This is a genomic window from Mycobacterium novum (assembly GCF_010726505.1).
GTDB lineage: Bacteria > Actinomycetota > Actinomycetes > Mycobacteriales > Mycobacteriaceae > Mycobacterium > Mycobacterium algericum.
Genome location: NZ_AP022562.1, coordinates 2,535,539 through 2,649,695 on the forward strand (window position 1 = coordinate 2,535,539; position 114,157 = coordinate 2,649,695).

General features: G+C 67.7%; 105 protein-coding genes and 1 pseudogene (2 of these 106 cut by a window edge). 52 read left to right on the top strand and 54 right to left on the bottom strand.

Features of this window, described 5'->3' with window-relative positions; genetic code table 11:
* Positions 1-1,351 carry the 3' portion of a malto-oligosyltrehalose trehalohydrolase gene (gene treZ, locus G6N19_RS11625; protein ID WP_193464978.1) on the top strand. The gene continues 368 nt to the left of window position 1, outside the view, so only the last 1,351 of its 1,719 coding nucleotides appear in the window; its start codon lies off the left edge, out of view; it ends in the stop codon at positions 1,349-1,351.
* Here the strand turns inward: treZ and G6N19_RS11630 are convergent.
* Both G6N19_RS11630 and G6N19_RS11635 read right to left on the bottom strand, forming a co-directional pair.
* The gene (locus G6N19_RS11630) at positions 1,348-1,905 is read right to left on the bottom strand and encodes a hypothetical protein (protein ID WP_193464979.1); all 558 of its coding nucleotides are present in this window, start codon (positions 1,903-1,905) and stop codon (positions 1,348-1,350) included. The genes treZ and G6N19_RS11630 overlap by 4 nt on opposite strands.
* Before the next feature lie 22 nt (positions 1,906-1,927).
* Positions 1,928-3,016, bottom strand: a complete 1,089-nt coding sequence (locus tag G6N19_RS11635) for a ferredoxin--NADP reductase (protein WP_109559584.1) — start codon at positions 3,014-3,016, stop codon at positions 1,928-1,930.
* Between the two features lie 173 nt (positions 3,017-3,189).
* Between G6N19_RS11635 and hsaA the strand changes: the two genes are divergently transcribed.
* Genes hsaA through hsaB form a run of 3 tightly spaced genes read left to right on the top strand, consistent with a single transcriptional unit; the run spans position 3,190 to position 5,887 of the window.
* A complete protein-coding gene (hsaA, locus tag G6N19_RS11640; protein ID WP_013830777.1) occupies positions 3,190-4,380 on the top strand; it encodes a 3-hydroxy-9,10-secoandrosta-1,3,5(10)-triene-9,17-dione monooxygenase oxygenase subunit in 1,191 nt (396 codons plus the stop codon).
* 17 nt (positions 4,381-4,397) lie between these two features.
* Complete coding sequence (gene hsaC / locus G6N19_RS11645; RefSeq protein WP_064856097.1) at positions 4,398-5,300, top strand: iron-dependent extradiol dioxygenase HsaC; 903 nt, start codon at positions 4,398-4,400, stop codon at positions 5,298-5,300.
* Between the two features lie 35 nt (positions 5,301-5,335).
* A complete protein-coding gene (gene hsaB / locus G6N19_RS11650) occupies positions 5,336-5,887 on the top strand; it encodes a 3-hydroxy-9,10-secoandrosta-1,3,5(10)-triene-9,17-dione monooxygenase reductase subunit (RefSeq protein ID WP_193374489.1) in 552 nt (183 codons plus the stop codon).
* Between the two features lie 44 nt (positions 5,888-5,931).
* On the opposite strand, the gene G6N19_RS11655 is transcribed toward hsaB, so the two are convergent.
* Positions 5,932-6,720 (bottom strand): alpha/beta hydrolase, encoded by a 789-nt coding sequence (locus G6N19_RS11655; protein WP_193464980.1) that lies wholly within the window; start codon positions 6,718-6,720, stop codon positions 5,932-5,934.
* Between the two features lie 171 nt (positions 6,721-6,891).
* Between G6N19_RS11655 and G6N19_RS11660 the strand changes: the two genes are divergently transcribed.
* Positions 6,892-7,362, top strand: a complete 471-nt coding sequence (locus G6N19_RS11660; RefSeq protein WP_193464981.1) for a hypothetical protein — start codon at positions 6,892-6,894, stop codon at positions 7,360-7,362.
* Here the strand turns inward: G6N19_RS11660 and G6N19_RS11665 are convergent.
* The 9 genes from G6N19_RS11665 to fadD3 are packed head-to-tail and all read right to left on the bottom strand — an operon-like array spanning position 7,357 to position 17,071.
* Positions 7,357-8,631, bottom strand: coding sequence for a hypothetical protein (locus G6N19_RS11665; RefSeq protein ID WP_193464982.1), 1,275 nt, complete (start codon positions 8,629-8,631; stop codon positions 7,357-7,359). The genes G6N19_RS11660 and G6N19_RS11665 overlap by 6 nt on opposite strands.
* Before the next feature lie 7 nt (positions 8,632-8,638).
* Positions 8,639-9,034 (bottom strand): heme-binding protein, encoded by a 396-nt coding sequence (locus G6N19_RS11670; protein WP_232062377.1) that lies wholly within the window; start codon positions 9,032-9,034, stop codon positions 8,639-8,641.
* A gap of 51 nt (positions 9,035-9,085) precedes the next feature.
* The gene (locus tag G6N19_RS11675) at positions 9,086-10,276 is read right to left on the bottom strand and encodes a pyridoxal phosphate-dependent aminotransferase (RefSeq protein WP_193464983.1); all 1,191 of its coding nucleotides are present in this window, start codon (positions 10,274-10,276) and stop codon (positions 9,086-9,088) included.
* Between the two features lie 4 nt (positions 10,277-10,280).
* Positions 10,281-11,429, bottom strand: a complete 1,149-nt coding sequence (locus G6N19_RS11680; protein ID WP_041320244.1) for an alpha/beta hydrolase family protein — start codon at positions 11,427-11,429, stop codon at positions 10,281-10,283.
* Positions 11,430-11,464: 35 nt separating this feature from the next.
* Complete coding sequence (locus tag G6N19_RS11685) at positions 11,465-12,451, bottom strand: linear amide C-N hydrolase (protein ID WP_193464984.1); 987 nt, start codon at positions 12,449-12,451, stop codon at positions 11,465-11,467.
* 19 nt (positions 12,452-12,470) lie between these two features.
* The gene (gene ipdE2, locus G6N19_RS11690; protein WP_193464985.1) at positions 12,471-13,427 is read right to left on the bottom strand and encodes an acyl-CoA dehydrogenase IpdE2; all 957 of its coding nucleotides are present in this window, start codon (positions 13,425-13,427) and stop codon (positions 12,471-12,473) included.
* On the bottom strand, positions 13,428-14,393 hold the full coding sequence (locus tag G6N19_RS11695; RefSeq protein ID WP_013830644.1) for an acyl-CoA dehydrogenase: 966 nt from the start codon (positions 14,391-14,393) through the stop codon (positions 13,428-13,430).
* Entirely contained in the window at positions 14,390-15,523 is a 1,134-nt protein-coding gene (locus G6N19_RS11700; RefSeq protein WP_193464986.1) for an acyl-CoA dehydrogenase family protein, read from the bottom strand. Before G6N19_RS11700 ends, G6N19_RS11695 begins: the two co-directional genes overlap by 4 nt.
* Positions 15,524-17,071 carry a 3-((3aS,4S,7aS)-7a-methyl-1,5-dioxo-octahydro-1H-inden-4-yl)propanoate--CoA ligase FadD3 gene (gene fadD3, locus G6N19_RS11705; RefSeq protein ID WP_193464987.1) on the bottom strand — a complete coding sequence of 516 codons (1,548 nt, stop codon included), beginning with the start codon at positions 17,069-17,071 and terminating at the stop codon, positions 15,524-15,526.
* Positions 17,072-17,144: 73 nt separating this feature from the next.
* On the opposite strand from fadD3, the gene ipdE1 reads away from it, so the two are divergent.
* From ipdE1 to G6N19_RS11730, 5 genes are read left to right on the top strand one after another with little or no spacing between them, the layout of a single operon-like run.
* Positions 17,145-18,293 (top strand): acyl-CoA dehydrogenase IpdE1, encoded by a 1,149-nt coding sequence (gene ipdE1 / locus G6N19_RS11710; RefSeq protein ID WP_193464988.1) that lies wholly within the window; start codon positions 17,145-17,147, stop codon positions 18,291-18,293.
* A complete protein-coding gene (gene ipdF, locus G6N19_RS11715) occupies positions 18,290-19,090 on the top strand; it encodes a (5R,7aS)-5-hydroxy-7a-methyl-1-oxo-2,3,5,6,7,7a-hexahydro-1H-indene-carboxyl-CoA reductase (protein ID WP_193464989.1) in 801 nt (266 codons plus the stop codon). Before ipdE1 ends, ipdF begins: the two co-directional genes overlap by 4 nt.
* 4 nt (positions 19,091-19,094) lie before the next feature.
* The gene (gene kstR2, locus G6N19_RS11720; RefSeq protein ID WP_193464990.1) at positions 19,095-19,682 is read left to right on the top strand and encodes a TetR family transcriptional regulator KstR2; all 588 of its coding nucleotides are present in this window, start codon (positions 19,095-19,097) and stop codon (positions 19,680-19,682) included.
* Positions 19,683-19,692: 10 nt separating this feature from the next.
* Positions 19,693-20,859 carry a steroid 3-ketoacyl-CoA thiolase FadA6 gene (gene fadA6 / locus G6N19_RS11725; RefSeq protein ID WP_041320243.1) on the top strand — a complete coding sequence of 389 codons (1,167 nt, stop codon included), beginning with the start codon at positions 19,693-19,695 and terminating at the stop codon, positions 20,857-20,859.
* Positions 20,860-20,870: 11 nt separating this feature from the next.
* Entirely contained in the window at positions 20,871-21,545 is a 675-nt protein-coding gene (locus tag G6N19_RS11730) for a TetR/AcrR family transcriptional regulator (RefSeq protein WP_193464991.1), read from the top strand.
* 10 nt (positions 21,546-21,555) lie between these two features.
* Here the strand turns inward: G6N19_RS11730 and G6N19_RS11735 are convergent, their stop codons facing one another.
* Positions 21,556-22,155, bottom strand: a complete 600-nt coding sequence (locus G6N19_RS11735; protein ID WP_193464992.1) for a TetR/AcrR family transcriptional regulator — start codon at positions 22,153-22,155, stop codon at positions 21,556-21,558.
* 83 nt (positions 22,156-22,238) lie between these two features.
* Here G6N19_RS11735 and G6N19_RS11740 point away from each other — a divergent pair, with 83 nt between their 5' ends.
* The 3 genes from G6N19_RS11740 to G6N19_RS11750 all read left to right on the top strand — a co-directional run bounded on the left by G6N19_RS11740 (position 22,239) and on the right by G6N19_RS11750 (position 24,386).
* A complete protein-coding gene (locus tag G6N19_RS11740; protein WP_193464993.1) occupies positions 22,239-22,928 on the top strand; it encodes a DUF899 domain-containing protein in 690 nt (229 codons plus the stop codon).
* Between the two features lie 23 nt (positions 22,929-22,951).
* Positions 22,952-23,338, top strand: coding sequence for a VOC family protein (locus G6N19_RS11745; protein WP_013830634.1), 387 nt, complete (start codon positions 22,952-22,954; stop codon positions 23,336-23,338).
* Positions 23,339-23,468: 130 nt separating this feature from the next.
* Positions 23,469-24,386: an endonuclease domain-containing protein gene (locus G6N19_RS11750; RefSeq protein WP_193464994.1), complete on the top strand. Its 918-nt coding sequence runs from the start codon at positions 23,469-23,471 to the stop codon at positions 24,384-24,386.
* Positions 24,387-24,401: 15 nt separating this feature from the next.
* On the opposite strand, the gene ipdC is transcribed toward G6N19_RS11750, so the two are convergent.
* The 4 genes from ipdC to echA20 are packed head-to-tail and all read right to left on the bottom strand — an operon-like array spanning position 24,402 to position 27,863.
* Complete coding sequence (gene ipdC, locus G6N19_RS11755; protein WP_013830632.1) at positions 24,402-25,472, bottom strand: (3aS,4S,5R,7aS)-5-hydroxy-7a-methyl-1-oxo-octahydro-1H-indene-4-carboxyl-CoA dehydrogenase; 1,071 nt, start codon at positions 25,470-25,472, stop codon at positions 24,402-24,404.
* Positions 25,469-26,221 (bottom strand): cholesterol ring-cleaving hydrolase subunit IpdB, encoded by a 753-nt coding sequence (gene ipdB / locus G6N19_RS11760; protein WP_013830631.1) that lies wholly within the window; start codon positions 26,219-26,221, stop codon positions 25,469-25,471. The genes ipdC and ipdB overlap by 4 nt, the downstream gene beginning before the upstream one ends.
* Complete coding sequence (gene ipdA / locus G6N19_RS11765) at positions 26,218-27,057, bottom strand: cholesterol ring-cleaving hydrolase subunit IpdA (RefSeq protein WP_232062692.1); 840 nt, start codon at positions 27,055-27,057, stop codon at positions 26,218-26,220. The genes ipdB and ipdA overlap by 4 nt, the downstream gene beginning before the upstream one ends.
* A gap of 50 nt (positions 27,058-27,107) precedes the next feature.
* Positions 27,108-27,863: a (7aS)-7a-methyl-1,5-dioxo-2,3,5,6,7,7a-hexahydro-1H-indene-carboxyl-CoA hydrolase gene (gene echA20, locus G6N19_RS11770; RefSeq protein ID WP_013830629.1), complete on the bottom strand. Its 756-nt coding sequence runs from the start codon at positions 27,861-27,863 to the stop codon at positions 27,108-27,110.
* A gap of 71 nt (positions 27,864-27,934) precedes the next feature.
* Here echA20 and G6N19_RS11775 point away from each other — a divergent pair, with 71 nt between their 5' ends.
* Both G6N19_RS11775 and G6N19_RS11780 read left to right on the top strand, forming a co-directional pair.
* Entirely contained in the window at positions 27,935-28,699 is a 765-nt protein-coding gene (locus G6N19_RS11775; protein WP_193464995.1) for an SDR family oxidoreductase, read from the top strand.
* A 29-nt stretch (positions 28,700-28,728) separates the two neighbouring features.
* Positions 28,729-29,634 (top strand): SDR family oxidoreductase, encoded by a 906-nt coding sequence (locus tag G6N19_RS11780; protein ID WP_013830627.1) that lies wholly within the window; start codon positions 28,729-28,731, stop codon positions 29,632-29,634.
* A gap of 101 nt (positions 29,635-29,735) precedes the next feature.
* Here the strand turns inward: G6N19_RS11780 and G6N19_RS11785 are convergent, their stop codons facing one another.
* Positions 29,736-32,921 (bottom strand): helix-turn-helix transcriptional regulator, encoded by a 3,186-nt coding sequence (locus tag G6N19_RS11785; protein ID WP_232062378.1) that lies wholly within the window; start codon positions 32,919-32,921, stop codon positions 29,736-29,738.
* 1,190 nt (positions 32,922-34,111) lie between these two features.
* On the opposite strand from G6N19_RS11785, the pseudogene G6N19_RS21690 reads away from it, so the two are divergent.
* A pseudogene (locus G6N19_RS21690) lies at positions 34,112-34,258 on the top strand (PGRS repeat-containing protein); the annotation flags it as partial.
* A gap of 2,283 nt (positions 34,259-36,541) precedes the next feature.
* Here the strand turns inward: G6N19_RS21690 and G6N19_RS21870 are convergent.
* A complete protein-coding gene (locus G6N19_RS21870; RefSeq protein ID WP_332101369.1) occupies positions 36,542-39,439 on the bottom strand; it encodes a beta strand repeat-containing protein in 2,898 nt (965 codons plus the stop codon).
* Positions 39,440-39,548: 109 nt separating this feature from the next.
* Here G6N19_RS21870 and G6N19_RS21700 point away from each other — a divergent pair, with 109 nt between their 5' ends.
* Together G6N19_RS21700 and G6N19_RS21705 are read left to right on the top strand one after the other, a co-directional pair.
* Positions 39,549-40,709, top strand: coding sequence for a hypothetical protein (locus G6N19_RS21700; protein ID WP_232062380.1), 1,161 nt, complete (start codon positions 39,549-39,551; stop codon positions 40,707-40,709).
* Between the two features lie 469 nt (positions 40,710-41,178).
* On the top strand, positions 41,179-44,994 hold the full coding sequence (locus G6N19_RS21705; RefSeq protein ID WP_456320074.1) for a hypothetical protein: 3,816 nt from the start codon (positions 41,179-41,181) through the stop codon (positions 44,992-44,994).
* 511 nt (positions 44,995-45,505) lie between these two features.
* Here G6N19_RS21705 and G6N19_RS11800 read toward each other — a convergent pair.
* From G6N19_RS11800 to G6N19_RS11810, 3 genes are read right to left on the bottom strand one after another with little or no spacing between them, the layout of a single operon-like run.
* On the bottom strand, positions 45,506-45,985 hold the full coding sequence (locus G6N19_RS11800) for a nitroreductase family deazaflavin-dependent oxidoreductase (protein WP_269473674.1): 480 nt from the start codon (positions 45,983-45,985) through the stop codon (positions 45,506-45,508).
* A 10-nt stretch (positions 45,986-45,995) separates the two neighbouring features.
* Positions 45,996-46,409, bottom strand: a complete 414-nt coding sequence (locus G6N19_RS11805) for a hypothetical protein (RefSeq protein ID WP_193464998.1) — start codon at positions 46,407-46,409, stop codon at positions 45,996-45,998.
* A complete protein-coding gene (locus tag G6N19_RS11810; RefSeq protein ID WP_193464999.1) occupies positions 46,409-47,560 on the bottom strand; it encodes a steroid 3-ketoacyl-CoA thiolase in 1,152 nt (383 codons plus the stop codon). The genes G6N19_RS11805 and G6N19_RS11810 overlap by 1 nt, the downstream gene beginning before the upstream one ends.
* Positions 47,561-47,678: 118 nt before the next feature.
* Between G6N19_RS11810 and G6N19_RS11815 the strand changes: the two genes are divergently transcribed.
* From G6N19_RS11815 to G6N19_RS11845, 7 genes are read left to right on the top strand one after another with little or no spacing between them, the layout of a single operon-like run.
* Positions 47,679-48,923 carry a cytochrome P450 gene (locus G6N19_RS11815; protein ID WP_193465000.1) on the top strand — a complete coding sequence of 415 codons (1,245 nt, stop codon included), beginning with the start codon at positions 47,679-47,681 and terminating at the stop codon, positions 48,921-48,923.
* 33 nt (positions 48,924-48,956) lie between these two features.
* Entirely contained in the window at positions 48,957-50,204 is a 1,248-nt protein-coding gene (locus G6N19_RS11820) for a cytochrome P450 (protein ID WP_013830617.1), read from the top strand.
* A 15-nt stretch (positions 50,205-50,219) separates the two neighbouring features.
* Positions 50,220-51,233, top strand: a complete 1,014-nt coding sequence (locus G6N19_RS11825) for an acyl-CoA dehydrogenase family protein (RefSeq protein ID WP_193465001.1) — start codon at positions 50,220-50,222, stop codon at positions 51,231-51,233.
* Entirely contained in the window at positions 51,218-52,381 is a 1,164-nt protein-coding gene (gene fadE29, locus G6N19_RS11830) for an acyl-CoA dehydrogenase FadE29 (RefSeq protein ID WP_193465002.1), read from the top strand. Before G6N19_RS11825 ends, fadE29 begins: the two co-directional genes overlap by 16 nt.
* 14 nt (positions 52,382-52,395) lie before the next feature.
* On the top strand, positions 52,396-53,364 hold the full coding sequence (locus tag G6N19_RS11835; RefSeq protein WP_193465003.1) for a bifunctional MaoC family dehydratase N-terminal/OB-fold nucleic acid binding domain-containing protein: 969 nt from the start codon (positions 52,396-52,398) through the stop codon (positions 53,362-53,364).
* Complete coding sequence (locus G6N19_RS11840; protein WP_013830613.1) at positions 53,361-53,762, top strand: MaoC family dehydratase; 402 nt, start codon at positions 53,361-53,363, stop codon at positions 53,760-53,762. Before G6N19_RS11835 ends, G6N19_RS11840 begins: the two co-directional genes overlap by 4 nt.
* Entirely contained in the window at positions 53,762-54,919 is a 1,158-nt protein-coding gene (locus G6N19_RS11845; protein WP_013830612.1) for a lipid-transfer protein, read from the top strand. Before G6N19_RS11840 ends, G6N19_RS11845 begins: the two co-directional genes overlap by 1 nt.
* A 45-nt stretch (positions 54,920-54,964) precedes the next feature.
* Here the strand turns inward: G6N19_RS11845 and G6N19_RS11850 are convergent, their stop codons facing one another.
* The 3 genes from G6N19_RS11850 to kstD all read right to left on the bottom strand — a co-directional run bounded on the left by G6N19_RS11850 (position 54,965) and on the right by kstD (position 59,171).
* Positions 54,965-56,455: a PPE family protein gene (locus G6N19_RS11850; RefSeq protein WP_269473700.1), complete on the bottom strand. Its 1,491-nt coding sequence runs from the start codon at positions 56,453-56,455 to the stop codon at positions 54,965-54,967.
* A gap of 169 nt (positions 56,456-56,624) precedes the next feature.
* A complete protein-coding gene (locus G6N19_RS11855; RefSeq protein WP_193465005.1) occupies positions 56,625-57,485 on the bottom strand; it encodes a MaoC/PaaZ C-terminal domain-containing protein in 861 nt (286 codons plus the stop codon).
* Positions 57,486-57,488: 3 nt separating this feature from the next.
* A complete protein-coding gene (gene kstD, locus G6N19_RS11860; RefSeq protein ID WP_193465006.1) occupies positions 57,489-59,171 on the bottom strand; it encodes a 3-oxosteroid 1-dehydrogenase in 1,683 nt (560 codons plus the stop codon).
* A gap of 248 nt (positions 59,172-59,419) precedes the next feature.
* Here kstD and G6N19_RS11865 point away from each other — a divergent pair, with 248 nt between their 5' ends.
* The 6 genes from G6N19_RS11865 (at position 59,420) to G6N19_RS11890 (ending at position 66,013) form a co-directional block, all read left to right on the top strand.
* Positions 59,420-60,679, top strand: a complete 1,260-nt coding sequence (locus G6N19_RS11865) for a cytochrome P450 (RefSeq protein ID WP_193465007.1) — start codon at positions 59,420-59,422, stop codon at positions 60,677-60,679.
* A gap of 150 nt (positions 60,680-60,829) precedes the next feature.
* Positions 60,830-61,615 carry a 2-keto-4-pentenoate hydratase gene (locus tag G6N19_RS11870; RefSeq protein WP_085261527.1) on the top strand — a complete coding sequence of 262 codons (786 nt, stop codon included), beginning with the start codon at positions 60,830-60,832 and terminating at the stop codon, positions 61,613-61,615.
* Between the two features lie 10 nt (positions 61,616-61,625).
* Positions 61,626-62,564 carry an acetaldehyde dehydrogenase (acetylating) gene (locus G6N19_RS11875; protein ID WP_193465008.1) on the top strand — a complete coding sequence of 313 codons (939 nt, stop codon included), beginning with the start codon at positions 61,626-61,628 and terminating at the stop codon, positions 62,562-62,564.
* Between the two features lie 3 nt (positions 62,565-62,567).
* The gene (dmpG, locus tag G6N19_RS11880; protein ID WP_193465009.1) at positions 62,568-63,599 is read left to right on the top strand and encodes a 4-hydroxy-2-oxovalerate aldolase; all 1,032 of its coding nucleotides are present in this window, start codon (positions 62,568-62,570) and stop codon (positions 63,597-63,599) included.
* A gap of 29 nt (positions 63,600-63,628) precedes the next feature.
* A complete protein-coding gene (locus G6N19_RS11885; protein ID WP_013830603.1) occupies positions 63,629-65,725 on the top strand; it encodes a RecQ family ATP-dependent DNA helicase in 2,097 nt (698 codons plus the stop codon).
* Between the two features lie 21 nt (positions 65,726-65,746).
* Positions 65,747-66,013: a heme-binding protein gene (locus tag G6N19_RS11890; RefSeq protein WP_049792938.1), complete on the top strand. Its 267-nt coding sequence runs from the start codon at positions 65,747-65,749 to the stop codon at positions 66,011-66,013.
* On the opposite strand, the gene G6N19_RS11895 is transcribed toward G6N19_RS11890, so the two are convergent.
* From G6N19_RS11895 to G6N19_RS11910, 4 genes are read right to left on the bottom strand one after another with little or no spacing between them, the layout of a single operon-like run.
* Complete coding sequence (locus G6N19_RS11895; RefSeq protein WP_013830601.1) at positions 65,988-66,704, bottom strand: EthD domain-containing protein; 717 nt, start codon at positions 66,702-66,704, stop codon at positions 65,988-65,990. The two genes, G6N19_RS11890 and G6N19_RS11895, sit on opposite strands and share 26 nt — an antisense overlap.
* A gap of 9 nt (positions 66,705-66,713) precedes the next feature.
* Entirely contained in the window at positions 66,714-67,640 is a 927-nt protein-coding gene (locus G6N19_RS11900; RefSeq protein WP_193466382.1) for a TIGR03619 family F420-dependent LLM class oxidoreductase, read from the bottom strand.
* A complete protein-coding gene (locus tag G6N19_RS11905; protein WP_232062381.1) occupies positions 67,640-68,101 on the bottom strand; it encodes a nuclear transport factor 2 family protein in 462 nt (153 codons plus the stop codon). The genes G6N19_RS11900 and G6N19_RS11905 overlap by 1 nt, the downstream gene beginning before the upstream one ends.
* The gene (locus G6N19_RS11910) at positions 68,098-69,024 is read right to left on the bottom strand and encodes an IclR family transcriptional regulator (protein WP_193465010.1); all 927 of its coding nucleotides are present in this window, start codon (positions 69,022-69,024) and stop codon (positions 68,098-68,100) included. Before G6N19_RS11910 ends, G6N19_RS11905 begins: the two co-directional genes overlap by 4 nt.
* A gap of 141 nt (positions 69,025-69,165) precedes the next feature.
* Between G6N19_RS11910 and G6N19_RS11915 the strand changes: the two genes are divergently transcribed.
* Genes G6N19_RS11915 through G6N19_RS11925 form a run of 3 tightly spaced genes read left to right on the top strand, consistent with a single transcriptional unit; the run spans position 69,166 to position 72,226 of the window.
* Complete coding sequence (locus tag G6N19_RS11915; protein ID WP_193465011.1) at positions 69,166-70,296, top strand: hypothetical protein; 1,131 nt, start codon at positions 69,166-69,168, stop codon at positions 70,294-70,296.
* A gap of 2 nt (positions 70,297-70,298) precedes the next feature.
* Complete coding sequence (locus tag G6N19_RS11920) at positions 70,299-71,081, top strand: SDR family oxidoreductase (RefSeq protein WP_193466384.1); 783 nt, start codon at positions 70,299-70,301, stop codon at positions 71,079-71,081.
* Positions 71,081-72,226, top strand: coding sequence for a sulfotransferase family protein (locus tag G6N19_RS11925; RefSeq protein WP_013830595.1), 1,146 nt, complete (start codon positions 71,081-71,083; stop codon positions 72,224-72,226). Before G6N19_RS11920 ends, G6N19_RS11925 begins: the two co-directional genes overlap by 1 nt.
* A gap of 103 nt (positions 72,227-72,329) precedes the next feature.
* Here G6N19_RS11925 and G6N19_RS11930 read toward each other — a convergent pair whose 3' ends face one another.
* Both G6N19_RS11930 and G6N19_RS11935 read right to left on the bottom strand, forming a co-directional pair.
* Positions 72,330-72,806, bottom strand: a complete 477-nt coding sequence (locus G6N19_RS11930; RefSeq protein ID WP_193465012.1) for a hypothetical protein — start codon at positions 72,804-72,806, stop codon at positions 72,330-72,332.
* Between the two features lie 5 nt (positions 72,807-72,811).
* On the bottom strand, positions 72,812-73,984 hold the full coding sequence (locus G6N19_RS11935; protein ID WP_193465013.1) for a Rieske 2Fe-2S domain-containing protein: 1,173 nt from the start codon (positions 73,982-73,984) through the stop codon (positions 72,812-72,814).
* 112 nt (positions 73,985-74,096) lie between these two features.
* Between G6N19_RS11935 and G6N19_RS11940 the strand changes: the two genes are divergently transcribed.
* The gene (locus G6N19_RS11940; protein ID WP_013830592.1) at positions 74,097-74,630 is read left to right on the top strand and encodes a gamma carbonic anhydrase family protein; all 534 of its coding nucleotides are present in this window, start codon (positions 74,097-74,099) and stop codon (positions 74,628-74,630) included.
* Between the two features lie 10 nt (positions 74,631-74,640).
* Here G6N19_RS11940 and G6N19_RS11945 read toward each other — a convergent pair whose 3' ends face one another.
* The 7 genes from G6N19_RS11945 to G6N19_RS11975 all read right to left on the bottom strand — a co-directional run bounded on the left by G6N19_RS11945 (position 74,641) and on the right by G6N19_RS11975 (position 80,747).
* Entirely contained in the window at positions 74,641-75,300 is a 660-nt protein-coding gene (locus tag G6N19_RS11945; protein WP_193465014.1) for a hypothetical protein, read from the bottom strand.
* Between the two features lie 118 nt (positions 75,301-75,418).
* Positions 75,419-76,111: a hypothetical protein gene (locus G6N19_RS11950; protein ID WP_013830590.1), complete on the bottom strand. Its 693-nt coding sequence runs from the start codon at positions 76,109-76,111 to the stop codon at positions 75,419-75,421.
* 111 nt (positions 76,112-76,222) lie between these two features.
* Positions 76,223-76,636, bottom strand: coding sequence for a nuclear transport factor 2 family protein (locus G6N19_RS11955; protein ID WP_013830589.1), 414 nt, complete (start codon positions 76,634-76,636; stop codon positions 76,223-76,225).
* 4 nt (positions 76,637-76,640) lie between these two features.
* Positions 76,641-77,519, bottom strand: a complete 879-nt coding sequence (locus G6N19_RS11960) for a TIGR03619 family F420-dependent LLM class oxidoreductase (protein ID WP_041318826.1) — start codon at positions 77,517-77,519, stop codon at positions 76,641-76,643.
* Positions 77,519-78,703, bottom strand: a complete 1,185-nt coding sequence (locus G6N19_RS11965; RefSeq protein WP_013830587.1) for a thiolase domain-containing protein — start codon at positions 78,701-78,703, stop codon at positions 77,519-77,521. Before G6N19_RS11965 ends, G6N19_RS11960 begins: the two co-directional genes overlap by 1 nt.
* Positions 78,703-79,767, bottom strand: a complete 1,065-nt coding sequence (locus G6N19_RS11970; RefSeq protein ID WP_013830586.1) for a thiolase domain-containing protein — start codon at positions 79,765-79,767, stop codon at positions 78,703-78,705. The genes G6N19_RS11965 and G6N19_RS11970 overlap by 1 nt, the downstream gene beginning before the upstream one ends.
* 14 nt (positions 79,768-79,781) lie before the next feature.
* Positions 79,782-80,747, bottom strand: a complete 966-nt coding sequence (locus G6N19_RS11975) for a Zn-ribbon domain-containing OB-fold protein (RefSeq protein WP_193466385.1) — start codon at positions 80,745-80,747, stop codon at positions 79,782-79,784.
* Positions 80,748-80,832: 85 nt separating this feature from the next.
* Here G6N19_RS11975 and G6N19_RS11980 point away from each other — a divergent pair, with 85 nt between their 5' ends.
* Positions 80,833-81,864: an LLM class F420-dependent oxidoreductase gene (locus G6N19_RS11980; protein ID WP_013830584.1), complete on the top strand. Its 1,032-nt coding sequence runs from the start codon at positions 80,833-80,835 to the stop codon at positions 81,862-81,864.
* Between the two features lie 54 nt (positions 81,865-81,918).
* On the top strand, positions 81,919-83,466 hold the full coding sequence (locus G6N19_RS11985; RefSeq protein ID WP_013830583.1) for an acyl-CoA synthetase: 1,548 nt from the start codon (positions 81,919-81,921) through the stop codon (positions 83,464-83,466).
* Positions 83,467-83,499: 33 nt separating this feature from the next.
* Here the strand turns inward: G6N19_RS11985 and G6N19_RS11990 are convergent, their stop codons facing one another.
* The 3 genes from G6N19_RS11990 to G6N19_RS12000 are packed head-to-tail and all read right to left on the bottom strand — an operon-like array spanning position 83,500 to position 85,935.
* Positions 83,500-84,141: a hypothetical protein gene (locus tag G6N19_RS11990; protein ID WP_158019501.1), complete on the bottom strand. Its 642-nt coding sequence runs from the start codon at positions 84,139-84,141 to the stop codon at positions 83,500-83,502.
* Position 84,142: 1 nt separating this feature from the next.
* Complete coding sequence (locus G6N19_RS11995; protein ID WP_013830581.1) at positions 84,143-85,639, bottom strand: putative alpha/beta hydrolase; 1,497 nt, start codon at positions 85,637-85,639, stop codon at positions 84,143-84,145.
* Positions 85,621-85,935, bottom strand: a complete 315-nt coding sequence (locus G6N19_RS12000; RefSeq protein WP_013830580.1) for a DUF2563 family protein — start codon at positions 85,933-85,935, stop codon at positions 85,621-85,623. The genes G6N19_RS11995 and G6N19_RS12000 overlap by 19 nt, the downstream gene beginning before the upstream one ends.
* Before the next feature lie 159 nt (positions 85,936-86,094).
* Between G6N19_RS12000 and G6N19_RS12005 the strand changes: the two genes are divergently transcribed.
* From G6N19_RS12005 to G6N19_RS12020, 4 genes are all read left to right on the top strand, one after another.
* Positions 86,095-86,568, top strand: coding sequence for a hypothetical protein (locus G6N19_RS12005; protein ID WP_081465677.1), 474 nt, complete (start codon positions 86,095-86,097; stop codon positions 86,566-86,568).
* Positions 86,561-87,223 carry a hypothetical protein gene (locus G6N19_RS12010; RefSeq protein WP_158019500.1) on the top strand — a complete coding sequence of 221 codons (663 nt, stop codon included), beginning with the start codon at positions 86,561-86,563 and terminating at the stop codon, positions 87,221-87,223. The genes G6N19_RS12005 and G6N19_RS12010 overlap by 8 nt, the downstream gene beginning before the upstream one ends.
* A gap of 308 nt (positions 87,224-87,531) precedes the next feature.
* Complete coding sequence (locus tag G6N19_RS12015) at positions 87,532-87,669, top strand: hypothetical protein (RefSeq protein WP_193465015.1); 138 nt, start codon at positions 87,532-87,534, stop codon at positions 87,667-87,669.
* Between the two features lie 734 nt (positions 87,670-88,403).
* Positions 88,404-89,093 carry a DUF5631 domain-containing protein gene (locus G6N19_RS12020; RefSeq protein WP_193465016.1) on the top strand — a complete coding sequence of 230 codons (690 nt, stop codon included), beginning with the start codon at positions 88,404-88,406 and terminating at the stop codon, positions 89,091-89,093.
* Between the two features lie 159 nt (positions 89,094-89,252).
* On the opposite strand, the gene G6N19_RS12025 is transcribed toward G6N19_RS12020, so the two are convergent.
* A complete protein-coding gene (locus tag G6N19_RS12025) occupies positions 89,253-89,978 on the bottom strand; it encodes an acetoacetate decarboxylase family protein (RefSeq protein WP_041320231.1) in 726 nt (241 codons plus the stop codon).
* A 58-nt stretch (positions 89,979-90,036) separates the two neighbouring features.
* Here G6N19_RS12025 and G6N19_RS12030 point away from each other — a divergent pair, with 58 nt between their 5' ends.
* Positions 90,037-91,236, top strand: coding sequence for a cytochrome P450 (locus tag G6N19_RS12030; RefSeq protein WP_193466386.1), 1,200 nt, complete (start codon positions 90,037-90,039; stop codon positions 91,234-91,236).
* Positions 91,237-91,248: 12 nt separating this feature from the next.
* On the opposite strand, the gene G6N19_RS12035 is transcribed toward G6N19_RS12030, so the two are convergent.
* The 3 genes from G6N19_RS12035 to G6N19_RS12045 all read right to left on the bottom strand — a co-directional run bounded on the left by G6N19_RS12035 (position 91,249) and on the right by G6N19_RS12045 (position 94,027).
* On the bottom strand, positions 91,249-92,124 hold the full coding sequence (locus tag G6N19_RS12035) for a hypothetical protein (RefSeq protein ID WP_193465017.1): 876 nt from the start codon (positions 92,122-92,124) through the stop codon (positions 91,249-91,251).
* 80 nt (positions 92,125-92,204) lie between these two features.
* Positions 92,205-93,227, bottom strand: coding sequence for an NAD-dependent epimerase/dehydratase family protein (locus G6N19_RS12040; RefSeq protein WP_193465018.1), 1,023 nt, complete (start codon positions 93,225-93,227; stop codon positions 92,205-92,207).
* Positions 93,227-94,027, bottom strand: coding sequence for a crotonase/enoyl-CoA hydratase family protein (locus G6N19_RS12045; protein ID WP_013830574.1), 801 nt, complete (start codon positions 94,025-94,027; stop codon positions 93,227-93,229). The genes G6N19_RS12040 and G6N19_RS12045 overlap by 1 nt, the downstream gene beginning before the upstream one ends.
* A gap of 60 nt (positions 94,028-94,087) precedes the next feature.
* On the opposite strand from G6N19_RS12045, the gene G6N19_RS12050 reads away from it, so the two are divergent.
* Both G6N19_RS12050 and G6N19_RS12055 read left to right on the top strand, forming a co-directional pair.
* Complete coding sequence (locus G6N19_RS12050; protein ID WP_193374398.1) at positions 94,088-95,749, top strand: acyl-CoA synthetase; 1,662 nt, start codon at positions 94,088-94,090, stop codon at positions 95,747-95,749.
* A gap of 62 nt (positions 95,750-95,811) precedes the next feature.
* Positions 95,812-97,227, top strand: coding sequence for a WS/DGAT/MGAT family O-acyltransferase (locus tag G6N19_RS12055; RefSeq protein WP_193465019.1), 1,416 nt, complete (start codon positions 95,812-95,814; stop codon positions 97,225-97,227).
* A 4-nt stretch (positions 97,228-97,231) separates the two neighbouring features.
* Here the strand turns inward: G6N19_RS12055 and G6N19_RS12060 are convergent, their stop codons facing one another.
* Positions 97,232-98,785 (bottom strand): succinic semialdehyde dehydrogenase, encoded by a 1,554-nt coding sequence (locus tag G6N19_RS12060; RefSeq protein ID WP_193465020.1) that lies wholly within the window; start codon positions 98,783-98,785, stop codon positions 97,232-97,234.
* A gap of 42 nt (positions 98,786-98,827) precedes the next feature.
* Entirely contained in the window at positions 98,828-99,628 is an 801-nt protein-coding gene (locus G6N19_RS12065; protein WP_408632434.1) for a serine hydrolase, read from the bottom strand.
* Positions 99,629-99,770: 142 nt separating this feature from the next.
* Between G6N19_RS12065 and G6N19_RS12070 the strand changes: the two genes are divergently transcribed.
* The gene (locus G6N19_RS12070; RefSeq protein WP_193465021.1) at positions 99,771-100,205 is read left to right on the top strand and encodes a DUF6636 domain-containing protein; all 435 of its coding nucleotides are present in this window, start codon (positions 99,771-99,773) and stop codon (positions 100,203-100,205) included.
* A gap of 12 nt (positions 100,206-100,217) precedes the next feature.
* On the opposite strand, the gene G6N19_RS12075 is transcribed toward G6N19_RS12070, so the two are convergent.
* Positions 100,218-100,877 carry a DUF3298 domain-containing protein gene (locus tag G6N19_RS12075; RefSeq protein WP_232062382.1) on the bottom strand — a complete coding sequence of 220 codons (660 nt, stop codon included), beginning with the start codon at positions 100,875-100,877 and terminating at the stop codon, positions 100,218-100,220.
* A 373-nt stretch (positions 100,878-101,250) separates the two neighbouring features.
* Between G6N19_RS12075 and G6N19_RS12080 the strand changes: the two genes are divergently transcribed.
* A complete protein-coding gene (locus tag G6N19_RS12080) occupies positions 101,251-103,059 on the top strand; it encodes an ABC transporter ATP-binding protein (protein WP_232062383.1) in 1,809 nt (602 codons plus the stop codon).
* A 25-nt stretch (positions 103,060-103,084) separates the two neighbouring features.
* Here the strand turns inward: G6N19_RS12080 and G6N19_RS12085 are convergent, their stop codons facing one another.
* The 4 genes from G6N19_RS12085 to fadD17 form a co-directional block, all read right to left on the bottom strand.
* The gene (locus G6N19_RS12085; RefSeq protein WP_013830566.1) at positions 103,085-103,252 is read right to left on the bottom strand and encodes a lasso RiPP family leader peptide-containing protein; all 168 of its coding nucleotides are present in this window, start codon (positions 103,250-103,252) and stop codon (positions 103,085-103,087) included.
* A gap of 58 nt (positions 103,253-103,310) precedes the next feature.
* Positions 103,311-105,104: an asparagine synthase-related protein gene (locus G6N19_RS12090; RefSeq protein ID WP_193465023.1), complete on the bottom strand. Its 1,794-nt coding sequence runs from the start codon at positions 105,102-105,104 to the stop codon at positions 103,311-103,313.
* Complete coding sequence (locus tag G6N19_RS12095) at positions 105,104-105,796, bottom strand: lasso peptide biosynthesis B2 protein (protein WP_013830564.1); 693 nt, start codon at positions 105,794-105,796, stop codon at positions 105,104-105,106. Before G6N19_RS12095 ends, G6N19_RS12090 begins: the two co-directional genes overlap by 1 nt.
* Positions 105,797-105,993: 197 nt before the next feature.
* Complete coding sequence (gene fadD17 / locus G6N19_RS12100) at positions 105,994-107,514, bottom strand: long-chain-fatty-acid--CoA ligase FadD17 (protein ID WP_013830563.1); 1,521 nt, start codon at positions 107,512-107,514, stop codon at positions 105,994-105,996.
* Positions 107,515-107,543: 29 nt separating this feature from the next.
* Between fadD17 and G6N19_RS12105 the strand changes: the two genes are divergently transcribed.
* The gene (locus G6N19_RS12105; protein ID WP_013830562.1) at positions 107,544-108,035 is read left to right on the top strand and encodes a nuclear transport factor 2 family protein; all 492 of its coding nucleotides are present in this window, start codon (positions 107,544-107,546) and stop codon (positions 108,033-108,035) included.
* A 12-nt stretch (positions 108,036-108,047) separates the two neighbouring features.
* Here G6N19_RS12105 and G6N19_RS12110 read toward each other — a convergent pair whose 3' ends face one another.
* Together G6N19_RS12110 and G6N19_RS12115 are read right to left on the bottom strand one after the other, a co-directional pair.
* A complete protein-coding gene (locus tag G6N19_RS12110; protein ID WP_193465024.1) occupies positions 108,048-109,145 on the bottom strand; it encodes an acyl-CoA dehydrogenase family protein in 1,098 nt (365 codons plus the stop codon).
* A 10-nt stretch (positions 109,146-109,155) separates the two neighbouring features.
* On the bottom strand, positions 109,156-110,334 hold the full coding sequence (locus tag G6N19_RS12115; RefSeq protein ID WP_013830560.1) for an acyl-CoA dehydrogenase family protein: 1,179 nt from the start codon (positions 110,332-110,334) through the stop codon (positions 109,156-109,158).
* Positions 110,335-110,524: 190 nt separating this feature from the next.
* On the opposite strand from G6N19_RS12115, the gene G6N19_RS12120 reads away from it, so the two are divergent.
* The 5 genes from G6N19_RS12120 to G6N19_RS12140 all read left to right on the top strand — a co-directional run.
* A complete protein-coding gene (locus G6N19_RS12120; RefSeq protein WP_013830559.1) occupies positions 110,525-110,719 on the top strand; it encodes a ferredoxin in 195 nt (64 codons plus the stop codon).
* A gap of 77 nt (positions 110,720-110,796) precedes the next feature.
* Positions 110,797-111,714: a 3-oxoacyl-ACP reductase gene (locus G6N19_RS12125; protein ID WP_013830558.1), complete on the top strand. Its 918-nt coding sequence runs from the start codon at positions 110,797-110,799 to the stop codon at positions 111,712-111,714.
* 239 nt (positions 111,715-111,953) lie between these two features.
* Positions 111,954-112,718, top strand: coding sequence for an MlaE family ABC transporter permease (locus tag G6N19_RS12130; protein ID WP_013830557.1), 765 nt, complete (start codon positions 111,954-111,956; stop codon positions 112,716-112,718).
* Between the two features lie 49 nt (positions 112,719-112,767).
* Positions 112,768-113,610, top strand: a complete 843-nt coding sequence (locus tag G6N19_RS12135) for an MlaE family ABC transporter permease (RefSeq protein WP_013830556.1) — start codon at positions 112,768-112,770, stop codon at positions 113,608-113,610.
* 39 nt (positions 113,611-113,649) lie between these two features.
* A protein-coding gene (locus G6N19_RS12140; RefSeq protein WP_269473701.1) for an MCE family protein crosses the window boundary here: on the top strand, positions 113,650-114,157 show its 5' end (the start). 665 nt of this gene lie beyond the right edge of the window; 508 of the gene's 1,173 nt are visible here — the first part of the coding sequence; it begins with the start codon at positions 113,650-113,652; its stop codon lies off the right edge, out of view.

The following is a 114,157-nucleotide window of genomic DNA, read 5'->3' on the forward strand; positions in this document are numbered from 1 at the left end:
CCTGGGTGTCGACTTCGTCGAACTGATGCCGGTCAATGCTTTCTCCGGGGCGCACGGCTGGGGATACGACGGGGTGCTGTGGTACGCGGTGCACGAACCCTATGGCGGCCCGGACGGGCTGGCGCGCTTCGTCGATGCCTGCCACGGCCGCGGCCTGGGAGTGCTGATCGACGCCGTCTTCAACCACCTCGGGCCGTCCGGGAACTACCTGCCCCGCTTCGGCCCGTACCTGTCGCAAGCACGCAACCCCTGGGGCAACGCCATCAACATCGACGGCGCCGACTCCGACGAAGTACGCCGCTACATCATCGACTGCGCGCTGCGCTGGATGCGTGTCTTCCACGCCGACGGCCTGCGGCTCGATGCCGTGCACGCGCTGGTGGACACCACGGCGATCCACCTTCTCGAGGAACTGGCCGCCGAGACCGACACGCTCGCAGCGCAGTTGGGCCGTCCGCTGTCGCTCATCGCTGAAAGCGACCGCAACGACCCGCGGACCATCACCCGTCGTGAAGACGGCGGGTATGGGATCACCGCGCAATGGGACGACGACATCCACCATGCCATCCACACCGCGGTATCCGGTGAGCGACAAGGTTATTACGCCGACTTCGGCAGCCTCGCCACGCTGGCGGCGACGCTGCGTAGCGGCTTCTTCCACGCCGCGACGTACTCGTCGTTCCGGCGCAGGCGCCACGGTCGTCCACTGCCCACCTCGCAGATTCCGGCCACCCGGCTGCTGGCGTACACCTGCACCCACGACCAGGTCGGCAACCGGGCGCTCGGCGACCGCCCCTCGCAGAACCTGACCGCCGGCCAGCTCGCGATCAAGGCGGCGCTGGTGCTGCTATCGCCGTACACCGCAATGCTTTTCATGGGTGAGGAATGGGGCGCCCTGACCCCGTTTCAGTTCTTCACGTCGCATGAGGACCCCAAGGTGGCACGCGCCACCGCCGAGGGCCGCAAAGCCGAGTTCGCCGAGCACGGCTGGGACGCCGACGAGATCCCGGACCCCCAGGATCCCGATACCTTCCGGCGATCCAAGCTGGACTGGGATGAGGCCGGCGGGCACGGCCATCGGCAACTGCTCGGCGTCTATCGGGCGCTGATCGGGCTGCGCGCCGAAGCCGATCTGGCTGACCCCTGGCTGACCCACCTCACGGTCGACTACGACGAGGACGACCGCTGGATCGCCATGCGCCGCGGTCGGTTGGCGCTTATCTGCAACCTGGGTGAGGCCACGGTGGGGGTGCCGGTGTCCGGCGAGCCGGTACTGGCGTGGGGATCACCGAGCTACGGCGATCAGACGACGCGGTTGCCGGGGCACGCGTTCGCGGTGCTGCGGACTTAGAACACCGTCTGGGCGCAGGTGGACGGCGTGGTCAGGTTGACCCCGCTGTAGGTCACCTGCACGTGGGTGCACACGATCACGTTGGCGTCGGTCTTGGGCCGGCCGGTGGAGTATTCCAGCACGTCGATGCTGCCGTTGGTCTGGTACTTCTCCGGCGGTCCCCCGCCGTAGTACATCGACTGGATCACCGCGCCGGTGCCGTCCTTGAACACCTTCGTTCCCGGTCCGCCCCGGTCCTTGAACCAGCCCTCGCCGCCGTCGGTATGCACGTCGAGATACGCGGTCCGCTTCGAAGAGCGGATCTCGGTGCTCTGCCGAGCCCACAGGTCGGGCGGGAAGCCGGCCAACCCCTCCGGGGTCTGCAGTCGCACCCCGACCGTGAAACGGCACAGCGGCGGCGCGGCGCAATCCACCCAGCTGTGGGTCTGCAGCTGATCGAACTCGTTGACCGGCATCAGACTGGTCTTGGTGTCACTAGCCGCCGCGGAGATCGCGGGCGGGATCAGCGCGGCCAACAGTGTCACCGCGGCCGGCACCATCAACAACCGTTTCATGTCGCACCAACCTAGACCGAGATCACTCGTCGTAGGTCACTTCCACCGAATCGGTCTCGGGATGGGCTTGGCAGGCCAGGATCAGCCCCTCGGCGAGATCTTGCGGTTCGAGCACATCGTTGACCTCCATGGCGACCTCGCCTTTCTTCAATACGCAAGCGCATGCGCCGCAGTGCCCCTCCCGGCAGGAGAACGGGGCGTCGAGCCCCTTGTCGAGCAGCAGGTCCAGCAGCTTGACGTGGCGCGGCCACTCCAGCGTCTGCGTCTGTCCGTCCAATTCGACGGTGACGGTGGCCGGCGCCGTGTCCGCTGAGCCCTCGGGCGCCTCGGTGATCTTGACCGCGGCGAACGGGTCGCTCTCCAACGACTTGAACACCTCGAGATGCACCTGCTCGGCCGGAACCTGCAAAGCGTCCAGCGCGTCCCGCGATGCCTGCATGAACGGGCCGGGTCCGCAGATGAAGGCCTGGCGGTCGGTGTAGGGGGCGATCAGCTGGGCCAGCGTCGCGGAGCTCGGCAGACCTTGCACCGACTCCAGCCAGTGCACGACCGTGAGCCGGTCGGGGTACTTGGCGGCCAGTTCGCGCAGCGCGGTGCCGAAGATCACCGACCGTTCGTCGCGGTTGGCGTACACCAGCACCACCTTGCCGCTGCCTTGCGACAGCGCCGACTTGCAGATCGCCATCATCGGCGTGATCCCGCTGCCAGCGGCCAGTAGCAGGAAATCAGTGTCCAGGGACTTGGGCACGAAGGTGCCCGACGGCGCAAGCACATGGACCCGCATCCCGGGACGGGCATGATCGCACAACCAGTTCGATCCATAGCCGTCCGAGGTCCGCTTCACGGTGACGGTCAGGGCGTCGTCGGTGAACGGAGAACTGCACAACGAATAGCAGCGGGCCACCGAACCGGTGCGCTCGCTGGGAATTCGCAGCGTCAAAAACTGGCCCGGCGAGTACTTGAGCCGCTCCGCGGGGATCTCCGGATCGTCGGGGCCGTCCGGCACGCCGAATACCAGCGAACACGCGTCCTCGGTCTCGGCGACGACCTCGGTGATCTGCAATTCCAGGACGTGACTGCCGAGTGGTTCGTCCGGAATGGTCTCCGTCACAGTCCGCCCCTCACCTTCCGTCATAACTAGAACAGGTTACAGAAAACCGGTCCAGTATCGCTACCAGCCGCAGGAACACCCCACTCGACACAAATCGGAACGTGTTCTAATCTCACTCTAGGCTGGTTGAAAAACGGGCCGCTATACCTGCTCACTCCATGGGAGGCAATCTAGTGACGTCCATTCAGCAGCGTGACGCGCAGTCGGTGCTGGCAGCCATCGACGACCTTCTTCCGCAGTTGCGCGAGCGCGCCCAGGAGACCGAGGATCTGCGCAAGCTTCCCGACGCCAACATCAAGGCGCTCGAGGAGATCGGATTCTTCACGCTGTTGCAACCGTCGCAGTGGGGCGGTCTGGAATGTGACCCGGCGGTGTTCTACGAGGCGGTCCGTCGCATCGCCAGCGCCTGCGGTTCCACCGGATGGGTGGCGTCGATCATCGGTGTGCACAACTGGCACTTGGCGCTGTTCGACCAGCGGGCCCAGGAAGAGGTGTGGGGCACCGACACCAACGTGCGGGTGTCGTCCTCCTACGCCCCGATGGGCGCCGGCGTGGTCACCGAGAACGCCGACGGTTACATCGTCAACGGCGCCTGGAACTGGTCGTCGGGCTGTGACCACGCCACCTGGGCGTTCCTGGGTGGCCCGGTCATCAAGGACGGCAAGCCGGTGGACTTCGGCAGCTTCCTGATCCCGCGCAGCGAGTACACCATCGACGACGTCTGGCACGTGGTCGGCCTGCGCGGCACCGGCAGCAACACCGTCGTGGTCAAGGACGTCTTCGTGCCGCGGCACCGCTTCTTGTCCTACAAGGCGATGAATGACCAGACCGCCGGCGGTTATGAGACCAACACCGCGCCGGTCTACAAGATGCCGTGGGGCACCATGCACCCCACCACGATCTCGGCCCCCATCATGGGCATGGCCTACGGCGCCTACCAGGCCCACGTCGACCACCAGGGCAAGCGGGTGCGGGCGGCGTTCGCCGGGGAGAAGGCCAAGGACGACCCGTTCGCCAAGGTGCGGATCGCAGAGGCGGCAAGTGACATCGACGCCGGTTGGCGGCAGCTGATCGGCAACGTCGCCGACGAGTACGCGCTGCTGGCGGCCGGCGAGGAGATCCCGTTCGACCTGCGCGCCCGCGCGCGGCGCGACCAGGTGCGCGCCACCGGCCGGGCCATCGCCTCCATCGACCGGCTCTTCGAGGCGGCCGGTGCCACCGCGCTGTCCAACGACGCTCCGGTGCAGCGGTTCTGGCGTGACGCACACGCCGGTCGGGTGCACGCGGCCAACGACCCGGAGCGGGCATACCTGATCTTCGGCAACCACGAGTTCGGGTTGCCGCCCGGCGACACAATGGTCTGATCTGGAGGGAGCCACCGATGAGTATCCGTTCGTTGGGATATCTGCGGATTCAGGCCACCGACATGGCGGCCTGGCGAGAGTTCGGCCTCAAGGTTCTCGGCATGGTCGAGGGCGACGGCCCCACCGAGGGTGCGCTGTACCTGCGGATGGACGACTTCCCCGCCCGGCTGGTGGTCGTGCCCGGCGACACCGACCGGCTGCTGTCGTCCGGCTGGGAGTGCGCCAACGCCGCGGGGCTGCAGGAGATCCGGCAGCGCCTGGAGGCCGAGGGCACGCCCTACAAAGAGGGCACCGCAGCCGAACTGGCTGAGCGCAGCGTCGTCGAGATGATCACCTTCGACGACCCCTCCGGGAACACGCTGGAGGCCTTCCATGGTGTGGCTCTGCAGCACCGTCGGGTGGTCAGCCCCTACGGGCACCGGTTCGTCACCGAGGAACAGGGCCTGGGCCATGTGGTGCTGTCGACCAAGGACGACGCCGAGGCGCTGCACTTCTACCGCGACGTGCTGGGCTTCCGGCTGCGTGACTCGATGCGGCTGCCCCCGCAGATGGTGGGCCGCCCGGCCGACGGCGACCCGGCGTGGCTGCGGTTCTTCGGCTGCAACCCGCGCCACCACAGCCTGGCGTTCCTGCCGATGCCCACCCCGACCGGCATCGTGCACCTGATGGTCGAGGTGGGGGAGGCCGACGACGTCGGGCTCTGCCTGGACCGGGCCTACCGCCGCAAGGTGCCGATGGCCGCCACCCTGGGCCGGCACGTCAACGACAAGATGCTGTCGTTCTACATGAAGTCGCCCAGCGGATTTCAGATCGAATTCGGTTGCGAAGGGCTGGAAGTCGACGACGACGACTGGGTGGCCCGGGAGAGCACCGCGGTCAGCCTGTGGGGGCATGACTTCACGGTGGGCATCGAGTCGTAGCAGTGAGCTCCGAATCGACGAAAGACGACCTTCCGATCGACCCGCGCGCGTTCCGCAACGTGCTCGGTCAGTTCTGTACGGGGATCACCATCATCACCACCGTCCACGACGACGTGCCGGTGGGGTTCGCCTGCCAGTCGTTCGCGGCGCTGTCGCTGGACCCGCCGCTGGTGCTGTTCTGCCCGACGAAGATGTCGCGGTCCTGGCAGGCCATCGAGGCCAGCGGACGCTTCTGCGTCAACATCCTGGCCGAAGAGCAGAAGGACATCTGCGCCCGGTTCGGCTCGCGGGAACCGGACAAGTTCGCCGGGGTGGACTGGAAACCCTCCCCGCTGGGCTCGCCGATCCTGGCCCGCTCCCTGGCCCACATCGACTGCACGGTGGCCTCGGTGCACGACGGTGGCGACCACTTCGTGGTTTTCGGTGCGGTGCAATCGCTATCAGATGTGCCGGAGGTCAAGCCGCGGCCGCTGCTGTTCTACCGCGGTGACTACACCGGTATCGAGCCGGAGAAGACCACGCCGGCGCAGTGGCGCGACGACCTGGAGGCGTTTCTGACCGCCACCACCGACGACACCTGGCTGTAGGTAACTGCTGCTTCCCGTCGCCGAGACGGAATTCCACGACGCCGCTACGGCGTGTCACGTCGTGAGATTCGGTCTCGCGGGAAGGTTGCTCTGAGCCAGCCGACCTGGTCGGCGATGATCTGGGACGAATGACCGTCGCAGAACGGTTCGAAGTGGTCGACGTCGTAGGTCTTCAGGGTCGCCCGTGGTGCCCGCTGCGCGAGCCGATCGACGGCCCGCGCTGATACCGAGATATCTCTGTCGCCGGCCTGAATCAGCACTGGGCAGGCGAATTTTTTCGCCTGAGTAACCGGACGCCAGCGTGGCAACGGCAGTGCCAGGCCGGCGTGCACTTCGTTGCGCCAACCGGGGGCCACAACTGACAGAAATCCCTCCAACTCACCGGGGAAGGTAAGTCCGGCGCGGGCACCGGGGGCGGCGGCCACCGGTATGAGTGCGTCGCGCAGTGCCTGCGGCATCAGCCACAGCGCATTGCGGGGCTGCGTTCTCAGGCCCTGCGCTATCCGCCATCTGCCGTCGAGGAACGGGCAGAGCAGAATCGCGCCGGCCACGCGTTGATCGGCAACGGCTGCCTCCAGCGTGGTTCCACCGCTGAGCGAGTAGCCCCACAGGATGATCTGGTCGGGATCAATACCATCGAGCGTCCGTGCGAAGGCGATCGCGGCCAGACGATCCTCGAGCTGCTCTGAGGTCCGAATACGTTGCCGGGGTTCGCCTTCCGAATCACCCAGATAGCGATGGTCGTAGACGAGCACCGCGACCCCCGCTTGGGTCAGCGCGGCTGCGTAGCTGGGCAGTCCGTCCTGACGCGTCAGCCCGAAACCGTGCGCCATGACTACACACGGGACGTCGCCGGAGGCATCGCTCGGACGGTAGAGCCAGCCCGCGCAGGGTGTTCCAGCGGATAGGAATGTGACATCCGCCCGAATCATGGACCGCAATCTAGCCGACGGTCGGCGCTGAAGTCGGCCGAACCGATCATCCGCTCGATTACCATGCACCGGGTGAAACGACTTGGCTGGTCGGCGGTGGCGACACTCGCCTACGCCGCGGTGATGCTGGTGCTGGAGCGCGGGATGCGCAAGACGGGTGGCCCCGGCATCATCCCGTTTGAGCTGGCCGGCACTGCCGAACGAGTTCAGGAGATCTTGGCGGTCTGGGGTGCCGACGGTCGGCGGTGGGCACGGTGGTCCCTGTGGCTCGACTTCGGTTACATGCTCACCTACGGGGCCTCGGCACTGTTGCTCATCGAGCGTGTCCGCAGTCGCCACGGTCATCCGATCTTGTTGCGGCTGTTGCCGATCGGGGCAGTCGCCGGCGATGCGCTCGAGGGGGTGGCACTGCTCAAGACCCTCGACGGCGTCGACGTCGACACCAATGCCCGGCGTGCGCGTGGCGCGGCACTTACCAAGTTCGCCTTGTTGGCGGTCGGGCTGGCTTACACCGCCATCGGGGGATTTCGCCGGCGGTCATGAGCCGTGCCAGCGCTGCTGGTGTTCGGCATGGGTCCGCAGATACGCCCCGGGGCCGTAGAGCTCGTCGTAGAAGTCGGTGTCCAGATGCTGGGCCTGCAGGTACATCAGCACGTGCACGGTCGGCACGGTGCCGGGCAGCTTGCCGAAGGTGTCGTAGATGTAGGACGCCTGCACGGTGACCAGTTCGGCGATGCCGTCCGGCGGCAGCGCCGAACCGCGCACCCCAGGACTGTCCGTCCACGGTCCCGCCGTCTCGCGGTGAGACGGACCGCCCGGGCCGAATTTGCGGGCCACCAGCTTGGCCACGCCGTCGGCGACCGACGCGACGTGGGGCGGGCTGAGCGTCTCGAAGTGGCCGGGCAGGCCGGTGACATTCGGAAAGGGCCAGCGCGGGTCGGTGTCGGCGACGAAGCCGAAGCCCGGTGCCCGCGGGTCACCTGAGCCGCCCAGCACCGACAGCCGGTCCAGGCCGTCGAAAATCCAGCCGCCCAGACCCATCGCCTGCAGACCCAGCGCGCCGTTGTGGGCGGCGATCGACAGCTCGGCGCTGGCCTCGGTCAGCGTGTACTGCTCGACGAACGACAACGGTATCGGGTCGTCGGCGTGCGCCAGCCCGGAAAACGCTTGGATGCCCGGGATTTCGCGGCCGTTGATGTCATCGCGGACCGGGTACCCGTTGGCCGCGAAGAACCACAGGTTCTCCAGCAGATGCTCGGCCAGATCCGCCACGGCGAACGCCAGCAGACTGCCCGGATGGTTGCCGATCCAGGTGTTGTGGCCTTCCATGTAGGGCTCTTCGCGAGGCAGCTGCAACCGGGAATCCGAGAGCCGCACATAGGAATCGGCGGTATGGCTGATCCGGCCCTCGAGGGTGTCGAATTCCCGCGGCGGCTGATCGCGGGTCGGCAGCAGATAGCAGCCGGTGTCGTCGGTGAAGAACACCTGACTGGTGTGAAAGCCAGCCGCCGACGGCATAGCCCGGCCGGTGGCGCTGCCGGGGTAGTTCGGCAGTGCGGGGGCATAACCGGGGTGGTGCGCGATGCCGTCATGCCAGCCGGTGACACCGGCCATCAACGACAGCAGCAGCGCTCGCTCGACGTCGGAGAGCGGCTGCACGGGCCGGCGGCTGCGGTAGGCCAGGGCGCCGGCCGGAATGACGCCGCCGGCCGGGAACCGCCGCGACCGGCGCCCGGAGATGGCGGCGAACAGCCCGAACCCGGCCGCCTCGGTCAGCGCGGCTCGTTCGTGTTCGCTGATCGTCAGGCCCATGGCGGACCTATTTGCTGACGGTCTCCAGCAGCATGGCCAGCTGGGTCGGTGAGACGGCGATCCCGCACTGGTTCTTCAGGTCGGTGAGCGGCTGGGCGATGCCCTGCAGGGTCGACAGTTGGTCGAGGTGGCCGACGAAGTAACCCTGCACCGAGGACCGGGCCTGCTCCGGCGGCATGGTGGCGGCATTGGTCAGCACGTCGTTGGCCTCCGGGTGCTCGTTGAGGAACACACCCGCCTGGCTCAGCACGCCGCTGGCGGTGCTGGACAGTCCGGCGGCCGTGCAGGGCGCCGGTGCGGCATCGGCAGCCGGAGCGGTGGTCCCGACCATTGCGGAAGCGGCCACCGCGCCGAGGATGCCGACGGCCGCCGCACCGATCGCCAGTCGAGAAGTCGTGGTCATGCGCATTGGCTGTGGTCCCTTCGATCAGGTGGGTCGAGCTTGGGGCTAAACCTACCCGAGCGGCAGCCACCCGCGGATTCGGCGCAATGCTTCTTCGATGTCGGTGGTCGGGCCGGCGAACGACAGCCGCACGAAGGTGTTGCCCCGTTCGGTGTCGAAGTCGATACCCGGCGCCAGCGCGACACCGGTGTCGGCGAGCAGTCGCGCGCAGAACGCCAGCGAGTCGTCGGTGTGCCCGGCGACGTCGGCATAGACGTAGAACGCGCCGTCGGTGGGCGCCAACCGGTCGATGCCCATGGCCCGCAGCCCGTCGAGCAGCAGTGCCCGGTTGGCGGCGTAATGCCGCAGGTGGCCGTCCGATTCGGCGATCGATTCTCCGGTGAAGGCAGCGACGGCGGCGTATTGGGACAGCACCGGCGGGCAGATGGTGAAGTTGCCGGTGAGGCGGTCCACCGCGCGGCGCAGCGCCGCCGGCACCAGCAGCCAGCCCAGCCGCCAGCCGGTCATCGCGAAATACTTGGAAAAGCTGTTGGCCACCACCGCGTTCCGCGAGGTCTGCCAGGCGCAGCTGGTCTGCGGGGCGCCGTCGTAGACCAGGCCGTGGTAGACCTCGTCGCTGATCAGTCGCACCCCGGTCTCGTCGCACCAGGTGGCGATCGCGGCTAGCTCGGCGGGCTCCAAAACGGTGCCGGTCGGGTTGGCTGGGCTGGCGACGATCACCCCGGCCAACGGCCCGGTTTCAGCGAGCGCCGCAAGCATGGCCGCGGTGGGCTGGAAGCGCGTCTCGGGCCCGCACGGGATCTCGACCACCTCGCAGCCCAGTGCGGTCAGGATGTTGCGGTAGCACGGGTAACCGGGGCTGGCGATCGCCACCCGCTCGCCGGCGTCGAAGCAGGCCAGAAATGCCAGCAGGAAACCGCCCGACGAACCGGTGGTCACCACCACGTCGTCGGGGTCGACGGCCAGGCCGTAGCGATCGGCGTAGGAGCCCGCGATCGCCGCGCGCAGCTCCGGGATCCCCAACGCGACGGTGTAGCCGAGCTGGTTGGCCCGCAGCGCCGCTGCGGCGGCGTCGCGCACCGGGCCCGGCGCACCTACGCTGGGTTGTCCGGCCGACAGGTTCACCAGATCGCCGTGGCTGCGTTGGCGTTCTGCGGCGGCCAGCCACACATCCATCACGTGGAACGGTGGGATGCCGGCACGCAGCGCGACGCCGCCGGAGCCGAGAGTCGAATCGGTCATGAACTCAACCTGCCATGACCCGCTGCAGGAAACGGGTGGAGTCGGGCATCGAGGCGATCACCGTGCCGGAATGGTCCTGGTCGGGGTAGATATGCAGCTCCACATCCTGGTGGTTGTCGGTCAGTTGCTGATACAGCGTCTGGGTGGAAAGCGGGGGGACATCGCTGTCGAGCAGCCCTTGGCCCAGAAAGATCGGTCGGCTGTAACCCTCGGTGGGCGTGCCCATGAAGCTGTCCAGCGCCGCGTCGATGCCGGGCAGTGAGCTGACCGGGGCGCTGAACAAGTCGTTGAGCGTGGTGGTCCCGACCCGCTGATCCAGGGCCGGTTTGCACAGCGACTGTGCGGCGTCGGCCAACTCGCGGCCGCGCGGAGTCAGCACAGTGTCGATCCCGAGTTCGGGGTGTGCCTCGCGCAGCGCGGCGAGGATGTAGGAGGTGTAGCTGATCGCCGCCGGTGGTGTCTGACGCGGGGCCAGGCCCGGCCCGGCCTGCCCGAACACGCGCTCGATGTTGGCGGGTGTTCCGGTGGCCACGACGCCCCGGTAGTCGAGTCCGGCGCCTGTGGTCAGCCGGTCGGCCCACCAGGCGCTGTTGACCGCCGCGCCGCCGCCCTGCGATTGGCCGACGATCGCCCATTTCGGCGACAGTGGCAGGTCCAAGTGATGAACCGCGCGTACCGAGTCCACCACCGAATGCGCTTCGGCGGTGCTGTTGAGGTAGCTCATCAGTCCCGGGGTGCCCAGTCCGGCGTAGTCGGTGCCGACGACGACGTAGCCCTGGTCGAGCCAGTGCGTCAGGTACTCGTCGTCTCGGGCGCTGCGGGGCAGCGCCGATGGCGTGCAGTCGTCGCCCAGGCCTACGGTGCCGTGTGCCCAGGCGACCACCGGCCATCCACCGGGTGGCGGGGCGGTGCGCGGGGTGAAGACGGCCGCCGTGCTGACCGCCGGTTCGGCGTGCTGGTCGACGGTGGCGTACAGGATGCGGAACGCCTCGCCGGCACCGTGCACCGACAACGCCGGGTCCAGCGGCACCGCGGTGACCAGCCCCCCGGCCGCGGGGATCGGCCCGGCGTAGTCGCGGGCGTCCAGGCCGGACCAGGCCGGTGCGGTGGTGGCGGCGACCGGACCGGCGGTTGTCAGGGCGCACACCAGCATTGCCAGCAGAGCCGCGGCCAGCCGACGGTTCGCGGTCACGTGGTGATCTCCAGAAACGTGAACGGTTCGGTGACCACGAATTCCGCTGAGCTCTCGCCGGCGAACGTGTTGGATTCGTCGCGGCCCAGGTCCAGCTTGCGCGCCGGTGCACCCTCGGACAGGTCGAGTTTGTTCAGGTCCACCCAGAAGACGTTGGGCGTCAACGCCGACTCGAAGCAGTACAGCTTGCGGGTGTGGTGGGCGACGGTGCGCCACCGGGTGGAGGAGATATTCGGTTCGTCCGGTGTGGAGATGCCGAACGGGACCGACACGTTGCGCACCACGCTGAACACCGAGGCGAGCGCGATCTTGGGGTCTTCGACCTTGGGTATCGCGTTGACGTAGAACGATGCCCGCGCGAACCGGTCGGCGGCCCGGTTGGTGCCCGGCAGCATGACGGTGCCGCCGAGTTGTTCCCAGTAGGCGTTGACGGCGAGTTGCTGTTCGAAGATCGGGGAGTTCGTCATCACCTGATAGTCGCGACTGTGGTGGATGACCTGTTTGCCGCCAACGTATTCCACGATCGCACTGTCACCGCCGCTGTCCGACATCGACATGTGCAGGGTGGCCAGCCGCTCTTCGCCGGGCACGCCTTCGGTGAGCACATCGAACGGTTCGGTCTGCAGTGCTGCGACCGCATCGGCCACCGTGGCGAAGTTGTCGAGCATGTACTGGGCCCACGTCGCGACGGACATCACCGGGCGGGAAGCGTCGCGGGAGGGATACTCCGACTCGGCCAGCCACAGCAGGTTGGCCGACAGGCCGGCCTCGTTCAATCCGTCGGTGGTGCAGATGTCGTAGCCGGTGGCCACCACGCTGCCGTACTTCGCGGTCCACTCGATGGAGTTCGCTCCGGCCCGCCCGTCGCGCTTCACGCCGCGCGGCAACGACCACAGGTTGGTTGCCAGATCCAGCTTCCAGTCCATCGACCGTCCGGTGATGATGTTGCCATTGGGGCCCAGGTAAACCAATCGGGTGCACATGTGTCTACCCTACGGGCTTCTAGAACACCTCGGCCTGTAACCGCCGCAGGTGTTCGGCCGGCTGGCCGAGCAGCTGCGAACTGCCGTGCGCGCGTTTGAAATAAAGCTGGATGTCGCTTTCCCAAGTGATCGCGATGCCGCCGTGCAGTTGGACCGCCTCACCGGCGACCTTGGAGAATGCCTCGCTGGCAACGACTCTGGCCAGTGCGGCCGACGTCGCCGACGGCTCGGCGATCGCGTCGTCGACGACGGCCCGGGCGGCCGAGACGGCCACGTACAGGTCGGCCATCCGGTGCTTGAGGGCCTGGAAGCTGCCGATCGGCCGGCCGAACTGCACCCGGTCCTTGGTGTACTGCACGGTCAGGTCCAGACAGCGGGTAGCCGCGCCGATCTGTTCGGCGGCCAGCAGGATCGCCGCATAGTCGGCGATACCGGGGTCGGCGCCGATCGGCTCGGTCTGCTCGGCGGTGACCCGGCCCAGCCGGCGGGTGGGGTCCATGGTCGCCACCGGCTCCGCGGTGAAAGAGGTCCACCGGGTGAGCTGATCGCCGTCGGTGCCGACGACAACGTCACCCGCTCCCACCAGATCACCGTTGACGGCGTAATCGGTATCGAAGACAACCGCTCCGATCGCGCCGCCTTCCGCCAGCTGCTCAAGGGCCGTGGCGTCGGGCTCGGGTCCGGCCAGCAGCGCCAACTCCGCCAGCACGGTACCCAACAACGGTGTGGGCACCAATGCTTTGCCCAGCTCCTCGAGAACCACGGCCGCGTCACCCAGTTCACCGCCGGCCCCGCCGAGCTCCTCGGGTACCACCAGGGCGGCCGCACCGACCTGTTCGCAGAGCACCTGCCACAGCGTCTCGTCGTAACCGCGCTCGGACTCCATGGCCGCACGTACCGCTTCGGGCGCGGCGTGCTTTTCGACCAGCGCTGCCACGGTCTGGCGCAGCAGGTCGCGCTCCTCGTTACGGGCCACTTAGATCGCCTCCAACACTCGCCGCCGGTGGGCGGTGACGTCGCCCCAGGCCGGACGCACGGCTTGCACCCGCAGCAGCCACAGCGACAGGTCGCATTCGCTGGTGAAGCCGATGGCGCCGTGGGTCTGCAACGCCGAATGTGCCGCCAGCAGAGCGGCGTCGGACGCAGCCACCTTCGCGGCGCTGACGTCGCGAGCGGTGTCGGCCGAGTCCTGCGACAGCGAGAGCGCCGCCCCGTACACCAACGGGCGGGCCAGCTCCAAAGCGATGTGCACGTCGGCCAGCTTGTGCTTGATCGCCTGGTAGCCGCCGATCACCCGGCCGAACTGGGTGCGCTGCTTGGCGTAGTCGACGCTCGCGTTCAGCATGGCCTGCCCGGCCCCGATCAGCTGCGCTGCGGTGGCCAGGGCGCCCACCTCGTAGGCGCGGGCGGTGTCGGCGTCCCAGGAGTCACCGGTGGCAGTGACGTCGAAGACGCCCCGGCTGGGGTCTACCGAGGCGTGTCGGGTGCCGGCCTGCGCCGTGCCGGCCCGGCCGCTCTCGGCGTGCAACACCAGATCGGCGCGGTCGGCGTCGAGCGCGCGGGGGGTGTGCGGCGGCAGCGCCACGGTGGCGATCAGCTCACCGGCGGCGAGGGCGGCCAGCTGCGCTGCGGCGTCGGGTGCGCCGGCCAGCAGAACCGGTGCCACCGCAATCGATTCCACCACCGGCCCCGGCACACACCAGCGCCCCAACGCCTCGATGGCCAGCATCAGATCGACGGGGTGGGCGCCGATGCCGTCGTGCTCTTCGGGAACCGCCAGCGCGGTGACACCGAGTTCGGCGAGTTGGTTCCACACCCGACGTCCGGCGTCGGGCTCGCCGTGGGACCAGGCGCGCACCGCGCCCGGCACGTCGGCCGCGGCCAGCGCGGCGTCGATGCTGGCCGCGAAGTCACGCTGGTCTTGGTCTAGATCGAATTTCACTTCTTCTCCCGGGGCAGGCCCAGCAGCCGCTCGGCGATGATATTGCGCTGGATCTCGTTGGTGCCGGCGTAGATCGGGCCACCGAGGGCGAACAGGTAGCCGTGGGTCCAGGCGTCGGCGAGCTCGCCGTCGGCGCCGCGGATGTCCAGGCCGGTCTGGTGCAGCGCGACGTCGAGATCGGACCAGAACACCTTGGTGACCGAGGACTCCGCGCCCAGTTCACCGCCGGCGGCCAGCCGGGTCACGGTGCCGAAGGTCTGCAGCCGGTAGGCCTGCGCGGCGATCCAGGCGTCGGCCACCCGATCGGTGAACGCCGGGTCGCTGCCGTGCTCGCGCCACAGCGCCACCAGCTTCTCGGCCCCCACCAGGAACCGGGCCGGGCTGCGCAGGCTCATGCCGCGCTCATTGCTCGACGTGCTCATCGCGGCGCGCCAGCCCTCGCCGGCCACACCGATCACGTCGTTGTCCGGTACGAACACGTCGTCGAGGAAGATCTCGCCGAAACCGGTCTCGCCGCCGAGCTGCTCGATGGCGCGCACGGTGATCCCGGGCGCCTTGAGGTCGAACATGAAGTAGGTCAACCCGTGGTGGCGCTGGGCCTCCGGGTCCGAGCGGAACAAGCCGAAGCCGCGCTCACCGAACGGCGCGCGCGAGCTCCAGATCTTCTGTCCGTTGAGCTTCCAGCCGCCCTCGACCTTGGTGGCCGTCGACCGCAGCGACGCCAGGTCGCTGCCGGACTCCGGCTCCGACCATGCCTGCGCCCAGATCTCCTCGCCGCTGGCCATCTTCGGCAGCACCCGGTCCAGTTGTTCTTCGGTGCCGTGTGCGAACAGCGTCGGCGCCAGCATCGAGGTGCCGTTTGCGCTGGCTCGCCCCGGCGCGCCCGCACGGAAGTACTCCTCCTCGAACACCACCCACTGCAGCAGGGTGGCGTCGCGCCCGCCGTACTTCTTCGGCCAGGCGATCACCGACAGGCCGGCGTCGTACAGCACCTTGTCCCAACGGCGGTGCTGTTCGAACCCCTCGGCGGTGTCGTAGGACGCCACCGGGAACTTGTCTTGGTTCGCCGCCAGGAACTCGCGGACCTCCGTGCGGAAGGCCTCGGTCTCGGCATCGATATTCAGGTCCATCTAAGCCCACTCTCTCAACTCATGCTTGACCACCTTGCCGCCGGGATTGCGCGGCAGGGAGTCGGCGAAGGTCACCCATCGCGGTGCCTTGAAATTCGCCAGATGTTCACGCGCGTAAGCGATCACCTTTTGCTCATCAAGAGCTTCGTCCGATCCGGCCCGGCGCACGATGAATGCCCGACCGACTTCGCCGAGTCGCTCGTCGGGTACCCCGATCACCGCCACGTCGGCCACCCCGTCGAGCCGCGCCAGTACCTGCTCGATCTCGGCCGGATAGACGTTGAAGCCGCCGCAGATGTACATGTCCTTGAGCCGGTCGGTGATGCGCAGATTGCCGGCCGCGTCCACGGTGCCGACGTCACCGGTGTGCAGCCAGCCGTCGGCGTCGATGGCCGCCGCGGTGGCGTCGTCGTCATCGAGGTAACCGAGCATGATGTTGGCGCTGCGCAGCAGCACCTCGCCGGCCTCGGAGTCCGGGCCGTGATCGATTCGCAGCTCGAAGTCGGCGATCGGCCGCCCGCAGGTGGTGGCGACGGTGACGGCGTCATCGTCGGGGCGGCACATGGTGGCGAACCCGCCGGACTCGGTCAGCCCGTAGGCGGTCAGCACGATGTCGATGTCGAGCTCGTTCTGCATCCGCTCGATCAACACCACCGGCACGGTGGCCGCACCGGTGACCGCGAACCGCAGCGAGCTCAGGTCATGCCGATCGCGGTCGGGGTGGTCGAGCAGCGTCTGGTAGATGGTCGGGGGCCCGGGCAGCACGGTGATCCGGTGCTCGGCGATCGCGCGCAGCGCCGCGGCCGGGTCAAAGGTCAGCTGCGGGATCAGGGTGGCCCCGGTCTGCAGACAGGCCAGGATGCCGGCCTTGTAGCCGAAGTTGTGGAAGAACGGGTTGATGCACAGGTAGCGGTCGTCGGCGGTCATCTGGCCGCACTCGGCCCAGGCCGCCGGGCCGGCCAGCGACTGCCGGTGGGCGCAGAGCACGCCTTTGCTGCGGCCGGTCGTCCCCGAGGTGAACAGGATGTCGGACAGATCGTCGGGCCCGACCGCCGCGGCGCGGGCGTCGATCTCGTCCTCGGTGATCGCCGCTCCGGACGCGATGAACTCGTCCCAGGTTCCGTCGGCTATCTCTACCGGTACCCGGACGACGTGCCGCAGCTCGGGCAGCTGGTCGCGATCCAGTTCGGTGAGCCGGTCGGTCTTGAGGAACCGGCCCATGCCGACCAGCACCTTGGCCTTGCTGCGGGCCAGGATGTCGGCAGCTTCCGCTGCGGTGTAGCGGGTGTTCAGCGGCACCAGCACCGCGCCGGCGTAGTGGGTGCCCAGGCAGCTGATGACCCAGTGCCAGGTGTTCGGCGACCACAGCGCGACCCGGTCGCCGGGCACCACACCGTGGGCGATCAGCGCGGCCGCCGCACGGCGCACCTCGTCGCGGAGTCGGGCGTAGCTGAATCGGTCGTCCTCGGTGACCAGGGCGTCGTGATCGGGAAGCGTCCGCGCGATGTGGTCCAGCGCCGCAGGAGTGGTCTGCGGTTCGGGGCTCATGTGCGCCGCTCCTCTGTGACGGCATCTGCGCCGGGGCTAACAAAGCAAGTGCTTGGTAGGTTAGCCTACAAAGGTGCAAGCAGTCGAGGAGTTCCGGGCTGAGGTCCGCGCATGGCTGTCCGAGAACCTGGTCGGGGAGTTCGCCAAGCTCAAGGGCCTCGGCGGTCCCGGACGCGAACACGAGGCCTTCGAGGAGCGGATGGCGTGGAACCGCCACCTCGCCGACGCCGGACTGACCTGCCTGGGCTGGCCGACCGAACACGGCGGCCGCGGCCTGTCGGTGGCGCACCGGGTGGCGTTCTACGAGGAATACGCCCGCGCCGACGCGCCCGACAAGGTCAACCATCTCGGCGAGGAACTGCTGGGTCCGACGCTGATCGCCTTCGGCACCCCCGAACAACAGCAGCGCTTCCTGCCCGGCATCCGCAACGTCACCGAGCTGTGGTGCCAGGGCTACTCCGAGCCGGGCGCCGGATCTGACCTGGCCAATGTCGCCACCACCGCGATACTGGACGGCGGCCACTGGGTGATTAACGGCCAGAAGGTGTGGACCTCGCTGGCGCACCTGTCGCAATGGTGCTTCGTGGTGGCCCGCACCGAGAAGGGCTCCAAGCGGCACAACGGACTGTCGTATCTGCTGGTGCCACTGGACCAGCCCGGCGTGGAGATCCGGCCGATCGTGCAGTTGACCGGCACCTCGGAGTTCAACGAGGTGTTCTTCGACAACGCGGTCACCGATGCCGACCTGGTGGTCGGTGAGCCCGGCGACGGCTGGAAAGTGGCGATGGGCACGCTCACCTTCGAGCGCGGCGTCTCGACATTGGGACAGCAGATCCGTTACGCGCGTGAGCTTTCCGCGCTCGCCGAGCTCGCCCAGCGCAACGGCGCCGCCGAGGACCCGCTGATCCGCGAGCGGCTGACCCGATCCTGGGTCGGCTTGCGGTCGATGCGGTCCTACGCGCTGGCCACCATGGACGTTGAGCAGCCGGGTCAAGACAACGTCTCGAAGCTGTTGTGGGCCAACTGGCATCGCGACCTGGGTGAGCTCGCCATGGATGTGATCGGGCGCGACTCGATGGTGCTCGCCGACGGCGAGTTCGACGAGTGGCAGCGGCTCTATCTGTTCACCCGCTCAGACACCATCTACGGCGGATCGAACGAGATTCAGCGCAACATCATCGCCGAGCGGGTTCTCGGCCTACCCCGGGAGGCAAAGGGATGAGCTCGGTTTCGGATCTGTCCACCGCGCCGGAAGAGATCGCCGGACACGGCCTATTGGCGGGCAAGACGGTGCTGGTGACCGCGGCCGCCGGCACCGGAATCGGCTCCACCACCGCCCGTCGTGCGCTGCTCGAAGGTGCCGACGTCGTCGTCTCCGACTATCACGAGCGCCGGCTTTCCGAGACCCGTGACGAACTGGCCGCCCTCGGGCTGGGCCGGGTGGAGGCGGTGGTCTGCGACGTCACCTCGACGGCCGCGGTCGACGAACTGTTCGAGACCGCCGTGGCCAAGATGGGCCGGCTCGACGTGCTGGTCAACAACGCCGGCCTGGGCGGCCAGACGCCGGTGATCGACATGACCGACGAGGAGTGGGACCGCGTCCTGAATGTCACGCTCAACTCGGTGATGCGCTCGACCCGAGCCGCATTGCGCTATTTCCGCGGCGTCGAGCACGGTGGGGTGATCGTCAACAACGCCAGCGTGCTGGGCTGGCGTGCGCAGCATTCCCAGTCGCACTACGCCGCCGCCAAGGCCGGTGTCATGGCGCTGACCCGGTGCAGTGCCATCGAGGCGGTCGAGTACGGAGTCCGGATCAACGCCGTGTCGCCGTCGATCGCCCGACACAAGTTCCTGGAGAAGACCAGCTCCGCGGAGCTGCTCGACCGGCTCGCCGAGGGCGAGGCGTTCGGCCGGGCCGCCGAGCCGTGGGAGATCGCCACCACCATCGCGTTCTTGGCCAGCGACTACTCCAGTTACCTGACCGGCGAAGTCATCTCGGTTTCCAGTCAGCACCCGTGATGCCATGACGCGCCGTGACGAACTCCTGAGCCTGGCTGCGGCGATGATCGCCGAGCGTGGGCTGCGCGCGACCACGGTGCGCGACATCGCCGACGCTGCCGGGATCCTGTCGGGGAGTCTGTATCACCACTTCTCCTCCAAGGAGGAGATGGTCGACGAGGTGCTGCGCGACTTCCTCGATTGGCTGTTCGAGCGCTACCAGCAGATCATCGACACCGAATCCGATCCGATGGAACGCTTCAAGGGGTTGTTCCTGGCGTCGTTCGATGCGATCGAGCACCGGCACGCCCAGGTCGTCATCTACCAGGACGAGGCCAAGCGGCTGTCTTCGCAGGAGCGCTTCGGCTACGTCGATGAGCGCAATCGCCAGCAGCGCAAGATGTGGATCGACGTGCTGCAGCAGGGCGCCGAAGCGGGATGTTTCCGGCCCGATCTCAACGTCGACCTGGTCTACCGTTTCATCCGAGACACCACATGGGTTTCGGTGCGCTGGTATCAGCCCGGCGGACCGCTCACCGCCGAACAAGTGGGCAGACAGTACCTCGCCATCGTGCTGGGTGGAATCAGTGAAGGAAGAAAACATAATGTCTGAAATCGCTCCCATTTCGCAGGCCTATGTCATCGACGCCGGCCGCACCGCCGTCGGCAAGCGCAACGGGTCGCTGGCCGGTGTGCACCCGGTCGACCTGGGCGCGTTGGCGTTCCGCGGGCTGCTGGACCGGGTCGGCGTCGACCCTGCGGCCGTCGACGACGTGATCGTCGGTTGTGTGGACGCGATCGGCGGCCAGGCCGGCAACATCGGCCGGCTGGCGTGGCTGGCCGCCGGCTATCCCGAAGGCGTTCCCGGCGTCACCGTCGACCGGCAGTGCGGGTCCAGCCAGCAGGCGATCTCGTTCGGCGCCCAGGCCATCATGTCGCGCACCGCGGACCTGATCCTGGCCGGCGGCGTGCAGAACATGAGCTGGGTGCCGATCTCCTCGGCGATGATCGTCGGCGAGCAGTTCGGCTTCACCTCGCCGACCAACGAGTCCAAGAAGTGGCTGGAACGCTACGGCGATCAGGAGATCTCGCAGTTCCGCGGCGCCGAGATGATCGCCGAGAAGTGGGACCTGTCTCGCGAGGAGATGGAACGCTTCGCGCTGCAGAGCCATCAGCGGGCGTTCACCGCCATCGCCGAGGGCCGCTTCGACCGCGAGATCATCCCGGTCGACGTCGACGGTGTTGCGTTCCGGGTCGACGAGGGACCGCGCGAATCGACGCTGGAGAAGATGGCCGGGCTGAAGCCGCTGGTCGAGGGCGGCCGGCTCACCGCCGCATTGGCCAGCCAGATCTCCGACGGCGCGTCCGCGGTGTTGCTGGCCTCAGAAAGCGCAGTGCAGGCGCACGGCCTGAAGCCGCGCGCCCGCATCCACCACATCAGCGCCCGGGGCGATGACCCGGTGTTCATGCTGACCGGCCCGATACCGGCCACCCGCTACGCGCTGGAGAAGACCGGCCTGGGCATCGACGACATCGACGTCGTGGAGATCAACGAGGCTTTTGCCCCGGTGGTGCAGGCCTGGATGAAGGAGTTCCCGATCGACCCGGCCAAGGTGAATCCCAACGGCGGCGCGATCGCGCTGGGGCACCCGCTGGGTGCCACCGGCGCCAAACTGTTCACCACGATGCTGCACGAATTGGAACGCACCGGCGGCCGTTACGGCCTGCAGACCATGTGTGAGGGCGGCGGTACCGCCAACGTCACCATCATCGAGCGGTTGGACAGCTAAACTTCTGCGGCATGGGAGCAATGACGACCTCCGTGCCGGGCGGGCGCCGGATCCGCGGGTTGGACGCCGAGCAGCGTCGCGCGCAGCGCCGCGACCAACTCCTGACCGCGGCTTTCGACCTGTTCGCGCAGGACGGCTATGTCAACACGTCGATCGAACAGATCTGCCAGACGGCTTATGTCGGCAACAAGGCGTTCTATGAACTGTTCGACAGCAAAGAAGATTGCTTCCTGGCGCTGCTCAACCAGATCGGGGACCGGCTCAAAGGGGAGGTCGAGGCGGAGTTGGGGCGCAGCGCCCCCGACGAGCCGGAAGAGCTGACGGTGCGCCGGGTTGCCACCACGTTTGCGCATGTGCTGGTCGACGACCCGCGGGTGGCTGTGGTGGCGTTCCGGGAGTGCACCGGTATCTCGCCGCAGGTTGAGGCTCGGCGGCAAGAGAACCGCAGGTGGGCGGCGGCCTTCATCGAGGCGTTCTGGCGCAGCAAGGCACCGCCCGACGCCGACTACCGGGCGATGGCCGTCGCCACCGTCGGGGGGCTGTTCGAGCTGATCGCTGACTTCTTGCATGCCGGCGAGCCGCCACGGTCGATCGACGAATTGGCCAACGATCTGACCTCTTTCGTGCTCGCGGTCGGACACGGAATCCGCCATGCCGACCCGGTCCGGTCGAACCGGGCCGGGTGAGGTAGCGGGGTCAGCGCACCAGTCCGGAGATGATGTCGTCGACGGTTCGTCGTGCCAGTGCATCGAGCTCGTCGCGACTGGTGCCGCGCAGCGGTCCGTGTAGCGCCAGTTCGGCGAATCCGTGTACGGCCGACCAGCACGGCCACTCCGCTCCGGCACGTCGATTCGCTTGCAACACACCGGCTTCCACCATCGCATCGAGCCCGTCGACGAGTGCTCGAAAGGGCGGCGGAACCCGGTCATCGCCGACCGGGTCCGCCCCGAAGAAGGCCACCGCGAACCACCCGGGTTCGTTCAGGGCGAACTCGATGTAGCCGAGACCGACTGCGCGCAGCTGATCACGTGCTCGGGTCTGTGCTGAACCGCGCCGGTTCACCGGTTTGAGCATGCGCGCGGCCATCTTGTCGTGGATGGCCATCGCCACCGCGGCCAGCAGTGCATCGCGGTCAGCGAAGTGACGGTAGGCGGCGTTGGGGGAGACTCCGGCGCGCCGGGTGGCCTCCCGCACGGTCAGCGCCTCCGGGCCGCCGGTCCGGGTGAGCTGCAGGCCGGCGTCGATCAGTGCCGCGCACAGATCGCCGTGGTGATAACCGGTCTTCGTCGCAGTCACCTCTTGACAGCTCCCTCATGTCGAAGTGTACGGTGTCAACATAGCCAATGTGGACGCTGTCCACATGACGTCGGGAGGTTTTCGTGACTACGACCTTGGGGTTGCCGCCGGTCGTGGACCGGTCGGCCTGGCAACGGGAACTCGATGCCCTGCGGGTCCGGGAGAAGGCCGCCACCCGGGAACTCGACGCCATCGCCGCGCAGCGCCGCCGGTTGCCGGTGCTCGCGATGGGCGACTACGTGCTCGAAGGCGAGAACGGTCCGATCCGTCTGGCCGAGATGTTCGACGGTAAGCGGCAGCTGATCGTCTACCACCACATGTGGTCTCCGGGACAGGAATGGCAGTGTCCCGGATGTACCGGGTACACCGCGCAGTTCAGCCGGCTGGAATTCCTGTCGGCTTATGACGCGCGGTTCGTCGTCGTCACCCCGGGCCCGATCGACGAAGCGATCGAGTACAAGCACCGAGTCGGCAATCAGATGGACTGGTACAGCACGGCCGACAGCACGTTCGGGGCTGATGTCGATGCCCCGCCAGGAGGCGGCTTCGCCGTGAATGTCTTTCTGCGCCATGGCGACAAGGTGTTCCGAACCTGGCATACGACCGGACGTGGTATCGAACAGCTCAGTCACACGTTCCCGTTGATCGACGTGTTGCCCTATGGGCGTCAGGAGGAGTGGCAGGACTCGCCCTCCGGCTGGCCGCAGGGCCCCACCTATGGCCGCTGGGCGAGCTCGCCGGAGATCGCCCGGCTATACGGCCCCAATTCGTAGCGCCCCAACCGAGAAGGAGAAAGATGAGCACCACGACCGGCCTGAAGACGATCAACCTGGTGTGTGTCCCGACGCCCGATCAGGACAAGGCCGTTGCGTTCTATGAGTCACTGGGCTTCGAGAAGCGCACCGACATCGAGATGGGCGATGGTTACCGATGGATCGAGGTTTACCCGCCGACAGGTATCGCCGGCATCGCGCTGGCGCCGCCGCCGCCGGAGAGCGGTCCGGTTGAGCCGGCCGTCACCGGCATCACGCTGACCACCGACGACATCGACGCCACGCTGGCCGCCATGAAGGAGCTCGGGATCGACGTCGATGAGCAGGTGTCCCGGATGGGTGATCCGGTGCCGCCGCTGTTCTGGTTCCGCGACCCGACCGGCCACACCCTGATGGTGGCCGAGGTCTAGCCGCAGCGCCAGTGGGAATCTCACGACGCCGTCACCGCGTGTCGTGTCGTGAGATTCCCGCTCGGCGGGCTTGGGGTGTGCTTGGGGATAGCCGTCGACGCGGATCGGCGCATTCCGGCACGATTCGGTCGTGGACGAATTGGACCGGCCGTTCCTGGGCACCGAAGCGTTGGCCGACAAGGCGATCCCCGAGCGGGCGATGCGAACGCTGTATCAACCGGTCTATCCGGGCGTCTACGCACCCTGGGGCGTCGAGCTGAGTGCGCGGCAGCGGGCGGAGGCGGCCTGGCTGTGGTCGCGCCGGCATGCCGTGGTCGCGGGTAATTCCGCTGCGGCGCTGCTGGGCGCGAAGTGGGTGAGCCCGGCGCTCGATGCGGAGCTGGTGTACGGCAACCACAAGACACCACCGAGACTCGTCGTGCACCGCGACACCCTGGCCCCGGGTGAGGTGACGACCGTCGACGGCATGGCGGTAACCACCCCGGCCCGCACGGCTTTCGACATCGGACGGCGAACCCGGTCACGGCTGCACGCGGTTCAACGCCTCGATGCACTGGCCAACGCCACCGAAGTCGGGGTCGCCGACGTCGAGGCCGTCATCGCCGAGCATCCCGGCGCGCGGCATTTGAATGGGCTCCGGGCGGTACTACCGCTCGTCGATGACGGCGCAGAGTCGTATCAGGAGACCAGCACCCGGCTGGTCCTGATTGACGCGGGATTCCCGACGCCGGAGACTCAGATCGTCGTCCGCGACGCATTCGGCGGTTTCGTCGCCCGAGTCGATATGGGGTATCGGGAACTCAAGGTCGGAATCGAGTACGACGGCTCGCAACACTGGAACGACCCGAAGCAGCGACAGCGTGACATCGACCGCCAGGTGGCGCTGGCCGAGCAGGGCTGGCTGATCATCCGGGTCAGTACGGTGCTGCTGCGCTACCGGGAGGCGACGCTGATCGGCCGGGTGCGCGACGCGATGTACGCCGCCGGCTGGGCAGGTCAGGCCGCCAGTGGGAGCCTCGCGACGCTCGACCGGCGTGTCGCGTCGTGAGATTCTCACTCGGGGTTAAACGACGAAGGAGTTGGCTGCCCGCAGGTGCTCGACGGCGTCGGCCACGATGCCCTCGATCAGCTCCGCGCACGACGGCAGGTCCTCGAGGATGCCGGCCACCTGACCCGAGGCCAACACACCGGCTTCGGTGTTGCCCTCCACCAGACCGGCTTTGAGCAGCATCGGCGTGTTGGCGGCCATCAGCACCTGCGACCAGGTGAGTTCCTTACCGTGCCGCATCGCCAGGCCATCCTGAATCATGGTGGGCCAGCTCATCTGCGACATCTTCTTGAACTTCGCCGCGTTGCGGATCGCGGCGCTGAAACCGCGTGCCCGCGAACCGCTTTCCAGCTTCTCCACCAGTTCGGTGCGCAGCACCCGGTGCGGCATGCCGTCGACCCGGGTGGAAACCACGGTGCCACCCAGGTCTGCGGCCAGGTAGCGCTGCTTGACCGCATCGGGCACGGTCGAATCCGAGGTCAGCAGGAACCGGGTGCCCATCGCGACGCCCGTCGCCCCATAGGACAGGGCGGCGGCCAGGCCGCGACCGTCGAAGAAGCCGCCGGCGGCGATCACCTGCAGTCCGGTGCCGGCAACGGCGTCGAGCACCGATGGCAGCAGCAGGGTGGTGGCGACCGGTCCGGTGTGGCCACCGCCCTCGCCGCCCTGCACGATCACCGCGTCGGCACCCCAGGACGCGACCTTCTTGGCGTGCTTGGCCGCACCGACCGACGGGATCACCACCGAACCCGCCTCTTTGAGCTTCGCGATCAATTCCTGTTTGGGTGCCAGCGCGAACGACGCCACCTTGACGCCCTCGCGGATCATCAGATCCACCCGGTCGCCTGCATCGGCGCCGTCGGCACGGATGTTGACCCCGAACGGCTTGTCGGTCGCCGACTTCACCTTGGCGATCGCGGCGGCCAGCTCGTCGATGGTCATGGTCGCCGAGGCCAGAATGCCCAGCCCGCCGGCATTGGCGGTCGCCGAGACCAGCCGGGCGCCGGCCACCCAACCCATCCCGGTCTGCACGACGGGATGTTCGATACCGACCAGCTCGGTCAGCGGGGTCTTGAGCCGGCTCACGCCCTTACCTCTTTGTCCCGCAGCGACTTCGGGTCGATGACCTCACGGATCAGCCGCAGCTCCTCGACCTCCGGCAACCGGGTCGTCGCAGCGTCTGCCAGCCCGTGCACCTCGAACGAGGTGTTCTCGGCGACCTCGTCGGCGCTCACACCGGGATGCAGCGACACCGCACGCATCTGGTGGTCCGGACCGCTGAAGTCGAACACGCCCAGGTTGCTCACCACCCCGCCGAGGTTGAAGAACCGGAACGCCGGGTTGGCCGGGTCCACCTTGTCGTAGCCGATGCCGGACACGATGTCGACGGTCTCGCAGAACACTCGCGGCGAGTGAGCGCCCACCCAATAGCTGGTGGTGTGGTTGATGGTGTTGCCGGGCGCGCCGCGGACCCCGAACATCTGCCGGGTGGGATGCTGCAGCGGGCCGAACGCCGACAGGTTCTGGTTGCCGTACCGGTCGATCTGATTGGCGCCCATGATCACATGGCGCCGGCCCCACGACAGGGTCTCGAAGACCCGGTTGAACGGCATCCACCCTTCCAGTGGACCGACCTTGCCGATCGCCGGCGTGTCGGCCAGGATGCGGGCCTCGCCATCGGTGATCACCAGGTCGGGGGAGAAGGTGAGGCGGGCCAGCCGGGCGCCCACCGAGGGCACCGTGGCCATGGGTGAGGCCATGATCTCGCCGGCGTCGCGGAACAGCTCGGCGCAGGCGATGGCGCAGATCTCGGCACGGGTGGGTGAGTCGGTCATGCTTGTGCCCCTGATTCCTGGTTGGCTCCGAATGCCTTGACCGCCGCCTGGTAGTCGTCTTCGCTACCGGACAGGTAGGTGGCGGTGAACTCCGCCCAGGTCTCGTCGGACCTCGCGGCTTCGGCGTAGTGCCGCTGGAACTTCTCGTCGCGGCCGTAATCTGCTGCACCGATGGTGAAGTGGGCACCACCGGGTGCTTCCACGACGTTGTCCACCATCATCCGGTTGATGATCTGGGTCTGCGGCGACGTGGTGGCGATCAGTTCCTCGGTGGGCACGATCTTCTCCACCGACAGGAAGCGGCGCTGCGCCGACATCAGGAACAGGTCGTCGAAGTAGGGGTCGATACCGGTGTAGGCAGCGTTGCCCCGGGCGTCGCCGAGGTTCATGTGCACGAACGCGGCGTCGAGGTTCAGCGCCGGCATCGCGACCAGTGTCTCGTGGGCACCGTCAGTCGGGTACGGGCTGGTGACGGTCTTGAGCTCGCCCTCCCAGAAGTCGATCACCGAGCTGCCCAGGCCGGCCCGGATCGGCAGGAACGGCAACCGCTGGGCGGCGGCTTGCAGCCCGCAGCGCAGCATGCCCTCGTCCATCTCGCGGGCCTCGATCGCGCCGGTGGTGCGGGCACGCGCGAACCAGGGGTCGTAGAACGGCGGGGAGTCCAGCGAGACGAAGCCGTAGTAAGCGCGGCGCACCTTGCCCGCCGAGCACAGCAGCCCCAGATCCGGTCCGCCGTAAGTCACTACGGTCAGATCCTTGACTCCCGAGCGCAGGATGGCGCGGACGAAGGCCATCGGCTTGCGCCGCGAACCCCAGCCGCCGATGCCGATCGTCATGCCGTCGCGCAGTTCGGCGACGGCGTCGTCGAGAGTGGTTACCTTGGTCGTCACTTCTTCCCCTTCTCGGTGCCGGCGAAGGCGTCGCGGTGCTCGTCGGCCACCCCGGCGAGGTTGAGCTCGAAGGTGAAGCCCTGCTCCATGCGGTAGCTGGAGTTGACCTTCTGCACGTCGATGAGGTTGAGCGCCTCCTTGGCGGCCCGGATCACCCGGGTGTCCTTGGCGGCGATGTCGCGGGCCACCCGCAGCGCGGCCTCGTCGAGCTCGGCGCGCGGCACCACCTCGTGTACCGAGCCGTACTGGTGCAGGGTGGCGGCGTCCACGGTGGCCGCGGTGTAGAACAACCGGCGCATCATGTGCTGCGGCACCAGCCGGGACAGGTGGGTGGCCGCACCGAGTGCGCCGCGCTCCACCTCGGGCAGGCCGAACTTGGCGTCGTCGGAGGCCACGATCACGTCGGCGTTGCCGACCAGTCCGATGCCGCCGCCGACGCAGAAGCCGTTGACCGCGGCGATCACCGGGACCGCGCACTCGTAGACGGCCTTGAAGGCGGCGAAGCAGCCTCGGTTGGCGTCGATCAGCGCGGTGAAGCCCTCGGTGTTCTGCATCTCCTTGATGTCCACGCCGGCGTTGAAGCCGCGACCCTCGGCCCGCAGGATCACCGCGTGGGTGGACATGTCGTTGCCGGCGGCGGTGATGATGTCGCCCAGCTCGAACCAGGCTCGGGACGGCAGCGCATTGACCGGGGGGTAGTCGACGGTGACCGCGACGATCCCGGGCTCGACGGTGGTGGATGTGATCGGCATCTGGAAAACCCTGCGCTTCCGTTTCGGGACCATCTGTACCTAAGCAAGCACTTGCTTGGTACGCTAGCACAGTGCTTGACGCAATCAATCTCGGATTGACCGGCAAGGTGGTCCTGGTGACCGGTGGTGTCCGCGGTGTCGGCGCGGGCATCAGCGCCGTCTTCGCCGACCAGGGCGCCACCGTGGTGACCTGTGCACGCCGGCCGATGGACGGCCTGCCGTATGAGTTCCACGCCTGCGACGTCCGCGACGACGACGCGGTCAGAGGCCTGATCGAGACCGTGGTCGCCAAGCACGGCCGGCTTGACGTTGTGGTCAACAACGCCGGCGGTTCACCGTACGCGCCGGCCGCGCAGGCCTCAGTCAACTTCAGCCGCAAGATCATCGAGCTCAACCTGCTGGCGCCACTACAGGTCGCCCAGCACGCCAATGCCGTCATGCAGGCCCAGGACTGCGGCGGCTCGATCGTCAACGTCACCAGCGTCAGCGGCCGTCGGCCGTCGCCGGGGACCGCGGCCTACAGTGCGGCCAAGGCCGGCGTGGACAGCCTGACCGCCACGCTGGCCGTTGAGTGGGCGCCCAAGGTCCGGGTGAACTCGGTGGTGGTCGGCATGGTCGAGACCGAGCAGTCCGAACTGTTCTACGGCGACGCCGAGTCGATCGCCGCCGTCGCCGCCACCGTGCCGCTGGGCCGGCTCGCCAAGCCCGCCGACATCGGCTGGGCAGCCGCCTTTCTGGCATCCGATGCCGCGTCCTACATCAGCGGCGCCAGCCTGGAAGCCCACGGCGGTGGCGAGCCGCCGGCCTACCTCGACGCGTCGAGCGCAAATAAATAAGTCGGCCCCAAAAAAAGGAGACAGCACACATGGGACTTCTCGACGGCCGCGTGGTCATCGTCACCGGAGCAGGCGGCGGAATCGGGCGGGCGCATGCGCTGGCCTTCGCCGCCGAGGGCGCCCGGGTGGTGGTCAACGACATCGGCGTGGGCCTGGACGGCTCACCGGCCGGTGGGGGTAGCGCCGCCCAGGGCGTGGTCGACGAGATCGTCGCCGCCGGCGGGCAAGCCGTTGCCAACGGCTCCAATGTGGCCGACTGGGAGCAGTCCGCGGCGCTGATCCAGACCGCCGTCGACCACTTCGGCGGGCTCGACGTGCTGGTCAACAATGCCGGCATCGTGCGCGACCGGATGTTCGCCAACGCAACCGAAGAGGAATTCGACGCTGTTACCGCGGTGCACCTCAAGGGCCACTTCGCCACCATGAAGCACGCGGCCGCCTACTGGCGGGCGCAGTCCAAGGCCGGCGAGACCGTGGACGCCCGCATCATCAACACCAGTTCGGGCGCCGGTCTGCAGGGCAGTGTCGGGCAGGCCACCTACAGCGCCGCCAAGGCCGGGATCGCCGCGCTGACGCTGGTCGCTGCGGCCGAGATGGGCCGCTACGGCGTCACCGCGAACGCGATCGCCCCGTCGGCGCGCACCCGGATGACCGAGACGGTGTTCGCCGACATGATGGCCACCCAGGATCAAGCCTTCGACGCGATGGCGCCGGAGAACGTCAGCCCGCTGGTGGTGTGGCTGGGCAGCGTGGAATCCAAGGACGTCACCGGCAAGGTCTTCGAGGTCGAGGGCGGCAAGATCCGCGTGGCCGAGGGCTGGGCGCACGGCCCGCAGGCCGACAAGGGCGCGCGCTGGGATCCCGCCGAGCTGGGGCCGGTCGTCACCGATCTGCTGGCCCAGGCGCGCACGCCGGTGCCGGTGTACGGGGCCTGAAGCCGTCGGACAGTGAGGTGCCGTTGCGACGGGAGGAAGTGGAAGCACGTAGCGCCCGAATCCCGCCCGGCATGGTACGTAACGGGGCAACGTCGCCGGGGTCAGATATGCCTCGCCGCTACCTGGACGAGGTGCACGCGGGAAGAGATATCGAGCTTGGCATAGATGTGGTTCAGGTGGGAGTGCACGGTTCGCGGCGAGACACTCAGTTTCGAGGCGATGTCTTTGTCGCGGAGTCCAGCACTGACAAGCCGGATCACGTTGTGTTCGGCCGGAGTCAGTGAAGCCCAACCACGCGACGGGCGTTTACGCCTGCCTTCGGTGCCGGATGCGTAGGCGATGACCTCAGCGATCGACGATGCAGTTCCCTGGGCCCAATGATGCTCAAAGTCGTCCTGCGGCATTGCTTCTCGTAGAGCGTTGACTGCGTCGGCGTATTCGGCGTCGTATACCTTGGAGCGGACCGTGCCGGCGATATCTCGGGCGCTGGCCGCCAGGCCGAACAGCCGTGCTGCGCGATGGTGTTGGCCCGCAGCGCAGTTCACGGCTGCCAGCGACTCGATTAGTTCGGGGACGGCCAGGTATCCACCGGTTTCGGCGGCGATCGCCAACGCGTGACGCGCGTCTTGCTCGGCCTGCTTGAGTTCGCCCTCGGCCATCGCCACCCGGGCACGTATCTCCAGCAGCAGTATCCGCTGGAATCCGGACCCCACGGCAAGCGCCTCGTCGACCAGGTGGCGCGCCGTGACCAGGTCGCCGGATGCCAACGCGGCCCTGGCGACCGGATTGCCGGTTATTGCCATCAGTTGCGGCAGTGCGCACGCGTCAAACGCTGCAGCACCGGCGCCGACCGCACCGGACACATCACCGGCGGCCAGTGACACGTCCACCACCGTCCCGAAGCTGACGGCACGGTGGAAGTCGATGAGATCCGCGGCAGCCTCGACGCACGCGTCCGCTGCGGCCCGGGCACCTCGGGTATCCCCTTGGCACGCAAGGGCTTCGGCCAGAACAGCCAGACTCTGGGTGCTGAACAGCGGATCGCCTGCCGCCTCGGCCTCGATAGCCACGCCCCGGGTCTTCTCGACGGCCATGGGGAGCTCGCCCCGATGAAGGTGTGTCAATCCCAAGCAGAGCCGGCACAGACGCGAAACCGACCAGTCGCCGACCGCGTCGGCGAGACGCTGCCCTTTCTCCGCGGCCACCTGCGTCGTGGCCAGATCCCCGGCCACAAAGGCGGAATAGGCCTGCACGCCATATATCTGCGCCAGCCGCCAATCGTCGTCCAGGGCCGGGGACAGTGCGATGGCCTGCTCGAAGTAGGGCAGGGCCAGCTCAGGGCTGTAGCTACAGGTGAAACCGCAGGCTGCCAGCGACCAGGCGAGCAGGGTCGGGTCATCGAGACGCCGCGCGATGGCGACCGCTTCCTCAGCTTGATCGGCGTGGCCGTAGTTCCCGGTCAACGCCTCGAAGATGGTCTTGTCGGCGAGAGCGCGGGCACGCGTGGCAGGCGCCATCGAGGCGGGAGCGGTGAGAACGGCATCGAACCACGCCAGGCCCTCCAAGGTCCGGCTATGGATCCACAGCGGGAACAACGACGAGGCGAGACGTGCGGCCAGCTCGATGTCGCCATGCTCACGACTCCAGGCGAAGGCGGCCCTGAGGTTGTCGATCTCGAGTTCCGCCTGCGCAATGTGCCATCCGTACCCGGCGGTCACCCCGGCGTCGAACAGTGCTGCGTAGTGGTCACGGTGGCGCGCCCGGATGGCCTCGGCTTCCCCGGCCTGCTCCAGCTTCTCCAGGGCGTACTGCTGCACAGTCTGCAGCAGCCGGAAGCGCGTCGATTCTCCGGCGCTGTCGGCTATCACCAGTGATTTATCCACCAGCTGCGTGAGTTTGTCGACGATCTGGCCACGCGGCAGGTCAGTGCTGCCGGCGACGGCGTGAGCGGCGTCAAGGTCGAACCCGCCCCGAAACGGCGCCAATCGGCGAAACACCACGCGTTCGGATTCGCTCAACAAATCGTGCGACCAGTCCTCCGACGCCCTCAGCGTCTGTTGGCGCAGCACCGCAGTGCGCGCACCACCGGTCAGCAGTTGGAAGCGCTCGCCTAGCCCGTCGGCGATCTCGACCAGCGACAACGCCCGAGCTCGTGTCGCGGCAAGCTCGATGGCCAACGGCACCCCGTCCAGCCGTCGGCAGATCTCGGCTACCAAGGCGGCATCGTCAGCGGTCTCGGTGAAACTCGGCCGGACCAGGCGAGCGCGCTGACGGAACAAGTCGACAGCCTCGTCGGCCAGCGAGAGTGAGGGGGTCGTCCAGGTCACCTCGCCGGCTACCCCGATCGGCTCCCGACTTGTCGCCACGATTGTCAGTTCCGCGCTGGCGGCCAACAGCGTGGCGGTCAGCCGTGCGCACGCGTCCAGGAGGTGCTCACAATTGTCGAGCACCATCAGCAATTGCCGACCTGCGATCAAGGACACCAGAGTGTCGAGTGGGGAGCGGTCCGGTCGATCAGGCAAGCCCAGCGTCTTCGTTACTCGCTCGGGAATCAGTTCGGGATCAGTGATCGGCGACAGATCTACACACCATGCCCCGTCGCGAAACCTGCCGGCCAACTCATCGGCCAGCTGCAGCGCCAGCCGTGTCTTGCCGACTCCGCCGGTGCCGGTCAACGTCACAAGACGGTTGCCGTCAACGAGCCGCCGGAGCTCGGTCAGTTCCGCATCGCGTCCGACGGAACTGGTCAGCGGCGTCGGAAAATGCGGCTCGGCCAGCGGCTTTGCCGTTCGAAGGGGCGGAAAATCGGTGCCAAGGTCGCGGTGGCAGAGTTGCGTCACGCGCTCCGGATACGGCCTGCCGGGCAGCCGATGGAAACCCAGATCAAGCAGCCACGCCTCTATGGGAAGCTGATCACCCATCAACTCGCGGGCCGTCTCCGACAACACCGTCTGACCGGCGTGGGCCAGGTCGCATAGCCGCGCGGCGCGGTTCACCAGGGATCTCGGGTACGTGTCCGGTTCGACCGGCGGCACCTCGTCGGCGTGCACTGCGATTCGCGGCTGGATGGGTGCCGAAGGCGTGCGCTGCAGCGCCATGGCGCACGCCACCGCGTCACTGGTGTCCGCGAACCCGGCGGCGAACCTGTCTCGGCGGTCCTGCTCCGTCAGGCAGATACCGCTGTGGTCGGCAACCAATTCGCCCAGTGTGCGCTCCAGCCACGAGAGCGCGGCGGTAGACAACGCCTCCGTACCGGGCTGCCACTGTGATCCCCCGGCGTCGACCACCAAGACCGTCCGCGCTATGGCAGCCGGGAAACCTGCCTCGCTTGTGTTCGACAAGATGTACCGTCCCTACAGGCCGCAATGGTCGTGCAAGCGGCTGGCCCTGCTGTCCAGGATGGATGACCTGCGCGGCGATACGTCTTGTTTCCCGACCATATAGGTATTTGTACGATACTTCTCGGAGTGCGCCATTGGCCACTTTTGAGTACTTTTGCCGATGTTGTCGGAGGCGCACTGCCGGACAGTGGCAGAGACGGGCTGGGCTTGCCCGCTGCGCGCTGGACAGTTGATCTTCTCACCGCAGTGGTCCACCTGATCGCGAGCTTCGGGTCGAGGCACCGACCAGCGGCGTCGGTCCGCTACGGCCATGTCATGCGGGCGCGAGCGAGGCGCGTTCCTGTGGTGTGTCGCGGCTGCGGCATGCCGATTTCAGCAAACCGTCACTAAAGGTGTGCCCGGTACGCGGGGTGTCTTCTAATTCGCACTCATGTCTAGGTATGTAAAACGTCTCGGTAAAAATACCTATACGCCGGCCAACTTGCTGTGAGAAATGCCGGACCACTGAATGTGTCGAGCGCCGCAGAGGTGTGACTGCGGTCTCAAAATGCCGCTGTAACAGCGAGTTCCGTGGTGCAGAACGAGTCACAACGCCCATATCAATATGAGGTTCATCACAGTTCGGGGTCCCCAAGTTGTTCATTAGTGGACGCCTGACCATAATTCGAACCTTCAGGAATTCTTAGTAGAAACTGTTGAGAGGTTCTTCCATGGGTCGGCGAGTGTCTAGCAAATTGGTACGTTCGTCGGGTCGGGGTTCGGTGCGGCGTCGCGTGGTGGGGGCGTCGAGTTCGGTGGCGGCGTTTCTGGCCTTTGGGGTGGCTCCGGTGGTGGCGGCGCCGGCTGCGCAGGCCGATGACTTCGGCCTGGATGCGTTCTGGGATTTCTTCGGTGTCGACGACAGTGGCACTGCGTCGGACTTTGACTTGTTCGACATGTCGACGTGGGATGTGCCGGGTGCTGCTGAGGGCGGGCTGTTCGGGTTGTGGGATGCCGATCATGCCGAGCAGTGGCAGGAGACGTTCTATCTGCCGTTGCACGCGTTGTTGCAGAACTGGATCAACAGTGATTTCGGTTCGGGTGTCAACGGTGTGATCAACCAGTTGTTCGCGCCGGTGACGGTGGGTTTTTGCGGGATGATCTGCAACGGTGCCGATGGCACCGAGCTCGACCCGGATGGTCAGGCTGGTGGGTTGTGGTTCGGCGATGGTGGCAATGGTTGGTCGTCGAACCTGGCGGGCATCACCGGTGGAAATGGTGGCCATGCCGGGGGGATCGGCAATGGTGGTGATGGTGGTGCCGGTGGTCTGGGCGCTGATGGCGGCGACGGTGGCCATGGTGGTGAGTGGTGGGGCAATGGTGGTGATGGCGGTGCCGGTGGTAACGGCACCGCATCGCTGAACGCCGGTAATGGTGGCAACGGGGGTTCGTCGGGTCAGGCCCAGGACTTTTTCGGCATGGGCGCGTGGGGCAACGGTGGCAACGGTGGGGCCGGCGGTGCCGGTTGGACGGGCACCGATGGTGCGGCGGGCACCGGTTCGGGTGGTCACGGTGGCCATGGGGTGGCCGGCGGCAACGCCGGCAACGGCGGTGCCGGTGGTGACGGTTCGTCGTTCGTCGGGATCGGCGGCAACGGCGGTGTCGGCGGTGTCGGCGGTGCCGGTGGCAACGGCGGCGACGGCGCCACGGGTGCGGCCGGCACGTTCGACAACGGCGGCACCGGTGACGGTGTTGTTGGTGGCAACGGCGGCAACGGTGCTATCGGTGGCAAGGGTGGTGCCGGTGGTGCGGCCGGTATCGGTGGCTCGGGCAACGGCACGGTCGGTGGCGACGGCGACGGTGGTGCGGGCGGTTCCGGCGGGCTCGGCGGTGACGGCGGTGCCGGCGCCAACGGGCTTGCGGTGTATGCCAACGGCGGTAACGGTGGCCACGGCGGCAACGGCGGTGCTGCTGCTGCCGGTGGTGCAGCCGGCGGCCTCACCGGCAACACCGGTACGGACGGCACCGCGGGTGGCGCCGGTAACGGCGGCGTCGGCGGAACTGGCCTGGCCGGCATCGACGGCACCGAGCAGGATCCCGACGGCACGGCCGGTGGCGCAGGCGGTGCCGGTGGCAACGGCGGTCTGGGTGGTTTCAACGTTGACGGCTCGCAGGCCGCGACCGGTGATGGAGGCGCCGGCGGGGCGGGTGGCGCCGGCGGCAACGGCTTCGATGGTGCCGATGGTGCGGCTCCGGGCGCAGCCGGCACCAACGCCGGCAATGGCGGTGCCGGCGGTGCGGGCGGTGTCGGCGGTAGCGGCACCCAGGCCGGTGCCCACGGTGTCGGCGGTGTCGGCGGCGATGGTGGTAACGGCGGCAATGGCGCCGACGGTGGTGATGGCGCTGCCGGAGACGCCGGGCATGTCGATGGCTACGCCGGCCAGGAGGGCGGCGCCGGTGGCAACGCCGGTAAGGGCGGTGCCGGTGGGTATAGCGGTAATGGCAGCTACGCCGCCGCGGGTACCGGTGGTGTCGGTGGTGTCGGCGGTGACGGCGGCGCCGGTGGCGCCGGCTTGGCAGGTGTGAATGGCACCGCGGAATCCGTCGATGGCACCACCGGCGGCGATGGTGGTGTCGGCGGCAACGGTGGCACGGGTGGCCTGAACGCCGACGGTTCCCAGGCCGCGACCGGAAACGGTGGTGCCGGTGGGGTCGGCGGTGCCGGTGGCAACGGATTCAACGGCATCAACGGCGCTGCTCCGGGTGCTGACGGCACCGACGCCGGCAACGGTGGCGCCGGCGGTAACGGCGGTGCGGGCGGTACCGGCGCCACCGCCGGTGCGCATGGCAGCGGTGGCAACGGCGGCAATGGCGGCAACGGCGGCAACGGTGCCGACGGCGGTGACGGCGCGAACGGCGATGCCGAGCACCAGGCGGGCTACGCCGGCCAGGACGGCGGCAGCGGCGGCAACGCGGGCAAGGGCGGTGCCGGCGGGTACAGCGGGAACGGCAGTTCTGCAGCCAGCGGCGGCGATGGTGTCGCCGGTGCCGGAGGTAACGGCGGTGTCGGTGGTACTGGCCTGGACGGGATCAATGGCACCGAGCAGGATCCCGACGGTACGGCCGGTGGGGCCGGCGGCGCCGGCGGCAACGGTGGCGCGGGCGGTTTCAACGTCGACGGTTCGCAGGCCACAACCGGCAATGGTGGTGCCGGTGGTGCTGGTGGGCGCGGCGGTAACGGCATCAACGGCGCCCACGGCAACGAGCCAGGCGCTGACGGCACTCGCGGCGGCAACGGTGGTGCCGGTGGTGCCGGCGGCGTCGGCGGCTCGGGCACCCAGTCCGGTGCTCACGGTGTCGGTGGTGTCGGCGGCAACGCCGGCAACGGCGGCCACGGAGCCGACGGCGGCAACGGTGCGGCCGGTGACATCGGGCACCAGGCGGGCCATGCCGGCCAGGACGGCGGCAACGGCGGCGACGCCGGCAAGGGCGGTGCGGGTGGCGACAGCGGCAACGGCACCTACGCCGCAGCCGGCAGCGACGGCCAGGCCGGTGTCGGCGGCAACGGTGGGGCCGGCGGTGCCGGCCTAGCCGGTGTCAATGGCACCGCGCAGGATCCCGACGGTACGGCCGGTGGCGCCGGTGGCGCCGGTGGCAACGGCGGTCTGGGTGGTTTCAACGTTGACGGCTCGCAGGCCGCGACCGGTGATGGAGGCGCCGGTGGCGCGGGCGGCGCCGGCGGCAACGGCCTCAACGGTGCCAACGGTGCCGCGCCGGGCGCAGCCGGCACCAACGCCGGCAATGGCGGTGCCGGCGGTGCGGGCGGTGTCGGCGGTAGCGGCACCCAGGCCGGCGCCCACGGTGTCGGTGGTGTCGGTGGCAATGGCGGCAATGGCGGCAACGGCGCCGACGGTGGAAATGGCGCTGCCGGAGACGCCGGGCATGTCGATGGCTACGCCGGCCAGCACGGTGGCGCCGGTGGCAACGCCGGTAAGGGCGGTGCCGGCGGCGACAGCGGTAATGGCAGCTACGCCGCCGCGGGTACCGGTGGTGTCGGTGGTGTCGGCGGTGACGGCGGCGCCGGTGGCGCCGGCCTGGCAGGTGTGAATGGCACCGCGAGTTCCGTCGATGGCACCACGGGTGGCAACGGCGGCGTCGGCGGCAACGGCGGCGCGGGTGGCCTGAACGCCGACGGTTCCCAGGCCGCGACCGGCGACGGTGGTGCCGGTGGGGTCGGCGGTGCCGGGGGCAACGGATTCAACGGGATCAACGGCGCTGCTCCGGGTGACGACGGCACCGACGCCGGCAACGGTGGCGCCGGCGGTAACGGCGGTGACGGCGGTACCGGCGCCACCGCAGGTGCTCATGGCACTGGCGGCAACGGCGGCAATGGCGGCAACGGCGGCCACGGAGCCAATGGCGCCAACGGCGCCAACGGCGATGCCCAACACATGGATGGCTACGCCGGAGAGAAGGGCGGTTCCGGCGGCGCTGGCGGCGCGGGTGGCGCTGGTGGGTCGAGCGGCGGCGGCAACTACGCCTCCAACGGCGGCGACGGTGCCGGCGGCTATGGCGGCAACGGTGGCGTCGGCGGTAACGCCTTCCACGGGGCTGACGGCAACGCCGGCAACCCCGACGGTGCCGCCGGTGGCAACGGTGGCGTCGGCGGCGCCGGCGGTGACGGTGGTACCGGAGGCGGGACGACCGGCATCGGGGGACGCGCGGGCGATGGCGGCGGCGGCGGCCAGGCCGGCAATGGTGGTGACGGCGCCAACGGAACAGCGGCAAACCCCGACGGCGGCAACGGTGGACGCGGCGGCGACGTCGGTGCTGGTGGCGCCGGTGGCGTCGGCGGTACCGGGGCGACGAGCGGCGCCAACGGCAATACGGGAAGCACGCCGAGCAGCGGTGGTAACGGTGGTAACGGTGGTGCCGGCTACGACGCGGCCGGTGACCCGGGTGCTGCACCCGGTACGGCCGGTGGCAATGGTGGTGCCGGTGGTGCGGCCGGTGATCACGGCAATGGTGGTGCGGGCGGTAACGGCGGTAACGGTGCCGCGGGCACCGATGGTGCCGACAGCACCGGTGTGGGCATTGATGGCTCGAGCGGTACCGCGGGTGGTGTGGGCGGTTCCGGTGGTGCCGGTGGCACCGGTGGTTCGGTGGTCGGTTCCGGTGGTGCCGGTGGTCTGGGCGGCAACGGTGGCGATGGTGGCGCCGGTGGTGAGGGCTTCGACGGAGCTGACGCGACCGCTGCCGGTGGTGATGGTGGTGCCGGCAGCAACGGCGGCGATGGCGGTGCCGGTGGCGCGGCCGGTGCTGGTGGTGCCGGCGGTACGGCGACCAACGGTGCTGCGGGCGCCAACGGAAATGGTGGCGAGGGTGGCCAGGGCGGTGACGCCGGCGCGGCCGGTAACGGCGGTCAGGGTGCCGACGGCGACGCGGCCAATCCCCATGGTGGGCAGGGTGGTCGCGGTGGCGACACCGGCACGGTCGGTGCCGGCGGCGCCGGTGGTGACGCCGGCAGCGGCGGGGCGTCCGGAACCGGCAACGCCGGTGCGGACGGCGCAGCCGGCGCCGCCCCCGTCAGCGGTCACGGCGGCAGGGGTGGCGCCGGCTACGACGCGGCCGGTGACCCGGGTGCTGCACCCGGTACGGCCGGTGGCAATGGTGGTGCCGGTGGTGCGGCCGGTGATCACGGCAATGGTGGTGCGGGCGGTAACGGCGGTAACGGTGCCGCGGGCACCGATGGTGCCGACAGCACCGGTGTGGGCATTGATGGCTCGAGCGGTACCGCGGGTGGTGTGGGCGGTTCCGGTGGTGCCGGTGGCACCGGTGGTTCGGTGGTCGGTTCCGGTGGTGCCGGTGGTCTGGGCGGCAACGGTGGCGATGGTGGCGCCGGTGGTGAGGGCTTCGACGGAGCTGACGCGACCGCTGCCGGTGGTGATGGTGGTGCCGGCAGCAACGGCGGCGATGGCGGTGCCGGTGGCGCGGCCGGTGCTGGTGGTGCCGGCGGTACGGCGACCAACGGTGCTGCGGGCGCCAACGGAAATGGTGGCGAGGGTGGCCAGGGCGGTGACGCCGGCGCGGCCGGTAACGGCGGTCAGGGTGCCGACGGCGACGCGGCCAATCCCCATGGTGGGCAGGGTGGTCGCGGTGGCGACACCGGCACGGTCGGTGCCGGCGGCGCCGGTGGTGACGCCGGCAGCGGCGGGGCGTCCGGAACCGGCAACGCCGGTGCGGACGGCGCAGCCGGCGCCGACGCGCCGTCCAGCGGTAACGGTGGTAACGGTGGTGCCGGCCACTCCTCGACGGATGGTTCCAGCGACGGCGGTAACGGTGGCGCCGGCGGTGACGCAGGTGTCAACGGCAGCGGTGGCAACGGCGGCGATGGCGGAGCGGGAAGCCAGACCAGTTCGGGCGGCAATGGTGGTGCCGGCGGTAACGGCGGCGCCGAGACCGGCGACGGCGGAGATGGCGGCCACGGCGGCAATGGCGGCGTGACGGGCGGCGACGGCGGCGCCGGCGGCAACGCCGGAGCAGTCGGTGACGGCGGTAACGCCGGTAACGGCGGTGACGGCCTAGCCGGCCGGGATGGTGAAGACGGCGCACTCCCGGGTGAAGCTGGTGGTGCTGGTGACACCGGTGGTTCCGGTGGCGCTGGTGGCGCCGGTGGTGCTGGTGGCTCGGTTTCGGGTAACGGTGGCGCTGGTGGTGCTGGTGGTTCCGGTGCGGCCGGTGGTGCCGGCGGCGATGGCGCTACCGGTGTGGCCGGAACGTTTGCCGACGGCGGTGACGGTAACGGCGGTGCTGGTGGTGCTGCTGGCTCCGGTGGCAAGGGTGGCGATGGCGGTGCCGGTGGCGTGGGTGGTTCGGCCACCAACGGCAGTGCCGGTAACCAGGGCACCGGTGGCAGTGCCGGTGATGGTGGTGACGCTGGTAAGGCCGGCGACGGCGGCCAGGGTGCTACCGGTACCGCGGAGCACACGACCGGCGGTAACGGCGGTGACGGTGGTGCGCTGGCCAATGGTGGTGCCGGTGGTAGCGGCGGTGCCGGCTCGTCGGCGGGTGCTGATGGTGCTGCCGGTAATGACTCCGATGCCCATGGTGTGCAGGGCAATGGTGGTGACGGTGGCGCCGGCTACGACGCGGCCGGTGACCCGGCGGCGGCCTCGGGTGCCCACGGTGGCGATGGTGGTGCCGGCGGTAACGGCAGCGCGATCGGCAACGGTGGCGCTGGTGGTGCCGGTGGTAACGGCAAGGTCGGCGACGCCGGCACCGATGGCGCCGCTGACTCCGGTGAAGCTGGTGGTGCTGGTGACACCGGTGGTTCCGGTGGCGCTGGTGGCGCCGGTGGTGCTGGTGGCTCGGTTTCGGGTAACGGTGGCGCTGGTGGTGCTGGTGGTTCCGGTGCGGCCGGTGGTGCCGGCGGCGATGGCGCTACCGGTGTGGCCGGAACGTTTGCCGACGGCGGTGACGGTAACGGCGGTACTGGTGGTGCTGCTGGCTCCGGTGGCAAGGGTGGCGATGGCGGTGCCGGTGGCGTGGGTGGTTCGGCCACCAACGGCAGTGTCGGTAACCAGGGCACCGGTGGCAGTGCCGGTGATGGTGGTGACGCTGGTAAGGCCGGCGACGGCGGCCAGGGTGCTACCGGTACCGCGGAGCACACGACCGGCGGTAACGGCGGTGACGGTGGTGCGCTGGCCAATGGTGGTGCCGGTGGTAGCGGCGGTGCGGCTCGTCGGCGGGTGCTGATGGTGCTGCCGGTAATGACTCCGATGCCCATGGTGTGCAGGGCAATGGTGGTGACGGTGGCGCCGGCTACGACGCGGCCGGTGACCCGGCGGCGGCCTCGGGTGCCCACGGTGGCGATGGTGGTGCCGGCGGTAACGGCAGCGCGATCGGCAACGGTGGCGCTGGTGGTGCCGGTGGTAACGGCAAGGTCGGCGACGCCGGCACCGATGGCGCCGCTGACTCCGGTGAAGCTGGTGGTGCTGGTGACACCGGTGGTTCCGGTGGCGCTGGTGGCGCCGGTGGTGCTGGTGGCTCGGTTTCGGGTAACGGTGGCGCTGGTGGTGCTGGTGGTTCCGGTGCGGCCGGTGGTGCCGGCGGCGATGGCGCTACCGGTGTGGCCGGAACGTTTGCCGACGGCGGTGACGGTAACGGCGGTACTGGTGGTGCTGCTGGCTCCGGTGGCAAGGGTGGCGATGGCGGTGCCGGTGGCGTGGGTGGTTCGGCCACCAACGGCAGTGCCGGTAACCAGGGCACCGGTGGCAGTGCCGGTGATGGTGGTGACGCTGGTAAGGCCGGCGACGGCGGCCAGGGTGCTACCGGTACCGCGGAGCACACGACCGGCGGTAACGGCGGTGACGGTGGTGCGCTGGCCAATGGTGGTGCCGGTGGTAGCGGCGGTGCCGGCTCGTCGGCGGGTGCTGATGGTGCTGCCGGTAATGACTCCGATGCCCATGGTGTGCAGGGCAATGGTGGTGACGGTGGCGCCGGCTACGACGCGGCCGGTGACCCGGCGGCGGCCTCGGGTGCCCACGGTGGCGATGGTGGTGCCGGCGGTAACGGCAGCGCGATCGGCAACGGTGGCGCTGGTGGTGCCGGTGGTGCTGGTGCTGATGGTGCTGCCGGTGTCACGGATGGTTCCGGTAACGGCACCGATGGTGCTGACGCCGGTGCTGGTGGCGCTGGTGGTGCTGGTGGTCAGGGCGGTTCGCTGTCGGGTGATGGCGGTGTCGGTGGTGCCGGTGGCGCCGGCGGTACCGGCGGTGCTGGTGGCGCCGGGCTGTCGGGCTCGACGGGCTCGGATGCTGCGGCCGGTAGTGGCGGCGACGGCTCTGATGGTGGCGACGGCGGCGATGGCGGCAACGGTGGTGCCGGTGGCCACGGTGGTGCTGGTGGCGTGGGTGGTTCGGCCACCAACGGCAGTGCCGGTGGTCAGGGTGCTGGCGGTGTTGGTGGCGACGGTGGTGCTGCTGGTGGCGCGGGCAACGGCGGTGATGGTGGTGCCGGTGCCGGCGGTGGCGCTAACGCGACCGCGGGTAGCGGTGGTGCCGGTGGCGACGGTGGCGAGCGCGGTACTGCTGGCGCTGGTGGCCAGGGCGGTAGCGGTGCCGGTGGCGCGGCTGCTGATGGCCAGCAGGGCGCTGATGCGGTCGGCACCGGTAACGGCGGTAACGGCGGCAAGGGCGGCAACGGCGAGGGTGTGACCGGCCAGGCCGGCGGTGACGGTGGCCAAGGCGGCAACGCCGGGACGGTCGGCGACGGTGGTGCTGGTGGTGCCGGTGGTGCTGGTGCTGATGGTGCTGCCGGTGTCACGGATGGTTCCGGTAACGGCACCGATGGTGCTGACGCCGGTGCTGGTGGCGCTGGTGGTGCTGGTGGTCAGGGCGGTTCGCTGTCGGGTGATGGCGGTGTCGGTGGTGCCGGTGGCGCCGGCGGTACCGGCGGTGCTGGTGGCGCCGGGCTGTCGGGCTCGACGGGCTCGGATGCTGCGGCCGGTAGTGGCGGCGACGGCTCTGATGGTGGCGACGGCGGCGATGGCGGCAACGGTGGTGCCGGTGGCCACGGTGGTGCTGGTGGCGTGGGTGGTTCGGCCACCAACGGCAGTGCCGGTGGTCAGGGTGCTGGCGGTGTTGGTGGCGACGGTGGTGCTGCTGGTGGCGCGGGCAACGGCGGTGATGGTGGTGCCGGTGCCGGCGGTGGCGCTAACGCGACCGCGGGTAGCGGTGGTGCCGGTGGCGACGGTGGCGAGCGCGGTACTGCTGGCGCTGGTGGCCAGGGCGGTAGCGGTGCCGGTGGCGCGGCTGCTGATGGCCAGCAGGGCGCTGATGCGGTCGGCACCGGTAACGGCGGTAACGGCGGCAAGGGCGGCAACGGCGAGGGTGTGACCGGCCAGGCCGGCGGTGACGGTGGCCAAGGCGGCAACGCCGGGACGGTCGGCGACGGTGGTGCTGGTGGTGCCGGTGGTGCTGGTGCTGATGGTGCTGCCGGTGTCACGGATGGTTCCGGTAACGGCACCGATGGTGCTGACGCCGGTGCTGGTGGCGCTGGTGGTGCTGGTGGTCAGGGCGGTTCGCTGTCGGGTGATGGCGGTGTCGGTGGTGCCGGTGGCGCCGGCGGTACCGGCGGTGCTGGTGGCGCCGGGCTGTCGGGCTCGACGGGCTCGGATGCTGCGGCCGGTAGTGGCGGCGACGGCTCTGATGGTGGCGACGGCGGCGATGGCGGCAACGGTGGTGCCGGTGGCCACGGTGGTGCTGGTGGCGTGGGTGGTTCGGCCACCAACGGCAGTGCCGGTGGTCAGGGTGCTGGCGGTGTTGGTGGCGACGGTGGTGCTGCTGGTGGCGCGGGCAACGGCGGTGATGGTGGTGCCGGTGCCGGCGGTGGCGCTAACGCGACCGCGGGTAGCGGTGGTGCCGGTGGCGACGGTGGCGAGCGCGGTACTGCTGGCGCTGGTGGCCAGGGCGGTAGCGGTGCCGGTGGCGCGGCTGCTGATGGCCAGCAGGGCGCTGATGCGGTCGGCACCGGTAACGGCGGTAACGGCGGCAAGGGCGGCAACGGCGAGGGTGTGACCGGCCAGGCCGGCGGTGACGGTGGCCAAGGCGGCAACGCCGGGACAGTCGGCGACGGTGGTGCTGGTGGTGCCGGTGGTGCTGGTGCTGATGGTGCTGCCGGTGTCACGGATGGTTCCGGTAACGGCACCGATGGTGCTGACGCCGGTGCTGGTGGCGCTGGTGGTGCTGGTGGTCAGGGCGGTTCGCTGTCGGGTGATGGCGGTGTCGGTGGTGCCGGTGGCGCCGGCGGTACCGGCGGTGCTGGTGGCGCCGGGCTGTCGGCTCGACGGGCTCGGATGCTGCGGCCGGTAGTGGCGGCGACGGCTCTGATGGTGGCGACGGCGGCGATGGCGGCAACGGTGGTGCCGGTGGCCACGGTGGTGCTGGTGGCGTGGGTGGTTCGGCCACCAACGGCAGTGCCGGTGGTCAGGGTGCTGGCGGTGTTGGTGGCGACGGTGGTGCTGCTGGTGGCGCGGGCAACGGCGGTGATGGTGGTGCCGGTGCCGGCGGTGGCGCTAACGCGACCGCGGGTAGCGGTGGTGCCGGTGGCGACGGTGGCGAGCGCGGTACTGCTGGCGCTGGTGGCCAGGGCGGTAGCGGTGCCGGTGGCGCGGCTGCTGATGGCCAGCAGGGCGCTGATGCGGTCGGCACCGGTAACGGCGGTAACGGCGGCAAGGGCGGCAACGGCCAAGCCCAGACCGGCCAGACCGGCGGTACCGGTGGCCAAGGCGGCAACGCCGGACCTGACGGCGACGGCGGGAAGGGCGGCGACGGCGGGGCCGGTGGCCAAGGTACGACGGGTGCCACCTCGCCTGAGTACGGCGGACCGGGCTACACCGGCGGTGTCGGCGGCGTTGGCGGCGCCGGCGGTGACGGCGGTGCGGGCGGCTGGAACTCGGGCGACGGTGGCGCCGGCGGCCATGGCGGCGTCGGCGGGACCGGCGGACGTGGCGGCCCCGGCCAGAGCGGTGCGACCGGCGATCCCGGTGGTGGCCAGGGGCACATCGGCGGTCCCGGCGGCGGCGGCGGTGTCGCCGGTGACGGTGGTGCGGGCGGTAACGGCGGCACCGCGGCCAACGGCACGACCGGGGTCGGCGGCAACGGTGGCGACGGCGGTACCGGTGGCACCGGCGGCGGCGGCGGAACCGGTGGTACCGGTGGCCAAGGCACCGAGGACCACCCGAGCGGCGGTCAGGGTGGGCCTGGCGGGCCCGGAGGCGACGCCGGCCTGGTCGGAGGTAAGGGCGGTGCCGGAGGTACTGGCAGCGTCAATGGCCAGGATGGTGCCGACGGGGGCGCGGGCAACGGCGGCAGCGCCGGTCACCCGGGCGCCTATGGCGCGAACTACTGATCGAGGTCCGAGCCCTCGACAGCGAAGCAGTACCGGGAGGCCCCGCACGCATGGCGTGCGGGGCCTCCCGGCCGTTCGCGGCGCATCGCCGGAACGCCGGCGGCTAACGCTAGTCGACGGCGGGGCATGAACCCGCCCTCCGTCGTTTCGCTGCCGGATGGCGACCGTCCGCCACCGCGAAACGTAAGCGCGATCCACCGTTGCGGGACTGTGCGGAACCTGTGACGTGGCCCGGCGCGCGTTTAAGGGACCGCCAGTTACGAGCGTGAGTGTAGTTACGTAATTGAGATGATCCTGTCGTGCGTTGGCTGCGGACACATGAGCTGTTCAAGCACGGCGGAAGCATGACGTTGCCGTCGTGCGCTCAACCGCGGATGCGGCGCCACGGCAACGTCATCCGTGTTCCAGCGGCGGAATTCCTACCCGCTGGGACGCGTGCTGAATCGCGTGCCGCCGCGGATGCTCCGCGGGTATTTATTAATGTAAACAATCCGGCGGCGTAGCGGGTCTCGGTTCAGCGAGGTGCTTCGGCGGCCGGATCAACGCGACGCGTTGCAACGGCCACGAAGCACCTCGCTCGGGAATTGGGTTACGGCGGCACTGATTTCATCGGCGACGTCATGTGCCTGCTGTCGCAGCCGTCAAGGCTCGCAGATGACGATCGGGATCTCCCGGTCGGTCCAGGCGCGGTAGTTGACGAAGTCGGGGTACATCGCGTCGAGCTTGGGCCAGTAGGCGGCCCGCTCCGACTCGTCGGCGTCACGGGCGCGCAGCCGCAGCACCTCGTTGCGGATCCGGAACGAGACCTGCGGGTTGGCCTTGAGGTTCAAATACCACATCGGGTTGGTGGCGCGCCCGCCCTGAGATGCCACCAGGATCACCCGGTCGCCTTCGCGCAGGAACAGCAGCGGGGACTCACGCGGCTCACCGGTCTTGCGTCCGGTGGTGGTGAGGATGCCGACTTCGGGAACCTCGCCGAAGTGCTTGGTGCCCAAGCGCCACTTGCCGCCGACCCGGCCGCCGGTGGCCTTGTAGGCCCAGGTGTTGGCCCGCGACATCCATTTGATGATGGTGCCGGTGACCGGCGAGTCCAGCGACTTCGGCTTCTCCGGTGTGCTCACGTCCACCACCCTAACGTTGAATGAACGGCTTGATCCCGGCCCGGATGTGGTGGATCGTCGCGATGCCGTCGGGACTGTCGGCCGGAATGACGAATACCTCGTCGACGTGCGCGCACACCCGCCGCCCGAACAGCGACGGCTTGGTGATGATGTCGAAGACCGCCCGCACCTCGTCACCGTCGACGCTGTATTCCGGCAGGGTGGCGGCTGCGATCAACCGAAACTGCGGGCCGCGATTCAGACTGCGGCGCAAGTGATTTCCCGAGAAGCCGGTCTTGATTCCGACTTCGACTCGGGTGCAGTCCGGACTGAACCGGACCGCAGTGGCGTCGTGGCTGACCAGCGCGTCGATGTAGGCCTGCGCCGCTGCGATGCGGTCGGCCTCCGAGACGGGCTTTGAAAGGGGCTGAGACACCGTGGCCACTAAATCCGCTCGATGATGGTGCCGGTGGACAGCGCCCCGCCCGCGCACATGGTGATCAGCGCGGTCGACTTGTCGGTGCGCTCCAGCTCGTGCAGCGCGGTGGTGATCAGCCGGCTGCCGGTGGAACCCACCGGGTGACCCAGCGCGATCGCCCCGCCGTTGACGTTGACCCGGTCCATGTCCGGGTTGTGCACCGCCGCCCAGGACAACACCACCGAGGCGAACGCCTCGTTGATCTCGACCAGGTCGATGTCACCCATCTTCATCCCGGCCTTCTCAAGCACCTTCGCGGTGGACTGCACCGGGCCGTCCAGGTGGTAGTAGGTCTCGGCGCCGACGTTGGCCTGGCTGATGATCCGGGCCCGCGGCTTCAGGCCCAAGGCTTTGGCCCGGTCTTCATCCATCCACAGCACCGCGGCCGCGCCGTCGGAGATCTGCGAGGAGCTGCCGGCAGTGTGGATGCCACCCTCGAGCACCGGGTTCAGCTTGGTCAGGCCCTCGATCGTGGTGTCGCGCAGGCCCTGGTCGCGGCTGACGGTGTTCCACTCGGCGGTGGGTTGCTTGTTCTCGTCGATCACCGGCGCCTCGATCGGGGAGATCTCCCGGTCGAACCGGCCTTCATCCCAGGCCTGCTTGGCCCGCTGCTGGGAGCGCAGCCCGAATGCGTCGACGTCGGCGCGGGTGATCCCGCGGCGCTTGGCGATCCGCTCGGCGGCCTCGAACTGGTTGGGCAGGTCGATGGTCCACGACGACGCCCGGGCGCCACCGCCGTTCTCGCCCAGGCCGACCCGGCTCATCGCCTCGATACCGCACGCGATGCCGATGTCGATGGCGCCGACCGAGATCAGGCCGGCGATCAGATGGTTGGCCTGCTGCGCGCTGCCGCACTGGCAGTCGATGGTGGTGGCGCCGACGTGCTCGGGCAACCCGGCGATCAGCCAGGATTGCCGGGCCACGTTGTTGGCCTGCTCGCCGTACTGGGTGACGCAGCCGCTGATGACCTGCTCGACGCTGCCTGGCTCGATACCGGCCTTGGTGACCAGCGCCTTCTGTACCGCACCGAGCAGTTCAGTGGCGTGCAGACCCGACAGCCAGCCGTTACGTTTACCGATGGGGCTTCGAGTGGCTTCGACGATGACAGGATTACCCATGCGGCCAGGCTAGAACACGTTTCATTAGTCTGACAAGCGACGATGCGAACAGCCCTTTGGTCTATGGTGAGCCCATGTTTTACTGCTACTAGAACGCGTTGCATTTAGGAGTCCGCCGATGTCGAGTGTCACAGTGCCGCCGGGATTCGACTTCACCGACCCGGAGATCTACGCGGAGCGACTCCCCGACGCCGAGTTCGCCCGAGTGCGGGCCGCTGCGCCGGTCACCTGGATCGATCAGCCGGACGACAAGAGCGGTGGTTTCAAAGACGGTGGCTACTGGGCGATCACCAGCCACCACGACGTCAAAGAGGTATCCCGGCTCGACGAGGTGTTCTCCAGCGAGATCAACGGGGCCATCCCGCGCTACAACGACGACATCGAGCGGGAGAACATCGACGTCGGCCGTCTGCTGATGCTCAACCAGGACGCGCCGCGGCACACCCGGCTACGCCGGATCGTCTCGCGCGGATTCACCCCGCGTCACATCCTGCCGCTGCACGACGACCTGGAGCGGCGGGCGCAGAACATCGCCAAGGAAGCGCTGGCCCGCGGCACCGGCGACTTCGTGGTGGAGGTCGCCTCGGAGTTGCCGCTGCAGGCGATCGCCGGCCTGATGGGGGTGCCGCTGGAGGACCGCGGCAAGCTCTTCAACTGGACCAACCAGATGACTTCCTACGACGATCCCGAGTACGCCCACTACGACCCGAAGACCTCGTCGATGGAGATCATCTCCTACGGGCTGCAGTTGGCCGAGATGAAGCGCCACAACCCCGGCAACGACATCGTGACGACGTTGATCGAGGCCGACATCGACGGCGAGAAGCTGGGCGACGACGAGCTCGGGTTCTTCATCATCCTGCTGGCCGTGGCCGGGTCAGAGACGACCCGCAACTCGATCACCCAGGGCATGATGGCCTTCACCGAGTTCCCCGAGCAGTGGGAGCTGTTCCGCAGGGAGCGCCCGGAGACCACCGCCGACGAGGTGGTGCGCTGGGCCACGCCGGTGACGTCGTTCCAGCGCACCGCGACCCGCGACTACGAGCTGTCGGGGGTGCAGATCAAGAAGGGCCAGCGGGTGGTGATGTTCTACCGCGCCGCCAACTTCGACCCCGAGGTGTTCGACAACCCGCAACAGTTCGACATCTTGCGTGACCCCAACCCGCACGTCGGCTTCGGCGGCACCGGTGCGCACTACTGCATCGGCACCCACCTGGCCCGGATGTCGGTGAACCTGATGTTCAACGCGATCGCCGACCACATCCCGGACCTCAAGCCGCTGGACAAGCCGGACCGGCTGAAGTCGGGCTGGCTCAACGGCATCAAACACTGGCGGGTCGACTACACCGGCAAGTCCGCCTGAATCACCGAACGAAACACGGAGGCTAGTTCCAGCATGTCCACACTTCCCGCAGGATTCGACTTCCTCAACCCCGACCTCATCGTCGAGGGGATCCCCGAAAAGGAGTTCGCACAACTGCGCAAGACCGCGCCGGTCTGTTGGATCGAGCAGGCCCCCGGCAAGGGCGGCGGCTTCAACGACGGCGGCTACTGGGCGGTCACCAAGCTCGCCGACGTCAAAGAGGTGTCACTGCGCAGCGACGTCTTCTCCAGCTACGAGAACTGTGTGATCCCGCGGTTCTCCGACGACATGCAGCGGGAGAACATCGAGGTTCAGCGGTTCGTGATGCTCAACATGGACGCACCGCACCACACCCGGCTGCGCCGGATCATCTCCCGGGGTTTCACTCCGCGGGCTATCGGACGGTTGCGCGACGAACTCCATGAACGGGCGCAGGCGATCGTCAAGGCCGCCGCCGAGGCCGGCTCCGGAGACTTCGTCGAACAGGTGTCGTGCGAACTGCCGCTGCAGGCGATCGCCGGACTGCTCGGTGTGCCGCAGGAAGACCGCGACAAGCTGTTCCAGTGGTCCAACGAGATGACCGGCAGCGAAGACCCCGAGTACGCCGACATCGACCCGCAGGCCTCGTCGTTCGAGTTGATCACCTACGCCATGCAATTGGCCGCAGCCAAGGCGGAGAACCCCGGCGAAGACATCGTCACCACGCTGATCAACGCCGACATCGACGGCGAGAAGCTCTCCGACGACGAGTTCGGCTTCTTCGTGGTGATGCTGGCGGTGGCCGGCAACGAGACCACCCGCAACTCGATCACCCACGGCATGATCGCGTTCTCCGAGCACCCCGAGCAGTGGGAGCTGTTCAAGTCCGAACGCCCGGCGACCACCGCCGACGAGATCGTGCGGTGGGCCTCCCCGGTGATCTGCTTCCAGCGCACCGCGCTGGAGGACTACGAGCTGTCCGGCGCCCAGATCAAGAAGGGGCAGCGGGTGGTGATGTTCTACCGCTCGGCCAACTTCGACGAGGACGCCTTCGACGAGCCGAACAAATTCAACATCCTGCGCGACCCCAACCCGCACGTCGGATTCGGTGGCACCGGGGCGCACTACTGCATCGGCACCCACCTGGCCCGGTTGACGATCGACCTGATCTTCAACGCGGTCGCCGACCACGTGCCCGACCTCGCGCCGCTGGCCAAACCTGAGCGACTGCGCTCGGGGTGGCTCAACGGCATCAAGCACTGGCAGATGGACTACACCGGCAAATGCCCGGTGGCCCACTAGATTTAAGGAGATTCGGTGGACTTCAGTCCAGATCCGGAACAGCAGGCGGTCGCCGACGTCGTCACGTCGGTGCTCGAGCGGGACAACAGCTGGGAGGCGCTGGTCGCCGGCGGGGTGAGCGCGCTCGCGGTGCCGGAGCGGCTCGGCGGTGACGGCGTCGGCCTCTCGGAAGTGGCTACGGCGCTGACCGAGATGGGCCGGCACGGGACCGTCAGCCCGGCGCTGTGCACCCTCGGATTCGGCTTGGTGCCGCTGCTGGAGTTGGCCACCGACGCCCAACAGGACCGCTACCTGGCCGGTGTGGCCAAGGGTGCGGTGCTGTCCGCCGCGCTCGACGAGCCGGCCGCCGCGCTGCCCGAGCAGCCCGCGGTGACGCTGGCTGGTAACCGGTTGTCGGGCACCAAGATCGGTGTGCCCTACGCCGAGCAGGCCGAGTGGATTCTGGTCACCGCAGATTCGGGTGTCGCGGTGATCTCGCCGAAGGCGGCCGGGGTGCGGCTGACGAAGACCCCGACCGCCAACCACAGCGACGAGTACGCGGTCGTGTTCGACGATGCCGAGGCCGACGCCGTACTCGACGGTGCCTCGGTACATCGGGTGAACCAATTGGTGCTGGCGATGGTCGGCGCCTACGCCTCCGGGCTGGTGGCCGGCGCGCTGCGGCTGACCGCCGACTACGTCGGCAGCCGTGAACAGTTCGGCCGGCCGCTGTCCACCTTCCAGACCGTGGCAGCCCAGCTCTCGGAGGTCTACATCGTCTCGCGCACCATCACGCTGGCGGCGACATCGGTGGTCTGGCGGCTGGCCAATGGCCTCGACGCCGACGATGACCTCGGGGTGCTCGGGTACTGGATCACCTCGCAGGCGCCGCCGGTGATGCAACTCTGCCACCACCTGCACGGCGGGATGGGCATGGACGTCGACTACCCGATGGACCGTTACTACTCCACGATCAAAGACCTGAACCGCCTGCTGGGTGGCCGGTCGAACCGCCTCGTGACGCTTGGAGAATTATGTTCGTCGATCTGACCCCCGAGCAGCGCAAGCTGCAAGCCGAACTACGCGAATACTTCGCCAACCTGATCACGCCCGATGAGGAAAAGGCGATGGCCTCCGACCGGCACAATCAGGCCTACCGTGACGTGATCCGCCGGATGGGCCGCGACGGCAAGCTCGGCGTCGGCTGGCCCAAAGAGTTCGGTGGCCTGGGCTTCGGGCCGATCGAGCAGCAGATCTTCGTCAACGAGGCGCAGCGCGCCGACATCCCGCTGCCGGCCGTGACGCTGCAGACCGTCGGCCCCACCCTGCAGGTGTACGGCAACGAAGCGCAGAAGAAGAAGTTCCTGCCGGCCATCCTGGCCGGGGAGGTGCATTTCGCGATCGGCTACACCGAACCGGAGGCCGGCACCGACCTGGCGTCGTTGCGCACCACCGCGGTTCGTGATGGCGACCATTACATCGTCAACGGGCAGAAGGTGTTCACCACCGGCGCTCACGACGCCGACTACATCTGGTTGGCGGTGCGCACCGATCCGACGGCGGTGAAACACAAGGGGATTTCGATCCTGATCGTGGACACCAAGGACCCCGGTTACTCGTGGACTCCGATGATCCTGTCCGACGGGGCGCATCACACCAATGCGACCTACTACAACGACGTTCGGGTGCCCGTCGACATGCTGGTGGGCGAGGAGAACGGCGGCTGGCGGCTGATCACCACCCAGCTCAACAACGAGCGGGTGATGCTGGGCCCGGCCGGCCGGTTCGGCGCCATCTACGACAAGGTGCACGCCTGGGCCACCAAACCCGGCAGCGACGGGGTGGCCCCGATCAGCCATGATGCGGTCAAACGCGGACTCGGCGAGATCCACGCCATGTTCCGCATCAACGAGTTGCTCAACTGGCAGGTCGCCGCGGCCGGCGAGATCATCGAGGTCGCCGACGCGGCGGCCACCAAAGTCTTCGGCACCGAGCGGATCCAGTACGCCGGTCGGTTGGCCGAGGAGTTGGTCGGCTGCTACGGCAACCCGGCCGATGCGGCCACCGCCGAGCTGCTGCGCTGGCTGGACGTGCAGACCAAACGCAACCTGGTCATCACGTTCGGTGGCGGTGTCAACGAGGTGATGCGGGAGATGATCGCGGCTTCGGGCCTGAAGGTTCCGCGGGTGCCACGATGAGTCGAGGAGAGGTGATGAGCGACCTTTCCGCCGGGATCGAGCAGATTCTGGCGTCCGGCCGCAGCGAGCCGCGGACCGGCCGGGATCCGGTGAACCAGCCGATGATTCGGCACTGGGTTGACGCCATCGGCGACGAGAACCCGATCTACATCGATGAGGAGGCCGCTAAGGCCGCCGGGCACCCGGGGATCGTCGCACCGCCGGCGATGATCCAGGTGTGGACGATGATGGGCCTGGGCGGCGAGCGCCCCGCCGACGACCCGCTCGGCAAGGTCATGGAACTGTTCGACGGCGCCGGTTATGTCGGGGTGGTGGCCACCAACTGTGAGCAGACCTACCACCGCTACCTGCGGCCCGGCGAAGAGGTCAGCGTCACCGCCGAAGTGACCGACATCGTCGGCCCCAAGCAGACCGGTCTGGGCGAGGGTTACTTCATCACCCAGAAGATCCGCTGGTGGGTGGGCGACGAAAACGTCGCCGACATGAACTGGCGCATCCTGAAGTTCGTGCCCAAGGATGCCGGCGACGCTGCGCCGGCGGCCGCACCCGAGGATCTCGACCCCGCCAAGATGATGCGCCCGTCGTGGTCGAAGGATTCGGCCTACTTCTGGGAGGGGGTGGCCGCCCACGAGTTGCGGATCCAGCAACGCCCGGACGGCAGCCTGCAGCACCCGCCGGTGCCCGCGATCTGGAAGGACAAGACCGAGACCACCGACTTCGTCGTCGCCTCCGGCACCGGGACGGTGTTCAGCTTTGTGGTGCACCATGCCCCCAAGGTTCCGGGGCGCAGCGTGCCGTTCGTCATCGCGCTGGTCGAACTCGAGGAGGGCGTGCGGATGCTCGGTGAGCTGCGCGGCGTGGACGCGGCTGCCGTGCGGATCGGAATGCCGGTTCGGGCAATCTATCTCGACTTCCCGGCCGGCGATGCCGGACCGGCGTGGACCCTGTACGCCTGGGAGCCAGTGGAAGGAGGCGGGGCATGAGCGCTCCGACCGTCGAAGTCGGTACCAAGCTGCCCGAGCTGAAGATCTACGGCGACCCGACGTTCATCGTCTCCACCGCCATCGCCACCCGCGATTACCAGGACGTGCACCACGACCGGGACAAGGCGCAGGCTAAGGGCTCCAAGGACATCTTCGTCAATATCCTCACCGACACCGGCCTGGTGCAGCGCTACCTCACCGATTGGGCCGGATCCAACGCGGTGATCCGTTCCATCGGGCTGCGACTGGGCGTGCCGTGGTACGCCTATGACACCGTCACCTTCTCCGGCGAGGTGACCGCCGTCGAGGGTGATCTGGTCACCGTGAAAGTCGTCGGTAACAACAGCCTTGGTGACCATGTGATCGCCACGGCGACTCTGACCCTCGGGAGGGCGTGATGTTGTCCGGTAAGGCGGCCATCGCCGGTATCGGCGCGACCGACTTCTCCAAGGAATCCGGGCGCAGCGAACTGCGGCTGGCCGCCGAGGCGGTGCTCGACGCCCTCGACGATGCGGGCCTGAAGCCCGCCGACGTCGACGGCCTGGTCACCTTCACTATGGACTCCAACCTGGAGACCGCCGTCGCGCGCGCTACCGGGATCGGCGAGCTGACGTTCTTCTCCCAGATCGGCTACGGCGGGGGAGCGGCCGCCGCGACCGTGCAACAGGCGGCGCTGGCGGTGGCCACCGGGGTCGCCGAGGTCGTGGTGGCCTACCGGGCATTCAACGAGCGCTCCGAGTTCCGGTTCGGCCAGGTGATGACCGGGCTGACCGTCAATGCCGATTCCCGCGGTGTGGAGTACAGCTGGTCCTACCCGCACGGGCTGAGCACGCCGGCGGCATCGGTGGCGATGATCGCCCAGCGCTATATGCACGAATACGGTGCCACCAGTGCGGATTTCGGGGTGGTATCGGTGGCTGATCGCAAGCATGCGGCGACCAACCCCAAGGCGCACTTCTACGGCAAGCCGATCACCATCGAGGATCACCAGAATTCGCGGTGGATCGCCGAGCCGCTGCGGCTGCTGGACTGCTGTCAGGAGACCGACGGCGGGGTGGCGATCGTGGTCACCACCCCCGAACGCGCCAAGGACCTCAAGCATCGCCCGGCGGTCATCGAGGCGGCGGCCCAGGGCGCCGGGGCAGACCAGTTCACCATGTACTCCTACTACCGCGACGAACTGGGGCTTCCCGAGATGGGGCTGGTGGGCAAGCAATTGTGGGCGCAGTCCGGTCTGACGCCGGCCGACATCCAGACGGCGGTGCTCTATGACCACTTCACCCCCTACACGCTGATCCAGTTGGAGGAGTTGGGATTCTGCGGTAAAGGCGAGGCCAAGGACTTCATCGCCGGTGGCGCCATCGAGCTGGGTGGCCGGTTGCCGATCAACACCCATGGTGGGCAACTCGGCGAGGCCTATGTGCACGGCATGAACGGCATCGCCGAAGGGGTGCGCCAGCTGCGCGGCACCTCCGTCAACCAGGTGCCGAACGTGGAGCATGTGCTGGTCACCGCCGGCACCGGCGTGCCTACCTCGGGGCTGATCCTGGGTTAGCCGGCCGGGCACTCTGCACCGCGAACAGACGCGCGCGCAAGGAAATCAGGCGTCGGCGCCGTCGTTCCAGCTCTCGGGGAGCAGCGGAACCGTCGGTCCATGGCTGAAACCGTTGACCGTCAATGCGGTCATGCCCGCCGCGGCCCGTTCCCGCTTGGCTTGCGCGCCTGGGAATCCTCCGCTGCCGGCACCGCGGTCTGAGGCCTGAGCCGCTGTCTCGGATGGTTCGACGGCGACCTTCACGTCGGCGAACTCGTTGGCCTCGTCGCGTGCGCGTCGACGGCGGCGGGCACGGGTGCGATCCCGCCCGCGAGCCGCCGCCGCGGCGGACTCGGCCGCGTCATCCGGGGTCGGCGTCTTCGTGACTGCGCGGGTGCGGGATGTGGCGCTCGCCCGCCCGTAAGCACCGGCAGGTCCGATCACGTAGGGCGGGAAGAATCCCGGGCTTCCCCCGGCCGGCGGTGCCGCGGGCGGCGCCGCTGCGGGAGCTGCGCTGGTTGCCGGCGTCGATATCGACGCGGTCGTGGCGGCTGCCGGCGCCGCCGGGGCACTCGAAACGGTGGTGGACGCGCCCGCGGCGGCCGGCAATGCCGCGGTGATCGGTTCTGCGTCGACGGCCACGATCGGCGGTGGCTGAACGCCGGCCAGGCCGGCCAAGCCCGCCGCCCAGCCCAGATTCCCGATAACCAGGACGAGAGCCGGCTGGATCAGCGCGGGGGCGAACTGGCTGAGTGTCGAGGCAATCTGAGCGGCGTGGAAGGTCAGATCAGCCACGATCCAGGACAGGTCGGTCATGAAGGCGCCCGGATTGGTGAGCAGGTCATTCAGCAGCACTTCGCCGTAGTAGCCCAGCTCAGAGAAGAAGTCCGTCCACCACTCCGGGTCGGCCGGAGTCAGGCTGCCGTCGTGAATTCCGCCGCCGTGGTCGTGGTCGTGGTCGTGGTCGTGGTCGTGGTCGTGGTCGTGGTCATGATCGTCCTCGTCCGCATGGTCGTGGTCGTGGTCGTGATCATGGGCTGCCAGGATCGGTGGCGCCGCCGCGGGCTGCGGGGCCGAGGCCAGCGCCGCGCCGGAGACCGCTTCGTAGCTGGCCATGGTGGTGGCGGCTTGGACCCACATCCGTACGTAGTCGGCTTCATTGAGTGCGATCGGGATGGTGTTGATCCCGAAGAAATTGGTCGCCACCAAAACGCCGTGGATTGCGTGGTTGGCCGCCAACTCCGGCAACGTCGGCATGGCGGCCAGCGCACTGACGTACGCCGTCGCCACGGTTTCATGCCGCGCTGCCAACGTTGCGCTGTCAGCGCTGGCCGCGGTGAGCCACGCCAGATAGGGCAGATGTGCGGCGGCGTACCGGTCAGCGGTGGGTCCCTGCCACGCCGCTGCCTGAGTGGCCCCGAGCAGTGACCGCAGGGCGTCGGCGATCGCGGTGTACTCCAGGCTCAACGAGGACCATGCGCCGGCGGCCGACAACAGCGGTCCGGGACCGGGCCCGCTGCTCAGCGCCGCTGAATGCACCTCGGGTGGCGAAGCCATCCACACCGGAGCCGTCACAGGGTCGCCTTCATTTCGTCGGTACACGACGCAACCGGGGTGGGCTGCGTTTCGCGATTCCGATCGACCCTAGCGAAGATGACAATCGTTTTCAATAACGATTGCCAAGAACGGCAGAACCGGCCCGTGAGGCTACTGCGGAACGGCGTTGCTAGGCCGGAACGAGCTCCACATCGCCCAGTACGACGGCGTTGTCACGGCCCGGGGCGACCACGTTGCCCAGCAGCCGGTCGCCCGCTTTCCAGATGTGGGCCCGCAGTGTCTCGCCCGGGAAGACCACGCCGGCGAACCGGGCGCCGAACGAACGCACCGCGCCGGCGTCGCCGTCCAGTGCGGTGTCCACCACCGCCTTGCAGGTCATGCCGTAGGTGCACAGCCCGTGCAGAATCGGCCGGTCGAAACCGGCCGCGGCCGCGAACTCCGGGTCGGAATGCAGCGGGTTGCGATCCCCGCAGAGCCGGTAGAGCAGTGCCTGCTGGGGTGCGGTCGGGATGTCGATTTCGAAATCCGGTGCGCGATCGGGCTGTTCGGTAGCGGTGGACGGTCCGCGCTCACCGCCGAAGCCGCCCTCGCCACGGGCGAAGATGGACCGCTGCTGCGTCCACAGCGGGGTGCCGTCGGTGCTGGTAACGCTCGTCTCGAGCACCACGACGGCGGCCTTGCCCTTGTCCCAGATGTCGACGATCCGGCTGACCGACCGTGCGCTGCCCGACGGCGGCAGTGGCGCCGGCACGATGACCTTCTCGGAGGCGTGCAGGATCTTGGCCAGGTCGATCTCGACGCCCGGCCAGCTCACCTTGGGCGGGTCGACGTCGTTGAACGACGCGGCGACGCAGCCGAACGTCGGCAGCACCTGCGGGGTGCGATCGACGACGTAGCTCAGCTCACGCGGGTCCATCGGGTCCGAACCGGCGCCCAGCCCCAGGTTGTAGAGCTGCACATTGGTTGCGCTCCAAGAGAACTCAACCCGACCGAACTCTGCGCCCAGGGCGGCATCGAGATCGATTGCCATGTCTTAAGCCTTTCCTGCGATGTCGAGAGCGGCCAGGTAACCGAAGGTCATCGCGGGTCCGATGGTGCCACCGGGGCCGGGGTAGGTGTGGCCCATCACCGGGGCGCTCACGTTGCCCGCCGCGTAGAGCCCCTCGATGACGCTGTTGTCGTCGCGCAACGCCCGGCCGCGCACGTCGGTGCGGATCCCGCCCTTGGTGCCCAGGTCGCCGGGCACCATCTTGGCGGCGTAGAACGGGCCCTGGGCGATCTGGCCCAGGTTCGGGTTCGGCTTGTTGGTCGGGTCGCCGTAGTAGCGGTCGTAGGCGCTCTCACCGCGGTGGAAGTCCTCGTCGACGCCGGTGCGCGCGAACTCGTTGAACCGTTCGACGGTCGCGGTCAATGCCGCCGCCGGCACGCCGGTCTTGGTCGCCAGCTCTTCCAGGGTGTCGGCTGAGACGATCACCCCCGACTCCAGCCACTTCTTCGGGATCCGTTGTCCGGGCTGCAATCCCGCAAAGATGTAGTTGTTGCGGTAGCGCTGGTCGAAGATCAGCCAGGCCGGAATGTTCTCGCCGGGACCCGGTCCCTGGCCGTACTGGCCGCCGTACATATGGTGGCAGGCTTCGACATAGGGCATCGACTCGTTCATGAACCGCTTGCCGGCCATGTTGACGATGATCGACCCGGGGGAGTTGCGCTCCGAGAGCGCGAACCACGGTGCGTTCGGCAGCGGCACCGTGGGGCCCCACCAGGAGTCCTCCATGATGTCCAGCGCGGCACCCAGTTTCTCGCCGGCCAGGATGCCCTCGCCGGTGTTGGCCTTCGCGCCCACGGTCCACTCGGTGGTGATCGGCGCGCGCTGATACTTCACCCGCATCTGCTCGTTGTGCTCGAACCCGCCGCTGGCCAGAATGACGCCGCGTCGTGCCCGGATCAACCGCGGCTCGCTTCCCTCCGAAGCGTTGCTGTCGCGCACATAGACGCCGCGCACCACGCCGTCGGAGACGTAGAGGTCGGTCAGTGCGGTGTTGAGCTCGACCGGGACACCGGCGTCGCGCAACCCGATCCGCAGCGGCGCGATCAGGGCGCGACCCATGCCCACCAGGTTCTTTCCGGTGGCCTGCGCCCACATGGTGCGGGCGCCCACCTTCAGGCTGCGCAACACCCCCCGCGGGTGGCGCTTGAGCTGGTTGAGCCGGACGTAGTCCTGCTGCATGACGACGACGTTCAGCGGCACCTTGCCGTACGGCGGTTCCAGGCCGGCCATGTCGGCGCCGAGCTTGCGGGCGTTGAACGGCTTCGGCTCGATCGAGCGGCCGGTCGGCTTGCCGCCGGGCTGCTCGGGGTAGTAGTCGGCGTAATCGGGAACCCAGCACATCTTCAGCGGCGAGTTACGCAGCACGAACGACAGCATCTCGGGACCGCGCTGCAGGTAGGTGTCGATCTTCTCGGCCGGAACCACGTCGCCGATGATCGTGTGCAGGTAGGTGCGGGCGGACTCGGCGTCGTCTTTGACGCCTGCCCGCTTGAGCACCTCATTGTTCGGGATCCACACGCCGCCGCCGGAGCGCGCGGTCGATCCGCCGTAATGGGCGGCTTTCTCGATGACTACGGTTGACAGCCCCTGGTGGGCGGCGGTGAGAGCGGCGACCATCCCGGCGCCGCCGCTTCCGACCACGACGACGTCGTACTCCTGTTCGGCCATGTAGAACACGTTATAGAATTGCCCCGCCTGCGCGCCAGTTGGCCGGTGGTATCGCCGCTCCGTCGCCCGGACGACCGTTCTCTTCGCTGCTGGTGGCCGACGGGACCGTCCAGTTCAGGTCGGTCGACCGCCCGGTAGAACGCGTTCCAGTTTTGTCGCCTACTCGCCTTTCGTTCGCGGCTAGGCCATGTTTTACTGGCGCGAGTAAGTATCGTGTTTTTTACACGCCGTATGAAGGAGTTGTCACCGTGGCCAGCCCCACCGCCCGCTCAGCCCCCACCATCCCGGCAGGTTTCGACCCGACCGATCCGGAGATCTGGGCGGAGCGCATACCGACTGCGGAGTTGGCCGCGCTGCGTGAAAACGAGCCGATCAAATGGATCGAGCAGCCCGACGGCGTCGGCGGCTTCAACGACGGCGGCTACTGGGCGGTCACCCGCCACGCGGACGTCAAAGAGATCTCCCGGCTCGACGACGTGTTCTCCAGCGAGATCAACACCGCCATCCCGCGGTTCAACGACGACATCCAGCGTGAGCAGATCGACCAGCAGCGTTTGATCATGCTCAACCAGGATGCGCCGCGGCACACCCGGCTGCGCCGGATCGTCTCGCGTGGCTTCACCCCGCGTCACATCCTGCCGCTGCACGACGAGCTGCAGGAGCGTGCGCAGGCGATCGCCAAGGAGGCCCTCGCCAAGGGCTCCGGTGACTTCGTGGTGGAGGTGGCCTCGGAGTTGCCGCTGCAGGCCATCGCCGGCCTGATGGGCGTGCCGCAGGAAGACCGCGGCAAGCTGTTCAACTGGACCAACCAGATGACCGGGTATGACGACCCGGAGTACGCCGAGAAGTACGACCCGGCTACCTCGGCGATGGAGATCATCGCCTACGGGTTGCAGCTGGCCGAGATGAAGCGGCAGAACCCCGGCAGCGACATCGTCACCACGCTGATCGAGGCCGACATCGACGGCGAGAAGCTCAACGACGACGAGCTCGGCTTCTTCATCATCCTGCTGGCCGTGGCCGGGTCCGAGACGACCCGCAACTCGATCACCCAAGGGATGATGGCCTTCGTCGACCACCCCGACCAGTGGGAACTGTTCAAAAAACAGCGTCCGGAGACCACCGCCGACGAGGTGGTGCGCTGGGCAACCCCGGTGTCGTCGTTCCAGCGCACCGCAACTCGTGACTACGACCTCAACGGAACGCAGATCAAGGCAGGTCAGCGGGTGGTGATGTTCTACCGCGCCGCCAACTTCGACCCCGAGGTGTTCGACAATCCGCAACAGTTCGACATCCTGCGCGACCCCAACCCGCACGTCGGCTTCGGCGGCACCGGTGCGCACTACTGCATCGGCACCCACCTGGCCCGCATGACGGTCAACCTGATGTTCAATGCCATCGCCGACCACATCCCGGACCTCAAGCCGCTGGACAAGCCGGACCGGCTGCAGTCCGGCTGGCTGAACGCGATCAAGCGTTGGCCGGTCGATTACACCGGGAAGGCCTGACTCGCCGTATCGATCGGCCCGGCGGCCATCGTGCGGGCGACGTCTCCCGACTACCGGAACCGCTGCGGCCCAGTGTCCTTGCAGCACCTAGACTTGCAGCTAGCGACTCGGTTTCGCCCGAACACCCACCACCCGAGGGGACCATCGAAGATGCTCAGCGCCCAGATCCGCGACGAACTCGCCGCCGAGTTGGCGCAAGCGGAACGCAGCCGGGTCCCGATCTCCCCGTTGACGGCGGCGCACCCCGACATCGACGTCGTCGACGCCTACGAGATCCAGCTCATCAACATCCGGCAGCGGATCGCCGAGGGTGCTCGGGTCGTCGGGCACAAGGTCGGCCTGTCCAGCGAGGCGATGCAGCAGATGATGGGCGTCGACGAGCCGGACTACGGGCATCTGCTCAACGAGATGCAGGTGTTCGAGGACACGCCGGTCAAGGCGTCGAACTACCTCTACCCGCGGGTCGAGGTGGAGGTGGCCTTCATCCTGGGGGCGGATCTGCCCGGCGCGGACTGCACCGAGGAGCACGTGCTGGCGGCCACCGAGGCGTTCGCCCCGGCGATCGAGCTGATCGACAGCCGGATCACCGACTGGAAGATCAAGCTCTGCGACACCATCGCCGACAACGCCTCCTCGGCCGGCTTCGTCCTCGGCAAACAACGGGTCAAGCCCGGTGATATCGATATCAAAGGCATCGATGCGTCGTTGACCAAGAACGGCGAGGTGGTCGCCAAGGGCCGCAGCGACGCGGTGCTGGGCAACCCGGTGACCGCGGTGGCCTGGCTGGCTCGCAAGGTGGAGAGCTTCGGAGTGCGGTTGAAGGCCGGCGACATCGTGTTGCCGGGTACGGCGACCCGGGCCATCGATGTGCACGCCGGCGATGACTGCGTCGCCGATTTCTCCGGGCTGGGTTCGGTCCGGCTGGTTTTCGAATAGAGGAGCGTTCATGGCTGCCAAAGCCTCAGTCGCGATCGTCGGGTCGGGCAACATCAGCACCGACCTGCTGTACAAACTGCTGCGCTCGGAGTGGCTCGAGCCGCGCTGGATGATCGGTATCGACCCCGAATCCGAGGGCCTGGCCCGCGCCCGCAAACTCGGTCTGGAGACCTCGGCCGAGGGGGCGGACTGGCTGCTGGCCCAGGACGAGAAGCCGGACTTCGTCTTCGAGGCCACCAGCGCCTACGTCCACAAGGCGTACGCGCCCAAGTACGAGGCGGCCGGCATCCGGGCCATCGACCTGACCCCGGCCGCGGTCGGCCCGGCGGTGATCCCGCCGGCGAACCTGCACGAACACGTCGACGCGCCCAACGTCAACATGATCACCTGCGGCGGCCAGGCCACCATCCCGATCGTCTACGCGGTGACCCGCGCGGTCACCGAGCAGGGCGGTAGCGTGCCGTACGCGGAGATCGTCGCCAGCGTCGCGAGCGTCTCGGCGGGGCCGGGCACCCGGGCCAACATCGATGAGTTCACCAAGACCACCTCGCGCGGCGTGGAGACCATCGGCGGTGCGCAAAAGGGCAAGGCGATCATCATCTTGAACCCGGCCGACCCGCCGATGATCATGCGCGACACCATCTTCTGCCAGATCCCCGAGGACGTCGACCGCGACGCGATCACCAAGTCGATCCACAGCGTGGTCGAGCAGGTTCAGACCTACGTGCCCGGCTACCGGTTGCTCAACGAGCCACAGTTCGACGAGCCGTCGCTGAACTCCGGCGGGCGGGCCGTGGTCACCACTTTCGTCGAGGTCGAGGGTGCCGGGGATTACCTGCCGCCTTATGCGGGGAACCTGGACATCATGACCGCGGCCGCCACCAAGGTCGGCGAGGAGATCGCTCGCGAGATGGTGGCGACGTCGGCGGCGAAAACTGGAGGTGCGTAAGAGATGACCGATATCTGGGATGTGCGGATCACCGACACCTCGCTGCGGGACGGTTCGCACCACAAGCGCCACCAGTTCACCCCCGACGAGGTCGGCGCGATCGTTGCCGCGATCGACGCCGCCGGGGTGCCGGTCATCGAGGTGACCCACGGCGACGGGCTGGGTGGATCCAGCTTCAACTACGGGTTCTCCAAGACCCCCGACCAGGAGCTGATCAAGCTCGCGGCGCAGACCGCCAAAGACGCCAAGATCGCCTTTTTGATGCTGCCCGGTGTGGCCACCAAGGAAGACATGAAGGAGGCGCAGGGCAACGGCGGTCAGATCTGCCGGATCGCCACCCACTGCACCGAGGCCGACGTCTCCATCCAGCACTTCGGGCTCGCCCGCGAGCTGGGCCTGGAGACCGTCGGGTTCTTGATGATGGCCCACACGATCCCGCCGGAGAAGCTGGCCGCCCAGGCCCGGATCATGGCCGACGCCGGCTGTCAGTGCGTCTACGTGGTGGACTCCGCCGGTGCGCTGGTGCTCGAAGGCGTGCGCGATCGGGTGGCTGCGCTGGTCGCCGAACTCGGTGACGACGCGCAGGTTGGTTTTCATGGCCACGAGAACCTCGGTCTGGGTGTTGCCAACTCCCTGGAGGCGGTGCGCGCCGGTGCCAAGCAGATCGACGGCTCGGTGCGCCGGTTCGGCGCCGGTGCGGGCAACGCCCCGGTCGAGGCGCTGATCGGGGTGTTCGACAAGGTCGGCATCAAGACCGGTATCGACTTCTTCGACATCGCCGACGCCGCCGAGGACGTGGTGCGCCCGGCCATGCCCGCCGAGTGCGTGCTGGACCGCAACGCGCTCATCATGGGCTACTCCGGGGTGTACTCCAGTTTCCTCAAGCACGCGGTGCGCCAGGGTGAGCGCTACGGCGTGCCCGCCCACGAACTGCTGCACCGGGCCGGTCAGCGCAAGCTGATCGGTGGTCAGGAGGACCAGCTCATCGACATCGCGCTGGAGATCCAGCGGGAGCGGACCGAAGCCGGCAAGTAGGTGTCGGGGGCCTCGGGCACGATGGTGCGGTGACCGCCTCGACCACCCCCGCCCGCGCTGAAGCCCAGGCGATCCTGGAACAGCTCGCCGGCCCGCACGCGGTGTTGCGCGACGATCAGTGGGCCGCGATCGAGGCGCTGGTGGTCGAGCGCCGGCGCGCGCTGGTGGTGCAGCGGACCGGCTGGGGCAAATCAGCGGTGTATTTCATCGCGGCCAAACTGCTGCGGGCGCGCGGGCACGGCCCGACGGTGATCGTGTCGCCGCTGCTGGCCCTGATGCGCAATCAGGTCGCCGCCGCCGAGCGGGCCGGGGTGCATGCCGCCACCATCAATTCCGCGAATGTCACCGAGTGGGCCGACGTGCAACGCCGGGTGACAGCCGGTGAGCTGGACGTGTTGCTGGTCAGCCCGGAGCGGCTCAACAACCCGGACTTCCGCGACGAGGTGCTGCCCGCGCTGGCGGCCCGGGCCGGGCTGGTGGTGGTCGACGAGGCGCACTGCGTCTCGGACTGGGGGCACGATTTCCGGCCGGACTATCGGCGCATCCGCACCCTGATCGCCGACCTTGGGGCCGGAGTCCCGGTGCTGGCGACCACGGCGACCGCCAACGACCGGGTGGTCGAGGACGTCGCCGGCCAACTCGGAGTCGGCGGTGGCGACACACTGGTGCTGCGCGGCGGTCTGGACCGGGAGTCGCTGCGGTTGTCGGTGGTGGCCGCCGGCGGTCCGGCGCAGCGCGCCGCCTGGATCGGCGAACACCTGAACGAGCTGCCCGGCTCCGGGATCGTCTACACGCTCACCGTGGCCCAGGCTCACGACGTGGCCGCCGATCTGCGTGCGCAGGGGTTCGCGGTGGCGGCCTATACCGGTTCGACCGACTCCGCCGACCGGGAGCAACTCGAGGCCGACCTGCTGGCCAACCGGGTCAAGGCGCTGATCGCCACGTCGGCGTTGGGTATGGGTTTCGACAAGCCGGACCTCGGATTCGTGGTGCACCTGGGTGCGCCGTCGTCGCCAATCGCCTACTACCAGCAGGTGGGGCGGGCCGGACGTTCCACCGCCAGTGCGGAGGTCATCCTGCTGCCCGGCACCGAGGACACCGACATCTGGCGCTACTTCGCCTCGCTGGCGTTCCCGCCGGAGTCGTTGGTGCGCAAGGTGATCGGCGAGCTGTCGCTCGATCAGCCGCTGTCGACGCCGGCGCTGGAGGCCCGGGTCGACCTGAATCGGTCGCGGTTGGAGATGGTGCTCAAGGTTCTCGACGTCGACGGCGCGGTACGCCGGGTCAAGGGCGGCTGGCTGGGTACCGGTGCGCAGTGGACCTACGACGAACCGCGCTACCGCAAGCTCGACGAGCTGCGCCGCGGCGAGCAGCAGGCGATGCTGGACTACCAGCGCACCGATGGCTGCCGGATGAGTTTTCTGCGCGCGCAGCTCAACGACCCGCAGCTGGCCGAAGGCGAGCGTTGCGGGCGGTGCGACAACTGCGCCGGGCCGCGGTTTGACGCCGAGGTCGATCCCACCGCCGCCGCGGCCACCCGGGAGCGGCTGATGCGCCCCGGCGTGGAGATCACGCCACGCCGGCAATGGCCGTCTGGACTGGCCCAGCTCGGTGTCACGCTGTCCGGCCGGATCAGCGACGGTCCGGAGCCGGGCCGGGTGATCGGCCGGCTCACCGACCTGGGCTGGGGTGCTCGGCTGCGGCGGCTGCTCGACGAGCCGGACCGCGAGGTTCCCGACGACGTGGTGCGGGCGGCCGTGTCGGTGCTGGCGGGCTGGGACTGGCAGACCCGACCCACCGCGGTACTCGGGCTGGATTCGGCCACGCATCCGGTGCTGATCGGCTCACTGGCCGACCGGCTGGCGCAGCTCGGCCGCCTGACCCGGCTGGAGACGCTGCGCTATGTGCCGGGCCGGCGGGCCACGGCGGCGGCGAACTCGGCCTATCGGGTCGCCGCCCTGCAGGGCGCCTGGCAGCCGCCCACCGATCTGCCGGCCGATGTCGGCCCGGTGTTGCTGGTCGACGACGTGACCGAGACCGGGTGGACCCTGACGATGGCCGCCCGGGTGCTGCGCGCCGCCGGTGCGCCGCAGGTGCTGCCGTTCGCGCTGGCCAGCATGAACTGACAGTGCGGGTACCGTCGAGTGATGAGCGGCATTACTCGAGCGATTGTGGTGGGTCTGCTGAGCATGGCCGGGGTGCTGGCACCGGTGGTGGCCCACGCGCAACCGTGTGACCAAACCGTCGGGGAATCCATCGACGCCTACCTGAACCGGCATCCGGATGTCCGGGCCGAGCTGGACGAGAAGGGCCGGCAGGAAGACCCTGGTGCTCCGAATCCGACGCTGTCCTATCTGGAACGGCACCCGCACGTGCGGCAGGCGTTGATCACGTTGTCGCAGCAATGCGTGTGAACGGCGACCGCAGCAGGTAGCGGCTGGTGGGCACCGTGTCGATGTTCTGGTGCGCGCCGAAGGCACTGACACTGGCCAGCAGTCGCTTGAGCCGGTCGGCGAGGTCGGCCTCGTCGGCCGCGCCGTAGAACGCGTACGGATCCGACACCGCGCCGTCTGGGAACAGTTCCTCGACGATGCCGTCGATCGCCGGCGCATCCTCGGTGAGCGCGCGGACCACGACGTTCTGGGTGTAGCCGAAGGTCGCCTGGGTATCGATCGCCACCTGGGTGTGGTCGATGTGCCAGCGGTGCAGCCAGGTCGCCTCGTCCAAATCAGCCGGCCGCCGCAGTAACGCCACATTGGCCAGCCCGCGGGTACGGCGGCCCTCGCCGAGGTCCGGCGGCGGCATGGGCATCGATTCGGTCACCAGATACGCTGCCGCCGAATCGGATTCGGCTTCGATCAGCGCGATGGCGGCCCGAGCTTGCGTGCCGTAATACTGCTCGGTCCACAGGCTGATGACTGCGGCGACCGGCGGATCCAGTGTCGTCAGGGTCATCATGGCGTCGCGCACCGGCTCGTCGCGCACGTTGACCGCCAGCCCCGGAAGTCCCAAATCCAGCAGCTCAGCGGCTACCGGCCCGCGCAGCTTGCGGCACCATTCCTCGCTGAAATCGGCTGTCCGGGCGATGATCACGATCTTTTCCATCGGTGTCTCCTAGGTTGCGGCGCGGAACGCCTCGACGAGTTCGCTCAGCAGCTTGGTGGCCCCCTCGGCGTCGCGCGGCAGTGAGCAGGTGACCCGCACGTCGGTGACGCCGGCGGCCACCAGTGCCGGTGCCGATGCCGCGGTGGCCGCGGGATCGAGGGAACCGTCAGCGCGTTTGACGGTCTTCGCGTGGCCCAGCACCTGCAAGCCGGTCGGATCGCCACCGAGGCCGGCAATGCGGTCCTTCATCGCCGCGATGGCGCCGGCCGGATCCCGTATCGCCGGACCCCACGGGATCCAGCCGGTGCCGAACCGGGCCAGCCGGCGTGCCACCGCGTCGTTGACGGTGCCGCTAACCCAGATCGGAACACCCCCCGGCTGAACGGGTTTGGGCATCTGATGAATGTTGTCGAATGACAACTCCGGTGAGGCGTAGCTGCTGCGCTGCTGGGTCCAGAGGGTCTGGCACACCTCGAGGGTGTGATCCAGTAACCGCCCGCGCCGCTCGAATACCAGCCCGGCGGCCTCATACTCCTCGCGTTGCCAGCCGATGCCGACGCCCAGATCCAGCCGCCCGCCCGAGAGTACGTCCAGGGTGGCCAACTGCTTGGCCAACACCGCCGGTCGGCGCAGCGCCGCCAGCAGGACCGCGGTGCCGAGCCGGATCCGGGTGGTTGTCGCCGCCAGCGCGGTCAGCACGATCAGCGGGTCGAGCCATTGGCCGTCGGGGCCGGTCGGTTGTCGGCCACCGGCGATCCCGCCCAGCCGGGGATCGGCGTAGGCGTCCGGGTTCTCGCCGAACACCACATGGTCGGAGACGACGACCCGATCCACTCCGGCGGCGTCCATCGCGGCGCCCAGCGCCAGGGTGGCGTCCCAGTCATGGCCGGGATCATCGGTGAAAGTCTTCAGCTGCAGCGAGATCTGGGGTGACATCACGTTCGCACCTTTCGGGCCGGCCGGGACTCGATCGCGTCGATCGACAGCGCGCGCACCGCGATCCGCCAGCCCTTCTCGCCGCGGCGGTAGACGTCGCTGTAGCGCAGATACCAGACGTGGTCGGTCAGCTTGCCGTCGCCGTCGATCCAGTGATGCGCCACCCCGGCGATCTGTCCGGTCGCCGTGTCGCCGGCGGCATCGGAGGCGGTGTAGATCTCGCCGAGGATGCCGTGCTGGGTCCGGATCACTCCGGCGAGCCCGGACAGCGCCTTCCGTACTCCGGCATGGCCGGTGTGACGCACGTGCGGCTCGAGGTGCTCCGGTGGTTGCGGCACGATCAGTGCGGCGTCGGCCGTGAACAATTCGGCCACCTCGTCGAATCGGCGCGCATCGACGTAGCCGGCGTAGCGGTGCACAAGCCCCGACACCGCCAGCCGGTCGGCCATCGGCAAGCTCATGGCGCCGAACCCAACAGTGACGTCGGCTTGCTCCCACCGAGTTGCCCGGTGAGCGCGTCGGCGGTCCGGAGCAGCCCGCGCGCCCATCTGGTGATCTCGGTGTCGGTCAGCGCGCGTTGGGCGTGCAGCGAAACCACCATCGCCTGACGTTGATGATGGTCGTACACCGGCGCCGAGATGACGCTGATGTCGTGGCGCTCACGAGTGCCGGCCACTCGGGTTTTGTCGCGCAGGTACACCCGCTCGCCGATGTCGGAGACCAGTTCGCCGAGCAGGGCGCGCAGCTCGTCGGGCAGGTCACTGGGCAGGCCCGCCATCATGGCGTAGAGCCGCTGCCCACCCGGTGTCAGCCGCTCGACCAGGTAGCCGTCTGACCGGCATTCGGCGACGACGCGCCGCAGCCGTTCGCTCTCGGAGCGCAGCGGAATGGTGGGTTGCCGGGCCAACCAGTCCTGCAGCGCAGCATCGTCCCAGAGCACGAACATCAGTCCCACCGGCGGCGCGAACGGATAGCTCTGGCCGGCCTGAACTCCCAGCCGCGCGTTCGGGGCCGCGACCAACTCCAAAACCGTGATCCGGTCGTCGAGCACCGCGCTCAGCGCTGCGGACGTGGCGAACTCCACCGAAAGACGCCGCAGTTGTTCACGGGCTGCCGGGCCGACCCGCAGCGACTGCTGGGCGGCCCGGCCGAGCGAGATCAGCCCCGGACCGAGCCGATAGGTCTTGTCCGGGTCGTCGCGCGTCAGGTAGCCGGCCTCGGTCAGCGTGGTGGCGATGCCCAGGCAGGTGGGCTTGGACAGGCCGGTCCGGCGGGCGAGGTCGGAAAGCCCGAAACGCTGGTCGGGGTGCTGGGCCAGAAAGTCCAGCAGCGCCACCACCCGCTCGGTCGGCGGCGACGACCGCGCCGATTGACGGGGCGCCACTTGTCCAGACGCCGGTCGTCCAGACGGTTGCGCGGGCACAGCCATTGCCGCATGGTAGCGCGACCGTCTAAAGTCGGTTCGAGATATCTACCATTTCGGTTCATTATTGAACCGCGCGATGATCAGGGAGGTGCTGCCGCGATGTACTCCGAGCCACTGACGGCCGCGATCGCCGAGGCGGAGAAGCTGGTCGCCGCCGCCCCCCACATCGAGACCGAGGCCGACCTGCTCGAAGGTCTGCAGTACCTCGCCGGCGGGATCGAGGCGTGCGTGCATGCCGCGTTCAACTCCGAACGGGACCACCCGTTTTTGCTGTCGGGCACCGGGCCGTTCACCAAGATGGGCCTGGACAATCCCGACACCTTGTACTTCGGCACGGTGGTGCGCCCCGGCAACGACTATGTGGTGCGCGGTGTCCGGGGGACGACGACCGACCTGAGCTTCCAACTGCTCGGCGGTGAGTACACCGACGACAACGTCCCGGCCAGCGAGGCGGCGTTCGACGACCGCGAACTCGATATCTCGGCGGCCGACGGCAGCTTCGAATGGCGGTTCCGGCCGAAGACGCCGGCGCAACTGGTGATCCGTGAGGTCTACAACGACTGGAGCGCCCGGCGTGGCACGCTCTCGATATCCCGGACCGACACCGCGGGCACCGCCCCGCCACCGCTGACTCGTGGACTCATCGAGAAGCGTTATGCGGCAGCGGGAAAGCAACTGATCAACCGGATCAAGACCTGGCTGGCGTTCCCGCAGTGGTTCTACCTCAATCTTCCGGTCAACACCATGGTGGCGCCGCGGCTCACGCCTGGCGGGCTGGCCACCCAGTACTCGTCGGCGGGGCACTACGAGTTACGTCCGGAGGAGGCGCTGCTGATCACCCTGCCGGTGTCCGATGCGCCCTACCTGGGTTTTCAGCTGGGTAGCCTGTGGTACATCTCGCTGGACTACATCAACCACCAGACTTCGCTGAATGCGACCCAGGCGCAGGCAGACCCGGACGGCAAGATCCGGATCGTGGTCTCCGACACCAATCCCGGTATCACCAACTGGGTCGAGACCCTGGGTCACCGCCGCGGCTTTCTGCAGTTCCGCTGGCAGCGCGTGTCACGTCAGCTCACCGAGGCCGACGGGCCGACCGTCGAGCTCGTCGACGTCGACGCGATTCCGGCGGCACTGCCCTTCTACGAGCACAACAAGATCGCGCAAGACGGCTGGCGGGCGCGTATCGCGCTGCGGCAGCAGCAAATCGCCAACAGAATGCTGGGGTGAAGATGACCGGGATGCTCAACGGCAAAGTCGTGGTGATCAGTGGGGTCGGGCCGGGGCTCGGCAGTACGCTGGCGCACCGATTCGCGGCCGAGGGCGCCGACCTGGTGCTGGCCGCGCGCAGCGCGGATCGCCTGGAAGAGGTGGCGAAGCAGGTCCGCGCCGCCGGGCGTCGCGCACTTGTGGTGCCCGCCGACATCACCGACGACGACCAGGTGGCCAACCTCGTCGAGGCGGCCACCGGCGAGTACGACCACATCGACGTGCTGATCAACAATGCCTTCCGGGTGCCGTCGATGAAGCCGCTGGCGCAGACCAGCTTTCAGCACATCCGGGATGCCATCGAGCTCAGCGGTCTCGGTGCGCTGCGGCTGACGCAGGGGCTGACTGCCGCGCTGGCCGAGGCCAACGGCGCGGTGGTCAACCTGAACTCCATGGTGATTCGGCACTCCCAGCCCAAGTACGGTGCCTACAAGATGGCCAAGGCGGCACTGCTGGCGATGTCACAGTCACTGGCATCCGAACTGGGAGAGCAGGGCATTCGGGTCAACTCCGTTGCGCCCGGCTACATTTGGGGCGACACGCTGCAGGGCTACTTCGCCCACCAGGCCGGCAAGTACGGCACCACCGTCGAGCAGATCTACGCCGCCACCGCTGCTAACTCCGATCTGAAGCGGCTGCCCACCGAGGATGAGGTGGCCTCGGCGGTGCTGTTCCTGGCCAGCGACCTGGCCAGCGGGATCACCGGCCAGGTGATCGACGTCAACTGCGGGGAGTACCACAACTGATGACGCCACGCACCGATGTCGGAACCGTCGAGGATCTGCACGCCTCGGCCACCAAGATGGTCGGTCTCGACGACTTCGGCCCCGACGACGACAACTACCGCGAAGCCCTGGGCGTGCTGCTGGAGTCCTACCGCACCGAGGCCGACCTCACCGAGCTGGGCAGCAAGATGAACCGGTTCTTCCTGCGCGGCGCGCTGGTGGCCCGGCTGCTGGCCCAGGCCGGGTGGAAGCAGCATCCCGAGTACGCCGAGGTGGCCGTCGAACGGCCGATATTCGTCACCGGGCTGCCCCGCACCGGCACTACCGCGCTGCACCGGCTGTTGGGCGCCGACCCGGCGCACCAGGGCTTGGAGATGTGGCTTGCCGAATTCCCGCAGCCGCGCCCGCCACGCGAAACCTGGGACAGCAACCCGGTGTTCGCGCAGATGCAGGCGCAGTTTGCCCGGCACCACGACGAGAACCCGGACTACACCGGGCTGCACTTCATGACCGCCGACGGTCTCGAGGAGTGCTGGCAGTTGCTGCGCCAGTCGCTGCATTCGGTGTCCTATGAGACGCTGGCGCACCTGCCGAGCTATTCGCGCTGGCTCTCCGAGCAGGATTGGATCCCGTCATACCGGCGGCATCGCCGCAACCTGCAGCTGATCGGGCTCAACGACCCGGGCAAGCGGTGGGTGCTCAAGAATCCCAGTCACCTGTTCGCCCTGGACGCGATCATGGCGGTCTACCCGGACGCGCTCATCGTGCAGTGCCACCGGCCGGTCGAGACCATCCTGGCGTCGATGTGCTCGCTGGCCCAGCACACCACCGAAGGTCAGTCGAACACCTTCGTCGGCGCGCAGATCGGCATCGACGAGATGGAGACCTGGGCCCGCGGACTGGAGCTGTTCAACAGCCAGCGCCCCCGATACGACCAGGCCCAGTTCTGCGATGTCGACTATCGCGAGTTCGTCGCCGATCCGCTGGCGACCGCGGCGGGCATCTACGAACGCTTCGGCCTGCCGCTCTCGGATGCCGCGCGACAGGCGATGGCCGACGACTACGCCGCCAGCAAGACCGGGCCGCGTGCGCCCAAACACCAGTACTCGCTGGAGGATTACGGGCTGACCACCGAGCAGGTCCGGGAGCGTTTCGCCGGCCTGTGAGGGGCCCCTTTTTGGGGGCGAGCAGACATGAAAGCCCCTAAATCCGGGACGATCTGGGGGCTTTCGCGTCTGCTGGCGGGGTAAAAGTGGACCGGGGACGCGCTCAGTCGATGCCGTCACCGGGCGGCGGTGCGCTGGAGGTCTCCTCCAGGTGGCCCTCGGCGACCGCGTGCCGGATGCTCTTCGCCAGGTTCGGGCAGCCGCGGCTGCGGCTGCTGGCATGGCCGGCTTTGCGCTCGGCGGCGAAGAACGCGCACTGCGTCAGCGACTCCGAACTCCACTGCACCGAGGTATATCCCGGTCCCAGCTTTTTCACCTCGACGCTCGCCCGGCAGTGCCGGCACTCGACCGGCACCAGCCCGGAGTGCAGATAACGCTCTGAATCCCGTTCCGTTGCAGCACGTATCGCCTCATACCGGGCCGGATCGACCGGGAACAACGGCTGCCGCGAGTAACGGGTGTCAGGACCGGAGTCGTCGGTGTCGGGCTCGTCGTGGTGGTCGTCATGCGGGCCGTACAGCGCCAGCATGGGCCGCGCCAGATCTTCGACTGCCGGGACGCCGCGTTCCTCCGGGCTCATGACGGCTACTCGGCGCTAACGGTTTCGGCGGACTCCGTGCTCTTGTCGGACTCGGCCTGCTCGCGCAGGTTCTCGGCGACCTCGGCGTTCCACTTCTCGTTGGCGACCGTCGCGTCGATCTCGATCTCGAAGCGATCGGTCATCTCCGGGGTGACATCGGCGACGTCGACGTAGAACTGCGAGTACCAGCGCCGCAGCTGGTAGACCGCGCCGTCCTCCTCGACCAGCAGCGGGTTCTCGATGCGGCTCTTGTGCGTCCAGATCTCGACGTCTTGCAGGAAGCCCTTGCTGACGCCCTCGGTCATGACCTCGGCGAGCTTCTCGGTGGTCTCATCGTCCAGGCCCTTGGGCTTCTGCACGATGACGCCCCACATCAGCCGGAACTGGTCATGGCTGATCGGGTAGTGGCAGTTGATCAGAATCGACTCGGACTTGAAACCGCTGTAGCTGTTGTGCAGCCAGTTGATCATGAACGACGGCCCGAAGTAGGACGCCTCGGAGTCCAATTCCGCACCGGCGTAGCTGGTGCCCAGCCCGGGGACGTCGGGACGCCCGACATTGTGCAGGTACTGCGAAGCGATGTGGCCTTCGAAGACGTTCTTGAACGACGTGGGCAGGCCGTAGTGGATGTAGAAGAAGTGCGCGAAGTCGGTGACGTTGTCGATGATGTCGCGGCAGTTGGAGTCGATCACCATGGAATTCCAGCGCCAGTCGGTCCACTCGCCGCTGGACCACTCCGGGATCTCCGGGATCCGCACCTCGTCCGGCGGCGGGTTGCCCTCCGGGTCGTGCCACATGAACAACAGACCGCCGCGCACGTCGGTCGGGAAGGAGCGGGTCCGGGCCATCCGGGGGGTCCGCTTGGAGTAGGGGACCAGCTTGCAGCGGCCGTCGCCGCCCCAGCGCCAGTCGTGGAACGGGCAGGCCACCTCGTCGCCCTTGATGGTGCCGCGACTGAGGTCGCCGCCCATGTGACGGCAGTAGGCGTCGAGTACGTGCAGGTCACCGTGGGAATCGCCGAAGACCACCAGCTTGGCGCCGAACGCGTGGATCGAGTGCGGTTTGCCGTCCAGGAACTCTTTGACCGGCCCCAGGCAGTGCCAGCCCCTGGCGTAGCGATCCGGCAGCGCGCCGGTGTCGATTTCGCGGACGCCGACCTCGGCGTTGTCAGTGCTCACCTGTTGCCTCCAACCCGTTGCTTCTAACTAGAACACGTTACAGTTTTGCTGCCCGGTTATGCAATAAAGCCAGTTGGATAGGGGTCTTTCGGCCCTGGGGTATACCTGAACAATGCAGCTCTTCTCCTTCAACGGCCGTTCTCCCCGGATCGACCCCAGCGCCTTCGTCGCGCCGACCGCCACCCTGATCGGCGACGTCACCATCGAGGCCGGTGCGTCGGTGTGGTTCGGTGCCGTGCTGCGCGGCGACGATGCACCCATCGTGGTGCGTGAAGGGGCCAACGTGCAGGACGGCTCGGTGCTGCACGTACCGCCGGGGGTGCCGGTGGACATCGGCCCCGGTGCGACGGTGGCTCACATGTGCCTGATTCACGGCGCGCACATCGGCGCCGAGGCACTGATCGGCAATCACGCCACGGTGCTCGACGGCGCGGTCATCGGCAGCCGCACCCTGGTCGCGGCCGGCGCAACGGTGCTGGCCGGGACCAAGATCCCCGACGGGATGCTGGTGACCGGTGCACCCGCGGTCATCAAGGGCCCGATCGCGGGCACCGGCGCCGAGATGTGGATCGACGCAAACCCGCCGTACTATCGCGGTCTCGCGCAGCGCTACCGCGACGGGTTGGAGGCCGTGGAGCCGAGCTAGCTAGACCGAACTAAGTCTCGATCGCCGCGAGTTCGGCCAGCAGTTGGGCGAACATGTCGCCGGCATCGGAGGCGTCCGCGCCGCCCGACGCGTCGGTGAACGGGATCTCAAACAGGGTGAATTGCTGTCCGGGGACGCCCACCAAGTCTTTCATGCCGTCTTCGGTGATCAAGAAGGTGTTGGTGAACACCGGCCACATGATGAATTGGCTGGCGTACCCGAGATCAGGGTCGTTGATGACGGTGTTGCTGAACAGGTTGACCAGCCCGACGACATGGGTGTCGAACTCGAAAAGATTGGTCGTGTCGATGACTGTTCCCACGCTGGGATAGCCGGCCGAGTCATCGAGCAGGCCGGTGACCTCGGTGTGCTCGCTGGAGTAGAAGAAGGGGACGTAGAACGTGCTTTGGTGGGCGGTGTACCAGTCGTCGGCTCCCTGGTAGGTATGGGTGGCGATGTAGTCGCCGTAGGAAGTGCCGATCGGGCCGAACTGCTCTCCCCCTTTGTTCGTCCACGAAGTCCCGTCGATGTAGCCGGGCGCGCCCATAAAAGTATCGGTGCCGTAGGGCCAGCCGTCCTCGATCGCGTCGGCGCCGGCGTGGCCGGCGAGTGCGACCGCGACCCCGACTGCGGCTCCCAAGACTCCCACCGCGATGCGGGTCTTGCCCATGACTACCCCTTGAAAAGCGAAAAGCCGTCTTTTTATTTTCAGGAAATTATCACTTTTGCCAGGGTTGGTCAACGCCGACTGCCCAGGCCTGACGCCGGCCGGCGGTGGGGCCGACGGGTCACAACAGATCCGTTGCGCCCGGTGCAGCGCCGGCCAGTTCGGCCAGCAGTTGGGCGAAGCCGCCGCCGGCATCCGATGCATCTCCGGCGCCGGACGCGTCGGTGAAGGGGAGCTCGAACACGGTGAATTGCTGGCCGAAGCTGCTCACTACGTCTTTCATGCCATCGTCGGTGTAGAGGAAGGTGTTCATGAACAAGGGCCACATCGTGAACTGGCTGGCGTATCCCACCTCCGGGTCATTGAGCGTGGATGAGGTGAACCAGTCGATGGCGCCGACAGGGCTGTTGGAACGGAAGAGCTCAGTTTCGTCGAAGACGGTTCCCACACTGGGGTAGCCGGCCGCATCGTCGAGCACGTTGGTGACCTCAGTGTGCTGGTTGGTGTAGAGGCCGGGAATGATGAACGTGTTGTCGTGGACGGTGTACCAGTCGTCGGTCTTGTCGACGTCGTGGGTGGCGGTGTAGTCGCCCCAGTTGTCGACGATGGGACCGAAGGCGTGCTGACCTTCGTTGGTGCCATATCCCTGGGCTATGACGAGAAAACCGGGCAGAGCCAGAGACGACGGGGTGAGCCCTCCCACGCCGCCGTAGGGCCAGCCGTCGTCGATGTCCTCGGCGGTGGCGTTACCCGCGAATGCGACACCGAGGCTCACCGCGGCGCCCAGGAGTCCTACCGAAACGCGAATCCGCATGGCCCACCCCCCAACAAGACGCCCTTTCCCCAACGGGCGATCTTGTTATATGTCGGCTAGGCGCAGAAAATTACTCCCCACGGGCGCCGGAGTCAATGAATCGAGCGAGATTCAGAGTTTGCGAGCGGTCTTTGCCGCGCGCTCGACCTCCCAGAACGCGCGCAGTGCGATCAGCTTGCCCTCGTCGTTGACCCGGTAGGTGAACACGCCGTCGGTGGTGATCTGGTGGCCCGCCATGGTGGTCACGATCGAGCCGACGTTGGCCTGCTCATTGCCGCAGGCGAAGCTGTCGACGAAATTGAACTCGATCTTGTCGGTCGGGGCGATCGCCTTGTCCCAGAACGCCGAGATCGCATCCCGGCCGCGGTGGCCCTTGCCCTCGGGGTCGAACGGCGAGGGACCGATCGGGTCCTCGACGATGGCGTCGTCGGCAAAGACCGACAGCCAGGTCTCCTTGTCGCGTGCGGCCACCGCATCGCGGGAGCGTTGGCCTGCCAGGTGGGCGGGGTGATCGGTGTTGGCCATGGGTCTACTCCTGCCAGCCGGAATGGATATAGGTGTCGGCGAAACGTTTCAGGGAGTCCCGCTTGGCGGCCAGCGGCGCGTCGAAGCCCAATCCGTCGAGCATCCAGGGGATCACGATATTGTCGGTGACGCCAGCCTCCGCCAGTTCGCGGTGGCCGTCGACGCCGAACTTGTCGATGCACACGGCCTGATACTCGAACGGCAGGTCGGCGCGGTCGTACTCGGCCAACAGCGCACGGAGCTTGCCGATGGTCTCGGCCAGCTGCGCGCCGGTCATCATCGCCGACGTCCAGCCGTCACCGATCCGGGCAGCGCGCTTCAACGCGACGTCGGTGTGCCCGCCCACATAGAACGGCACCGGCAGACTCGGTGCCGGGCTCATCTGCAGCCGGTCGAAATCGTAGAACTGGCCGTGGAATTCGACCATCCCGCCGGCCAGCACCAGTTTGATGACATCGATCATCTCGTCGACCCGCGCGCCGCGGCGAGCATAGGGAACGCCACACCATTCGAATTCCTCGGGCGCCCAGCCGATCCCGACGCCCAATGCGAACCGGTTACCGGTCAGGTTGGCCACAGAGCCAACTTGGCGGGCCAGCAGCAGCGGGTTGCGTGACCCCAGCTTGAGCACGTTGGTGTAGAACCGCAGTGTCGAGGTGACCGCCCCCATCGCGGCGGCGGCGATCAGCGGATCCACCCAGGGCGTCTCGGCGTTCCACATCCGGGAGCCGTCTGGGGTGTAGGGATAGTCCGCGGCCGCGGATTCCATGTAGAACAGCGAGTCAGGCAGCGCGATCGCGTCGAAACCCACCTCTTCGGCGGACTGGGCCAATGCGACCAGTTCATCGATCGGCCCCATCGCGACGCTGAGGGTGTACTTCATCATGCGGAAGGTTTGCCGGGTTTCTCGCTGCCGACCACCCACATCGAGTAGTACTGCGAGCCGCCGCCATAGGCGTGCCCCAGCGCCTTGCGGGCATTGGGAACCTGGTGGTCACCGCCCTTGCCCATCACCTGGATCGCGGACTCGGCGAACCGGATCATGCCCGACGCCCCGATCGGGTTGGACGACAACACCCCGCCGGACGGGTTCACCGGCAGCTTGCCGTCGATCGCGGTCTCGCCGGCCTGGGTGAGCTTCCAGCCCTCACCGGGCGCGGCGAAACCCAGGTTCTCCAGCCACATCGGCTCGAACCAGGAGAACGGCACGTAGATCTCCGCGGCGTCGATCTCGTCGATCGGGCTGGTGATCCCGGCGTCGCGCCAGAGCGCGGCCGCGGCGTCCCGACCGGCCTGCGGGTTGACCTGGTCGCGGCCGGCATAGGCCAGCGGCTCGGTGCGCAGCGCGGTGGCATGAATCCAGGCCACCGGATGGCCCGCGGCGACCCGGGCGTCGGCGGTGTCCTCGTCGCCGATCACCACCGCGCATGCGCCGTCCGAGGACGGACAGGTCTCGTCGAAACGGATCGGATCCCACAGCATCTGTGACGACATCACCTTCTCGACGGTGATGTCGGGCTGGTGCAGGTGCGCGAGCGGATTGCGGGCACCGTTGAGCCGGTCTTTGACCACCACCTTGGCGCCGGTGTCCACCGGGGCGCCGGACCGGCGGATGTAGGCACGCACGTGCGGGGCGAAATAGCCGCCGGCACCGGCCCCGACCGGCTTGGTGAACGGCACCGGGATGGAAAGCCCCCACATGGCGTTGGACTCCGACTGCTTCTCCCAGGCCATCGCCAGCACCCGGCGGTACTTGCCGGACTTGACCAGGCTGGCGGCGACGATTGCAGTCGACCCGCCCACCGAGCCCGCAGTGTGCACCCGGATCAGCGGCTTGCCCGTGGCGCCCACGGCATCTGCCATGAACAGCTCCGGCATCATCACGCCCTCGAAGAAGTCCGGCGCCTTGCCGACCACCACCGCGTCGATGTCGGCGAACGTCGAGCCGGAGTCGGCGAGCGCGCGGTCGATCGCCTCGCGCACCAGCCCGTTCATCGATACGTCGTGACGCTTGGCGACGTACTTGGTCTGTCCGGTGCCCAGCACCGCGGCAAGTTGGGTGGTCATCAGTTACGTCCCTCCATCACCGCGACCAGGTTCTGCTGCAGCGCCGGCCCGCTGGTGGCGTGCGCGAGCACCCGGCCTGCCGAGCCATTGAAGATGTGTTGGGCGGCGAAACCGATCCGCTCCAGCCCGGCGACGAACATCGGATTGGCCGCCAGCGCACCGCCCGATGGGTTGACCTTCGCCCGCGACGGCAACCGCATCGCCTCGGTCAGGATCAGGTGCTGATGGGTGAACGGCGCATGGATCTCGGCGACTTCCACCGCGGGCATGTCGTCGCCGCTGGCCGCGCGTGCCGATGCGGTGGTCGACGGCGAGCGGGTCAGATCGCGGCTGCCGAGCACCGGGGAGTCGATGCGGTGCTCGAAACCGGTGATCCAGGCTGGATTTTCGCACAGTTCACGGGCCTTGTCGCCGGCGGCCAGGACGATCGCGGCGGCGCCGTCGGTGATCGGTGCGATGTCGTGCCGGCGCAGCGGGTCGGCGAAGAACGGACGCTCCAGCAGTTCGTCGAGGCTGTCGGAGGACTCCACCGAATCCACCCGTTCGGCGACCGCGAAGGACTCCAGCGCCACCCGGGCCATCTGCTCTTGGGTCCACTGCCCGCCGTCGAGGCCGAGCCGGGCCTGCAGTCCGGCGATCGAGATCGAGTCCGGCCACAGCGGGGCGACGGTGTAGGGATCGGTCTGCAGCGCCAGAATCCGGCGCAGCTGGCCGGCCGAGGACTTGCCGAAGCCGTAAGCCAGCGCGGTGTCGACCTCGCCGGTCAGCACCTTGATGTAGGCCTCATACAGCGCCCACGCGCCGTCCATCTCCACATGCGACTCATTGATCGGCGGCACCGCGCCGATCGAGTCGATCGCCGAGATGAACGAGAAGGCCCGCCCGGCAAGGTAATCCGAGGAACCGGAGCACCAGAATCCGATGTCGGCGCGTTCGATTCCCAGTTCACGGTATAGTTGCTCGAAGCACGGCATCAGCATTTCGACGCCGTTGGTGGTGCCGTCGGTGCGGCGGACGTGCGGGGCGTGGGCGAAACCCACCACCGCGACATCGCGAGTGCTCATCTGGCGGGTTCCCCTTACAGGTGGTGCTTGTAGGTGTCGTAGTCGGCGTCCGGCTCCCCGGTCGGCCGGAAGTACTCGATGTTCTCCATGCCGTAGGTCCATTCCTCGCGGGGCTTCCACACCGCCTGCACCCGCATGCCCATCCGCACGTCGGCGGCGTCGACGTCGGAAACCAGTGTCAGGAACGGGATGTCGGCGCCGTCGAGCAGCACGTAGGCCGCCACGTAGGGCGGTTTGATCTTCTGGCCCTGGAACGGGATGTTGATGATCGCGAACGTGGTGATGGTGCCGGTGTCCGGCAATTCGACGTAGTCGGTGAGCTGTCGGCCGGTGGCCGGGTCGGCCTCTCGGGCGGGGAAGTAGACCTTTCCGTCTGTGCCGGTACGCGCGCCCAGCAGCTTGCCCTCCTTGAACGCGCGAAGGTACGCGCTCTCCGGGTGCGAGGCGCTGTGCTGGATCTCCAGGGCTATCGGGGTGATCACCATCGACACCGGATCCCGGTCGTCGGATCCTTGCTCGACCGGTTCGGGGTCCTCGCCGATCGCGAAGTACGCGATGTCGGTGATCGCGCCGACCGTTTCCTCGGCCCAGTGCACGTGCACCCGGGTACCGGCGCTGATCGCCTTGGGGCCTTCGGCGGCCACCGCGTGCAGCAATGGCACGTCGGCGCCGTCGAGCTTGATCAGCGCCCAGGCGAACGGAGTGTCCAGCGGCTGGCCCTCCAGGGGCTCCGGCTGCCAGGACCATGACACTACGGTTCCGACACTGGCCACCGGTACGATCTCCGTGAGCTGTTCGTATGTGACCGGGTCGTACTCGGCGGGCGGTACGTACACCCGCCCGTCGGAGCCGCGGACCCCGACGATGCGGCGCTCACGCAGAGCGGTGAAGAATTGGCCCAGAACCGGACCCGTCGAACGGGTGTAGTCGAACGACAACCCCAATGGGGCGGACAGCGGCGGTTCCGACGGTTCTGTCAGGGCGGAGCGGTGTTCGCTGACGGTCACGGCATCGAGTAGAACAGGTTCTAGGAATCTGAGCAAGAAGACGAGAAGGAATTCACCGATGAAGCTGGGACTGCAACTGGGATATTGGGGCGCGCAGCCGCCGACCAACCACGCCGAATTGGTGGCCGCGGCCGAGGATGTCGGCTTCGACGCCGTCTTCACCGCCGAAGCCTGGGGTTCGGATGCCTACACGCCGCTGGCGTGGTGGGGGTCCTCGACGTCGCGGGTGCGGCTGGGCACCTCGGTGGTGCAACTGTCGGCGCGCACGCCGACCGCGTGTGCGATGGCCGCGCTGACACTGGATCACCTCTCGGGCGGCCGGCACATCCTCGGGCTCGGTGTCTCTGGCCCACAGGTGGTGGAGGGCTGGTACGGCCAGCGATTCGGCAAGCCGCTGGCCCGCACCCGCGAATACATCGACATCCTGCGCCAGGTGTGGGCGCGTGAGGCCCCGGTGACCAGCGCCGGACCGCACTACCCGCTGCCGTTGTCCGGTGAGGGCACCACCGGGCTGGGCAAGGCGCTCAAGCCGATCACTCACCCGCGCCGCGCCGACATCCCGGTGATGCTCGGTGCGGAAGGGCCGAAGAACGTCGCACTGGCCGCCGAGATCGCCGACGGCTGGCTGCCGATCTTCTACGCACCGCGACTGGCCGACATGTACAACGAATGGCTCGACGAGGGCTTCGCGCGGCCCGGGGCGCGGCGCACCCGCGAGGACTTCGAGATCTGCGCGACCGCCCAGGTGGTCATCACCTCCGATCGCGCCGCGGCGTTCGCCGGCATCAAGCCGTTCCTGGCGCTCTACATGGGCGGCATGGGTTCGGAGGACACCAACTTCCACGCCGAGGTCTACCGCCGGATGGGGTATTCGGAGGTCGTCGACGACGTCACCAAGCTGTTCCGCTCGGACCGCAAAGATGAGGCCGCCAAGGTCATCCCCGACGAACTGGTCGATGACGCCGTGATCGTCGGCGACATCGACTACGTGCGTAAGCAGATCAAGGTGTGGGAGGCCGCCGGGGTGACGATGATGGTCGTCGCCGCGCGCGACACCGCCCAGGTTCAGCAGCTCGCGTCGCTGCTCTGAGCGCGGTGCAGCCTGGCCTTGCAAGCGGACTAGAACACGTTCTAGATTGGCTGGATGAGCGAAGCCGGTCTGTGGAACATCGCCCGTGACACCCCGGATGCCGTCGCGGTGGTCGACGTACACGGCGGCCAGCTGACCTACGGTGAACTGGCCGCCCGTGCCGACCGCTACGGGCGCGGCCTGCAGGCGCTGGGGCTGGAGCCCGGCGATGTGCTGGTGATGGTGCTGCCCAACATCGTCGACACGCTGGCGGTGTACTTCGCCGCCATGCAGACCGGGCTGTACATCGTCGCCATCAACTGGCACCTGACCGGCCCGGAGATCGGCTACATCCTCTCTGACAGCGGCGCGAAAGTCCTTGTCGCCCACGAACGGTTCGCCGAAGCGTCGAAGATCGCCGCCGACGAGGCCGGCCTGCCCGCCGGCAGGCGGTTCGCCGTCGGTGACGTCGACGGGTTCGCCCCGTTGTCGGCACTGGGCGCCGGCGAGGAGGGCAGGCCGGACGTGCGCACCATGGGTGCGGCAATGCTCTACACCTCCGGCACCACCGGCAAGCCCAAGGGCGTCAAGCGTCCGTTGACCGGAGCCGACCCCGACGCGGTGCCGGTCGCCTCCGCCGGCTTCTTCGCGCTGTATGACCTGGCGCCGTTCGACGATCACGTGCATATCTGCGGGTCGCCGCTGTATCACACTGCGGTGCTTAATTTCTCGTCGATCTCCATCCAGCTGGGCCACAAGGTGGTGCTGATGGACAAATGGGACCCCGAGGAGATGCTTTCGCTGATCGCCGAGCACCGGGTGACCCACAGTCACATGGTGCCCACCCAGTTCCGCCGGTTGTTGGCACTGCCGGCCGAGGTGCGGGCGCGCTACGACGTGTCCTCGCTGCGCAACGTCATCCACGGCGCGGCGCCGTGCCCGCCCGAGGTCAAGCGGCAGATGCTGGACTGGTGGGGACCGGTGATCACCGAGTACTACGCGGCTACCGAGGGCGGCGGCACCAAGATCGGCGGTGAGGAGTGGCTGGCCCACCCCGGCTCGGTCGGCAAGGCCTGGCCGTACTCGGTGGTCAAGGTGCTCGACGACGGCGGCAACGAACTGCCGCCGGGCGAGGTCGGCACCGTCTACATGCAGATGGGCGGATCGAGCTTCGCCTACCACAACGACGAGAAGAAAACCGCCGAGAACCGCGCCGGTGACCTGTTCACCGTCGGCGACGTCGGCTATCTCGACGAAGAGGGCTACCTGTTCCTGCAGGACCGCAAGACCAACATGATCATCTCCGGCGGGGTCAACGTCTACCCAGCCGAGATCGAGAACGAACTGATCATGCACCCCAAGGTGCTCGATGTTGCGGTGTTCGGGGTGCCCGACGACGACTGGGGCGAGGCGATCAAGGCCGTCGTGCAGCCGGCAGCGGACGTGGCGGGCGATGCCGCGCTGACCGCCGAGTTGATGGAGTACGCGGCGGCGCGGCTGGCGAAGTTCAAGCTGCCCCGCTCGATCGACTACATCGCCGAGATGCCGCGCGACCCCAACGGCAAGCTGTACAAGCGCAAGTTGCGGGACCCGTACTGGGAGGGGCGGGACGCCAAGATTTAGGGGCGGGTCGACGCCCGTTGGTGAGGTGCAGCGCTATTCGCGTGGCCGCACAATCGCACGGGTCGTCAAATAGTAGGTTGTCAGATACAGCATGGCGAACAGACCGGCCGAAAATATCGACGCGATGATGAACTGAAGGCGTTGTCCTTGCGCGATCGGATAGCGCAACTTCGCTTCGCCGTAGCCCATGCCGATAGCGAACAGTACGCAGAAGCCGGCCATGTACAGGATCAGCTCGCGATAGTGTTGGAGGCTGAATCCTTCGCGTCCGGGCAGAAATGAACAGCACATCGCTACGCCGAAGGCGAGCAAGAATCCCGCGATGATCCACCAGATCTTCGGGGGTGTGGCAATCTGTTCGTGGCGCTGGAGTTTCGCCGTCTCGCCTTCGGACTCGGCATTGATGTGCATCGGTTGGAACGCGTAGATTCTCCCGCGGATTCGAATGTAGGGTGTGTGGACATATGCCCAGCCAACCGTCGCAATCAGTACTACACCGATCGCGCCCAGAGTCTTCGCGGGGTCGGGGTAGGCTGCAAGAAATACGAAGACCCCTGCCAGGAATGCCAAGTACCAATAGAGGCGGCGCCTTGACTCCAGCGGTAACTTCAGGAAATCAAGGCTCCCGCCGGCTGCGATGCACAGACCGGCCGCAATTATGAAGGCATTCGTCATATCAATACCCCCCGGCGGCGTCCACAATACCTTGGCCTACCTTTGAACCTCCGATAATTCCGCCGGCGACAGCGACGGGTACAGCTACCTCAGGGGCGGCCACAAAGGACATCAAGAATGCCGCACCCCAGCCACCGGCGGCACCGCCTGCCCAACGGCCGCCGAATTCGGCGATACCCTGTCCGGCTGGGATCTTGCCGCCCACTACGTCCATTACGGTCAGCGCACCATCCAGTCCGGTGGCCGCGCCCCCCAGGCCCTTACCAAACTTCGCTAGGGCCTCGGCGTCGGCTTTCGAGAAGACGCCAGCGTCGAGCCAATGACGTCCAGTCGGCAGGGCCCCGCCATACTTTTCCAAGCCTCCACCGACAGCATCGGAGGCGTTCGAGAGTTGGTTGAAAAACTCCCTCGGTGATGTCCCGTTCTTGACGGCGTCGACGGCACGCTGGACTCCGGCGGGGGACACTCCGCTATTGCGGAGTCGGTCGGCAAATCCGTTGAGCGCCATCGTGCGAGCGGCGGCTGCGGCATCGTCGAGGGCTCTGGTGGCCTGGTCGCGGGTCATCGGTAAGCCGTCGGGGGGTAGCGAACCGGACTCCAGGCGGCGCTGCAAGTCCAGCCGGTTGGCAGCATTGCTGCGGGCGTCGCCGCCCAGGACGGTGTCCAGCGGTAGTGGGCCGATGAAGCTGGCCATGCGGAAGTCGTCGAGGCGCTCGCCGGCGAGGCGTCGGGCATCGGGATCGGAGGTGGGGTCGGTGGCGGTGGCATAGTCCCGCAGGCGTGCGACGGCGGCGACTTTCTCCGGTGTCATCTCGCCGGGGTTGTCCACCAGTTCCCGGTCGCGGTCACGCTGAGTGGTGCGGTAGCTGTCGGCGGCGTGATCGACCTGCTGGTCTTGGTTGGATTGGCCGTCGCCATCGTAGCCGTGCAGGGGTGTCGGGTCGTAGCCGTCGGCCAGCAGTTTGGCGGTTGAGGCGTGCAGGGTTGCGGCGTAGTCGTCGCGCAGCTTTTCGAGTTGATGCAGGATGCCGGCGGTGTCGTCGATCGCCACCTGCTCCAACTCGCAGGTGTCGACGTTCGTCTGCTGGTACATCCCGATGCGGTTGTCGATGTCTTGGAGCTGGATCTCCAGGGCGTGGATCTTGGCGGCCGCTGATTTCTGTGCCTGGGCCAGCGCGGCGGCGATGGTTTCCAGGTCGGTGCCGATCGCGGTGAGCTGGGCTTGTTGCAGATGCAAGGTGGTGGTGGCGCGCTGCACTTCGGCGGAGTCGTTGATGGGGTGTTCGCCGTTCTCCCGGTTCCAGGCGGCCTGGAATCGTTGACGGGCTTGGGTGAACGCGGCACTGGATTCGGCGGTGCAGGCGCCGGCGTCGTGAAAGGCTCGCGCCAACTCGTCGACGGTGGCTGGGTTGCCGGTTTGCAAGGTGTTGTTGACCTGCCACGGGTCACCGCCGGCGGTGTCGATGAGCAGCGTCAGGTTTATGTGCTGGAGTTGCACTGCACCGCACGAAGTTCGGCCGCATTGTGCTGATCCATGCCGGTGAACGCCCGCGCGGCATAGTGGGCTTTGTCGCCGACATCGGTCAGGGTGCGGCGGTGGCCGTTGAGGATGGTGATGTGGTCGCTGTGGGCGGTGCAGATCGCGTTGTGGTAGACGTCGGCGGCGCCGAAACTGCCGAAGATTCCCGCCGTCACGCCAGGCTGGTGCAGCGACGCCGCGCCGGTGTGGGCATGGTTTGCGGCGCTGTGGGAATGGGACTCGCCCGCCGTCAGCATTGCCGGATCGACGAACATCGTGACTCCTCTACTGCGTCAGCTGCCGTTCAACACTGACAGCCGGCCGTATGGGCGTCAATTCACTCGGGGAATGACCGACAGTCGGCGATTAGCTTCAGCGGAAACAATGATGTAAGCGAAGAATCGGGAGTCGGGTCTACCATCCGTGAGGTGACCATGACACAGCCCTGGCCCGCACCGCCCGCACCAGTCCGATCCCGCAACTGGCTGACAGCGACACTGGCAGCCGTGGCTGTGGTGCTTGCTGCAGCGGCGTTGATCGTGGCGCTCACCCGGTCGGGATCGGGGTCAACTCCTACCTATACGGCGGCACAGAAGGCCGAAGCGAAGACGAAGCTGTGTGATCAATACACGCTCGCCGCGCGCGCGTTAAACATCGAGACACAGCCGGGCGGTGACATAGCGTTGGCGAGGATCTCCATGATCAATGGTGCTCTAATCCTGGACACGTCGGCAGCGGACCCGGCGCTAGATCCGAAATACCGTGACGCCGCGCGCGCTTTGGCGAATTCGTATCAAACTACAGCAGTTATTGGCACCAACGGCATGGCTACCGCTGACCAATACAGAGTTGCGGTTGACGACTCGAATGCTAAAAACCAGGTGATGCAGGAGTTGTGCGGTGCCTGACCTTCCCGACTCTAGGCCGTTCACGTGGATTTTGATCGGTTTGTGGTGGCCTGCGCCGCCCACCCAGCCAGCCGCCGCAATCGGCTTTTGGTCGGCTCAAATGGAGGTCAAACAGCGGGAAGCGGAAGGTGTCAATAATCGTATTACGTTATTGGGGCAGCGGAACAGTGGCCACACTGCTGAGGACATGCTAACGCGTCTGCGGCTGGGTAGAAAGCACCTTCTCGACATTGCCAATCAGTGCCGTGCTAAGAGTGAAGCGAACAAGGCGGTTGCGAAAGCAATAGACGATCTGCGCGCCAGCCTAACTAGCATCGCGAAGTCAGGCAACGACGAAATCGGCAAAATTCTCAAAAAGAATGAAGACGAGCTCGTGAAAGTCGGTGAGATCAACAGCGTGATCTGGAACGCTAACTCGCAGGCTCGCGACGCTGCATCGACCGCGACCACTTCAATAGTTGACGCTACCCAGCAGATGTTTGATGAAACGGGTGTCGACGCCAATTCCCGCGATTGGCTGCAAGAAAACGGCGCTGCTCTCGATGTCCCACCCCCGCGGCAGCCGTTAACGCCGGATGAGGTGGCCCGGGCCCAGAGTTATGACGGTGGCCAGGGGGGGGCTTGGTACCGACGGTCCGCAACGTACCGCGGATGACGGCGTTAACGGCAGGGACGGCGGTAAGGGAGCCTCTGACTCCAACGGTTTACCGGTCCCCGGCAGTGGCGCCGGTAGCGGTGCTGACGGGGGTGGGGGCGGTTTCGGAGGCGCGGACAATACCGCCGGCAACGCAGGTAGCGATGTCGGTCATGCGGGCGTGGGCAATGCTGATAGCGCGGGTGCGGGCAACGCTGGGGCTGGCAATGGTGGCGGTGGCGTCAGTAGCGCGGGAGTCGCTGGAACCAGCAACGCAGCAGGTAGCACAAATGGCTCCAAGGCCGCCAGCGGTTTTGGCAGCGCAGGCGGTGGCAGTGGTAGCGCAGCTGCTGGTAACGGCGGCGGTGGGGGCCAAGCTGGCGTTAACGGTGGTGGTGGTAGCGCAAGTGCTGGTAACGGCGGCGGTGGCCAGCCAGGAAGCGGCGGGGGTAACGGCGGAAGTGTAGGCGGATCACCGAGCGTTGCTGGCGGAGGCTCGGGAGGCGGCGGCGTCGGGGGAATACCCGGTGGCGGCGGATCGGGTGGCGGGCTTGGCGGTACATCGCCCCTGGCATCTTCCATGCCGGGTCTCGGTGGTGGTAGTGGAGCCGGCGCTACACCGCAGAGCCTCCAGGGCGGCGGGTTGAGTCAAGCATTTGCATCGGGTACCCCCGGGGGGCCGGCGGGCCCAGGAGGGCCTGGCGGTCCACCACCATTCGCACAAGGCGGCCCAGGTTCCGCTGGGTTCGGCCAGTCGTCTGGTCCGCAGGTGCCGCCCTCACCATCGGTGACGCCGATGGCGGGTGGGACGCTCGGCAATTTGGGAAGTCTGGCGGGCACCAGCCCAGAGGTTGCTCCGACAGCTTCGACCCCGGGAGCGACAATGCCGACTCCGACAGCGGCCCCGCCCATGACCGCTGGGCCGACCTCGGTACCGTCCGCGCCGATCAGCGCTGGTCCCGCAGCGCCATCCGGTCCGCTGCCGGGCTACGGGGCGGATCTGCGTCCGGCCGGGGCCGTAGCACCCGGCGCACCGACACCGGCGGCTGGCCCCTCCGGCCCGGCATCCCCGTCAGCGCCTGGCGGAGCAACAACTCCGACTTCCGGCAGTACCACCGTCGCATCCTCAGGTGACCGTCCCGTACCGGGCAAGCCGACCTCAGGCACCGGCGGCCAGTCGGGGGCCTCGATAGCGGGCCGGATGGGCGCCGGAGGAATGGCCGGGGCCGGAGCCGGCACCGCCGCCAAACGCATGGCCGAGCAGGACGATGTGCAGCGCAAAGTCGATGCGGTGGCTCGCCAGGCACCGAACCTCGCCTGGGCGGCCGGCTTGCGTGATGATGAGACCACAACAGTGTTGGTGACCGATCTGGCCGGAGGCTGGGTCCCGCCGGGAGTTCTATTGCCCCCCGGTGTCACCCTGCTCGCTCCCGCCCAGCGCCGTCACGACGTCAGCGTGGTTGATCTGCTCGGCGCGGTGATCGCCACCGCGACACACCAGCCCAACACCTATGTCGCTGAAGCCGGCCCCAACGACCCGCTTCCGGGTGCCGGGGAACGCGCCCGTTATGGCCAGCACATCGACGAACTGGGTCCGACCTTGATTGATGCCGCCGGAGCCAGTACGCGCTTGCCGCGGATCGTGCAGACCGTCGGGCGGGCGGTGGCCCGCCGATCCGGGGTCGCCGACAACGAAATTGAACGATTCCGCAACGTCGTCACCGACACCGCAAACAAGGTGCTGTCGGCCTACCCTGACCAGCTGGCCCGAGATGTCGCTGACTGGATGCTGTTGGCGGCCATCGACGCCTTGATCGACGGAAGCGAAGAACTCGCTCGCTATCACTTGGCGTGGCACCAGGTGGTGACTGCGGCCAGGCATGTCGCATGAACGCCCCTGACGGTTCACCGCGCGGTGTGGCAATTGCCGGTCTGAACCAGTTGCTGGAATCAGAAGCATTGGCGCGCCTGGACGCCGCAGACAGGAGGCAAGCGTGGACGACAGCCGCCGCCGCGGTCACCCACCGCCGATCACCAGAGACGAACTCCGCTAGCGGCCCGCCACCTCGGCATCCCCGAACGTCATCTCGACATGCCCGACCGTCGAGGACATCATCGGCCGCTTCGGCAAGCCCAGCGCGGCCAGCTCCTGGGCGTACGGGTGGGTGCCCAGCCGCAGCGTCGTACCACCCACCGTGCCGCGCACACCGGAAACCTTCATCTCCCAAGGCACTTGATGAGTCACACCGTCGAGGTGGCTGAACGCCTGCAGCGTCCGCGGCCGGGAGGTGAAAAGCCCCGGCACCGGTAGCCCGCGTCCGAATTCCATGGTGGCGATGTGCTCGCCGCCGGCGGCCACATCGAAGCCCAGCCGCTTACCGTCGCGAACGGTGAAGTCCGCCATGACCTTCGGGAACCCCCAGATGGTGCGCCCGGCCTCCAACGTGAACTCCTGATCCACCGGCAGGTGGTGGATGAACGCACCGGCGGAGCCCAATGCGCGCCAGCCGCGGGCGGACGAACCCGGCGGGTTGACCATCACCGCGGTACCGAACTCGTGGTACTTGCCCAGATCGCCGTCGATGTAGCGGGCCAGCATCAGGTTGACCACCGCCTGTCCGGGCCGGTGCTGGAAAACCTGCAGGCCGCTGTAGTCGATCATCGCCTGCGCGGCATCCGCCGAAACCGAGAACATCGCGGAATGCACATCCGCCTGACGGACGCGGACCGGCATGGTAAGCACAGTGCCAGCGATGGTGTGCTGTGAAAGAGCCATGACGCCCACTGTAATCCGGAGGACGCTGATGACCGAGGTTATGGCCGATGTGAAGCCGATGACCAAGCCCGATGTCGACCTGACCGACGGCACCTTCTACTCCGACGGCGGAGCGCGCGCCGCCTACAAGTGGATGCGCGCTCACGAGCCGGTGTTCCGGGACCGCAACGGTCAGGCCGCCGCGGCCAGCTACGCCGCGGTGATCGACGCCGAGCGCAACCCGGAGCTGTTCTCCAGCACCGGCGGCATCCGTCCCGACCAGCCGGGCATGCCCTACATGATCGACATGGACGACCCGGAGCACCTGGTGCGCCGCAAGCTGGTCAACGCCGGCTTCACCCGCAAGCGGGTGCATGCCCAGCTGCCGTCCATCGGGCAACTCTGTGACACCTTGATCGACGCCGTCTGCGAACGCGGCGAGTGCGACTTCGTCCGCGACATCGCCGCTCCGCTGCCCATGGCGGTGATCGGCGACATGCTCGGTGTACTGCCGGAAGAACGCTCGATGCTGCTGAAATGGTCCGACGACCTGGTTGCCGGGCAGAGCTCCCACCTGGATCCGGAGTCGGCGACGTTTCAGGCGGTCATGGAGGCGTTCGCCGGCTGGACCGAGTTCACCAGAGACATCATCGTCAAACGTCGGGCAGAGCCCACCGACGACCTGTTCTCCGTGCTGGTCAACGCCGAGGTGGACGGCGCGGTGATGTCGGATGACGAGATCATCTTCGAGACCCTGTTGATCCTGATCGGCGGCGACGAGACTACTCGGCACACGCTGTCCGGTGGCACCGAACAGTTGCTGCGCCACCGCGATCAGTGGGACATGCTGCGCGCCGACGCGAGTCTGCTGCCCGGGGCGATCGAGGAGATGTTGCGCTGGACCTCTCCGGTGAAGAACATGTGCCGCACGTTGACCGCCGACACCGAGTTCCACGGCACCGAGCTCAAGCAGGGCGAGAAGATCATGCTGATGTTCGAGTCGGCGAACTTTGACGAGTCGGTGTTCGACGACCCCGAACGGTTCGACATCAAGCGCGACCCCAACAGCCATGTCGCGTTCGGCTTCGGCACCCACTTCTGTATGGGCAACCAGTTGGCCAGACTAGAGCTTTCGCTGATGACCGAGCGGGTACTGCAGCGGCTGCCGGATCTGCGGCTGGCCGACGGCGCAGAGGTGCCGCTGCGTCCGGCGAACTTCGTATCCGGCCCGGTGTCCATGCCGGTGGTGTTCACGCCGAGCGAGCCGGTGTTGGGGTAGCCGAGCGTGTACTCAGCGCGAAAAGCGCGCCCGAAAATCGCTGGGAGTACACGCTCGTCGCGCCCAGGCCGCCGCGACTCGGCCGAGGATGCCGCCTTCGGTGTCTTCGAGGGTGATCCGCAGGTCGATCCAGCCGAGCCCGGTCACCGTCTCGTGGCGCCGGATGTCTTGGTTGAAGCGCCGTCGATTGGTGCGGTGATGTTCGCCTTCGTAGTCGAGGCCGACCATGACCTCCTTCCAGCCCATGTCTAGGACCGCGACAAGCTGCTGCCATTCGTCGTAAACCGGGATCTGTGTCTGCGGCGGCGGATAGCCGGCCCGGATGAGGACCAGTCGCAACTGGGATTCCCGTGGTGAGTCAGAACCGGTGTCGACGAGCGGGAGCGCCATTCGGGCATCACAGATCCCGCGGCGCCCCCGGTATCTTTCGGCCAGCAACTCGACGTCGGTGATCTTGAGGTCGGTGGCCTGTCCGAGGGCGTCGATGGCCGCGACGGCGTTGACCTGGGGATAGCGACAGGCCAGGTCCAATGCGGTGCGAGCCGGCGATGTCACCGGTATGCCGCCGATCAGCTGCACCTCGTCGTCATCGACGCGGTCCGACCAGGTGCGGATGTGCTTGGGTGGCCGGCGACAGTCGTAGAGCAGCTCCGCCGGTGCGTGATCATCGACCCATTTCGCCCCGTGCAGCGCGGCGGCCGACTGGCCCGCGACGACGCCGCGTCTCCGCGACCACAGCCATGCGGCTTGGGCTCGCAATACCGCGGTGGGTCTCGTACCGGCTGGTACATAAACGTCCGGATGGATCGCGACGAATCGGCTCCGCAAGGCGTACGGGGTCAGCCGGCCGCTTCGGACGGCCTCGCTGCCCAGGAACGGTGTCGCCATGGCGGAAGTCTGCCTACGACCCCCGACAGAAACGCCGAACGTGTACTGGCTGCGAAAATCCCGGCGGAATTTCGCAGTGGTTACACGTTCGGCGGGGTGGCGGGCGGGGAGACCGGCGCGCTGGGGCTGAGCCCGGCCCGCAGCGACTCCACGATCGCCTCGATTGGCGAGCGCCACTGCAATCCCAGATCAGCCAACGTGGCCGAGTCGTCGGTCGGGGTGGCCGAGGTCAGCAACCAGGCCGCCTCGTAGCTCAGCGACTCCGGCAGCGGCAGCAACTTACTGGCCAGATCGCTGACCCGACCGATGCCCTTGAAAGCGCTGGGAGCCACCCGGATTCGGCGCACCGGCTTACCCAGGCCGCGCTCCACCGCGGCGATCATCTCGTCGAAGCCGACCATGATCCCGCCGCACAGGTAGCGGTGCGGGCCGCGGCCGGGCCGCATCAGCGCCTCGTGCACCCGGCCGACATCGCGCACGTCGACCATCGCCATGCCGCCGCGCACCACCGGCGCCACCCGATACTTCACGATCGGCGCCCAGCCCCGCTCGGTGACGCCGGGGGCCGTCCAGAACGCCGGACCGACCACGCTGGAGGGATAGGTGACCACGACCGGGTGCCCCTCGTCCTGTAGCCGGCGGGCCACCCGCTCGCCGTAGGCCTTGGTGCGGGCGTAGGCGCTGCGGCCGGGCACGGTGGGCGAGTCCGGGCCGATCACACCGTCGGGCGGCGGGAACAGCGCGCTGTAGCTGCTGACCGACACCACCGGATCGAGCTTGGCTTCCACCGCGCGGGTCAGGATCGCCTCGGTGGCATAGGCGTTGATGTCCCACATCAACTTCTCTTGCCGATCGTTGGTGCCGACCACCCCCGCGGCGTGCAGCACCGCGTCGCAGCCGTCCAGCAGCGCGGCCACCACTGCGGTGTCGCGGATGTCGCCGTTGAGCACCTCCAGTGCGCCCAACTCGCGAAGCCGGGGGATGACGGGCTCGTCGCCGCAGCCCGGCGCGACCAACAACCGCACCGCGTGCCCGGCTTCCAACATCGCCTTGACGGTGTGGGCGCCGACGTAGCCGGTGCCGCCGGTGACAGCGATCCGCATCAGCGGTTCTTGAACTCGGGCCTGCGTTTCTCGGCGAAGGCGCGCGGCCCCTCCTTGGCGTCCTCGCTCAAGAACACCTTGATGCCGATCTTGGTGTCGATCGCGAAGGCGTCGTTCTCGTGCATGCCCTCGGTCTCGTGGATGGTGCGCAGCATCGCCTGCACCGCCAGCGGGCCGTTGTTGTTGATCTGCTCGGCGATCTCCAGCGCCTTGTCCAGCGCGGAGCCGTCGGGCACGACGTGGCCGATCAGGCCCATCTCCAGCGCCTCGGCGGCGGTGATGTGCCGACCGGTGAAGAGCAGGTCACACGCCATCGTGTAGGGAATCTGGCGCACCAGTCGCACCGCGGAGCCGCCCATCGGGTACAGGCTCCACTTGGCCTCGGAGATGCCGAACTTCGCGCTTTGCCCGGCGATGCGGATGTCGGTGCCCTGCAGGATCTCGGTGCCCCCGGCGATTGCGGGTCCTTCGACCGCGGCGATCAGCGGCTTGGTCAGCCGGCGGCCCTTGAGCAGTCCGTCGATGCGCGAGGGGTCGTAGCTGCCGTCTTTGAACGAGTCGCCGGGCGCTTTCTTGTTGGCCGCCTTGAGGTCCATGCCCGCGCAGAAGTAGCCGCCCGCCCCGGTCAGAATGCACGAGCGGATCTCGTCGTCGTTGTCCACCCGGTCCCAGGCCTCGACCATGATCGCCAGCATTTCGCCGCTCAACGCGTTGCGGGCCTCGGGCCGGTTCAGCGTGACGATCAGCGTGTGTCCGCGCTGTTCAACCAGGGCGTGGGGCTGTTGTGACGACTCGCTCACCGGCGTCCGCCTTTCCGCGTTGAGGCCTCGACTTGAAAACGAAATGTAACACGTTCTAGTTTGTGTGGTGTGGCTCTCAACATCGCGGATCTCGCCGAACACGCCGTCGACGCCGTTCCGGATCGGGTTGCCCTGATCTGTGGGGACGAGCAGCTGACCTACGCCCAACTGGAGGAGAAGGCCAACCGGCTGGCCCACTACTTGATCGACCAGGGCGTCAAGAAGGACGACAAGGTCGGACTGTACTGCCGCAACCGCAACGAGATCGTCGTTGCGATGCTCGGCATCATCAAGGCCGGCGCCATCCTGGTCAACGTCAACTTCCGCTACGTCGAGGGCGAGCTGCGCTACCTGTTCGACAACTCCGACATGGTCGCGCTGGTGCATGAACGGCAATACGCCGACCGGGTCGCCAACGTGCTGCCCGACACCCCGAACGTCAAGACCATCCTGGTGATCGAGGACGGCTCCGACGGCGACTACCAGCGCTACGGCGGTGTGGAGTTCGAGGCCGCGCTGGCGCAGGGCTCGCCCGAGCGCGACTTCGGGCCGCGCAGCGCTGACGACATCTACCTGCTCTACACCGGCGGCACCACCGGGTTCCCCAAGGGCGTGATGTGGCGCCACGAGGACATCTACCGGGTGCTGTTCGGCGGCACCGACTTCGCCACCGGCGAGCCGATCGCCGACGAGTACGACCTGGCCAAGCAGGCCGCCGCCAACCCGCCGATGATCCGCCACCCGATCCCGCCGATGATCCACGGCGCCACCCAGTCGGCGACCTGGATGTCACTGTTCAGCGGCCAAACCGTGGTGCTGGCACCGGAATTCGACGCCGATCAGGTGTGGCGCACCATCCACGACCACAAGGTGAACCTGCTGTTCTTCACCGGCGACGCCATGGCGCGCCCGCTGCTCGACGCGCTGCTGGCCGCCCAGGCCGCCGGCGAAGAGTATGACCTGTCATCGCTGTTCCTGCTGGCATCCACCGCGGCGCTGTTCAGCCCCAGCATCAAGGAGAAGCTGCTGGAGCTGCTGCCCAACCGGATCATCACCGACTCCATCGGGTCGAGCGAAACCGGGTTCGGCGGCACCAGCATCGTCGCCAAGGGCGAGGCGCACACCGGCGGTCCCCGGGTCACCATCGACAAGACCACCGTGGTGCTCGACGAGGACGGCAACGAAGTCCAGCCCGGCTCCGGCGTGCGCGGCATCATCGCCAAGCGCGGCCACATCCCCGTCGGCTACTACAAGGACGAGAAGAAGACCGCCGAGACCTTCCGCACCATCAACGGCGTGCGCTACGCCATCCCGGGCGACTACGCGCAGGTCGAGGCCGACGGCACCGTCACCATGCTCGGTCGCGGCTCGGTGTCGATCAACTCCGGGGGCGAGAAGATCTACCCCGAGGAGGTCGAGGCCGCCCTCAAAACCCACCCGGACGTGTTCGACGCTTTGGTGGTCGGTGTGCCCGACGCCCGCTACGGCCAACACGTGGCCGCGGTGGTGCAGCCGCGCGGCGATGCTCGGCCGTCGCTGGAGGAGATCAACACCTGCGCACGCACCGAGATCGCCGGCTACAAGGTGCCCCGCAGTCTGTGGTTCGTCGACGAGGTCAAGCGTTCCCCGGCCGGAAAGCCCGACTACCGGTGGGCCAAGGAGCAAACCGAAGCCCGTCCCGCCGACGAGGTGCACGCCAAGCACGTAGCGGCCGACAGCTAGCTTCGGCAGATTTTCTGGCGGTGAGCCGCCCCCGGCGCAGCTGTCCACGTTAGTCTCGGTCGATGCAGCGACTTTCGGGCGTCGACGCCGCGTTCTGGTCTGCCGAGACTGCGGGCTGGCACATGCACATCGGGGGGCTGGCGATCCTGGATACCAGCCAGGCACCGAATTACAGTTTTGAGCTGGTCCGCCAACTGCTGATCGAGCGGCTACCGCAACTGCCGCAGCTGCGCTGGAAGGTCAGCGGTGCGCCGCTGGGTCTGGACCGGCCGTGGTTCATCGAAGACAACGAACTCGACATCGACTTTCATGTGCGGCGTATCGGCGTCCCGGCCCCGGGCGGGCGCCGCGAGGTCGAAGAGCTCGTAGGCCGGCTGATGTCCTACAAACTGGACCGTTCCCGACCGCTGTGGGAAGTGTGGGTGATCGAGGGGGTCAACGGCGGCCGGGTCGCGACGTTGACGAAGATGCACCACGCGATCGTCGACGGTGTCTCGGGCGCGGGCCTCTCCGAGATCATGCTGGACGTCACGCCGGAGCCGCGTCCACCGGACCCGCAAGCGATCGGATCGCCGACCGATGACGGCATTCCCAGCTTCGAGCGCCGTGCCATCGGTGCGCTGGTCAACGTCGCGGTCATGACGCCGTTTCGCATCGGCCGGCTGCTGCAACAGACCGTCCGTCAGCAGATCGCCACGATCGGCCTGGGCGTGGCACGTAAACCGCCGCGCTACTTCGACGCCCCGGTGACCCGGTTCAACGCCAGCGTGTCGCCGCACCGGCGGATCACCGCCTGCCGCGTCGAGTTGGCCCGGGTCAAGGCCGTCAAGGACGCCTACGGCGTGAAACTCAACGACGTCGTGCTCGCCATGGTCGCCGGCGCCGTCCGGCAATATCTGGGCGAGCGCGGGGAGTTGCCGGACAAGCCGCTGGTCGCTCAGATCCCGGTGTCGACCCGCACCGAGGCGAGCCAGGGCGAGGTCGGCAACAAGGTCAGTTCGATGACGGTGTCGTTGGCCACCGATCTCGAGGGCGCCGGTCAGCGGCTCAAGATGATCCACGAGAACACCCAGAGCGCCAAGCAGATGGCCAAGGCGCTGTCGGCGCACCAGATCATGGGACTGACCGACACAACTCCGCCCGGGCTGCTGCAGCTTGCCGCGCGCGCCTACACCGCGACCGGCCTGTCGAATCGGCTGGCCCCGATCAACCTCGTCGTCTCCAACGTTCCCGGCCCGTCGTTCCCGCTCTACATGGCCGGCGCGGAAGTGGAATCGCTGGTGCCGCTGGGGCCGCCGGTCATGGATGTGGCGCTGAACATCACGTGCTTCTCCTATCGCGACCACCTCGACTTCGGGTTCGTGACCACGCCGGAAGTCGCCGAGGACATCCACAAGATGGCCGATGCCATCGAACCGGCGCTGGCGGATCTGGAGCGCGCCGCCGGTCGGAGTAAGCCCCGGGCCGGGAGGCGTTGAAGTGCTACCGGCCGGGTAGTGCCTGCACCAGGCGGATCATCGGGGTCAGCAGCTTCTGCCACAGCGGGCCCGAGATCCCCAGCGGCGGATCCAGATTCAGCACCCGGGCGGTCGAAACCGTCTGCGACTCGGTGTACTTCAGAATGCCGTCGGCGCCGTGGCGCCGGCCCACCCCGGAGGCCTTCATCCCGCCCATCGGTGCCGCGGTGCTACCAAAGGCCAGCGCGTAACCTTCGTCGACGTTGACGGTGCCGGACTTGACGCGGGCGGCGATCGCCTCACCCTGCGCCTTGGTTGCAGCCCAGACGCTGGCGTTGAGCCCGTACTCGGTGTCGTTGGCGCGTGCGATCGCCTCATCGATGCTGTCGACCGGGTAGATGGAGACCACCGGGCCGAACGTCTCGTTTCGGCCGCACTCCATCTCGTCGGTGACGTCGGTCAGCACCGTGGGTTCGAAGAACAGCGGCCCGATGTCGGGGCGGGCGTTTCCGCCGGCGATAACCTTGGCGCCCTTGGCCTTTGCGTCATCTACATGGTTGGAGACGGTCTTGATCTGGTCTTCGGAGATCAGGCTGCCCATGTCGGCGGAGAAGTCGTAGGCGCCCGAGAGCTTCATGGCGCGCACCTGCTCGGCGAACTTCGCGGCGAACTCGTCGGCGATCTCCCGCTCGACATAGATCCGCTCGATGGAGATGCACAACTGGCCGGCGTTGGAGAAGCAGGCGCGGGTGGCGGCCTTGGCGACCTCCGAAAGGTTCGCGCCCTTGGTGACGATCATCGGGTTCTTGCCGCCCAGCTCCGCGGAGAACCCGATCAGCCGGGCGCCGCACTGCTCGGCCAGCGACCGGCCGGTGGCGCTGGAGCCGGTGAACATCAGGTAGTCGCACTGCTGCACGATCGCCGTGCCGACCACCGATCCCGGACCGGGCACCACCGCGAACAGCTCACGCGGCAGACCGGCCTGGTACAGCAGTTCGGCGTTGGCCAGCGTGCAGTACGGGGTCTGGCTGTCTGGTTTGACCACTACGGCATTACCGGCCAGCAATGCGGGGATGGCATCCGAAATCGACAGTGTCATCGGGTAATTCCACGGTGAGATGACCCCGACGACGCCCTTGGGATGGTGGTTGACCACGGTCTTGACGATGCCGGGCAGCAGACCCTGCACCCGCTTGGAGGCCAGCAACTTGGCGGCCTGGCGCGCGTAGTACCGCGCGTTGAGCATGATGTCGACGATCTCCTCCTGGGCCGCCGAACGGGCCTTGCCGGTCTCGGCCTGGGCGACGTCCATCAGGAAGTCCCGGTTGGCGATCACCAGGTCGCGGTAGCCCTCGATGATCGCGCAGCGCTCCTTGACGCTGCGGGCCGCCCACTGCTGCTGGGCGGCGCGGGCCTTGGCGAAGGCCGCCGTCACATCCTCGGCGGTGCCCACCGGGATGGTGGTCAGCGGTTTGCCGGTGAAGACCTCGTCGATGGTCTTCGACTGCCGCCCGTCGATGTCATCGATGGCGGCCAGTGCGCGCAGCCGGTCGAATGCTGCGGCGGACGGAGCGGGCATGGCTGTCTCCTACTCGCGGGTAACAAGTGGTTAGCCGCCAACCTACCCGGCGCAGCGGCCGCCCGGTAGCGCGGCGGCATTGGCGCTGAGCCACTGGGTCATCTGGTTGAGGGCGGCCACCCCGGAGTCGAAGCTGCCGTCGTTGGGCTCGGCGGCCATCGCCACCGCAAGATCACCATGGGGGCTGCGGACGATACCGAACTGTCGCACCAGGTAGCCGCCGCCGGGGCCGGGCCCCCAGCCGCCTTTGCTGGGGACGCTCAGGCCGGCCAGCCCCCACCGCTGGCTGGTCACGGTGTTGCGCATCAGACTGTAGACGGGCGCGCCGGCGGCCAGGCACGGCAGATGGGCGGCGAACACCGCCTGGCGGCCCAGCGGCCACTGGGTCTGGCCGAAGGCGCTGAATTCCGGCCGCAGCCGCCGGGATTCGACCGCGGTGCCGGTGTCGCCGAAGGCCCGCAGCACGGCCTGCACCTGCTGGGCGGCCTGCGGCGCCGGCCCGAGCTCGGACCACAACTTCTCGGCGGCGTCGTTGTCCGAGGCGGTGACGGCCCTGGCCGCGAGGTCTTGCGCGTTGGGGCGGTTGGCGTGGATTGCGGCGATCGCCAGCGGGACCTTGATGGTCGACCAGGCCACCCCGTTCTGCAGGGCGCCGAGCGTAACGACGCCGTTCTGGCCGACCGGAGCGTAGGCGATGCCGATGGTGGCCGGCACGGTGCCGGCCAACTGTGCGAAGGCGGGCTGCAGCGGATCGGCGGAGGCGGGGGAGGCCGGCGAAACAGGGGAGGCCAGGGCCAACAGGGCAGCCAGGACCGTGGTGAGTACTCGACGGGCGACAGGCATTGCCTCAGTATTGCGCGGTGGGCGGCCGAAACCGTGGTGGTCGATGGGCGGGTCGGCCGCTGTGCACCATCCTTGGGGACCACCGACGTGGAAACATTCACGAAAAGCCGCACTCATTTCTATTTAGGATTATCGTCTCGGTATGAAAGCTCCCGTCCGCGCAGCGGCGATCGCCGTAGCCACTCTGACCGCCGCGGCGATCAGCGGCGCCCCCACGGCCGCAGCCCAGCCGGAAATGTATTTCTTCGAGTCGCCCAGTGGAAACATCGCGTGTCTGTCGGCCTCGGACTGGGTCCGCTGCGATATCCGCGAGCGGGACTGGTCACCGCCGCCGCGGCCGGCGGATTGCCCCAGCCAGACCGGCTACGGTCAGGGCATCAACCTCGAGGCCACCGGAAAGCCCACGTTCGTCTGCGCCGGCGACACCACCTTCGGTGGCGACGCGCGCACCCTGCGCTACGGCGATCGGGATGCGACGACCGGCTACACCTGCTTCAGCGAGCAGTCGGGCATCAGGTGCGAGAACCGCGACGACCACGGATTCACGATCAGCCGCGAGTCCTACGAACTCTTCTGATTCCCGGTGCACTCACCGCTGCGCAAGCGCCGCCATGTCAGGCGCCAGTACGTCGGTCAGCGATGACCACGGCACGGTGATCACCGGCAAGCCGTGTCCGAACTGGTAGTCGGCGAAGTGCAGCTCCATACCCTCGGCGGTGGGTATCCAGTTCGCGAAGTTCTCCGCGATCGGTCGGTTGCCGGGTTCGTCGGCCATCGGCTCGCCGTCGCCGTAGACCGTCGGCCATATCCGCTTGGTCTGCTCGGAGAGCCGGTTGAGGCCGTCCTGCTCATTGGAGAACAGGTCGCTCAACGTGATGGGTTTGGCGCTACGGCTGTCGATCACGACCGTGCTCACGTAGTTGTTCGGATGGGCGGCACCGTGCACGTAGTAGACACCGGTGAGAAGTTGTGCGAGCGCCGACGGTCGAAAGAACAACTCGGACTTCACTTCGAAGGTCCACGACGGAATCGAGTCTGCATCGGCGCGCACCTGCTCGATCTGGTCGCGGGCCGAGGCGTCCCCGGCCTTGTTGAACGCCTCGGCCACCGAGGGATCGCCACCGGACACCTGAGCGACCTCGGCGTGCCAGCGTCCATCACCGTCCGGAGTCGCTCCGGCGATTGTGGCGGCCGAGACGGTATAGGTCTTACCGTTGGACTCTCCCGATTCCGAGGCGGCGGCCGGCATGGGATCCGCGAGCGCCCGAGGTGACATCTGAGCTGAAGTCGGTTGCGTTGTTGCCGAAAGCGAATCGGTGTTACCGCATGATGTCACCGAACCGAACGCCACTGCGACGATGGCCGCGAGGGATGTCGTGAAGATGTTAGGCATCAGGCGTGCAGGGCTTTCCGGGTTGGCCACCGAAGCTGTGATCGGCGGATTACTGGAACGACATCAGCAGATCATCCCACTGTCACCGTGCTCGCGCTGGAAAAAGCGGTGTCGCAGACTGACAACCCTGCCAACGCCTTGATCGAGGAGCAAGTCCATGTACATCCGACGCAGCCTGGTCATGCTGCACACGGTCCGCGGCACGGTAGCGCTCTCGGTCCTGCTGGGGTTGGTCGTCACCGCCCTGCCGTTCGTGTCCAACGCAGCATTCGGTCCGCTGATGCAGGCGGTCGCAGCTGCGGGCATGGACGGAAATCTGGCTGACGTGTGGGGCTTGCAGGGCGCGTTGCTGAGCCGCGAAAGCGGCGGGCCCTCCGGCATTTTCGGTTGGCTGACGACACCGGTGACCTTCGCGACACTGTTGGCGGTCTGGGCGGTTTCACTGGTGCTCGCGCAAGCCCTGAGTTTCGCCAACGCCTGGGTCGGCGCACACGTCGAGCGGAAGCTGCTCAGCGCGATCCTCCAGCGCGTTCACGGCCATATTCAGTCGCTGTCACTGGATTTCTTCATAGGCGCCCGCAGTGGTGCGCTTATCCAGCGGGTACAGCAAGAGGCCCCGTGCGTTCAGCGGCTCTTGACCGAGTGTCTCGTCCCGCCGGCAGTCGACGCCGTGGTGCTGCTGATCGCATTGAGCTATCTGCTGGCGCTGTCGTGGCAGATGACGATGGTGTCGCTGGTGCTGACCCCCTTGGCGCTGATGGCACTTCGCTTCGCGGGGAAGGGGCTTCAGGCCGCCACTCGACGGGCGATGATGGCAAACCGCGCCATGAGCAGCGAACTAGCGGAAACCACCAGTGGTATCGCCGAGATTCAGGTCTTCAACGCCCAACGGCGACGCAATGAGTTGTTCCGGGTCTCGTCGGCGTCCGCAACGAGGAATATGGCCGCGATGAGGATCTGGATGCAGGCCGCGGCCAACGGGATCCAGGTTTTCATCGCACTGAGCACCGTGCTGGTGTTGATCACCGGTATCGCGTTCGGCGGCCGTTTCGGCCTCACCTTCGCGGGCCTGGTGGTGTTCATCGCCTACGTGCCGACGATGTTCGCGGCGGTGCAGCGGATGGTGTTGGCGTACACGACGTACAAGTCGATCCTTCCGCACATCGCGTCGACGTACGAACTGCTCGACACCGAGGCGACCGTGCGGGAGCGACCGAACGCCACGCCGCTCGGTGAGGTCCGCGGCAACGTGGTATTCGACGACGTGACATTCGGTTACTCGCCGCACCAGGAGATACTCGACGGGCTGTCATTCTCGGTCGCGGAGGGCGAAACGGTCGCGCTGGTCGGCCCGATCGGATCCGGCAAGTCGACCGTCTTCAATCTGTTGCTCCGGTTCCTGGATCCACAGGGCGGACGGATCCTATTGGACGGCCGCGATATCCGCGATGTGACGCTGCATTCGCTGCGTGAGCAGGTGTCCAAGCTTGCGCAGTTCCCGTTCTTCTTGAAAGACACCATCCGCGAGAATGTGCGGCTGGGCAGACAGGACGCCACCGACAGTGACATCGAAGCGGCATGCGAGTTGGCGCACGTTCATAGCGTGATCTGCGATCCTGCCCGGGTGCGGGACGGCTACGACACCGTCGTCGATGTGGAGGTGCCATCCGGTGGCCAGAAGCGATTGATCGCCTTCGCCCGGTGCCTGCTCCGTCGGCCCGAGGTGTTACTGCTCGACGAGCCCACCGAGAACCTGGATGCGGATCAGCGGGCGCGGGTGACCGCAGTGATCCGCGAATATGCCGGCGATCGAACCTGCCTGGTGGTCAGCCATGACATGGATTTCATTGCATCCGTGGCCGATCGGATCATCGTCCTCAGCCAGGGGCGTGCGGTGGAGCAGGGCACCCATGACGAATTGCTCGCGATCGGCGGCCTGTACACGCGACTGTATGCAGCGGACAATGCTAACCCCGCATTGCTCAGGAGTGACCGGTTGGCCGCGCCGACCCAACCGCCGGAAAACGGGCCCCGCTGACTGTGGCGAGCCGCGGCGGCGGCTGTCAGCGCGGCGGCAGCGGTGCCACCGTGTCGGGGGTGTCGTAGTGCCGGCTGTACCAGCCCATGTAGCCGTAGCCGGTACTGCTGTCGGAAAGGTAGTTACCACTGCCCTGGGTGGCATCACGCACGTCGCCGACGCGGACCACCTGTGGGGGAGAGTAGCTCTGCACCGTAAGACCTCCGTGATCTGATTTCTGCTGGCTACAAAAGTGTACGAGCTACCAATGATCAATTCCCGGAATCCGCAGAATCGGGACTAAAGTACTCTGACGCGGCAATCCGTTGTGTCGGGTCGGCCGCATAGTGCAGGTGGCGTAGCCAGACCTCGATCTGCATCGCGGTGTAGAACTGGGTCACCGCGCCGATGCGGCCGGCGGAGCGCAGCGCGCGGTCCCAGGCGTCGGCGTCGACATAGCCGCGCTGCACGATCTGCGGATTCGCGCCGAGGTATTCGCGCCAGCGGGGGTTGCGCTCAAAGCCGTGCAATATCGCCTCGTCGGCGATCGACTTCGATCGCCGACGAAGTACGGTCTCGCTGACCAGCCCGGCGAACGCGTACCGTTGCACGGCACGGTCGATCCGAGGATCTGCGGCGATGTCCCACGGCGTGGTCATAGCCACGTCGACCAGTGAAGGCGCCAGCAGTGGATGACGCAGTTCGATGCCCTCGGGGGCGAACAGCTGGCGGGATCTGGCGAACTCGACACAGCGCAGGACGTTCTCCACGACGGCCTGGCCGTGCACCGACTGCGCACGGACGGTCGTGGTGACCTGTGCGCGGTGCTGCAGGCGGTGACGCTCGATGTAGGCCTGGCGTAACCACGGTGCCGATGCGGCGATGGGCCGGGGTGGTTCCAGCGTGAGCGTCCGGCCGCTTCGCCATCGCCGCAGTCCGTCGATCGCCGCACGCCGTACCCAGAACGCGGCGGAACGCCCCAGTTCGGACTGGGCGCCCCATCTCAGCGACTCGCGCTGTAGTCGCGCCCATCTTCCGGTGCGCAACAGGTCGGCCAGGTACCAGGGGAGCAGGCCCGCGAAGAACACGGCGTCCCCGCCTTCGCCGGTCAGAATCGTCGTCGCCCCCAGCCCCCTCGCAACAGCCTCCTCGGCAGCGCTGGGCGCCCAGTTGAGAATCCGTCGTGTCGGTGCCGGCAGAAAGATGCCCAGTTCCGGCCCCGCCGTGAAGGGCCCATGCTCGGTGGCGTCGATCGGATGCCACGGGGCCGGCGTCGATCGAAGGGCTGCCCGAATCCAAGACGACTCGTCGCTGCCCGGGGAGCCGGGATGGACGAAGCTCAGCGCAGGTATCGGAGTGATGCCGGTGGCAACCGCCAAGACGGTTGAGGTGTCCAGCCCGCCCGACAACTCGACGGCGTCCGTACCGTCAGACGACAATGCGCCCGCGACAGCATGTTTGACGGTCGCGCGCAGTAGTTCCTGGTGTTCGTCGAAGGTTCCGTGACGCGGTTCCGCGAGGGGCCGCCAACCACCTCGTACCCGCAAGCGGCCCGCCCGGCAGCTGGCGAACTCACCGGGTTGTAGCCGGCTTATGCCGCGATACGGCGTTCGGGGCCCCAGATGCAAGCCGGTGCTGAACATATCGGCCAGGTAGTCCTCGTCGGGTTCATGCCAGGCGCCGGTCTGGCGAACCAGGGCGCCGAGGTCGGTCGAGACCACGGTGCCATCCGCCCCGCCGGCGAAGTACAGCGGACGCAGGCCCATGCGGTCCCCGAACAGGACGGCATCGGGGCCGTTCACCACCACTACGGCGTACTCGCCGACCATGCGTTCGGCCGCGTCGGTGGGCCACCGCCGCAACCCGGCCACCACGATCTGCGCCACGGGTGCCGATTTCGGCAGGTCCAACTCCCTGCGAAGCGATGCCTGGCTCGCGAGGAAGCCATGGAACCACACCGCGGATTCGCCGACGCGGTGAAACCGGGGCCACCCGAGGACGCGTACCGGTGTCTCGGTGGGCAGCGTTACCAGGAATCCATCCAGTGATGGCCGGGCCGGTGGCATCACGCCTGCTGGATCACGGTGAAGCGCCGCAGGTCACCCTCGTTCAGGGCGGTCCCGTTCAACTCCACCCAGGCATGAGCCTCGAACGGGTAGAGCGCCACGCCCATCACGTGCCGAGCCGGCCAACCGGCGGTTCGCAGAAAGCGGGTCAGGGCGAGCGATCGCGGCAAACAATCCAGCGGAGCCTGGCGGGCCGGGTAGAGGCTCTCGGCGGTTCGGAAGCGTCTCATCAAGAGTTCGACGGGGGTGCGTGGCGCAGCGGTGTCGGCCGTCGGTCCGACCCGATTCGCGTAGGCCGTTGCGAAGCCCCGCCGCAGATCACGTTCTGCGGCAGCACGTTCCCATAACGCGCGCAGAATGGTCGGGGCGCGCCGCGGTGACCGCTCGATGGATGGCGGCGTCGGCCGCTGATCGGTGACGAGGCGACCCGCGGTCAGCTGGGCCGTGGCGAAGTCGGCGAAGTCGGCTTCCAGCGTGGCGGGTGCGATGCCGTACTCTTCGGCGAGGCCGATGAGGTTGCGCTCGTCGGGTAACCGCGTCAGTTGTGCCCACATGGCCGCACCGACCTCGTTGATCACGTCATAGACGCCCGCGGACAGATCGAGTACCACCAGCTGTCCGGCCACCTCCGCGCAGCGCAGGTTCGGCGCGCAGAACAGCAGCGGTGGGTGCGTGGGCGCCGGATGGGTCACGATGCTTGCGTCCAGTGGGGTGTCGAGGCGACGCTGTGGTCGGCACGAGGTTGCCGATGTCGTTCGTGGCCGGGTGGATGGTCAACGGCGGTCCGAAATGGCCCGATGGTGCGTCAACTCGAATAGATTTCCGGAATAGTAGCGACAAGCCCGTTTTCCAGCAAGGCATCGACCGGCTGCTTACGTGGCCGCTGCGCTCAGGGGCGCTCGATCCGGAACACCGGGTCGGCGCACTCGGTGCCCTCGGCCGACAGCACCCGCTTGAGAACCTTGAACGTTTCGGTGCGCGGCAGCGCGGCGGCCACCCGCACATACGACGGCCACTGCTTGGGGCCCAGGTCGGGCTGCTCGGACAAGAAGGCGCGGAAGGCATCCAAATCCAATGACGCCCCCGGTGCCAGTACCAGCGCTGCCATCACCTGATCACCCACGGCGGGATCGGGTATCGGGTAAACAGCCGCCTCGACAATAGCGTTGTGCCGCAGCAGGATCCGTTCGATCGGCGCGGTGCCCAGGTTCTCGCCGTCCACCCGCATCCAGTCCCCGAGTCGGCCGGCGAAGTAGGCGTAACCGGCGTCGTCGCGGTACGCCAGGTCGCCGGTGTGGTAGATCCCGCCCGCCATCCGCTGCGCTTCGGCCTCGGGATCCTTGTAGTAGCCCCGGAACTGGCCGGGTCCGCTGGTGTTCACCAGTTCGCCGACCACGCCCGGCGGACATTCTTCGCCGGTATCGACGTCGATGATGGTGTTCCCGCCGGTCAAGGGGCCCAGTGCACCGATCGGTGTGTCCGGGGTTCGACCGATCGCCACCCCGCCCTCGGTGGAGCCGAAACCGTCGATGACGGTGCAGTCGAACCGCTCGGCGAACCGCTCCAGATCCCGCGGCGCTCCCTCGTTGCCGTACAGGATCCGCAGCGGGTTGTCGGCGTCGTCGGGCCGTTGCGGAGTGGCCAGCACATACGACAGCGGTTTGCCGACGTAGTTGGCATAGGTGGCGCCGAAGCGGCGAATATCGGGAATGAAGCCGGATGCCGAGAATCTGCGCCGCAACGCGATCGAGGCGCCGGCGGCCACGGCCACCGACCAGCCCGCCATCACCGCGTTGGAGTGGAACAGCGGCATCGCCAGGTAGCAGACGTCAGTAGATGTCAGACCGAACCGCTGGGCGAGCATGAGCCCGGGGGCCGCCGCCTTCTCATGCGTGCAGCGCACTGCCTTCGGATCGCCGCTGGTGCCCGAGGTGAAGATCAGCATGAACAGGTCATCGGGTTCGGCGGCACGAAACGTCATCGGCGCATCGTCAAAACGGGCTAATTCCGCAGCCCACAAGGGGGACTCGACGTCGATCGCGCCCGGAACGGCGGCGTCGGTGCTGTTGTCGGTCAGCACCAGCTGGCAATCGGCGTGGGCCACGTCGCGCTGCAGGGCCGTTCCCCGACGGGTGGGGTTGAGCCCCACCGGCACCAGGCCGGTCAGTGCGGCCGCCACCAACAGTGTCGAGAAGAACGGGGTATTGCCCAGCAGCACGCCCACGTGCGGCGGCTTGTCCGGGTCGAGCCGCGCGCGCAGCGCGGCGCCCAGTTGGACACCGGCCGCGATGTGGTTGCGCCAGCTGACGAAATCATCCCGGTAGTAGACGCCGCGGTCGTCGACGTCGGCCAGCGGGGCCAGCAGCCCGGTGACGGTGGGCCGTTCGTCGATGGGAGCCGGTGCTGACATGCTGGTCACATTAGTGCTGCAATGGTGCGGTGACTGATACCCAGGCCATTGCGGCCTTCGCCGACATCGAGGCAATCAAACAGGTCAAGTACCGCTACCTGCGAGCGCTGGACACCAAGCACTGGGACGACTTCGCCGCCACGCTGGCCGAGGACGTCACCGCCGACTACGGCAAGTCGATGGGCAGCGATCACACCTTCTCCGACCGCGACTCGCTGGTGGAGTTCATGCGGACATCGCTGCCGGGAAACTTGATCAGCGAGCACCGGGTCAACCACCCCGAGATCACCCTCACCGGCGCGGACAGTGCTACCGGCATCTGGTACCTGCAGGACCGGGTGATCATGCCCGACTTCAACCTGATGCTGATCGGCGCTGCGTTCTATCACGACACCTACCGCCGCACCGCCGACGGCTGGAAGATCAGCGCCACCGGCTACCAGCGCACCTACGACGCCACCATGCCGTTGTCGGACATCCCCGGATTCAAGGTGACGTTCGGGGAAGCGCTGCACCGCTGACTCAGATCCGACCTAGACCGGGGTGTCGGCCAGCTCGCGACCGATCGCCAACAGCTGGCCGGTGGCGCCACCGAGCGCGAACTCGGTCTGCTTGGCGGCCAGGAAGTAGCGGTGAATCGGGTGGTCGGTGTCGATGCCGACCCCGCCGTGGATGTGGACGATGCTGTGCGCCACCCGATGTCCCGCGTCGGCCGCCCAGAACGCGGCCGTGGCGACCTCGCTGGTCGCCGGTAATTCCTCGCCGACGCGCCAGGCCGCCTGGGTCAGCGTGAGCCGCAGTCCCTTGACGTCGATGTAGCCGTCGGCCAGCCGCTGGGACACGGCCTGGAAGCTGCCGATCGGCTTGTCGAACTGTTCGCGTTCGCGGGCGTATTCGGCGGTCAGGGCCAAGCCGCGCTCCAGCACGCCCAACTGGTAGGCGCTGCGGCCGAGTGCGGCCAGCGTGTTCAGGTGGTCGAGAACCTCGGCGCCGCCGACGAGACGGCCGGACTCCAGCTCGGTTCCCGACAGCTCGAGGTGCCCGACACTGCCCAGGCCGGTGGTCGCCAGCGGAGTAACCGTCACGCCGGGGTCGGTGGCAGCCACCAGGAAAACTCGCGTGCCGGAGTCGGTTTCGACCGGCACCAGGAAGGCGTCGGCCACCGGGGCGAACCCGACCTGGGTGCGGGTTCCGGTGAGCCGGAAGCCGGTACCGGTCGCCGCTGCCTGGATCGGGCCCTCACCCATGTCGCCGTCGGTCGCGGCCGTCAGGATCTTCGCGCCGGCCACTGCCGGTGCGCCCCAGGCCTGCTGCAGCTCCGCGGAGCCGAACTTGGCCAGTGCCCCGGCCGCCAGCACCACCGACTCCAGGTAGGGCACCGCGGCCAGTTGCCGACCCAGAGCGGTCAGGATGGCCGCCTGCTCCAGCACACCGAACCCGCCGCCGCCCAGCGACTCGCTGGCCGCGCTGGACACCACGTCGGCCTCGACGAGCTTGCGCCACAGTTCGGTGTCGACCCGCTGCTCCAGCCCGTCCAGCTCGCGCTGGTGTTCCGGGGTGCACACCGCGTCGACGATGGTGCCGACCAGACCCGAGAGGTCTTGGGCTGCTTCGGTTGTGGAGAAGTCCATAACGAGTCCTTTACCGGTTGCGGGGCAGGCCCAGGGCGACCATGCCGATGATGTCGCGCTGCACCTCGTTGGTGCCGCCGCCGAAGGTCAGGATCAAACACGCCCGGTGCATGCGTTCCACCCGGCCGCGCAGCAGCGCACCCGGGGAATCCTGGCGCACGGTGGCGGCGGTGCCGAGCACCTCCATCAGCAACCGGTAGGCCTCGGTCGCCAGTTCGGTGCCGAACACCTTGGCCGCCGAGGCGTCCGCCGGGGACGGCGAGGCGCTGTCGGATGAGGCCAGCTCCCAGTTGATCAGCTTGAGCACCTCGGCCTTGGCGAGCACCCGGGCCAGGTTGAGCTGCACCCACTGCGAGTCGATGATCCGGTTGCCGTGGCTGTCTTTGGTGTGCTGCGCCCACTCGCGGACCTCGTCGAGCGCCACGAAGATCGGCTGCGCCGACACCAGTGCTACTCGCTCGTGGTTGAGCTGGTTGGTCACCAGCTTCCAGCCCGCGTGCTCCTCGCCGACCAGGTTGGACACCGGCACCCGCACGTCGGAGTAGTAGGTCGCGCTGGTGTCCGGGCCGGCCATGGTGTGCACCGGCGTCCAGGAGAAGCCCTCGGCGCTCGTGGGAACGATCAGCATGGAGATCCCGCGGTGCTTCTTGGCCTCCGGGTTCGTCCGTGCCGCCAGCCACACGTAGTCGGCGTAGGCGATCAGCGACGTCCACATCTTCTGGCCGTTGATCACATAGTCGTCGCCGTCTCGTACCGCGGTGGTGCGCAGCGATGCCAGGTCGGTGCCGGCGCCCGGCTCGGAGTACCCGATCGCGAAGTGCAGCTCGCCGGCGGCGATCTTGGGCAAGAAGAACTTCTTCTGCTCCTCGGTGCCGAAGGCCATGATCGTCGGGGCGACGCTGTTGATCGTCAGGAACGGCACCGGGGCACCGGCGATCGCGGCCTCGTCGGTGAAGATCAGCTGATCCATCGCCGAGCGGGCCTGGCCGCCGTACTCCTTGGGCCAGCTCAACGTCAGCCAGCCGTCCTTGCCCATCTGGGCGACCGTTTCGCGGTAGACGTTTCCGGTCCCGTACTCGCCCTGCGTCGAACTCAGCGCCTCCCGGCGCTCCGGGGTCATCAGCGTCGTGAAATACGAGCGCAGTTCGCGACGCAGCTCTTCCTGCTCAGCGGTGTAACTGATCTGCATCGGGTCGTCCTTCGCTGGTGATCGGGCTCACGATAAAATTGTCGTCGACAGCCCGTTGTAACACGTTCTAGTCGCTAGGGTCCAGTGACTCTATCTCGTCGTGTACGGCTGCTGTTGGATCGTATGGTGGCATTAACGGACACTGACGGACCATGCTGTTGGCCGTCTCGGGCTTTTCAAGGAGAGCGTCATGCGAGTTGAGGTGGACCTGGATCGCTGCGAGGGCAACGCGATTTGCGTCGGAATCGACCCCGACCTGTTCGAACTGAACGACGACGAGCAGGCCGTTGTCAAGATGGCGCCGGTCCCGGCGGAGCGCGAAGCCCACGCTATGCAGGCGATCGCCGAGTGCCCCCGTGCCGCGCTGCGCCGCGTTGACGACTAACCTCGGCCCGGCAGGGGACTAGAGGTATTCATAACCGCAGGCGACGAGGGCGCCGCGAGGGGACAGGAGCGGCGTACATGACTGCGAACAGCGCGATCGATCTGACCGGGAAGGTCGCCGTGGTGACCGGCGCCGCCGCCGGGTTGGGCCGGGCAGAAGCGATCGGGCTGGCCCGTTCCGGAGCCACCGTGGTCGTCAACGACATCGCGCCGGCGCTGGAATCCTCCGACGTGATCGACGAGATCGCCGCCGCCGGCGGCAAGGGCGTGCCGGTGGCGGGGGACATCAGCCAGCGCTCCACCGCCGACGAGCTGGTGAGCACCGCCGACGGCCTGGGCGGGCTGAGCATCGTCGTCAACAACGCCGGGATCACCCGCGACCGGATGTTGTTCAACATGTCCGATGACGACTTCGACGCCGTGATCGCGGTGCACCTGCGCGGGCATTTCCTGTTGACGCGCAACGCGGCCGCGTATTGGCGCCAGAAGGCCAAGGAAGCTGATGCCGGAACCGTCTACGGTCGCATCGTCAACACGTCCTCGGAAGCCGGGCTGATGGGTCCGGTCGGTCAGGCCAACTACGGCGCGGCCAAGGCGGGCATCACCGCCCTGACGCTGTCGGCGAGCCGGGCGCTGAGCCGCTACGGCGTGCGCGCCAACGCCATCTGCCCGCGGGCCCGTACCGCGATGACCGCCGACGTCTTCGGTGAGGCCCCAGAAGGCGCAGCCGGTGAAGTCGACCCGCTGTCGCCCGAGCACGTGGTGACCCTGGTCCGGTTCCTGGCATCCCCGGCGTCGGCGTCGATCAACGGTCAGGTCTTCGTCGTCTACGGACCTGAGGTAATGCTGATGGCCGCGCCGACGGTGGAACACAAGTTCAGTGCCGCCGGGCAGGCGTGGGAACCGTCGGCGCTGTCGGACACGCTGGGGAATTACTTTGCCGACCGCGATCCGCGGCGGACATTTTCGGCCTCGGAGCTGATGGAGTCCGATTAGCGCGCGATTAGAACGCGTTTCAGGAGACGTGCATCACAACAGTGTCTGACCTGGATCGATAACCCATGAAAACTTGCTAAATGTGCTCTTTGACACTAAGAACGTGTTCTAGTTAATATGATCCGGCTCACGCGGTCCGACGTTCGAATCGAGCGAATGACGTCGGCCGCACGGCGTGTCCGGATACAGTTTTGCGACCACCGGCGGCCCGGCTGCCCGAGCTGAGGGAAGGACGAGCCTTGATCGAACAGCTCACGGTTCCGGCCCGGGCCGTGGGCGGCTTCGTCGAAATGTCGATCGACACCTTCCGGGCAATGTTCCGCCGGCCGTTCCAGTACCGCGAATTCCTCGACCAGACCTGGATGATCGCGCGCGTGTCGCTGGTGCCGACCTTGCTGGTCGCCATTCCGTTCACCGTGCTGGTGGCGTTCACCCTCAACATCCTGCTGCGCGAGATCGGCGCCGCCGACCTGTCCGGCGCCGGAACCGCCTTCGGCACCATCACCCAGCTCGGTCCGGTCGTCACCGTGCTGGTGGTGGCCGGCGCCGGCGCCACCGCCATCTGCGCCGACCTGGGTGCTCGAACCATTCGCGAAGAGATCGACGCGATGCGGGTGCTCGGCATCGACCCGATTCAGCGGCTGGTGGTGCCCCGGGCGCTGGCGTCGACGTTCGTCGCGCTGCTGCTCAACGGATTGGTGTGCGCGATCGGGCTGGTCGGGGGCTACGTGTTCTCCGTCTTCCTGCAGGGCGTCAACCCCGGCGCGTTCATCAACGGGCTGACCGTGCTGACCGGGCTCGGCGAGTTGGTGATGGCCGAGATCAAAGCGCTGCTGTTCGGGACGGCCGCCGGGCTCATCGGGTGCTACCGCGGCCTGACCGCCAAGGGCGGCCCGCAAGGCGTCGGCAATGCGGTCAACGAGACGGTCGTCTACGCCTTCATCTGCCTGTTCGTCATCAACGTCGTCATGACCGCGATCAGCGTGCGGGTGCTGGTCAAATGAGCCGCGCCGACGACGATGCCGAGCGCAGCGATGCTGAGGAGTGGCGCCGATGAGCTATGACGCCACGCTGCGGTTCCGGCGGTTGTTCCGCTGGGTGCCCAAGGCCGTCGACGACTTCGGCGAGCAGGCACTGTTCTACGCCGACTCCATCCGCTACGTCCCCAACGCGCTGACCAAATACCGCAAGGAGACGGTCCGGCTGATCGCCGAGATCACCATGGGCACCGGCGCGCTGGCGATCATCGGCGGCACCGTCGGGGTGGCCACCTTCCTGACCTTGGCATCGGGTGGTGTCATCGCGGTGCAGGGCTTCTCATCGTTGGGCAACATCGGCATCGAGGCGTTGACCGGCTTTCTGTCGGCGTTCCTGAACGTGCGCATCGTGGCCCCGGTGGTCGCGGGCATCGCGCTGGCCGCCACCATCGGCGCCGGCACCACCGCCCAGCTCGGCGCCATGCGGGTCGCCGAGGAGATCGATGCCGTCGAAGCGATGGCGGTGCACGCGGTGTCGTATCTGGTGTCCACCCGGTTGGTAGCCGGTTTGATCGCGATCATCCCGCTGTATTCGCTGTCGGTGCTGGCGGCGTTCTTCGCGGCCCGGTCCACCACGGTGTTCATCAACTCGCAGTCACCGGGCCTCTACGACCACTACTTCGACACCTTCTTGATACCCACCGACTTGCTGTGGTCATTCCTGCAGGCGATCATCATGTCCATCGCGGTGATGCTGGTGCACACCAACTACGGCTACAACGCGGCCGGGGGACCGGTCGGTGTCGGCATCGCGGTGGGACAAGCGGTGCGCACGTCGTTGGTCGTCGTGGTGGTCATCACGTTGTTCGTTTCACTTGCCGTCTACGGCGGGTCCGGTAACTTCAACCTCTCGGGATAGCAAGGGATGCAGGTGGACACGGGATCGAGTCGTACTCGGGTGCGGATTGCGGCCGCCGTCCTGGGCGCGATCCTGCTCGCCGCCACCGTTTTCACCTATCTTTCCTACACCGCTGTCTTCACCCCGACCGACAAGGTGACCGTCACCTCGCCGCGGGCCGGTCTGGTGATGGAGCAGGACGCCAAGGTCAAGTACCGCGGCATCCAGGTCGGCAAGGTCAAGTCCATCAAATATCAGGGCGATCAGGCCAAGCTCGTGTTGGCCATGGACAGCGCGGCGATGTCCTACATCCCGTCGAACGCCGCCGTGCACATCGCCAGCAACACCATCTTCGGTGCCAAGTCAGTGGAATTCGTGCCACCGCCGGTGCCGTCGGGCAAGTCGTTGCGCAGCGGATCCAACGTGGCGGCCTCCGATGTGCAACTCGAGGTCAACACACTGTTCCAGAAGCTCACCGATGTACTGGACAAGATCGACCCGGTACAGCTCAACGGGACGATCAGCGCGCTCGGCGAAGGGCTGCGGGGCAACGGCGACAACCTGGGCG

Bases quoted from the DNA above. Each gene is read 5' to 3' on its own strand.
- G6N19_RS11630 (WP_193464979.1), bottom strand. From the start codon at position 1,905: ATGAAACGGTTGTTGATGGTGCCGGCCGCGGTGACACTGTTGGCCGCG.
- hsaC (WP_064856097.1), top strand. From the start codon at position 4,398: ATGAGTATCCGTTCGTTGGGATATCTGCGGATTCAGGCCACCGACATG.
- G6N19_RS11655 (WP_193464980.1), bottom strand. From the start codon at position 6,720: ATGGCGCACGGTTTCGGGCTGACGCGTCAGGACGGACTGCCCAGCTAC.
- G6N19_RS11665 (WP_193464982.1), bottom strand. From the start codon at position 8,631: ATGGGCCTGACGATCAGCGAACACGAACGAGCCGCGCTGACCGAGGCG.
- G6N19_RS11670 (WP_232062377.1), bottom strand. From the start codon at position 9,034: ATGACCACGACTTCTCGACTGGCGATCGGTGCGGCGGCCGTCGGCATC.
- G6N19_RS11675 (WP_193464983.1), bottom strand. From the start codon at position 10,276: ATGACCGATTCGACTCTCGGCTCCGGCGGCGTCGCGCTGCGTGCCGGC.
- G6N19_RS11680 (WP_041320244.1), bottom strand. From the start codon at position 11,429: ATGCTGGTGTGCGCCCTGACAACCGCCGGTCCGGTCGCCGCCACCACC.
- G6N19_RS11685 (WP_193464984.1), bottom strand. From the start codon at position 12,451: ATGTGCACCCGATTGGTTTACCTGGGCCCCAATGGCAACATCATCACC.
- G6N19_RS11700 (WP_193464986.1), bottom strand. From the start codon at position 15,523: ATGGACCTGAATATCGATGCCGAGACCGAGGCCTTCCGCACGGAGGTC.
- fadD3 (WP_193464987.1), bottom strand. From the start codon at position 17,071: ATGAGCCCCGAACCGCAGACCACTCCTGCGGCGCTGGACCACATCGCG.
- ipdF (WP_193464989.1), top strand. From the start codon at position 18,290: ATGAGCTCGGTTTCGGATCTGTCCACCGCGCCGGAAGAGATCGCCGGA.
- kstR2 (WP_193464990.1), top strand. From the start codon at position 19,095: ATGACGCGCCGTGACGAACTCCTGAGCCTGGCTGCGGCGATGATCGCC.
- G6N19_RS11730 (WP_193464991.1), top strand. From the start codon at position 20,871: ATGGGAGCAATGACGACCTCCGTGCCGGGCGGGCGCCGGATCCGCGGG.
- G6N19_RS11745 (WP_013830634.1), top strand. From the start codon at position 22,952: ATGAGCACCACGACCGGCCTGAAGACGATCAACCTGGTGTGTGTCCCG.
- ipdB (WP_013830631.1), bottom strand. From the start codon at position 26,221: ATGACCGACTCACCCACCCGTGCCGAGATCTGCGCCATCGCCTGCGCC.
- ipdA (WP_232062692.1), bottom strand. From the start codon at position 27,057: ATGACGATCGGCATCGGCGGCTGGGGTTCGCGGCGCAAGCCGATGGCC.
- echA20 (WP_013830629.1), bottom strand. From the start codon at position 27,863: ATGCCGATCACATCCACCACCGTCGAGCCCGGGATCGTCGCGGTCACC.
- G6N19_RS11780 (WP_013830627.1), top strand. From the start codon at position 28,729: ATGGGACTTCTCGACGGCCGCGTGGTCATCGTCACCGGAGCAGGCGGC.
- G6N19_RS21700 (WP_232062380.1), top strand. From the start codon at position 39,549: ATGGTGAAGACGGCGCACTCCCGGGTGAAGCTGGTGGTGCTGGTGACA.
- G6N19_RS11810 (WP_193464999.1), bottom strand. From the start codon at position 47,560: ATGGGTAATCCTGTCATCGTCGAAGCCACTCGAAGCCCCATCGGTAAA.
- G6N19_RS11815 (WP_193465000.1), top strand. From the start codon at position 47,679: ATGTCGAGTGTCACAGTGCCGCCGGGATTCGACTTCACCGACCCGGAG.
- G6N19_RS11820 (WP_013830617.1), top strand. From the start codon at position 48,957: ATGTCCACACTTCCCGCAGGATTCGACTTCCTCAACCCCGACCTCATC.
- fadE29 (WP_193465002.1), top strand. From the start codon at position 51,218: ATGTTCGTCGATCTGACCCCCGAGCAGCGCAAGCTGCAAGCCGAACTA.
- G6N19_RS11835 (WP_193465003.1), top strand. From the start codon at position 52,396: ATGAGCGACCTTTCCGCCGGGATCGAGCAGATTCTGGCGTCCGGCCGC.
- G6N19_RS11840 (WP_013830613.1), top strand. From the start codon at position 53,361: ATGAGCGCTCCGACCGTCGAAGTCGGTACCAAGCTGCCCGAGCTGAAG.
- G6N19_RS11845 (WP_013830612.1), top strand. From the start codon at position 53,762: ATGTTGTCCGGTAAGGCGGCCATCGCCGGTATCGGCGCGACCGACTTC.
- G6N19_RS11850 (WP_269473700.1), bottom strand. From the start codon at position 56,455: ATGGCTTCGCCACCCGAGGTGCATTCAGCGGCGCTGAGCAGCGGGCCC.
- G6N19_RS11855 (WP_193465005.1), bottom strand. From the start codon at position 57,485: ATGGCAATCGATCTCGATGCCGCCCTGGGCGCAGAGTTCGGTCGGGTT.
- kstD (WP_193465006.1), bottom strand. From the start codon at position 59,171: ATGGCCGAACAGGAGTACGACGTCGTCGTGGTCGGAAGCGGCGGCGCC.
- G6N19_RS11870 (WP_085261527.1), top strand. From the start codon at position 60,830: ATGCTCAGCGCCCAGATCCGCGACGAACTCGCCGCCGAGTTGGCGCAA.
- G6N19_RS11875 (WP_193465008.1), top strand. From the start codon at position 61,626: ATGGCTGCCAAAGCCTCAGTCGCGATCGTCGGGTCGGGCAACATCAGC.
- dmpG (WP_193465009.1), top strand. From the start codon at position 62,568: ATGACCGATATCTGGGATGTGCGGATCACCGACACCTCGCTGCGGGAC.
- G6N19_RS11890 (WP_049792938.1), top strand. From the start codon at position 65,747: ATGAGCGGCATTACTCGAGCGATTGTGGTGGGTCTGCTGAGCATGGCC.
- G6N19_RS11895 (WP_013830601.1), bottom strand. From the start codon at position 66,704: ATGGAAAAGATCGTGATCATCGCCCGGACAGCCGATTTCAGCGAGGAA.
- G6N19_RS11900 (WP_193466382.1), bottom strand. From the start codon at position 67,640: ATGTCACCCCAGATCTCGCTGCAGCTGAAGACTTTCACCGATGATCCC.
- G6N19_RS11905 (WP_232062381.1), bottom strand. From the start codon at position 68,101: ATGAGCTTGCCGATGGCCGACCGGCTGGCGGTGTCGGGGCTTGTGCAC.
- G6N19_RS11915 (WP_193465011.1), top strand. From the start codon at position 69,166: ATGTACTCCGAGCCACTGACGGCCGCGATCGCCGAGGCGGAGAAGCTG.
- G6N19_RS11920 (WP_193466384.1), top strand. From the start codon at position 70,299: ATGACCGGGATGCTCAACGGCAAAGTCGTGGTGATCAGTGGGGTCGGG.
- G6N19_RS11925 (WP_013830595.1), top strand. From the start codon at position 71,081: ATGACGCCACGCACCGATGTCGGAACCGTCGAGGATCTGCACGCCTCG.
- G6N19_RS11930 (WP_193465012.1), bottom strand. From the start codon at position 72,806: ATGAGCCCGGAGGAACGCGGCGTCCCGGCAGTCGAAGATCTGGCGCGG.
- G6N19_RS11940 (WP_013830592.1), top strand. From the start codon at position 74,097: ATGCAGCTCTTCTCCTTCAACGGCCGTTCTCCCCGGATCGACCCCAGC.
- G6N19_RS11945 (WP_193465014.1), bottom strand. From the start codon at position 75,300: ATGGGCAAGACCCGCATCGCGGTGGGAGTCTTGGGAGCCGCAGTCGGG.
- G6N19_RS11950 (WP_013830590.1), bottom strand. From the start codon at position 76,111: ATGCGGATTCGCGTTTCGGTAGGACTCCTGGGCGCCGCGGTGAGCCTC.
- G6N19_RS11955 (WP_013830589.1), bottom strand. From the start codon at position 76,636: ATGGCCAACACCGATCACCCCGCCCACCTGGCAGGCCAACGCTCCCGC.
- G6N19_RS11960 (WP_041318826.1), bottom strand. From the start codon at position 77,519: ATGAAGTACACCCTCAGCGTCGCGATGGGGCCGATCGATGAACTGGTC.
- G6N19_RS11965 (WP_013830587.1), bottom strand. From the start codon at position 78,703: ATGACCACCCAACTTGCCGCGGTGCTGGGCACCGGACAGACCAAGTAC.
- G6N19_RS11970 (WP_013830586.1), bottom strand. From the start codon at position 79,767: ATGAGCACTCGCGATGTCGCGGTGGTGGGTTTCGCCCACGCCCCGCAC.
- G6N19_RS11980 (WP_013830584.1), top strand. From the start codon at position 80,833: ATGAAGCTGGGACTGCAACTGGGATATTGGGGCGCGCAGCCGCCGACC.
- G6N19_RS11985 (WP_013830583.1), top strand. From the start codon at position 81,919: ATGAGCGAAGCCGGTCTGTGGAACATCGCCCGTGACACCCCGGATGCC.
- G6N19_RS11990 (WP_158019501.1), bottom strand. From the start codon at position 84,141: ATGACGAATGCCTTCATAATTGCGGCCGGTCTGTGCATCGCAGCCGGC.
- G6N19_RS12000 (WP_013830580.1), bottom strand. From the start codon at position 85,935: ATGTTCGTCGATCCGGCAATGCTGACGGCGGGCGAGTCCCATTCCCAC.
- G6N19_RS12005 (WP_081465677.1), top strand. From the start codon at position 86,095: ATGACACAGCCCTGGCCCGCACCGCCCGCACCAGTCCGATCCCGCAAC.
- G6N19_RS12020 (WP_193465016.1), top strand. From the start codon at position 88,404: ATGGGCGCCGGAGGAATGGCCGGGGCCGGAGCCGGCACCGCCGCCAAA.
- G6N19_RS12025 (WP_041320231.1), bottom strand. From the start codon at position 89,978: ATGGCTCTTTCACAGCACACCATCGCTGGCACTGTGCTTACCATGCCG.
- G6N19_RS12030 (WP_193466386.1), top strand. From the start codon at position 90,037: ATGACCAAGCCCGATGTCGACCTGACCGACGGCACCTTCTACTCCGAC.
- G6N19_RS12035 (WP_193465017.1), bottom strand. From the start codon at position 92,124: ATGGCGACACCGTTCCTGGGCAGCGAGGCCGTCCGAAGCGGCCGGCTG.
- G6N19_RS12040 (WP_193465018.1), bottom strand. From the start codon at position 93,227: ATGCGGATCGCTGTCACCGGCGGCACCGGCTACGTCGGCGCCCACACC.
- G6N19_RS12055 (WP_193465019.1), top strand. From the start codon at position 95,812: ATGCAGCGACTTTCGGGCGTCGACGCCGCGTTCTGGTCTGCCGAGACT.
- G6N19_RS12060 (WP_193465020.1), bottom strand. From the start codon at position 98,785: ATGCCCGCTCCGTCCGCCGCAGCATTCGACCGGCTGCGCGCACTGGCC.
- G6N19_RS12065 (WP_408632434.1), bottom strand. From the start codon at position 99,628: ATGCCTGTCGCCCGTCGAGTACTCACCACGGTCCTGGCTGCCCTGTTG.
- G6N19_RS12070 (WP_193465021.1), top strand. From the start codon at position 99,771: ATGAAAGCTCCCGTCCGCGCAGCGGCGATCGCCGTAGCCACTCTGACC.
- G6N19_RS12075 (WP_232062382.1), bottom strand. From the start codon at position 100,877: ATGCCGGCCGCCGCCTCGGAATCGGGAGAGTCCAACGGTAAGACCTAT.
- G6N19_RS12090 (WP_193465023.1), bottom strand. From the start codon at position 105,104: ATGCCACCGGCCCGGCCATCACTGGATGGATTCCTGGTAACGCTGCCC.
- fadD17 (WP_013830563.1), bottom strand. From the start codon at position 107,514: ATGTCAGCACCGGCTCCCATCGACGAACGGCCCACCGTCACCGGGCTG.
- G6N19_RS12110 (WP_193465024.1), bottom strand. From the start codon at position 109,145: ATGGACTTCTCCACAACCGAAGCAGCCCAAGACCTCTCGGGTCTGGTC.
- G6N19_RS12115 (WP_013830560.1), bottom strand. From the start codon at position 110,334: ATGCAGATCAGTTACACCGCTGAGCAGGAAGAGCTGCGTCGCGAACTG.
- G6N19_RS12120 (WP_013830559.1), top strand. From the start codon at position 110,525: ATGCGAGTTGAGGTGGACCTGGATCGCTGCGAGGGCAACGCGATTTGC.
- G6N19_RS12125 (WP_013830558.1), top strand. From the start codon at position 110,797: ATGACTGCGAACAGCGCGATCGATCTGACCGGGAAGGTCGCCGTGGTG.
- G6N19_RS12135 (WP_013830556.1), top strand. From the start codon at position 112,768: ATGAGCTATGACGCCACGCTGCGGTTCCGGCGGTTGTTCCGCTGGGTG.